Genomic DNA, 93081 nt, shown 5'->3' on the forward strand with positions numbered 1-93081 from the left:
CGTATACGGCCGCCTCGCCGACCCGTCAACACCCAACACGAAACTTTTGCGACAGCCCCCTCCCCTCCCCCGCTCAGGCCGAGACGGTGCGGAGTAGGGGAGTGCTCTCGACCGCGAGGTGGCGCGCGAAGGCCTCCGGCGGCATGGCGCGTCCGAACAGGAAGCCCTGGCCCGCAGGGCAGCCCATGCGCCGCAGGGCCGCCACCTGCTCCTGCGTCTCGATTCCCTCGGCCACCACGTCGAGGCCGAGGCGGTTGCCCATCGCCAGCACCGCGCCGACGATCGCCTCGTCGTAGGGATCCGAGAGGAGGTCGCGCACGAAGCTGCGGTCGATCTTCAGCTTCGTCAGCGGGAAGCGCTTGAGGGTGCTGAGCGCCGCGTAGCCCGTCCCGAAATCATCGAAGGCGATGCCGACCCCGCGAGCCTGGAGGACCCGGATCGGCTCGATGTCGGCCCCGTCGTTCTGAAGCGCGATAGTCTCGGTGATCTCCAGTTCGAGCACGTCGGCCGGCAGGCGGTAGCGGTGCAGGGCCTCGTCGATCGTCTGGGCCAGCGTGCCGGCCCGGAACTGGGCCGCGTAGAGGTTGAGCGCGATGCGAACCCGAGGCAGGCCGGCCACGCGCCATGCCGCGATCTGGCGGCAGACCTCGTCGATCGTCCACCAGCCGAGATGGAGGGCGAGCGCGCTCGCTTCCACCGCCGGCAGGAAGGCACCCGGCAGGATGAGGCCGCGCTCCGGGTGCTGCCAGCGCACGAGCGCCTCGGCCCCGACGATGCGCCCGCTGCGCAGGTCCACCTGCGGCTGGTAGTGGAGCACGAGTTCGCGCTTCTCCAGGGCGCGCCGCACCGCGTCCTGCAGGGCTCGCCGCGAGGCCACCTGCTCGCGCATCGCCGGCTCGTAGAGGCGCACGCCCCGCGCGCTCGCTTGGCGCGCGCTCATCAGCGCGAGATCGGCACTCGCCAGCACCTCCTCGGCATCGTGCCCGTGAAGGGGCCCGACCGCCGCACCGATGCTCGCCCCGACATGCACGGAACGCCCGCCGATCTCGAAGGCGCCCGCGAAGGCGTCCTGCAGCGTGCCGGCCACCCGGAGGAGGCCGGTCGGATCGGGGTCGGGCAGCATCACGGCCAGTCGGTCGCCGTCCCAGCGCGCCAGGGTGGCCGCCGTGTCGATGCGCGCCAGGAGCCGGATGATCACCGCCTGCAGGAGCGCGTCCGCGGCGGCGGTGCCGAGGTCGTCGCTCGCCTCCTGCACGCCTTCGAGATGCATGAGCAGCACCGCCGCGGTGCCCTCGGCGAGGCGGGCGGCCAGCAATCTGGCGAAGTTGCCCCGGTTCGGCAGGCCGGTGATGGGGTCGTGGAGGGCGAGGTTGAGGAGGCGCGCGTCGCGGGCTTGGCGCTCGGAGACGTCGCAGATCACCGCGCCGATGCCGACGCCCTCCGCCCCGCGCCAGGCCGACAGCGTCATCTCGATCGGAAATTCGCTTCCGTCCCGGCGCACGGCCGTGACTTGGACCGTCTTGCCGATGAGGCGCGACTCGCCCCCCGCGGCCATGCGGGCGAAGCCCTCGCGGTGCCGCGCCCGCATGGCGGGCGGGACGATGATATCCACCGCCTGCCCGATCATCTCGCCGGGCGCGTAGCCGAACAGCCGCTCCCCCGCCTCGTTGACGTAAGTGATGCAGCCATCCGCGCCGACGCTGAGGAGGGCGAAGGTGGCGGCGGCGGCGAAGCGCGCGACGTCGTCCCGGCGCAGCCTGTCGCTGCGCAAGTCGAGTTCGGCCATCGCCGAGCGGGCGAGCTCGGCGAGCCCTGCGTGCTGCTCCGCGTCGAGGCCTGGGCGCGGTTCCGGATCGAACACGCAGACGGCGCCGATCCGTTGCCCGCTCGCGGTGATCAGCGGCGCACCGGCGTAGAACCGCGCGCGGAGTTCGCCGGCGACGAGCGGGGAATCACGAAAGCGCGGGTCCTCGGCCGCATCCGGCACCACCATCACCCCGTCGCCGCGGATGGTGTGGGTGCAGAAGGATTCGGCCCGGGCGCTCTCGGCGAGGGTGAAGCCGACGCGCGCCTTGAACCATTGACGGTCCTCGCCGATCAGCGTGACGGCGGCCTGGGCGGCGATGCGGTCGATCTGCGGGTCGGGGCCGGATCCGGCCGCCCGGCAGGCGGCCAGTTCGCGCAAGCGCGCGCTCGCCGGGTTCGTGGGGGTCCGCAGAGGCTGCCGGTGTGCCCATGTCATCACGTCCGCTCAGCCGCCGCGAAGGCGACGGCTGCCCGGTCAGTGTTCAACCCCAGGTCTTAACATAAGCTTGTAACCTGGAACGGGCCCGGCGAGGGTGCGACGGTCAAACCGGCGATCTGCCCTCGCGTCCGATCTGATTGTCGCAGCTCCGCCGGCCATTCCGGAAGGGCGGACGAACCTTCCGACCGGTCGGGATGGCAGGAGAGCCACGACCAGCCGAGCCGATTTGCCTCGCGCAACTTGGAACCCCGATCCGCTCCCGACCGAACCGGCGGCCACCGGATGCGGTCGGTCGGCGGAATTGCGGGAACGCTGGGTCAACGAAGATCGACCCGACACGCCCGAAGCCGAGGCCGGCCCGACCCTGGCGTTGTACACGCCTGGAAGACCGAAGGCCGCGGCAGATGCCAGCCTGCTGCGGCCTTCGGCGATGGTCGTGATGATGATCGGAGGTGAATGCCTGCCCGTGATCCCTTGATCGACTTCGGATCGGGGCCGGGCTCCCGTCGAGATAACCGTTAGGCTCGACGCCGGCGGGGTCAGGCGCGGGGAGGCTTCAGTGGAAGGTACGCCCTGCGGCCTCGGCCGCCGCCTTGCGGGCCTGCTGGATGATCGTGGCCTCGTAGAGTTCGGCCTGAGCGCGGGTGAGACCGCTCACCAGCACCAGCGACCCGCGATAGACCGTGTAGGTTCCGTCCTGCGTCGGCCGGACCCGAATGGCGTCAGTGTTCATCGGCATCCCCCAGTTGCTGTGCGAAACGCGAACGCTCAGCCGGAGATTTCCCGGCCCAAATCGGCCCACGCTCTCTGGCTCCGACGCGGGACGTTAACGAATTGTAGCTTGGCCGCAAGGGGGCGGGCTTCGTTCGGCCCGATTGTCGACACGATCGCGTGGCGGTCCGTCAGGACGGCGAGCGTTCGACCGGCCCCTGCGCGGACGGGGCGAGCTGCGGCGCGCCGGGGATCGTCCACCAGCCCACCGCCGATTGCACGGCCACCGTGAGGGCGACGAGCAGCACCATGGTGAGGGCTTGGCGCCCGATGGCCGGTACCGCCGGGACGGCCGAGCGCGCCGCCGGAGCGGTGGTGTCGACCGGCTCAGGTTCGAGCGGCAGCAACGAGGTGTAGACCCCCGCGGGCTGGCCGGCCGACCGGTAGAAGGGTCCAATGCTGAACATCGGCGTCTCCTGTCGAGGCCCTGCGACGCAGGCCATCGGATAGCCGGAAGATTAACAGATGCTGAACGAAGCGCCACCCCCATGCGCCAGATCGTCCTAACGCGCAGGTCGCGCACCGCTTTTTCGCAGCGAATCGGGCCTCAGGCGAACAGCTCTGGATGCCGCAGGCGCAGGGCCTGGATCAGGACGAGGGTCTTCAGGTCGCGAATCGCGCCGCTCTCGGATGCCTGCGCCAGGGCGGCGAGCGGCATCTCGATCACCGTGATGTTTTCGTGCTCCGAGGCCAGTCCGCCGCCCTCGCCCTCGCGGTCCCGCGCGGCGTAGGGCGCGAGGTAGAGGTCCATCCGCTCGGTCGAGATGCCCGGCATGGAGAAGACCTGTCCCACGGATTCCAGGGCCGAGAGGCGCACGCCGACCTCCTCGAACGCCTCGCGGCGGGCGCAGGCCTGCGGATCGTCCTCGTCGAGGCAGCCCGCCGGCGCCTCCAAGATGTCCGTCGTGCCGTCGACGAGGCAGGGCGGCGCCCGGAACTGGTGGATCAGCAGGGCGGTCCGGCGCTCCGGGTCGTAGGGCAGCACGGCCACGGCGCGGCCGTGATCCTCGATCTCGCGGGTGATATCGGTGCCGTCCGGCATGCGCACGTCGGCGACGAGATAGCGTCCCCAGCCCTCGTGGAGGATGCGGGTCCCGCGGATCTGCGGCGCGCGGGAGGAGGAATCGGCTCGGGAGGAATCGGTCACGGGGGCCTCGGGGCGGGAGCTGGTGCGACCCACCTCGCCGGGACGGGGCGGCCGGGTCAACCCGGCGGGTCGGCGCGGCGGATCGCGAAGGACAGGACGCCGTCGTGCTCCGCGACGCCGTCGAGGTGGTCGCCGGTCTCGTGCAGGAGATGGGGGATGTCGATGGCCGCGAGGGGATCGGTGCAGTGCACCGTCAGGCGGTCGCCGGGGCCGAGGGCGCGCAACGCCTTGCGGGTGCGCAGGACCGGCAGCGGGCACTTGAGGCCGCGCAGGTCGAGATCGCCGCCGGCTCCGTCCTGGCGCTTCACCGCAGGCTCCTCAGGGGCACCCTGACGCTGCAGCCGATCGCGTTGCGAGAGGAGGCAGCTCCCAGTCCTTGCTTCTCGCGCTTCCTTGCGCCGGGTCGGTGTCCGTACCGGCGCAGAACGCTCCGGTCACGAGAAAGGCCCGGCGCATGCGCCGGGCCTCCGTTCCTCGCGGCCGCCGTCTCAGTAGCCGTAATAGCCGTAGCCCGCCGGATAGCCGTAGCTGTAGCCGTAGGCCGGGTAGCCGTACCCGTAGGCGGGGTAGCCGTAGCCGTAGCCGTAGGACGGGGCGGACGAGGCCGCGATGGCACCGCCGATGATGCCGAGGGCCGCGCCGGCCGCGAGCGCGCCGCCGACGTTCCGGCGGTAGCCGTAGCCGCGATAGCCGTAGCCGCGGTACCCGCCGTAGCCACCACGGTAGCCGCCGTAATAGGCGCCGCGCCAGCGGACCTGATCCACGGTGCCGGGCGCACCCGCCACCGCCGCCGAGGTGGCGGCCGGAAGCGGAGCGGCCTGGGCGGTGCCGAGGGAGCCGGCCGTGAGGGCGGCCGCCGCGGTTCCGGCCAGGGCGAGAGTCTTCATGCGCGACATGGAGTCGGATCTCCTGCGTTTCGGGGCCGAAGGCCCTGTCGGGCGGAGAACGGCAGAAGGGCAAGTGTCGTTCCCTGCCCGCATGCCATTCCCGACGGTCAGCCTCCGCCACTGCGACACGGCGCCGTCGAGTAGCGGCCCCGTTCCTCAGTGTGCGCAGAAGATCAGGACGCGTGCGACACTCATGTGCGCGAGCGCACAGGACGATCCGACGGTCAACCGTGATGTCGTCCCGTGGAACGCGGGCGCGGTTCCGCTGCGTCCGGCCTCAGAACGTACAGGCGGTGAAGACCGGATCGACCGATCCCTGCCAGGGACCGTGGTAGAGGGCCAGCAGATCCTCGGCCCGCGTGCGCTCGGCCGCGATGGCGTGCAGCGGCGCGAGATAGAGCGTTTCGTCGCGGCCCTGCGCGTCGCGGCGCGCGCGGGCGCGCAGGCCCCCTTCCGCGATGGCGAGCGCGTCGCGCGCGACCTCGCGGATCGTGCGGCCGGCGACCGGTGCGTCGAGGGCGCGGCGCGGCGCCTCGGCCCGCGCGGTCTCGCGCGCGGCCTCGTCCCAGTCCCTGACGAGGTCCCAGGCGGCATCGAGCGCCGCGTCGTCGTACAGGAGCCCGACCCAGAACGCGGCCTGCGCGGCGATCATGTTCGGGTCGCCGACATCGGCCCCGCGCATCTCGAGGAAGCGCTTCAGGCGCACCTCCGGGAAGGCCGTGGAGGCATGGTTCGCCCAGTCGGAGCGCGTGGCGCGCTCGCCCGGCAGGGCGGCGAGCCGCCCGGCCATCAGGTCGCCGAACGGCGCGCCGCTGACGTCGTGGTAGGTCTCGCCGCGCTTGACGAAGTACATCGGCACCGCGAGCAGCCAGTCCACGTAGGCCTCGTAGCCGAAGCCCGGCGCGAAGGCCTGCGGCAGCATGCCGGTGCGGTGGGGATCGGTGTGGCGCCAGATCTCGGAGCGGCGCGACAGGAAGCCGTTCGGCCGCCCGTCCGTGAACGGCGAGTGGGCGAACAGCGCGGTGGCCACGGGCTGCAGGGCGAGGCTGACGCGCAGCTTCTTCACCATGTCGGCCTCGGAGGCGAAGTCGAGGTTCACCTGCACGGTGGCGGTGCGCAGCATCATGTCGAGGCCGAGCGTGCCGACCTTCGGCATGTAGCCCTTCATGATGCGGTAGCGGCTCTTGGGCATCACGGGCGTCTCGGCCCGGGTCCATTTCGGGCTCATGCCGAGCGTCAGGAAGCCGATGCCGAGGGGATCGGCGGCGGCGCGCACCGCGTCGAGGTGGCGGGCGAGTTCGGTCGCGGTGGCGTGCACGTCCGGCAGCGGCGCCCCGGAGAGCTCGAACTGGCCGCCGGGTTCGAGCGAGATCGCCCCGCCGCCCTCGGTCGCCGCGAGCCCGATCACCCGGCCCGCATCGATGATCGGCTCCCAGCCGGTGGCGGCCTGCACGCCCGCGAGCAGCGCCTCGATGCCGTGCGGCCCTTCGTACGGTACGGGATCGAGACCGTCGCGGTAGAAGGGCACCTTCTCGTGCTCGGTGCCGATGGCGAAGGCGTGCTTCGGCTTCTCGCCCGCCGCGAACCATTCGATGAGTTCGGCCCGGCTGGTGAGCGGGGTCGCATCGGATTCGTCGCGCGCCATGCGCCACCTCGTTGTGGTCGGTTGTCTGGATTCCGGCGGAGGGAAGCGCGGCCCCCTGCCCGCTCCGCCGAAACGGTCGCGCTTAGATAGGCCGGCGCGCCCGGCGCCGCAACGCGGGGGCACGACGCGGCAGCGGTCGCGACGATCGTCGTGTCCGGTCCTCCACGCCTCTTCACGAAGCATTTACCGCAGGACTCGGTTCCGGGGCAGCCCCCTTTGACTGCGAACGGAAGCCGAACAAACATGGTTCCAACGGAGAACGAGGAACCCTGCCATGATCGTACGCAAGATCCTCCTCGGAGTCACGGAGATCGCCTCCATGGGGCTCCTCGTCGGCGCCGTCGCGTTCTGGTCGGTGGCGCTGTCACCGCTGCACTGACCACCTCAGGTCAGGCGCGCGGCCGCGCAGGCGTCCGGGTTGGCGGAGAGCGCCTCCCGCACCCGCCCGCCCGGCAACCCGCCCGGGATCGCCGCGCCGTCGCGGGCGACCGGGATCAGGGCGGACAGATCGATGCCGGTCGTCACGCCCATGCGCTCGAACAGCCAGACCACGTCCTCGGTCGCCACGTTGCCGGTCGCGCCCGGGGCGAAGGGGCAGCCGCCGAGACCCGCGAAGGAGGCGTCGATGACCCGCACGCCCTGTTGATAGGCGGCGTGCACGTTGGCGAGGCCGAGCCCGTAGGTGTCGTGGGCGTGGAAGGCCCAGGTCCCGGCCTGCGGGAAGCGCGCCCGCGCCGCCGCGAACAGGGACGCGACCTGCGCCGGATCGGCCCGCCCGGTGGTGTCGCACAGGCAGATCTCGGCCTCCGGCTTCATCGGCACCAGCCGGTCGAGCAGAGCGAGCACCTGCGCCTCCCCGATGCGGCCCTCGAACGGGCAGTCGAAGGCGGTGGCGAGGTTGAGCCGCACGAAGGTCTCGGGCGGGAGCGCGGCGAGGAGCCGGGCGTACTCGTCGGCGGATTCCGCGGGACTGCGCCGGACGTTGTTGCGGTTGTGGGTTTCCGAGACCGAGAGCACGTAGGCGAGGTCCCGCGCCCCGGCCGCCGCGGCCTCGCGGCCCCGGCGCTCGCTCGGCACCAGCACCTGCGGGCGCAGCCCGGGCCAGCGCGCGCAGGCGGTCAGGATCTCGGGGGTGTCGCGCATCTGCGGCAGCGCGCTCGCGCTCACGAAGGAGCCGATCTCGATCCGCCGCAGGCCCGCCCCGACGAGACGGTCCAGGAAGGCGAGCTTGGTGTCGGTCGGAATGAACGGGCCGATGCCCTGGAAGCCGTCCCGGGGGCCGACCTCGACGATCTCGACATCCGTCATGCCACCACTCCCTCGGCACGCAGGGCCGCGATCTCCTCGGCCGAGAGGCCGAGGTCGCCGCCCAGGATCTCGTCGGTATGGGCGCCGACCCGCGGCCCGGGCCAGCGGATCGCGCCGGGATCGTCGGGCAGATGGGGCACGATGCCGGCGTGGAGCACCCGCCCGAAGGCCGGATCCTCCACCTCGCGCACCATGCCGCGCCCGCGGAACTGCGGGTCCGCGGCGATCTCGGCGGCCGTGTAGGCGATGGTGGCGGGCACGTCGGCCTCCGCCAGCATCCGGTCGAGGTCGCGGGCGGCGTAGCCGGCGGTCCAGGCGCCGATCAGCCGGTCCAGCTCCTCTACGTTCCTCACCCGCAGCGCGTTGCCGCGGAAGCGCGGATCGGCCGCGAGCTCGGGCATCCCCATCAGCCGGGTCAGGCGCTCGAAGATCGGGTCCGAGTTGCCGCCGATCAGGATCCAGGCGCCGTCCGCGGTCGGGTAGGCCGAGGAGGGCGCGGCGGTGGCGATGCGCGCGCCGGTGGGCCGGCGCACGCTGCCGAAGGCGCCGTACTCGGGCAGCATGCCCTCCATCATCGAGAGCACGGATTCGGTCAGCGCCACGTCGAGGGTGCGCCCGCGCCCGTCGCCCCCGCCGCGGTCGCGCGCCCAGAGGGCGGCGGCGACCCCGAAGGCGGCGTAGAGGCCGGCGATCGAGTCGCCGATCGAGACCCCCACGCGCACCGGCGGCAGGTCGGAGACGGCGGGCGGGTGGTTGGTGAGGTAGCGCAGGCCCCCGATCGCCTCGCCGATCACCCCGAAGGCCGCACGGTCGCGGTAGAGCCCGTCCTGGCCGTAGCCGGAGATGTGCGCCACGATCAGGCCGGGGCGGGCCGCCTCCAGCTTCTCGCGGGTCAGGCCCATCCTGGCGAGCTGGCCGGGACGATAGTTCTCCACCAGGGCGTCGCAGCCCCGGGCGAGGTCGAGGACGATCTCCACCGCCCGCGGGTGCTTCAGGTTCATCACCATCGAGCGCTTGTTGCGCCCGTGCATCGACCACCAGGGCGCCCCAGCGCCCTCGACCTGCCGGCCCCATTGCCGCACCGGATCGCCCCCGGGCGGCTCGATCTTGATCACCTCGGCGCCGAGGTCGGCGAGGAGCCGGGTGCAGAAGGGCGCCGCGATGAAGTGGCCGAGTTCGAGCACGCGCACGCCCGCGAGCGGGCCGGAGGGCGGAGGCGGCGCGGCATCGCTCATCGGGGTTCTTCTCCCTGGACCGTCGTTGCCCCGGTCTTCGCGCGGCCGGCCCGGGCAGTAAAGCCCGAAAAATTCCCGTCCGCCGCTCCGCTTCCTGACGTTAGGTCGTGCGCTATCTCCCCGACGAACCCGGGTCCGATCCCGGAACGTTCGCGGCGGAGATCCTGCCCGTGGCCCATGCCCAGACGACATCCGCCCGCCGGCCGCATGCCGGGGGCCGGCTCAGCCTCGGCGTGCTGCTCGGGGCGCTCGGCGTCGTCTACGGCGACATCGGCACGAGCCCGCTCTACGCCTTCAAGGAGGCGGTGCGGGCCGCGAGCGGCGGCCATCCGCCGGAGCCCGCCGCGGTGCTGGGCGCCGTCTCGCTGATCCTGTGGGCGCTGATCCTCGTCGTCTCGATCAAGTACGCGGTGCTGATCCTGCGGGCCGACAACCGCGGCGAGGGCGGCATCGTCGCGATGCTGGCCCTGCTCGGCGCCCGCCATGCCAAGCCCGGCACCTGGGCGGGGGCGCTCCTCGTCGTCGGGCTCGTCGGCGCGGCCCTGCTCTACGGCGACGGGGCGATCACCCCGGCGATCTCGGTGCTGAGCGCCGTCGAGGGGCTGAAGGTCGTCGCCCCCGGCCTCGCGCACGCCGTCGTGCCGATCACGCTGGCGATCCTCATCGGGCTCTTCCTGATCCAGAACAAGGGCGCGGGCTTCATCGGGCGCATCTTCGGGCCGGTGATGCTGGTGTGGTTCGGCGTGCTGGCGGTGCTCGGCGTCGCGGGCATCCTGCACGCCCCGCAGGTGCTCTCCGCCCTCAACCCGTGGCGGGCCGTGGACTTCATCGGCCATGCCGGCCTGCATGTCGGCTTCGCGATGCTGGGGGCGGCCTTCCTGGCCGTCACCGGCGGCGAGGCGATGTACGCCGATCTCGGCCATTTCGGCGCGCGGCCGATCCGCGTCGCGTGGTTCGCGCTGGTGCTGCCGGCCCTGATGCTGAACTACCTCGGCCAGGGCGCGGCCCTGCTCGACGATCCGGGCGCCATCGAGAACCCGTTCTACCACCTCGCCCCGGACTGGGCGCAGTGGCCGCTGATCGGGCTGGCCACGCTCGCCACCGTCATCGCCTCGCAGGCGATCATCACGGGCGTGTTCTCGCTCACCCAGCAGGCGATGCAGCTCGGCTTCCTGCCCTTCATCCGCGTCGTCCACACGGCCCGCGACGAGCGCGGGCAGATCTACGTGCCGGCGGTGAACTGGCTGCTCGCCCTCGCGACGCTCGGCGCCGTGGTGATCTTCGAGAGCTCCGACCGGCTCGCGGGCGCCTACGGCATCGCCGTCTCGATGCTGATGGCGATCACCACGCTGCTCGCCGCCCTGATCGCCCGCCGCTGGGGCTACGGCCTCGCGGCGGTGATCGCCGTCAACGGCTTCTTCCTCGTCATCGACCTGCTTTTCCTGGCGGCCAACAGCGTGAAGGTGCTGGAGGGCGGCTGGTTCCCGCTGCTCCTCACCGGCCTCGTCGCCGGGCTGATGCTGACGTGGCGCAAGGGCACCACGCTGCTGGAGGCGGCCCGCGTGACGCTGCGCATGCCCGAGGAGGTCTTTCGCGCCCGCATCGCCCAGGACCCGCCGATCCGGCTCCCGGGCGCGGCGGTCTTTCTGTCCTCGGCGACCCGCGGCATCCCGCTCCACATGACGCGCTTCCTCGAACGCAGCCACGCGCTGCACGAGCGCACCGTCATCGTCACGGCGCTCTACGAGGAGACGCCGAGCGTGCCCGCCGAGCACCGGGCGGAGGTGCGCCAGCTCGCCCCCGACCTCTACCGCGTGATCCTGCGCTACGGCTTCATGGAGGAGGCCTCCATCCCGAACGGTCTGGCCGAGGCGGTGCGGACCGGGGCCCTGCCCGCCTGTTTCCAGGAGGACCCGACCGTGTTCATCGGCCACGAGACCATCATCCCGACGCGCCGCGTGCACGGCATGGCGGTGTGGCGCGAGGCCCTGTTCGCCTTCATGATGCGCAACGCCGAGCGCACCGGCGCCTATTTCTGCGTGCCGGCCCGCCAGCTGATCGAAGTCGGGACCGAGATCGAGATCTGACCTCGACGCGGTCCGGCCGGGGAGGAACACGTGAGTCTCCATCGCACGCTCGCGGCGCGCGCCGAAGCCGGCCATCCGGTCCGCATCGCCCTCATCGGCGCCGGCAAGTTCGGCTCGATGTTCCTGTCGCAGGCGCCGCGCACCCCGGGCCTGCACGTCGCCGGCATCGCCGACCTCGACCCCGCCCGCGCCCGGGCCGCGACCGAGCGCGTCGGCTGGGCGCGCGAGCGCACCGAGGCCCGCTCCGTCGCGGAGGCGATCCGCACCGGCGGCACCTTCGTCACGGACGATGCCGAGGCGCTGATCGCCGGGGACGGGATCGACGTGGTGGTGGAGGCGACCGGCCACCCGGCCGCGGGCATCCGCCACGCGCTGCTGTGCTGCCGCCACCGGCGCCACGTCGTGATGGTCAACGTGGAGGCGGACGCGCTCGCGGGGCCCCTGCTGGCGCGCCGCGCCGCGGAGGCCGGCATCCTCTACTCCTTCGCGTACGGCGACCAGCCGGCGCTGATCGCCGAACTCGTCGACTGGGCGCGCACCGCGGGCCTGCCGGTCGTCTGCGCCGGCAAGGGCACCAAGTACCTGCCCGCCTACCACGCCTCGACCCCCGACACGGTCTGGGGCCATTACGGCTTCACGCCCGAGCAGGTGGCGGGCGGCGACTTCAACCCGCAGATGTTCAACTCCTTCCTGGACGGCACCAAGTCCGCCCTGGAGATGGCCGCGGTGGCCAATGCCTGCGGGCTCGATCCGGCGCCGGACGGCCTCGCCTTCCCGCCCTGTGGGGTCGACGACCTGCCGAGCGTGCTGCGCCCGCGCGGGGCCGGGGGTATTTTGCCGCTCTCCGGCACCGTGGAGGTGGTCTCGTCCCTGGAACGGGACGGGCGCCCGGTCTTCCGCGACCTCCGCTGGGGCGTCTACGTGGTGGTCGAGGCGCCCTCGGACTACGTGCGGCGCTGCTTCGCCGAATACGGCCTCCGGACCGACGCGAGCGGGCGCTTCGCCGCCATGTACAAGCCCTACCACCTGATCGGCCTCGAACTCGGGCTCTCGGTGGCGAGCATCGCGGTGCGGGGAGAGGCGACGGGCGCGACGCGGGAGTTTCGCGGCGACGTGGTGGCCACCGCCAAGCGCGACTTGGCCGTCGGGGAGCGGCTCGACGGCGAGGGCGGTCACACGGTCTACGGGCGGCTGATGCCCGCCTCCGCCTCGCTGGCCGCCGGGGGCCTGCCGATCGGGCTCGCCCACGGCCTCGTGCTGGCGCGCCCGGTCGCGGCCGGCTCGCCCGTGTCCTGGGAGGACGTCGCCTCCGCCCCCGACGACCCGGCCGTGGCCTTCAGGCGGGAGATGGAGACGGTCTTCGCCCGGGAGGCGCTCAGGACCTGACGCTCGCCGGGACCGGGCGCGGGCTCGCCGCGCGGTCGAGCTCGTTGAACACCGCCTGGCAGGAGGTGCTGAGGTTCTGCCGCTCGCGCCGCAGGCAGGCCTTGATGCGCCCCACGTCGGGGATCTCGCCGCTGCAGAGCCGAAATACGTCCGGCGTGCAGGCGGCGCGCTGGGCCGCCGTGCCGTCCGCCGCGAGGCTCGCGCCCGCGGTCGTGATGAGGAGGAGTGTCGCGCAGGCCCGGATGATCGAACGGCTCATGGTTCTTCCCCGCATCGCACAGCAGCGCCCGCGCGCTCGACCGCCGGGTCGAACGAGGATGACCGAGTGGCCTGCCGGTTCGTGTGAGAAGGACTATGAATGCTGGGCGAATGCGGTCAAGCGTCTGAGCGGAACTTCCCACTGGACTTGGAGAGGCGGGTGTGGTGGAGCACAAACGGAGTGGCTGAGCGACGATCGACTTGCGCCCGCCACCGCCGCACCGGCAGCCCCCCCAGATGAACCCGGGCCCGACCGGCCGGGCGCGCCGGGACGGACGAGCGCGAGGTGACCCGCCGCGCCGGCACAGATTCGCCGCCGACCTTCCTGATCTTTCCGTGGGCGCGTTCTTGTATTCGACAGCATTGCGCGGCGCGCGCCAGCATGAAGCGACGGATATCAAGTCGAACCGGGTTCCGGTTTGACAAACCTCGCTGCAGCGCCGAGACATTCGGTCCGGATCACGATCCCGGCCGAACCGGGACATCCCTCAGGAGGAGAGCATGATCGGACCGCAGGATCCCGGACGGCGGCGCCTGATGCTGGGCGCGGCGTCGGCCTTCGCCGTCGCGGCGGCGGGTGCGCACGCCAAGGCGCCGATGCTGGGCACGCAGAGCCCCACCTATTACCGCTTCAAGCTCGGCGACGCGGAGGCGACGATCGTCTCGGACGGGCCGCTGCCGCTGGGCGATCCGCACGCCAACTTCCTCGGGCTGAGCGCGGCCGAGATGGACGAGCAGCTGCGCAGCAACTTCCTGCCGCTCAGCAACGCGCTCCTCGAACAGAACGTCCTGATCCTCAACACCGGCAGCCGGCTCGTCCTGTTCGACACCGGCATGGGCTCGCTGCAGCTCTTCGGCCCCACCACGGGCCGGCTGCTGCAGACGATGAAGCAGGCGGGGATCGACCCGAAGGACATCGACGCGGTGGTGATGAGCCACGCGCACGTCGATCATTGCGGGGGCTGCATGGCCGACGACGGCAGCCGGCACTTCCCGAACGCGCAGTACTACATCAGCGAGGCCGACTTCCAGTTCTGGACCGATCCCGCCAAGGTGCCGCAGTCGATGGGCGCCTTCCTCGACACGGCCCGCAAGAACCTGCTGCCGAACCGCGACCGCCTCGTGTTCATCAAGGACGGGCAGGAGTTCCTGCCGGGCATCCAGGCCCTGTCGGCGCCCGGCCACACGGTGGGCCACACCATCTTCCTGATCTCGTCGGGCCGGGAGTCGCTCTGCTACATCGCCGACCTCGCGCACCATCCGGTGCTGCTGCTCGAAAAGCCCCTCACCGAGTTCCTGTACGACACCGATCCGAAGCAATCGGCCCAGACCCGGGTGCGGATGCTGACCATGCTGGCCGAGCAGCGCATCCCGATCCTCGCCTACCACTTCGCGTGGCCCGGCCTCGGCCACGTCGCCAAGGCCGGCCAGGGCTTCCGCTACGTGCCGGAGGCGATGCGGATGGTGCTGTAGGAAGCGCGGGGAACCCCTCTCCCGTGCGGGAGAGGGGCAGGGGTGAGGGTCCCGGTGGGGCAGGGGTGAGGGTCCCGGTGGGGCCGCAGTGAAGCGGTGAACGTGGTGAGGGGAGCGGGGCGCTTCAGGTTCAGCCGCCCACCTCGGTGCTGGTAGCGGCAGCGTTGCGTCTGATTGCTGCACCCTCCCGGGACCCTCACCCCTACCCCTCTCCCGCACGGGAGAGGGGATCCCGGGCGCGACTGGGCGCGTCCGGTTTGGGCTGCGCCGCTCTCCCGCGCGGGGTCAGCAGGACCGCGACGAAGATCAGGCTCATCAGGAGCACGATCGTCGGCGCGGGCGCGCTGTCGAGGAAGAAGCTCAGGTAGACGCCCGCGAGCGAGCACGCGACCGCCACCAGCACCGCCACGCCCAGCATCGCCCCGAAGCGGCGCGTCGTCAGGAAGGCGATGGCGCCGGGCGCGATCAGCAGGGCGATCACCAGGATGATGCCGACCGCCTTCAGCGCCCCCACGATGGTGAGCGACAGGAGCGTCAGCAGCCCGTAATGCAGCCAGCCCACCGGCAGGCCGAGCGCCCGCGCCTGGGCCGGATCGAAGGCGTGCAGCAGCAGGTCGCGCCACTTGGCCAGCAGCACGAGCGTGGCCACCGCCGCGATCAGGCCGGTCTCCACCACGTCCTCGAACCCGATCCCCAGCATGTCGCCGAACAGGATGTGGTCGAGGTGGACGTCCGAGCGGATCTTGGTGTGGAGCACGATGCCGAGCCCGAACAGGCCCGAGAAGACGACGCCCATCACGGTGTCCTGCTTCACCCGGCTGTGGCGGGCGAGGTAGCCGGTGGCGAGCGCGCAGGTCATGCCGGCCGCGAAGGCGCCGAGCGCGAGGGGCAGGCCCGCGATGTAGGCCAGCACCACGCCGGGCAGCACCGCGTGCGAGATGGCGTCCCCCATCAGCGACCAGCCCTTGAGGACGAGGAAGCAGGACAGGAGCGCGCTCGGCACCGCCACCAGCACGGCGATGAGCAGCGCGTCGCGCATGAATTCGAACTGGAGCGGGAGCAGCAGGGCGTCGAGGCTCACGGATGCGCCTCCCGGGCGCGGCGGCGCGCCGCCAGGAGCCCGTGCTTGGGGGCGAGCAGGAAGGCGCAGAGGAAGACCAGGGTCTGCAGCACCACGATCAGGCCGCCGGTCGCGCCGTCGAGGAAGTAGCTCGCGTAGGCGCCGATGACGCTCGTGGTGGACCCGATCGCGACGCTCAAGCCGAGCAGGCGCGGGAAGCGGTCGGTGAGGAGGTAGGCGGTGGCCCCCGGCGTCACCACCATGGCGATGACCAGGAAGGCTCCCACCGTCTGGAGCGCCGCCACCGTGCAGGCGGCCAGCAGGGTGAAGAACATCCCCTTGAGCAGCACCGGGTTGAGGCCGACCGAGCGCGCGTGCCCCTCGTCGAAGAACACCACCATCAGGTCCTTCCACTTGGCGAGCAGCAGCGCGAGCGAGACGCAGCCGATGATCGCGAGCTGCAGCGTGTCCTCCGGCGTCACCGCCAGCACGTTGCCGAGGATGATGGTCTGGATGTTCACCGCCGTGGGCTTCAGCGAGACCATGAACAGGCCGAGTGCGAAGAAGGAGGTGAAGATCAGGCCGATGACCGTGTCCTCCTTGAGCTTGGTCTGGCGGGTGAGGAGGAACATGGCCCCGGCCGCCAGCGCCCCGGCCAGGAACGCGCCGAGCGAGAAGGGCAGGCCGAGGAGCGCCGCCCCGGCCACGCCGGGCACGATGGCGTGCGAGAGCGCGTCGCCGATCAGCGACCAGCCCTTCAGCATCAGGTAGGCGGACAGGAAGGCGCAGACCCCGCCGACGAGCCCGCTGACCCATAGTGCGTTCAGCATGTAGCCGTAGCCGAAGGGTTCGAGCAGGACGCTCATGGCTCCCCCGGCGGCGCGAACTGGCGCAGCACCCCGCCGAAGGTGCGCTCCAGGTTCTCGCGGGTGAAGGTCTCGCGGAGCGGGCCGGCGGCGAGCACGGTGCGGTCGATCAGCACCGCGCGGTCGCAGAATTCCGGCACGCGGCTGAGGTCGTGCGTTGAGACGAGCATCACCCGCCCCTCCGCCCGCAGCTGGCGCAGGAGGTCGATGATCGCGTCCTCGGTGGTGACGTCGACGCCCGTGAAGGGCTCGTCGAGGAGGATCACCCGCCCCTCCTGGGCGAGCGCCCGGGCCAGAAACACCCGCTTCCTCTGCCCGCCCGACAATTCGCCGATCTGGCGATGGCGAAAATCCGTCATGCCGACGCGGTCGAGGGCGGAGGCCACCGCCTCCCGGTCCCGCGGCTTGGCGCGCCGCAGCCAGTTCATGTGCCCGTAGCGGCCCATCATCACCACGTCCTCGACGAGGACCGGGAAGGTCCAGTCGACCTCCTCGCTCTGCGGCACGTAGGCGACGAGGCTCTTCCTCAAGGCGGCCTCGATCGGGCCGCCCAGGACCGTGATGCGGCCGGCCGCGAGCGGCACGAAGCCCATGATCGCCTTGAACAGCGTGGACTTGCCGCTGCCGTTGACCCCCACCAGCGCCGCGATGGTGGCGGTGGGAAGCGCGAAGGAGGCGTCGCGCAGGGCCGTATGGCCGTTGCGGTAGGTCACGGTGGCGCCCTCCACCGACAGGCCACCGGAGGCGCAGGCGGCGCGGACGTCGCGCGGATCGACCCGGGCCGTCACGGCGCCGCCTTCCCGGACAGCTCCCGTGCCACGGTGCCGGCGGTGACGCGCAGGAGATCGAGATAGGTCGGCACCGGACCGCCGGGCTCGCTCAGGGAATCGACGTAGAGCACGCCGCCGTAGCGGGCGCCGGTCTCGCGCGCCACCTGCCGCGCGGGGTCGGGCGAGACGGTGCTCTCGCTGAACACGACGTCGATGTGGTTCTGCCGCACGGCATCGATCACCTTGCGCACCTGCTGGGGCGTCCCCTGCTGGTCGGCGTTGATCGGCCAGAGATAGAGCTCCTTCAGGCCGAAGTCGCGGGTGAGATAGCTGAAGGCGCCCTCGCTCGTCACCAGCCAGCGCTTCTCCGGCGGAATGTTCGCGAGTTCCCGGCGGATCGGCTCCACCGCGGCGCGGATCTTTTCCTTGTAGGCCTTGGCATTGGCCCGGTAGGCCGCCGCGTTCTTCGGGTCGTGGCGGATGAAGGCGTCGCGGATGTTGTCGACGTAAACGAGGCCCGCGCTCGGCGACATCCAGGCATGGGGGTTCGGCTTGCCCCGGTAGGGTCCGTCGCCGATGCCGATCGGCTCGACGCCCTGCGAGACCACCGCGTCGGGCACGCCGCGCAGGGTGCGGAAGAACTTTTCGAACCAGACCTCCAGGTTGAGCCCGTTCCAGAGGATCAGCTGCGCGCCCTGGGCCTTGAGGATGTCCCCGGGCGTCGGCTGGTAGTTGTGGATCTCGGCCCCCGGCTTGGTGATCGATTCCACCTGGGCGGCCTCGCCCGCCACGTTGCGGGCCATGTCGGCGATGACCGTGAAGGTCGTCACCGCCTTGAACCGGGCCGGTTCCTGCGCGGGCGCCCGCCCGGCCGCGACACCGAATGCCATCGCGGCAAGGCCCGTGAGAACGCTGCGCCGGTCGCGGTCGAACACCATCCGATCCCTCTCCCTCGTCAGGCGCCGGGCCGCGGGCCCGATCGCCGCGCCGTACCGCCGAGCCTTGCTATACCGCGGCTATGTGATATAGCCAATGCTATAATGTTCAGAGAGGGCGGGTATGTCGCGCACTGGCTATCTCCAACGGGTGGGCGCCGGGATGGTTCTGGCCGCGATGGTCGCAGGGGCGGCCCTGGCGCAGGACGAGCCGACCGCCGCGGAGAACCGGGCCGGCCCCGACCTCGACAGCGAGCACCTGTTCGGCTTCACGGAGGGCACGGATCTCGGCGTGCCGGGTGAGCTGGAGCTGGAGCAGGAGACCACCGGCCGGATCGGCAAACGCGGCGGCACCTTCCGGGCCTTCGACCCGACGCTGGCCCTGAAGATTCCGCTGAGCGAAAATTTTCGCGTCGCGCCGGGCCTCTCCTTCGCGGCCTACGACGTCGCGCGCGGGGCCGGCCTGCCCTCGTCCGTGCGCGGCGGGTTCAACGGCGCCTTCCTGGAGACGCGCGCGCGCCTCCTCGACCGGCGCACCGCCCCGGTCGGGCTCACCCTCAGCCTCGTGCCGAGCATCGGCATGCGCGATTCCGGCACCGGCCTCTCTGCCCGCAGCCACGGGCTGGAAGCGAGCCTCCTCCTCGACCGCGAGCTGATCCCGGGCCGGCTCGTCGGCGCCCTGAACGTGTCCTACGCCTTCGCCCGCACGCGCCCGGACGGGGCGGATGCGGGGGAGCTGGGATCGGGGCTCGAAGTGTCGGGGGCGCTCGCCTACCGGGTGCTGCCGAGCCTCTTCCTCGGCGGCGAGGTGCGCTACCTGCGGGCCTATGACGGCCTCGGGCTCGACCGGTTCGCCGGGGAAGCGGTCTATCTCGGGCCGACACTCTACGCCTCTGTCTCGGACCACGCCTGGGTGTCGTTCACCTGGGGGACGCAGGTCGCGGGCCGCGCGGTCGGCGAGCCCGGGCCGCTCGACCTCACGGGCTTCGACCGCCACCAGGCGCGGCTGCGGATCGGCTACAGCTTCTGATACCAACGGCCCAGGATGCTGACGCATCGATCTCGATCCCGGGCAGGCCCGGGATCGACGGGGCCGTTGAGTTATCTCGAATTTTCGACATCAAGCCCAGAAATCCGGGATCCTGGGCTTGACGAAAATTCGAGAGCGGAACCAACGGTCATTGGAAATGACCGTTGGTATGACGCCCCGCTCACCGGTAGTCGTTCGGGTCGAGCCCGTGCCGGGCGAGCTTGTCGTAGAGCGTCTTGCGGGGGGTGCCGAGCGCCTCGGCGGCGACCCGCACGTCGCCGCCCGCCATGATCAGTTCGTCGCGGATCAGCCCGCGCTCGAAGCGGTCGATCTGCTCGGCGAGCGTGAGATTCCGCTCCGGAACGGGGGTCTCCGGGGCGCTGGGGCCGAGGCCGAGCGCGCAGCGCTCCGCGAAATGGCCGAGTTCGCGCACATTGCCCGGCCAGTCGTGCCGGCTCAGCATGTCGCGGATCGCGGGCGTCACCGGCGGGGGCGCGCGGTTGAAGCGGGCGGCGGCGCGGCCGAGGAAATGCTCGAACAGCAGCGCCACGTCCTCGCGCCGCTCGCGCAAGGGGGGGATCGTCACCGTCACCACGTTGAGCCGGAAGTAGAGGTCGTCCCGGAAGGTGCCCTGCGCGGCGGCCTGGGCGAGGTCGATCTTGGTGGCGGCCACCACCCGCATGTCGATTGACCGGATCTCGTTGGTGCCCAGCGGCTCCACCGCGCGCTCCTGCAGCACCCGGAGCAGCTTCACTTGGAGGCTGAGCGGCATGCTCTCGATCTCGTCGAGGAAGAGCGTGCCGCCGTGGGCGTGCTCGATCTTGCCGACCCGGCGCTTGAGGGCGCCCGTGAAGGCCCCGGCCTCGTGGCCGAACAATTCGCTCTCGACCACGCTGTCGGGGAGCGCGCCGCAATTCATCGCCACGAAGTGGCCGCGGGCGCGCCGGCTCCAGCGGTGGAGGGCGTTGGCCACCACCTCCTTGCCGGAGCCGGTCTCGCCCAGCACCAGCACGTCCACGTCGGCCTGGGCCACGTCGCGCACGAAGCGGCGCAGGCGGGTGATCTCGGGCGAGACGCCGAGGAAGGCCGGATCCTCCGCCACCGCCGCGTCGAGCCGCGCCTGCAGCCCGCGGTTCTCCAGCACCAGCCTGCGCCGCTCCAGCGCGCGGCGCACCGAGCCGATCAGGCTGTCGGCCGGGTAGGGCTTGGCCAGGAAGTCGTAGGCGCCCGCCCGCATGGCGCGCACCGCCATGGTGATGTCGCCGTGGCCGGTGATCAGGATGACCGGCAGATCGGGGTCGGCCTCCCGCACCGCCTCGAACAGGCCGAGCCCGTCGAGGCCCGGCAGGCGCACGTCGGTGATCACGACGCCCGGCGGCCGGGCCAGGATCGCCTTCAGGGCCGGCTCGGCGGCCGGGAAGACCTCGACCGCGAAGCCGTCGAGTTCGAGGCTCTGGCGGTTGGCGAGCCGGACATCCTCCTCGTCGTCCACGAAGACGATGCGCTCGGACGGGTCGCTCATGCTGCCTCCTCGGCCGTCTCGGCCCGGACGAGTTCGATGCGGAAGACGGCGCCCCCGGCCGCCCCATTGCCGGCCGCGAGCGTGCCGCCGCATTCCTCGACGATGCCGCGCGAGATCGCGAGCCCGAGCCCCAGCCCGTCCGCCTTCGTCGTGAAGAACGCGTCGAAGACCTGCCCCCGCGCCTCTTCCGGAATGCCGGGGCCGTTGTCGCTCACCTCCAGCACCGCCTTCGGGCCGGCCACAAGAACCCGGACCGCCACGCGCGGCGCGGGACGGTCCGCCACCGCGTCGAGGGCGTTCTGGAGCAGGTTCACCACGACCTGCTCCAGGCGCGGGCCGTCGCCGAGGACCACGGGCGCGGGGTCGGGCAGCGCGATGTCGAGGGCGATGCCGCCCGTCTGGACGCGGACCTCCACCACTTCGAGGGCGTTGCGCAGCACGGTGCCAAGCGACACCGGCTCGCGCCGGCCCGAGGCACGCCGGGCGAAGCCCTTGAGCTGGCGGGTGAGGCCGCCGATGCGCTCGGTGAGCCGGCCGATGGCCGAGAAATTGGCGCTCGCATCCTCGGCGCGCCCGCGCCCGATCAGGATCGCGGCGTTGTCCGCGTAGGTGCGGATCGCCGCGAGCGGCTGGTTGATCTCGTGCGCCATGCTGGCGGCGAACTGGCCGAGCGCCGCGAGGCGCCCGGCCTGGGCGAGTTCACGCCCGAGGCGCTCGCGCTCGGCCTCGGCGCGCTGGCGCTCCTCCATCTCGGCACGCAGCTGGGCGTTGGCGTCGGTGAGCGCCTGGGTGCGCTCCTGGACCCGCCGCTCGAGTTCCTCGCGCCGCGCCGCCTCCTCGGCGAGCCGGGCGCGGATGCGGCGGCGGCGGCCGAGCAGCACCGCGAGACCGGTGCCGGCGGTCCCGGCGACGAGGCCGGCCAGCACCTGCGCCTGGACGCGCTCCCGCTCCACCGCCGCGCCCACCGGGGTCAGCGTGTACAGCCGCCACGCCGTGCCGGGCACCTCGGCGTCGAGGGGCAGGACGAGGCGGGCGGGCTCGGACCCGCCCCCCACCCGCATCAGCCCGCCCGGGCCGGCGTCGGGGTGGAGGGGAAGCGGAGTGAGGAGGGCGTCACCGAATTCGAGCATGTGGCGGATGCGCTGGCGCTCGGGCGGATCGACCGGGCGCAGCGTCCGGAAGCGCCAGCCCGGCTCGCTCGCCACCAGCACGATACCGCGCGGATCGGCCACGAAGACCCCCTCGCGGCCCGCCGCCCAGGCCGCCTCGATGCCATCGAACTCGACCTTGACCACGACGACGCCGGGCTGCGGCCCCGGCACCCGCCGCGCGAGGTAGAAGCCCGGTCGCCCGCTCACGGTGCCGAGCGCGAATTGCGAACCGGTGCCGGTGTCCAGGGCCTCCCGGAAGTAGGGCCGGAAGGCGTAGTTGTTGCCGATGAAGCTCGTCGGCCCGCCCGCGTTGCTGGCCGCAACGGTCAGGCCGTCGGACCGGATCACGTAGATGACGGCCGCACCCGTCGCACCCGCCACCTCGGCGAGCCGCCCGCTCACCCGGGCGAGGAGGGCCGGATCCGGCGAGGCGCCGACGCTCGCCACGATCTCCGGATCGGTGGCGAGCGCGAGCGGCAGGGAGGCCTGCTTCTCCATCTCCGCCCGCAGCGCCGCCACGTGGAGGGTGAGGCTCGCCTGCGCGGTGCGCCGCAGGTCGGCGAGGGCGGCCTGCTCGGCGGCCCGCCCGGCGAGCCACGCGGCCATGAGCGCCGCCAGGACGCACAGCCCCCAGGCCGTCAGCCGGTGCCGCGCGGACAGGCCGTCGCGGGCCCGCCGCCACCAGCCGGGAGCCGCCGGAGCGGTGGCGGATTCCCGCACGCCCTCGGGGCCTCGCGTGCGGGACGCCGGAACGGGCTTGCTCGGCGCCGGATCCGACATGGGAAAAATATCTCCTGTTTCCAGCATCTTAACAAATTCTTCAGCGCCCGGCCGCCCTGGCACACGGGTTGCCATCGGGTCCGGGACAGCAGTCGTGCCGCGCACGGCAAGGCTGCATGCCGAAAGGTCAAGAGCAAGAGCCGGAACGCCCCCGGGTCCTCCCCCGCGGTCAGACCGGTCCCCTGCATTCCTCCAACCGGGAGAACGCCCGATGGTCGCCGTACCCGCTCCGCTCAACGCTCCGCACGATCCGCCCGCCCCCAAGCCCCTCTACAAGACCCTCTACTTCCAAGTGCTCGTCGCCGTCGCGATCGGCATCCTGCTCGGCCATTTCTACCCGCAGCTCGGCGCCGAGATGAAGCCGCTCGGCGACGCCTTCATCAAGCTCGTCAAGATGATCATCGCGCCGGTGATCTTCCTCACGGTGGTCTCCGGCATCGCCGGCATGACGAACCTGGAGAAGGTGGGCCGCGTGGGCGTGAAGGCCCTGGTCTACTTCCTGACCTTCTCGACGCTGGCGCTCTTCGTCGGGCTGATCATCGCCAACCTGCTGCAGCCGGGCCACGGCATGCACATCGACCCGAAGTCGCTCGATCCCAAGGCCATCGCCACCTACGCGGGCAAGGCCAAGGAGCAGAGCATCGTCGAGTTCCTGATGAACGTCATCCCGTCGACGGCGGTGGGTGCCTTCGCGGGTGGCGAGATCCTGCAGGTCCTGTTCTTCTCGGTGCTGTTCGGCTTCGGCCTCGCCTTTCTGGGCGAGCGCGGCAAGCCGGTGCTCGAGGTCATCAAGATCACCTCCGAGGCCGTGTTCGGCGTCGTCCACATCATCATGAAGGTGGCGCCGATCGGGGCCTTCGGCGCGATGGCCTTCACCATCGGCAAGTACGGCGTGTCCTCGCTCGCCAACCTCGCCTACCTGGTCTTCGCCTTCTACCTGACCTCGGCGATCTTCGTGCTCGTCGTGCTCGGCGCGGTCGCCCGCTACAACGGCTTCTCGATCATCAAGCTGATCCGCTACATCAAGGAGGAACTCCTCCTCGTGCTCGGCACCTCGTCGTCGGAATCGGCGCTGCCGTCGCTGCTCACCAAGATGGAGCGGGCGGGCTGCTCGCGCCCGGTGGTCGGCCTCGTCGTGCCCACCGGCTACTCGTTCAACCTCGACGGCACCAACATCTACATGACGATGGCGGCCCTGTTCATCGCCCAGGCGACGGACACGCCCCTCTCGTACGGCGAGCAGGCGCTCCTCCTCCTCGTGGCGATGCTGTCCTCCAAGGGCGCGGCCGGCGTCACCGGCTCGGGCTTCATCACGCTGGCCGCGACGCTCGCGGTGGTGCCCTCCGTGCCGGTGGTCGGCATGGCGCTCATCCTCGGCATCGACCGCTTCATGTCGGAGTGCCGGGCGCTCACCAACTTCATCGGCAACGCGGTGGCCTGCATCGTGGTCGCCCGCTGGGAGGGCGAGGTCGACGAAGGCCGGCTCGCCGCGGCGCTCGACGGCCACGCGCTCCCGCTCGCGGACGAGGCCCCGGCCCTCCAGCCGGCGGAATGATCCTCGACCGGCTGTCAGGCGGCGCGAGACCTCGCGTCGCCCGACGGAAGCGCGCGGCTTCCCCCCGGGGCCGCGCGCTTCGCCGTTCCAGGGGTTCAGGCGACGCGCAGACAGGCCATGCCGGCGAGCGCGAGGAGAAGGGCGCCCAGGCGCCGCCGCGTGAGCGGCTCGCGCAGCACCAGGGCGGCGAGGAGCGCCGCGAAGACCACGCTGGTGTCCCGCAGGGCCGCCCCGATGGCGATCGGCCCCCGGCTCCAGACCCACAGGATCAGCAGGTAGGAGGCGATCGCCGCGCCCGCGCCGAGGGACGCGAGCCCGCCATGGGCGCGCAGCACCGCCCGCACGCGGCCGCCCCGCATCCGCAGCAGCGCCGCGCTGGCGAGCGCGCTCAGCACCGAGAGCGACAGGCCGTAGCCGAGGACCGAGGGCGACAGGCGCGCGCCCTGCGCGTCCGACAGGACGTAGGCGGCGGAGAAGATCCCGGCCGCCAGCGCGTAGACGAGGGCCGCCGGACGCCGCAGGGCCTCGCCGCTGGCGAAGACCGCGACCGCACCCGAGACCAGCGCGACGCCGGCCCAGCCCGTCCCGCTCAGGCGCTCCCCGACCAGCAGCGTGGCGAAGAGCGCCACGAGGAGCGGCGAGACCGCCCGGGCCACCGGGTAGACGAAGCCGAAGCCGCCCCGCGCGTAGCCGCGCACCAGCGCCCCGAGGGTGAGCAGGTTCAGGAGCGTCGAGGAGACGAGCCAGGGCAGCGCCGCGGGCGGCGGCAGGGGCACGACGGTCAGCAGCGCCGCCGCCGCGATGCCTGCGCCGATCACCTGCGCGGCCATCGCGCCCTGCGGGTCGGGGGCGGCCTTGACCCAGGCGTTCCAGGCTGCGTGCAGGGCCGCGCTGAGGAGCGCGGCGGCGACCAGGATCCCGTCCATCCGCGGCCCTCAGACGAGGCGCTTGTAGAAGAAGGTGGTGTCGCAGGGCCGCCCGTCCGGCAGCAGGGCGTAGTCCGGCACGCGCCCGACCCGGATCCAGCCCTCGCGGGCGTAGAGGCGCTCGGCCTCCGGGCTCGCGGTGTCGAGGACGAGGAGCGTCTTGCCGGCATCGAGCGCCGCGGTCTCGGCGGCCCGCATCAGGGCGGCGCCCAGGCCGCGGCGCCGGGCCGCCGGATGCACCAGCATCTTGGCGAGATCGCCCCGGTGCGGCTGGTTCTCGGGCTGGGCCAGGACCACCTGCACGGTGCCGAGGATTCCGGCCGCCGGATCCTCCGCGACGAGGACGAGGCGCTCGCCGCGCCCCACCCCCGCCGCCACCTCGCTCCAGAAGGTCTCGGCCCGGCTCCGGGCGAGCGGCGCCATGAAGCTCACCGAGGCGCCGCCCTCCACGCAGGCGATCAGGAGCGCGGCGAGGTCGCCCGAACGGGACGCGGCCTCTGCCGCATCGAGCCGGCGGAGCACGGGGGGCGGGCCGGTCACGGCCGGCTCCGCGCGGCACCGGCCGCGAGCGCGACGAGGTAGCGGGCCGGCCGGTCCCCGGGGTTGCGGAAGGCGGTCGGCCCGTCGAGGCGCATGGCGAGGCAGTCCCCCTCCTCCAGCCGGTGCGAGGTCCCGCCCTCCGTGAGGTCGACCGTCCCGTCGAGGATCCAGACCTGCTGGTCGAAGGGCGCCGCGCGGGGACCGGTGTCGTAGGCGACGCGGGCGCCGGGCGGGAGCACCACCTCCACGAGGTCGAGGGCGGACGGATAGCCGGAGGGCGAGAGGTTGCGGCGTTCGTAGCCCGTCTCGGGATCGCGCCAGACCGCTTGGTCGGCGCGGCGGGAGACGGGCGTCGCGCCGTCCTGCTCCCCTTCGGCGAACAAGGCCGCGAGGGTGACGCCGAGACCCGCGGCCAGCCGGTCGAGCAGGCTCGCGGTCGGGCTGCTCTCGCCCCGCTCCACCACGGAGATCATCGAGCGGCTCACCCCCGTCCGGGCCGCGAGCGCATCGAGGCTGAGGCCGCGCTCGGCGCGCAGCACCCGCAGGCGCGTGGCCAGGCGCGCGTCGAGATCGGTCCCGCCCACGTCGTGCCCTCCATTAAATTGGAGGATAAATCCGATTTGATAGAGAGCGCAAGCGGTGCGGCCGACGGAGCGCCGAGCGTCCGGCCCGGGCGCATCGCATCACCGGCAGGACCGAGCCCCACGGCGCAACGCGCAGGCCGGGCTCGTGATCGACCGTCCGTCAAGCAATCCGGCGGGAATCCGTGTAGAACTTCGATCCGGACCCTGCCTCGGCAGAACAGGTCCGCGATCGGGCGTGTATCATCGGTCATGACGTCGTTCTCCGCACGGGCCGCGGATCTCTTTCGCCGGCCACGGCTGCTCGGCAGCCCGGCGGCCGTCGCGTTCCTGGCGGCGGCGCTGATGGTCGCCCTGGGCACGTGGCAGATCTGGCGCGGCCGGCAGGCGGCCCTGGCTGACGCCCAGGCCGATACCCGCAACCTCGCCCGCTCGCTGATCCAGCACACGGCCCGCAGCATCGAGGCGGCCGATCTGATCCTCAGCGGCGTCGTGGACCACATCGAATCCGGCGCGCTCGCCGACCGGTCGGCGCTCAGGTCCTTCCTGCAGCGGCGGCTGGGGCTGATCACGCACGTGAGCGGCCTCTCCGTGCAGGATACGCAGGGCAACTGGCTCAGCGACTCGCTCGACGGACCGCCGCTTCCGATCAACAGCGGGGACCGCCCCTACTTCGTGCATCACCAGGCCGACCCGAGCCGGACACTGCACATCGACGCACCGATGCGCAGCCGGCGAAGCGGCCGGATCATCGTACCGCTGTCCCAACGCTGGAACGGCCCGGACGGCCAGTTCGGCGGCGTCGTGGTGGCCTCCCTGATGCCCGAGCACTTCCAGGCCTTCTACCGCGACCTCGGCGTCGGCGAGCGGGGCTCGATCTCCCTTCTGGACGCCGACGGCACGCTGCTGGTGCGCCACCCCCACGACGACCGCTCCGTGGGGCGGGACCTGTCCGGCACGGATTTGTTCCGGCAGGCGCTGCCGCAGGCGATGAGCGGCGTGTTCCGCGCCCGCTCCAGCCTCGACGGCGAGGAGCGGATCGTCGCCTACGAGCGGCTGGAGGCATATCCGCTCGTCGTCACGGTGGCCCGCAGCGTGCCCGAGACGCTGGCGACGTGGCGGCACGACGCGCTGATCGACGGTTTCGCGCTCGGCGTCGCGGCCGCCACCCTGTGCGGTCTCGGGATCGGTCTCGCGCGCCACCAGCGCCGCACCGTCGCGGCCGAGCGGGCCGTGCGGGCGAGCGAGGCGCGGTTCCGCCTCCTGTCGGAGCACGCCCTCGACATGATCGTGTGGGCCGATCTCGACACCACCCGCCGCTACGTCTCCCCGGCCAGCCGCGACCTCCTGGGCTACGAGCCCGAGACGCTCATCGGCACCAAGCCCCTGGACAGCGTTCATCCGGACGATTGCGGCGCCTGCGCGGAGGTGCTGACCGACCTCGCCAGGGGCCGGCGCGACACCGCCACGAGCCGGCTGCGCTACCGGCGACGGGACGGCTCCTACATCTGGGTCGAGGCCAAGTTCCGCCTGCTGCGCGACCCGGCCGGCACCCCGACCGGCTACGTCGCCGTCGTGCGCGACGTCTCGGAGCGGCAGCGCCACAAGGAGGCGCTGGAGCGGGCCGCGGAGGCGGCCGAACAGGCGAGCCAGGCGAAGACGGACTTCCTGGCCTCGATGAGCCACGAGATCCGCACGCCGCTCAACGGCATCCTGGGCTACACGGAGATGCTGCTCGACGACGACGCCCTGAGCGAGAACCAGCGCCGGCAGGCGGAGCGGATCCAGTCGGCGGGCTCGGCGCTCCTGACCATCGTGGACGACCTCCTCGACTTCTCGAAGGTCGAGGCGGGTCAGATCGACCTCGACCTCCAGCCCTTCCGGCTCGGCGCCCTCATCGACAACACGGTGTCAATCATCCGCGGGGCCGCGGGCGCGAAGGACATCGGGGTGGCGGTCGCGGTGGCGCCCGAGGTGCCGGCCGTGCTCGTGGGCGACCATGGCCGCCTGCGCCAGATCCTGCTCAACCTCCTCAACAACGCCGTGAAGTTCACGCCCGCAGGCTCGGTGACACTCTCCGTCACGCGCGATCCGGCGACGCGGATGCTGCGCTTCTCGGTGGCGGATACCGGTATCGGCATCCCGGAGGACCGGCAGAACCGGCTCTTCCAGCGCTTCAGCCAGGTGGACGGGTCGATCCGGCGCCGCTTCGGCGGCACGGGGCTGGGCCTTGCCATCTCCAAGACCCTGGTCGAGCGCATGGGCGGCACGATCGGCGTGGAGAGCCGCGCGGGCGCGGGCGCGACCTTCTGGTTCACGGTCCCGCTCGACGAGGCCGAGGCGGAGGCCGCCGCCCCCGCCGTGCCCGTGGCGTGCCGGGCTGCCTCCCCGGCCCGCCTCCTCCTGGTGGAGGATCTGGAGATCAACCGCGACCTGGCCCGCGCGGTGCTGGAGGCGGCGGGGCACCACGTCGATCTCGCCACCGACGGGGTCGAGGCGGTGCGCGCGGTGCAGGACCGCGCCTACGACCTCGTGCTGATGGACGTGCAGATGCCCGGCATGGACGGTCTCACCGCCACGCGGCACATCCGGGCCCTGCCTGGGCCGGCCGGCCGGGTGCCGATCATCGCCATGACGGCCAATATCCTGCCGAAGCAGATCGAGGCCCTGCGCGAGGCGGGCATGGACGGGCACGTGGGCAAGCCGTTCAAGCGGGCCGATCTCGCGGGGCTCATCGCCCGCCACCGCGCCCGGCCGGCGGACGAGCCGGCCGGCCTGGTGGACCCGGCCGCCTTCGCGGCGGTGCGCGACCTGCTCGGGGCGGAGCGGACCGAGGCGTTGCTGGCGCTGCTCGCCGCGGAGCTGACGGAGCGCATGGACGCGACCGACCCCGACCGGGAGCGGCTGGCGCGCGACGCGCACGCGATGATGTCGGCAGCCGGTGCCCTGGGCTTCGCCGACCTGTCGGCGCTCTGCCGGGAGATCGAGCAGGCGGCCATAGGTAGCCACGACTTGAGCACCCAAGACCTAGAGCCGCTCCTCGGGCGGTTCGATGTGGCGCGCCGCACGGCGCTCGGCGAGATCGCGCGCCTGCGCGACGCGGCGCGCCGCGTGCAGGAGCCCACCGCCTGACCTCCGGTCGGCAGCTCAGGCCGCGGCGCCCGGATGCGGCAGCCGGACCCACTCCCCGTTGCCGAGGCTGCGGCCCGTGAGGGCCAGGATCACGTGCCAGTGGCAGATCACCAGGGTGTGGTCCCAGTCCGGCCGCGCCGCCGCCTCGTCGCGGAACGCCGCGGTGCGGGCGTGGAAGAGGTCGTGGGGCTCCGCCTCGTCCGGCCACCACATCTCGGTGACGTCGCCGAGATCGAGGTGAGGCCAGGCCTGCGCGAGGTCGGTGCGGCAGGTGCCGACATCGCAGCTCGCCGCGAAGCGCTCCCGCACGGCCGGGGTGACCAGCACCGGCAGGCCGAGCCGGGCGGCCACGGGCGCGGCGGTCTGCAGCGCCCGCGTGTAGGGCGAGCACAGGATGCGCCGGACGCCCTCGCCCGCCAGCGCCTCGGCGGCGGCCTGGGCCTGCTCCTGCCCGAGCGGCGTGAGGGGCGCGTCGGGGATGCCCGGATCGATCCCGGTCGCCCCGTAATGCAGGTTGAAGGTGCTCTGGCCGTGCCGCAGCAGGATCATCGGGTCTCCCTCATCGCGTCCCCATCATCGGGTTCCTTGCCGAGCACCGCGCGCAGGCGCTCCGCGTAGGCGTCGGCGGCGCGGGCGAGGCGGCCGGCCTCCTCGGGCGAGGCGGCGGCGGCAGCCATAGTGCAGGCGCCGATCCGGAAGGCGAGGTAGCACGGCGCGAGGAGCGCGAGCAGGTCGGGGTCGATCGCCCGCCCGGTGCCGCGCGCCACGATCGCGGCGAGCCGGTCGCGCGCCGCCGAGGGAAGCACGAGTTCGATCCCCGCCCCGACGACGTCCCAGGCGACGTCCTGGCAGCCGACGAGGTCGTGGGCGGCATGGTGGTCGAGAGCATCCGCCTTGAGGAGGGCGCCGTCCGGCAGCAGGAGCCACTCCCAGGGCTGAAGCCGGTTATCGGTCTCGACGGGACGGAGCCTCGCGGCGAGGCGCACGAGGGTATTCGGGCGCCAGCGGTCGAACCAGCCGGCCGCCTCGGTGCCCAGCGCCGTCCAGGCATTGTGGCGCGCCATGCCGACGAGGTCGGGGAGCGAGGCGCCCCGGTCCGGCCCGGTCGGGAAGGCCTCGGCCCGGAGAGCGAGGTAGCGCCCGACTTGCTCGGCGAGGTGCAGGGGGTCGAGGTCGCCCGGCGCCAGGGGCCGCGCCTCCTCCATCCAGCGCTCCACCAGGAAACCGTGGCGGAAACCGGCGACCGGGGGCGTGAGGCCCGCCGCGGCGAGACGCTGCGCCCGGACGAGCTTGGCCTCGCCCTCGGCCCCGAGCCCCACGAACTTCGCGAGCCACGGGCGGCCTCCCGCCCGCACCACGAACTTGCGCCGCTCCTGCTGCGCATCGACGGGCGGCCAAGCGGTCGCGGAAGGCCAGTGCCGCGCCCGCCACGCGCCGCCCGAAACATCCTCCGGCGGGCCGTCGAGCGGGCCGAGCAGGTCGGCGAGCCACGTCTCAAGGCGGTGCTCGGGCCGGGGCGCCCGCAGCACGAGGTCGTCGAACGTCACCACGCAGCGCCGCGCCGCCGCCCAGCGGGCGCGGTGGGCCGCGCTCGCCTGCGGCCCCGGCGCGCCGGGATGGCTCGGGAAGAAGGTGATCCGCTCGGGTGCGACGCCCCGCGCCTCCAAGTGGTCGGCCACCGCCCCGAAGGAACTGCCCGAGAGGCCCGGCCCCTCGTCGACGACCGCGAAGGCGGTGCCGGGCGGCGCATCGAGCGCCGCCGCTCTCGCCGGCGAGAGGGAGAGCTGGCGCCGGAACGGATGCCCGACCGGCCGCACCGTGACGGGCGGGGCCGCTCCGAGCGCCGCCGCCGCCATCGCGCCGAGCGGCGCGCCGATGCTGCGGATGCCGATCACGCGCGTCCCGGCCCCGAGGCCGGAGGCCCGGGCCGCCGCCGCGACGCTCTCGGGATAGTGCGCGTAGAAGGCGAAGCCCTCCGCCCGGTTGAGGACGAGGTCCCGCGGCAGGGCGAGCGCCGCGAGGGACGCGGCGCGTCCGGGCACGTCGGACGTGTGAAGGCTGGTCTCGGAAAAACCCGTGTCCCAGGAGTGCCGGAGCGCTCGCCCGAGGGTCATCAGGAGCGCGAGGGCCGCGTCCTCGGCGGGCGACGGGGCGTCGGCCTCCCGCACCGCGAAGGCGGCATCGCCAAGGCCCTGCGCGAGTTCGCCGGCCGTGATGAAGGCCGCCGCGAGCGCCCCGTGGCGGCCGATGCCGGGCGGCAATCCGGCGGCCTGCGCGCAGGCCAGGACCATCCGGTCGATGGTCTCGGCCGTCTCCACGCGCCGCCGCACGTCCCCGTAGACGATCATCCCGCTCCCCGCGCGGGCCGGCCGCCCGCCGGGCTCGTCATCGCCCGGCGCCGGGCTCCGGTTCCGTCAGGTCGGGAATCCCGCGCCCGCACCGGCGCCTTCGCCCTCGTCGCCGGCCGGATCGGCGGTCTCGACCTCCTGGCGCGGGAAGCCCGCGAGGGGGCCGAGGGGCCTGACGTCGCGCCCGAACAGCACGTCGCTCTGGAGGTAGTGGCAGGAGAGTTCGGCGAGCGAGCGCAGGGCGTTGACGTGGGTGCGCTCGTAGCCGTGCGAGGAATCGACGCCGAAGCAGATCAGCGCCGTGCGCAGGTCGTTGCCCGCCTCCAGCGCCGAGGCGCTGTCGCTGCGATAGAACCGGAAGACGTCGCGCTCGTAGCGGATGTCGTTGGTCTCGCACAGCTCGATCAGGCGGCGAGTCAGGTGGAAGTCGAACGGCCCGGCCGAATCGGCCATGCTGATGGTCACGCCCGATTCCCGGCTGCCCTGCCCGGGGGCGACGGTGCCGTTGTCGATGGTGACCATCTCGGCGATGTCGCCGTGCAGCACCGAGGAGGCGCCCACCCCGACCTCCTCGGCGATGGTGAACAGCATGTAGGTGTCGACGGTGGGTTTCTGCCCGGCATCCGCCAGCGCCTTCATGGCGGCGAACATCACCGCCACGCCCGCCTTGTCGTCGAGGTAGCGGGAGTTGATGTAGCCCCGCGGCGAGATCTCCGGGTTGGGATCGACGGCCACGAAGTCGCCGACGTTGAAGCCCAGCCGCCGCAGGTCCTCGCACCGGTACGAGAAGGCGTCGACCCGCATCTCGACGTTGGTCCAGTCGACCGGCTGGGTGTCGACCTCCTCGTTGAAGGTGTGGCCCGACGCCTTGAGCGGCAGGATCGTGCCGCGGTAGCTGCCGCGATCGGTGAAGATGGTGCAGCGCGCGCCCTCGGCGAAGCGCGCCGACCACGTGCCGATCGGGATCAGCGCGAGGCGGCCGTTGTCCTTGAGCTGCTTGACCATCGCGCCCAGCGTGTCGAGGTGCGAGACCATCGCCCGGGCCGGGCCGGGCCCGGCCCCGCGCAGGGTCGCCCGGATCGCGCCGCGGCGGGTCAGCTCGAAGGGTACCCCCAGCCGCTCCAGCTCGCGGCCGCAGAAATGCACCGCCTGGTCGGTGTAGCCGGTCGGGCTCGGGATCTCGATCAGGCGCTTGAGGAAGTCGAGCATGTAGTCGACGTCGATCCGCACCGTGGCGGACGGCATCACGAAGGGCTTGTTCACGCGTCAGTGCCTCCGGATCCGCGCGGCCGCGATCGTCTGCGGAAAGAGCATGTCGATGAACCGCTCGGCCGTGGGCTGCGGCTCGTGGTTGGCGAGGCCCGGCCGCTCGTTGGCCTCGATGAACCAGTGCGCGGGTCCTCGCACGTCCGGCACCATCAGGTCGAGACCGACGACCGGGATGTCGATCACCCGGGCGGCCTTGACGCAGGCCGCGACGATGTCGGGATGCACCGCGTCCGTGACGTCGTGGATCGTACCGCCGGTGTGGAGATTGGCGGTGCGCCGCACCAGCAGCGCCTCGCCGGAGGGGAGCACGTCGTCGAGGCTGCGGCCCGCGAGCTTCACGCAGCGCGCGGTCTCGTCGTCGAGGGGAATCTTCGATTCGCCGCCCGTCGCCGCCGCGCGGCGCCGGCTCTGGCGCGCGATCAGCTCGCGCACGCTGTGGCGCCCGTCCCCCGTCACCTGGGCCGGCCGGCGGATCGCCGCCGCCACGACCTTGAAGTCGATGACGATGACGCGCAGGTCCTCGCCCTCCACGAACTCTTCGAGGAGCACCGTGTCGCAGACGCGCCGCGCCTCCGTGATCGCCCTCGTCACCTCCTCGGGCGCGGTGAGGTTCACGGCGATGCCGCGGCCCTGCTCGCCGCGGGCGGGCTTCACCACCACGGCGCCGTAGCGCTCGAGGAAGGACCGCGCCGCCTCCTCGTCGGTGACGGTCGCCTGGTCGGGCACGCGCAGATCCGCCCCGGCGAGGAGCCGGCGCGTGAGGGCCTTGTCGTCGCAGATCGTCATCGCGGCCGCGGAGGTCGCGGAGGTGAGGCTCTCCCGGCAGACGAAGCTGCGCCCGCCGTGGGAGAGGCGGAACATCGAGGTCGGCTCGTCCACCACCTCGACCGTGATGCCGCGCCGACGCGCCTCGTCGGTGAGGATGCGCGCGTAGGGGTTCAGCGCCGCCTCCGGCGAGGGGCCGATGTAGAGTTTCTCGTTGAAGGAATTCTTGGTCTTGATGGTAAAGACCGGCAGGCGGGTGAAGCCGAGCTTTTCGTAGAGCGCGATCGCCTGCGCGTTGTCGTGCATGACCGAGAGGTCCATGAAGGTGCGCCCGCGGGCCCGGAAATGAGCCGCGAGCGCCCGCACCAGCGCCTCGCCGACGCCCGGATGCGGGCTCTGCGGGTCGACCGCGAGCGACCACAGGGAGGCGGCGTTCTCCGGGTCGTCGAAGGCCGCGACGTGGTCGACGCCGGTCGCCGCCCCCAGGATCGCACCCGTCCCGGCATCCTCGGCGACCAGGTAGGTGAGGAGCGAATCGTCGGCGGCGGGCCAGGCCGAGGCCGGGTCGATCTGCACCATCCGCCGGGCGAGGCAGATGCGGTTGATCTCGCCGATATCGGCCGGCCCGCGGATCGCGCGCACCCGGACGCCGTGCGGGGGCGGCCCCTCCTCGAGGTCGGCGAGGGCGAGGCGGAAGGCGTGCGACGGGTCGAGGAAGAGGTCCGTCGGGGCCAGCGCCAGCACGACGTGCGGCTCGGCGACGTAGAAGGCCACGTCCCGCCGGCCCGGCTGCTCCTGCAGCAGGGTGTCCACGAGATCGGCCGGGTCGCGGAAGGTCTGGCCGAAGATCAGCCTCCCCCAGCCGCATTCCACGGCGACGTTGGCGCGGTCGGATGGGGCGGATCGGGGAGAAACGGCTTGGGCAGCGGGGGCGGGCTGCGGGCGGGGTCTCGTCATGAGGTCGGACCTTGCTGGTTCAGATCTTGTGGGTCTGGAGCCAGAACTCGAGGAGCGCGACCTGCCAGAGCTTGGAGCCGCGCAGGGGCGTCATGTGGGCCTCGGGCTCGGCGAGCAGCCGATCCACGTAGGCGGGCCGGAAGATGCCCCGCTCGCGGGCGGCCGGCTGGCTCAGCACGTCGCGCACGAGGTCGAGGAAGGGGCCGCGCAGGTACTTGAGGGCCGGCACCGGGAAATATCCCTTCGGCCGGTCGATCACCTCGGCGGGCACGACGCGCCGGCCGGCCTCCTTGAGGATGTACTTGCCGCCGTCGCGGATCTTGAGCTCGGCCGGCACCCGGCCGGCCAGGGCCACGAGGTCGTGGTCGAGGAACGGCACGCGGGCCTCCAGGCCCCAGGCCATCGTCATGTTGTCGACCCGCTTGACCGGATCGTCGACCAGCATGATCTCGGTGTCGATGCGCAGCGCCTTGTCGATCGGCCGCGGGGCGCCGGGGCGGGCGAAATGGGCCGCCACGAAGGCGCGGCTCGCGTCGTCGGCGAGGAAGCCGGGCTCCAGCACCTCGGCCATCTCGGCCTGGTCGCGGTCGAAGAACACCCGGGCGTAGGTCGCGACGGCGTCGTCGGCCTGCATCATCGGCGGGTACCAGTGGTAGCCGCCGAAGATCTCGTCGGCCCCCTGCCCGCTCTGCACCACCTTGACGTGCTTCGAGACTTCTTCCGACAGGAGGTAGAAGCCGATCGCGTCGTGGCTCACCATCGGCTCGGACATCGCCGCCACCACCCCGTGCAGGGCCGGGAGTGCGCGGGCCGAATCGATCCGGATGCGGTGATGGTCGGTGCCGAAGCGCTCGGCGATGACGTCCGAGTACTTGAACTCGTCGCCCACCTCGTCGCCGACGGTCTCGAAGCCGATCGAGAAGGTCTTGAGGCCGCGCTGGCCGGCCTCCGCCAGCAGCGCCACCACGATCGAGGAATCGAGCCCGCCGGAGAGCAGCACGCCCACCGGCACGTCCGAGACGAGGCGCCGCTCGACCGCCTTGCGCAGGGTGGCGAGCACCGCCTCGCGCCAGTCGGCCTCCGACATGTGGCGGTCCTCGGGGCGCTCCCCGACGACGGCCTCCCAGTAGGTGCGCTCGCGGCGCGTGCCGTCCGGCTCGATGGTGATGGTGGTCGCGGGCGGCACCTTGCGCACGCCCCGCAGGATCGTCATCGGCGCGGGCACGACCGCGTGGAAGCTCATGTAGTGGTGGAGCGCGGCCCGGTCGATCGACGTGTCGACGTCGCCTGCCGCCAGCAGCGCCGGCAGGCTCGACGCGAAGCGCAGCCGCCTGCCCGATTCCGTGTAGTAGAGCGGCTTGATGCCGAGCCGGTCGCGCGCGATCAGGATGCGCCCGCTGTCGCGCTCCCAGAGCACGAAGGCGAACATCCCGTAGAAGCGCTCGACGCAGGCCGGACCCCAGGCGTGGTACGCCTTGAGGATCACCTCGGTGTCGCCGTCCGAGAAGAACGCGTAGCCCTTGGCGCGCAATTCCTCACGCAGCGGCCGGAAGTTGTAGATGCAGCCGTTGAACACGATCGCGAGGCCGAGGCCCGGATCGACCATCGGCTGCTGCGAGGCGGGACTCAAATCGAGGATGCTGAGGCGGCGGTGTCCGAAAGCGACCGCGCCTTGCGAGAAGCTGCCTCCCGCATCCGGGCCGCGCGGCCGCAGGGGCCCGGCCATCGCCGCGACCGCCGCCGCGTCCGGCGCCGCCCCATCCAGGCGGATTTCGCCGCAGATCCCACACATCCGATCGATCCTTCGCCTCAACCATGCGTCGACGCGCCCGCGACGGATCGTTCCGCAGCGCGGAAAACCGACGCTGCGGGGAAGCGATGCCGTGGGGACGCCTGGGCCAATGCGCGCCGCCCGGCAAGGTTCCGCATCGCGACGGGCCGGCGCCAGCCGGGAGGCACCCCGAATCGATCCGGGCACCGGGGACCGCCGATGGCGGGAGCGGGCGCGCGGGCGTCCTGAAACACCCCTTCCGGCTCGGCAACGGACCCGGTAGCATGCCGCAACGACAGCGGGGCCGGCATGCAACGGAGGGGTGCACCATGAGCGGCGAGCGGGCGGCGAGCGTCCTCATCGTCGAGGACGAGATGCTACTGCTCGACCTCGTCACGGCCGAACTCGAAGATGCCGGCCTGAGGGTGATTCAGGCGGCGGACGGCGACGCGGCCCTGACGGTGCTGGAGAGCGATGCCCCGGTCGACATCCTGTTCACCGACATCCGGCTGCCCGGGCGGCTGGACGGCTGGGAGCTCGCCGAGGCGGCTCGCACGCTGCGTCCCGACCTCAGGGTGATCTACGCGACGGGCTTCAGCAGCAGCGCGCCCCGGACCGTTCCGGGCAGCCTGTTCTTCGCCAAGCCCTATCGCCCCTCGGTCATCGTGGCGGCGGTCCAGAAACTCGCCCTGCCGCAGGCCGCCGCGCCGTCGGGCGCAATGCCCTGACCGAGGCGTGCTCGCGGCAGCGGCCCACCCTCGCAGGGGCGACGCCGGCCGCGTGTGTCCGAGCAGAAGGCCAAGCACAAGGTCCGCATCATCCGGCCCGCGATGGATTATCCGGAGAAGAACGGCCGATCGAGGCACCTCATTCCTGGGAAAAGCGGACACTGAATTGTAACTCTATTACTTGACAATCGTTCAATCTCTACGTCATCTGGCGGAGGCAATGCCGTGCCGGACCGCCGGCGGGCGCCAGAAGCCCGTGGATGCGGAGGCGAGTCCGGATGGTTGCATGGCTTGGGAGGAATCTGGGGTGCCGCCCGATCGTCCCGCTCCTCGTGTCGGCCGTTCTCGTGGCGGCAGGCTCGGCCGCCATTCTGGCTGGGGATTCCTGGCCGGCCCTGGCCCCGCGCATCGCCGCCATCGCGGCGCTGGCGCTCGCGGCGGCTCTCCTCGGCGCATTCGCGGTCCGGTGGCGGGAGCGAGGCGGTCGCGAAACGGCGGCCGACCTCACGGCACACGGGCGGGCGCAGGACGCCCTCGCGCAGACCTCGGCGCGCCTCGCCAAGACCCTCGACTGCATGGATCAGGGCCTGGTCATGATCGGGCCAGACCGCACCGTGCAGGTGGCCAACCGCCGCGCCCTTGAACTCCTCGATCTCACGCCCGCGTTCATCGCGGCGCGCCCGACCTACCTCGCCTTCCGGGCCGCGGCGCGCCGCAGTCCGCGCTGGGGCAGCCTCGCGGAGGACACGCCGCTGCGGCTCTCGGAGGAGGACGAGGGCGAGCGGCGCACCACGGCCCTGCGACATGCCCCGGACGGGCGGGCGCTGGAGATCCGCACCCTGCGCACCGATGACGGCGGGATGATCCAGACGCTCACGGACGTCACCGAACGGCGCAGCGCCGAGGACCGCTACCGACTGCTGGCCGAGAACGCCACCGACCTCGTCTCCCTCTGGCCCGCGGCCGAGACGGGACGCATCTACGTCTCGCCCTCGGCGCGGGCGGTGGTGGGCTGGGAGCCGGAGGAATTCGCGCGGCTGCCCCTCGCCGGGCGCGTCCATCCGGACGACCTGCCGCGGGTCGCGGCCGAGATCGCCGGCCTGACGCCCGAGGCGCCGCGGCGGGTGAGCGAGCACCGCCTGCGCCACAAGGCCGGGCACCACGTCTGGGTCGAGGCGGTGCTCCAGCTCACCAAGGCCGGCACGCCCGAGGAGGCCCTGATCCTGTCGGCCCGCGACGTCACCGCCCGGCGCGCCGCCGACGCGGCCCTGCGCGAGAGCGAGGCGCTCCACCGCCTGCTCGCCGAGCGCACCGGGGACATCATCGCCCGGGCCGACCTCGACGGGACGCTGCGCTACCTCTCGCCCGCGGTGGAGCGGGTGGTCGGCTTCGCCCCCGAGACCCTCCTGAACCGCAGGACGACCGATCTCGTGGATCCGGAGGACCGCGAGGCGGTGCGGCAGGCCTACAAGCGCCTGCTCGTGGCCGATCCGGGGGCGGAGGCGAGCCTCACCTACCGGGTGCGCCATCGCAACGGCCACGCGGTCTGGCTCGAGGTCAACCCGACGCTCCTGTGCGACGAGGCCACCGGGGAGCCCCTCGGCTACGTCGACGTGGCGCGGGACGTGACGGTGCGCAAGGCGGTGGAAGCCGAACTCGCCGCCGCCCGCGAGCAGACCGAGGCCGCCCGGATCGAAGCCGAACAGGCGAGCCGGGCGAAGACGGACTTCCTGGCCTCGATGAGCCACGAGATCCGCACGCCGCTCAACGGCATCCTGGGCTACACCGATCTGCTGCTCGACGACGACGCCCTGAGCGGCAGCCAGCGCCGGCAGGCAGAGCGGATCCAGTCGGCGGGCTCGGCGCTCCTGACCATCGTGAACGACATCCTCGACTTCTCGGAGATCGAGGCGGGGCGGATCGACCTCGACCCCGCGCCCTTCGACCTGCGCGGCCTCGCCGACAACGCGGTCGCGATCGTCTGGCAGCTCGCGCAGCGCAAGGGCCTGATGCTCGACGTGGCGGTGGACCCGTCCGTGCCGGCGCGGCTCGTCGGCGACCAGAACCGCCTGCGCCAGATCCTGCTCAACCTCCTCAACAACGCCCTCAAGTTCACTCCGCGCGGCAAGGTGACCCTCGCGGTGACGCGGGCGCCGTCCGGCACGGTGCGGTTCGCGGTCAGGGATACCGGCATCGGCATCGCGCCCGAGCGCCAGGGCCGCCTGTTCCAGCGCTTCAGCCAGGTCGACGGGTCGATCCGCCGCGAATACGGCGGCACGGGCCTCGGGCTCGCCATCTCCAAGAAGCTCGTGGAGCGGATGGGCGGCATGATCGGCGTGGAGAGCCGCGTGGACGAGGGCTCGACCTTCTGGTTCGCGGTGGACCTGCCGGAGGCTGCGGCGGCGACGCGACCGCCGCGCCCGCAGGCCCCGGAGCGGACGGTGCGGCCCCGGCGAATCCTCCTCGCCGAGGACCTGATCGTGAATCAGGAGCTCGTCCGCGCGGTGCTGGAGCGCGCCAGCCACACGGTCGAGGTGGCCGCCGACGGATGGGAGGCGGTCGTCGCCGTCCGGACGAAGCCCTTCGACCTCGTGCTGATGGACGTGCAGATGCCCGGCCTGGACGGGGTGTCGGCGACGCGGCAGATCCGGGCGCTGCCCGGGCCGGCGCGCGACGTGCCGGTGATCGCCCTCACGGCCAACGTCCTGCCCGCGCAGGTGGCGGCGCTCCGCGCCGCCGGCATGAACGGCCACATCGGCAAGCCCTTTCGGCGCGAGGAGCTGCAGGCGGCGATCGAGCGCTGGACCGGCGGGGAGTCCCACCGGCCCGCCCCGGTCGACCGGACGGTCTACGACGACCTCGCGGACCTGCTCGGGCCGGCGCGCCTCGCCCGCCTCCTCGACGATCTCGCCCGCGAGATCGCGGACCGGCTGAGCGACGCCTGCCTCGACGGCGCGGACCTCGCCCGTCTGCGCAGCAACGCCCACGGGCTCGCCGCGGCGGCGGGCAATCTCGGATTCGCGGAGCTGGCGGGCCTGTGCCGGGATCTGGAGCGGGCCTGCGGGGAGGAGCGCGGCCGGCCCGGACCGGACCTCGACGCCCTTCTGGGAGCCGTGCGCCGGGGCCGCGACCGCGCCCTCACCGAGATCCACCGCCTGCGTCCCGCCGCGTGAGCGGCGGCCAGCCTGGAGCAGTCGTTCGCGGGCGGTTACGCGGCCTGCCTCACGGCGGGGGGCGCCGCCCCCCCCGGGCCGCACCGCGCCCCGGCCGCCGGGAGGGTTCCGGCGCCGCCTTGAGGCCGTAGGTGGCGAAGCCGGCCAGCACTTCGTCGATCTGCTCCCGGGACAGGATCACCGGGCCGCCTTCGAGCTGCAGGCTGTAATAGTACTGCTTGGCGAGCGCTTCGAGTTCCACCGCCCGCCACATCGCCTTCTCCAGGCTATCGCCGATGGCGATGATGCCGTGGTTGGCGAGCAGGCAGGCGGTGCGCCCGTGGAGCGCCGCCAGCGCCTCCTGCGAGAGCGCCTCGGTGCCGTAGAGGGCGTAGCCGGAGCAGCGCACGTCGTGCCCGCCGAAGGCCGCCACCATGTAGTGGCAGGCCGGGATGGCGCGCCGGGCGATCGCCAGGGTGGTGGCGAAGGTGGGGTGGGCGTGGACCACCGCGTGCGCATCGGGGCGGCTGCGCAGGATGTCGCGGTGGAAGCGCCACTCGGTGGAGGGTTTCAGCGGCCCCTCCCACACCGTCCCGTCGCCGTCGAGCGGCAGGGCGGCGATCATCTCGGGCGTCAGGCGATCGTAGGGCGTGGCGCTGGGGGTGAGCAGCATGCGCTCCCCGCAGCGGGCCGAGATGTTGCCCGAGGTGCCCTGGTTGAGCCCGCTGCGGTTCATCTCCAGGCAGAGCGCCACGATGGTCTGCCGCAGGGTCGCCTCGTCCACGCCGTCTCCCACGCGGTTTCTCCCGGCCAGTCCGGAGGCCTGTTTGGCGCACGAGGCCCGCCGGACACAAGCACCCCGAAAATCCACCCCGCCCGCCCGCCGTCATCCGCGCGTCATCGATCAGCCGGCTGAATGTCCGCGCACAATACAGTTCACGCGCCGGCCATATCTTCAGCCGGCAAGGTATCCCTCCGTGACGGCTTGAAGTCGTCATGTTTCTGTTAAGGACATCCACTACCGCTCGGTCCCCGAAACCGGGTGCGCGGGCGCGGACCGCCCGACATCCGCCCGTCGCCGGCGCGCCCTCCTCCCATCCGTCCCGAGGTGTCGATCGATGTCGCCCCATTCGAACAGCCACGCCGCCTCCGCCGACGCCCTCCCGGGGCGGGACCTCGACACGGATGCGGTGGCGCGGGCCTACGGGCGCTGGGCGCCGGTCTACGACATGGTGTTCGGCCGCGTTTTCGCCCGCGGGCGCAGCCTCGCGATCGAGGCGGCCGAGCGTGCCGGCGGCCGGGTGCTGGAGGTCGGGGTCGGCACCGGCATCTCGCTGCCGGCCTACCGCCGCTCCACCCGCCTGTTCGGGGTCGACATCTCGGAGCCGATGCTGGCCAAGGCCCGCGAGCGGGTCCGCGCGCTCCGGCTCCAGAACGTGGAGGGGCTGGCCGTCATGGACGCGGAGCACCTCGACTTCCCGGACGGCGCCTTCGACGTCGTGGTGGCGCAGTACGTGGTGACCGCGGTGCCGAACCCGGAGGCCGCCCTCACCGAATTCGCCCGCGTGCTGCGGCCCGGCGGCGAGATCGTGATCACGACCCGGATCGGCGCCGAGGGGGGCCTGCGCGGCGCGCTGGAAAAGACATTTTCGCCGATCGCCAACCGGCTCGGCTGGCGTACCGAGTTCTCCTTCGCCCGCTACGCGCGCTGGGCCGAGGCCAACGGCATCGCCATCGTCGAGCGCCGGCCCCTGCCGCCGCTCGGGCATTTCGGCCTGCTGCGCATGGCCAAGCCCGCCGCCTGAGCGGCGCGGCGCTCCGGCGCCCGACCTCCCATCCCGTTCCCGCCGCAGGCTCCCGCCGGACGACAGCAAAGCGCCCGTCCGCCGCCTGCCGGAGCGCCGCAATCCGAATGCGTTGGAGGAGACAGGTCCGATGAGCAGCTTTCTCGAAGCCCTGCGGGTGCAGCGCTGGGACGATCACCGCTACTACCACCACAGCCGCATCAACCAGGCGCTCCACCTCGTGAGCGCGGTGAGCTTCCTCGTCGCCTACGCGATGGCCTTCACCGACCCGGCGGTCGCCGCGCTGATCGGCTGGCTCGTCGCGATGACCAGCCGGCAGGCCGGCCACCTGTTCTTCGAGCCCAAGGGCTACGACGAGGTCAATCAGGCGACGCACGAGCACAAGGAGGAGATCAAGGTCGGCTACAACCTGCACCGCAAGGTCGTGCTGCTCGCGATCTGGGCGCTGTCGCCGCTGCCGCTCTGCGTCGACCCGACCTTCTTCGGCCTGTTCGCCGCGCCCCAGGGCCCGGGCGACATCGTCCGCCACGTCGGGATGATCTGGCTCGTGCTCGCGGTCGCCGGCCTGCTCTTCCGGACGGTGCAGCTCTTCATCGTGCGCGACGTGCAGACCGGCCTCGTCTGGGCGGCCAAGATCCTCACCGACCCCTTCCACGACATCAAGCTCTACCACAGGGCGCCGCTCTACCTGCTCCAGGGCGAGCTGATCGACCGCGGCGTCGCCCACCGGCACCATTGACGGCAGGACGGACCGACACGCCCCTCTTTGGTAAGGCGCGCGCAGCACCCCCTCTCCCGAGTGGGAGAGGGGAAGGGGTGAGGGTGCGGGAGGGAGCCCGCAAGAAGGCGAAACGCTGCCGCTACCAGCACGACGGTTGGCGAAATTCCTGAGCCGTTCCGCTCCCCTCGCCACGCTCACAGCCTCAGACGGAAGCGTCACACCCTCACGCGGGATCTTCGATCCCCTGCCCCTCTCCCACCCGGGAGAGGGGTTTTCCCGCGCCGGGTCCTTCGGCGGCGGCAGGAGCCGATGCGTTCCCCGAGTCTCCCCTCACGCCTCGCGCACGGGCGCGCTCCCGAGCCACGCCGCCTTGCGGGCGGCCGCGACCTCGCGCAGGACGCTGCGGCGGAGCTGGCGGTTCGTCGCCCCGGTCTCGTGCCACCAGCCATCCGCCTGCATGGCGCGGGCGGCGGCGACGAAGCGGTCGGCCACCGCGGCGAACTCGGCGTCGCCGTAGGCGAGGCTGAAGATCAGGCGGCCGGTGCCGATCCACGACAGGGCCAGACCCTCGGCATGCAGGTAGTATTGCAGCATCCAGTTGTAGCGCGACGGGCGCGTGTAGAGGACGGTCCAGATCGTCGAGAGGGCGGCGACGCGCACCGGCAGGTCCTCGGCGGCGAGCCGCCGGTTCAGTGCCTCGGCCCGCGCGGTCCAGCGGGCGTCGAGCCCCTCGTAGAGCGCGCGCGTCTCCGGGGCGTCGAGATGGTCGAAGAATTCGGCCATCGCCCCCATCACCAGCGGATGGGCGTTGAAGGTGCCGCGGGCGAAGCACACGTCGACCGGCCGGTTGTCGCGATAGCGCCGCATCAGGTCGGCCCGGCCGCACAGCACGCCGACCGGCAGGCCGCCGCCCACCGTCTTGCCGTAGGTCACCATGTCGGCCCGGACGCCGAAGTATTCCTGCGCCCCGCCGGGCGCGAGGCGGAAGCCCACGAACACCTCGTCGAAGATCAGCACGATGCCGCGCGCCGTGCAGACCGCGCGCAGCTCCGCGAGCCAGGCCGCGTAGGCGGCCCGGTCGAGGCCGGCCGTGCGACCGCTGTCGACCAGGGCGGAATCCGCCGGGGCGGCGGCGTTCGGGTGGAGCGCCTGGAGCGGGTTGACGAGCACGCAGGCGATGTCGCGGCGGGAGCGCAGCACCCGCAGGGTCCGCTCGGACATCTCGGCGAGCGTGAAGGTGTCGCGCGCCGGGACCGGGTTGCCGATGCCGGGCTGCACGTCGCCCCACCAGCCGTGATAGGCGCCGCAGAAGCGCACCACGCGCGGGCGCCGCGTGTGGTAGCGGGCGAGGCGCACCGCCTGCATCACGGCCTCGGTCCCCGACATGTGGAACGAGACCTCGTCGAGGCCCGAGACCGCGCGCAGGCGGGCGACGTTGCCGGCCACCACCGGGTGGGGGGCGCCCAGGACCGGCCCGAGATCGCGCACCCGCGCCGCGCCGCGCTCCAGAAAGCCCTTGTAGACGTCGGGGCCGTACAGGGTGACGCCGTAGGAGCCCGCGAGGTCGTACAGCACGTTGCCGTCGAGGTCCGTCACGGTGACGCCCGAGGAGGCCTGCAGCGCCGAGCCCGCCGAGAGCTGTTCGCGCACCATCCGGGCGAACTGGAACGGCACCCGGTAGAGGCCGGTGAACTGCAGGTCGGACAGGCCCTCGCGCATCTGCGCCGTCACCCGCCGGGTCTCGGGAAAGCGCGTGCGGTAGAGGGCGGCGAGCCGCGAAAAACCCGCTTCGCGCCGCGCCGCCACCGCGTCGGGCGCCCCGTCCGCGCGGAAGAACGCCGCCGGGTCGTACTCGTAGAACGGGATCAGCCCGGCGACGCGCCGGGACATGCGGGCGTGGCCCGCGAGCGAGCGGTGCTTGGCCCGCGAGAGCTGCAAGCGCTCGCGGAGCTTCCAGACCATGCCGGCGGCGGCCGCCGCGCCGAGGGGAGCGAGAGCGAGGGTCGACCAATGTGCATCCATGACGACGTGGCGTACCGGGGCCGTTTCACGGGATGATGACACTCCGCTCCACGCTCGCGCGCCTCGCCGCGCAGGAAGACCTGAACTTCCTGCTGACGAACCGCCTGCCGCGCCGGCTCGCCACCCGCTTCATGGGCTGGTTCAGCCCGATCGAGCAGCCGCTGGTGCGCGACGCCTCCCTGGCCCTCTGGCGCCTCTTCTGCGACGTCGATCTCAGCGACGCCAAGACCACCCGCTTCCGCAGCCTGCACGACGCCTTCATCCGCGAACTGAAGGACGGCGCCCGCCCGATCGCGGCCGATCCCGCCTTGCTCGCGAGCCCCTGCGACGCGATCGTGGGCGCGCACGGCCGGGTGGAGGGCGGCCGGGTCTTCCAGGTGAAGGGATTTCCCTACCGCCTGTCCGACCTGCTGCCGGACGCCGAGACGGCGGCGCATCACGCGGGCGGCACCTACGTCACGCTGCGGCTCACGGCCGGGATGTATCACCGCTTCCACGCGCCCCACGACTGCCGGGTCGACTCCGTCACCTACGTGGCGGGCGATACGTGGAACGTGAACCCGATCGCGCTCAAGCGCGTCGAGGCGCTCTTCTGCAAGAACGAGCGGGCGGTGTTGCGCACCACGCTCCTCGCCTCCGGCCACCGCGTCACCCTGGTCCCGGTGGCGGCGATCCTGGTGGCGAGCCTGCGCTTCCGCTTCCTCGACATCGCCCTCGACCTGCGCCTCAAGGGACCGCGCACGCTCCCCTGCGACGCGCGCCTGCGCAAGGGCGAGGAGATGGGCTGGTTCCAGCACGGCTCGACCATCATCGTGCTGGCCCCCGAGGGGTTCCGCCTCTGCGAGGGCCTGCGCGAGGGCGGGCGCATCCGCATGGGCGAGCCGCTGATGCGCCTGCCGCCGGGTGACGCGCCTTAGGGGCTCGACGCGATCCGTTTGGGCCATGCCGACGGCCTCCTTGGCAGGTCCGCCTTGAGGCACACGGTGACATGGAGCCGTGCGACGGGACCGTGTGGCGAGCCGAATGTCAGGCTTCAGGCCGCTGCGGCCCGACCTCTCCGACAGGGAAGGCAGGCATCCCCGCCGCGCGGTTGCGGATGCGCTGATCCGTGGCCGCGAACGGTCCGTCACGGTTCGGGTCCGGCGCCGGTCTCGTCCGTGGGTCGGTCGTCCGCTGGGTCGAGCCACGGGATGTAGGGACCGGGATCGCGGCATTCGATGCGGGCGATCCGTCTTATGCCGTCCTCGAGGATCGCCTTCCTGTCTCCGCTCAGCCGCTCCGCGCCGAGCGCGAGATGGCGCCGCCATCGCGGTCCACGGTCATGCGCCTCCGTCCACGCCATGCCGAGGTCGACGGTCGCGCCGGCGAGCCGCTTGGCTTCGATGATCGCGCTGCATTGAGCGATGTCCTTGGCGATCCTGGCGCGGTCATGGCTTGCCCGCAGGCAGGCGACGATGAGCTTGTGCACCGCGTAGCGCTCGGGCGCGGGCACGACCACGGGAACTCCCCCATCGTAGAGCGCGACGGAACGGATCGGTTCCTTCACGAGGAAATCGAGGAACTTGAGAACTTGCGCTCCCATGGTCCTCATGACCCGCGACGGGTAGACGGACGTCCGGGCGCGTCCGGGCGGGACGAGAAGTTCGACTTTGTAGCCAGTGCTGTTGCAGAACCCGACCGGGATCGACGACTCGGACGGATGGAACACCGGCTCGAAGGTCGGATCGATCCCTTCCAGAAGACCCGGCAAATCGATCATCTCCCGGCCAGGAGGAAGGAAGAACTCGGCGAAGTCCGCGTCCTGCGTGCGATACTCGGCCTCGTCGAGCAACACGCCCAGGGGGCCGCTGTAGGTCTGATAGGCCAAGGTGCCGACGAGAACCACGCTGTTCCAGGCATCGGCGCTGGAAAAGGCCTCCAGGATCCTGCCCTCGATCGGGGTGGGCGCCGGCAGGCCGCTGCGGCGGAGCTTCGCGATCAGCTCGCGGCGGATGCGGTAGAAGCCCTTGTCTCGCCCGAAATTCTCAACCAGACCGCGCACTTTCTCATCATCAACTGGACCAACATAGGTCAGACTGTGTTTTCCGGGCGCATCTTCCACGGCCCGCTTGTAACCTTTGTAGTAGAAATACTCCCTCCTGCCGCGTTTTTGCTTGACGAAATTGCCATTTTCAGGAAATCTACGGTCGGACTTGCCGTCAAAAGCCTTCGAGCACAGATCCGCGAAAGCGATCTGATCGAGATGGGAGAGCGTGCGCATCGGCGCGTGACCTTGCTACCAAAGCATGCGTTTTGGTAGCAAGTTGCCTGGTATTCCGCCACAGGCTTGTTACCAGAACGGCAGAGTTGGTAACAGGTGGACCGCTCTCGCAGGGCTGTGAGGGCGTTGTCGCGGGGCTCGATCATGCTGGCCACAGCGACGACGCGGCCTGATGGAACGCGCTCGGGCGATCATCATTCGGCAGAGCCGGAACTCGGGCCGAGTGCAGGCCCCTTTGGCGGTCGCCCGCGTGCCCGAGTGGCGTCGGAGGCGGAGCGTCCGGCTCCTGATGAAGGGGCCGGGTCCAGCGACCACCCTCAGCAGCCCTTCGCACGGCCGAGCGGATCGAGGTCGACCCCGACCCTCCCCGCCCGGGCTCCGGGCGGGGACGCACGCCCCATCAGGTCACCGGGGTCGCCCTCGGGCCGGGTCCGGCACCGGCGGGATCGGATTTCGGCGCCGCGGGGGTCTTCGCGGCCTTGGCGGCGCGCCGGCGCTCGGCCCGGCGGCCGAACCAGGCGCCGATGCGCTTGGGCGTGTCGGCGATCACGCACATCAGGCAGAACACCGCCGGCACGAAGATCAGCGACAGCACGGTGGAGAACAACAGGCCGCCGATCACCGCGATCGCCATCGGCGAGCGGAATTCGCCGCCCGCGCCGAGTGCGAGCGCCGAGGGCACCATGCCGGCCACCATGGCGATGGTGGTCATCACGATCGGGCGGGCGCGCTTGCGGCCCGCATCGATGATCGCCTCCTCGCGCGACAGACCGTGGCGCATCGATTCGATGGCGAATTCCACCAGCATGATCGCGTTCTTGGTCACGATGCCCATCAGCATCAGGATGCCGATCCAGACCGGGGTCGTGAGCTGCTTGCCGGTGATCAGAAGCGCCATCACGGCGCCGCCGAGCGAGAGCGGCAGCGAGAACAGGATGGTGATCGGGTGCAGGAAGGACCCGAACAGCATGACGAGCACGGCGTAGACCATCAGCAGGCCGGCCCGCATCACCTCGGCGAAGCCGTCCGAGAGTTCGGCGAGATTCTCGGCATCGCCCGACTGGCTCACCTGCACGCCCTTGGGCAGGTTCTTCATGACGGGGAGCTGGTTGATAGATTCCAGCACGTCGCCGAGGGCGGCATCGCCCACGAGGTCGGCCGCCACCGTGGCCTGCCGCTCGCGGTCGTAGCGGGCGATGTTGGCCGGCCCGTCCTGGAAGGTCAGGTCCGCCACCGCCGAGAGCGGCACGCCGCTCTTGGCGGCGGGCGTCGGGATGCGCAGCTGCTCGATGATCTGCCAATTGAGCCGGGCGCTGTCGTCGAGCTGCACCCGCACCGGGACGAGCCGGTCGCCCGCGTCGAACTTGGCGAGCGCCGGGCCGACATCGCCGATGGTCGCGACGCGGATCGTCTCGGAGAGCGTGTCGGCGGTGATGCCGAGCCGCGCCGCGAGGTCCATGCGCGGGCGGATGCGCAGTTCCGGCCGGTTCAGGGTCGCCCCCGAGATCACGTTGCCGACCGTGGGCAGGCGGCGCATCTGGTTGGCGAGTTCGTTGGCGACGCTCGCCACCTTGGCGCTGTCCTGGCCGTTGACCACGAGCGAGATCGCCCGCAGGCCGTTCTCGTCCACGAACCAGTAGCGGACGTCCGGCACCTGGCGCAGGCGTGCCTCGACCTGCTGCTCCAGCTGGCGCTGCGTCACCGTGCGGGTGGTCTTGTCGGTGTAGTTCAGGATCAGGGCGGCGCGCCGCACCTCCAGCTGGCCGGCGGCGCGCCCGCCATCCACGAAGATGCTCTTGACCTGCGGGATGTTCGACCGGAGGTCCTTCACGATCACGTCGGTGACGCGCTGAGTGTCGGAGGCCTGGCTCCCCGGCGGCAGCTCCACGAACAGGAGCGAGCGGGCGGTGTCCTGGGCCGGCAGGAAGCCCTGCGAGAGCAGCCCCATGCTGGCGATCGAGGCGGCGAAGATGCCGATGCCGAGCACGACGGTGAGCAGGTAGAAGCGGACCGACTTGGTCACCAGCCAGACATAGGCGCGCTCGACGCGGCCCGGCGGTTTTTCCTCGTGGACGTGCGCCTTCATGATGTAGGCCGCGAGCATCGGCGTCACGAGGCGCGCGGCGAGCAGCGAGAACAGCACCTGCACCGCGATGGTGATGCCGAACTGCTTGAAGAACTGGCCGGCGATGCCGCCCATGAAGCTCGCGGGCGCGAAGATCGCCACGATGGTGAGGCTGATGGCGATCACCGCCAGCCCGATCTCCTCCGAGGCGTCGATCGCCGCCTGATAGGGCGATTTCCCCATCCGGATGTGGCGCACGATGTTCTCGATCTCGACGATCGAATCGTCGACCAGGATGCCGGTGGACAGCGTGACGGCGAGGAAGCTCACGAGGTTGAGCGAGAACCCGAGCAGGTCCATCGCCCAGAAGGCCGGGAAGATCGAGAGCGGCAGCGACACCGCGACGATCACGGTGGTGCGCAGGTCGCGCAGGAACAGGAAGACCACGATGACGGCGAGCGCCGCGCCCTCGAACAGGGTCTTGATCGCCGCCTCGTAGTTGCCGAGCGTGTAATCGACCGAGGTGTCGATCAGCGTCAGCTTCACGTCCGGGTACTCGGTGTGGATCTGGTCGACCTTGGCCTGCACGGCCTTGGCCACCACCACGTCGCTCGCGCCCTTGGCGCGCTTGATGCCGATGGCGACGACGGGCTTGGCGTCGAGGCTCGCGAAGGTGCGCCGGTCCGCCACCGTGTCGGTGACGACGCCGAGGTCCTGCAGCCGGATCTGCCCGCCGCTCGAGAGCGGGATCATCAGCCCCTTCAGCTCGTCGAGGGAGCGCGCGCCCGCGAGCGCCCGGATGGCGAAGTCGCGCCCGCCGAGTTCGGTGCGCCCGCCCGCCACGTCGACGTTGATGCCGCGCAGGCGCCGGCTGACGTCGACCGCGGTGAGCCCGAACGCCTGCAGCCGGTCGGGATCGAGGGAGACCAGGATCTCGCGCTCGGAGCCGCCGATGGTCTCGACCTGCGCCACGCCGCGGATGCTCTGGAGGCGGCGCTTCACCACCGTGTCGACGAAGTAGGAGAGCTGCTCGGGCGTCTTGCCGGGCGAACTCGCCGCGTAGGTGACGATGGGCAGGCCGACCACGTCGACGCGCTGGATCAGGGGCGCCTCCGCCGAGCGCGGCAGCTCGGCCTGGATGCGGGTGATCGCGTCCTTGACGTCGTTGAGCGCCCGGTCGGTGTTGGTCTCCAGGCGGAACTGCACGGTCGTCACCGAGACGCCGTCGGTGACGAGCGAGGAGATGTGGCGCACGCCCTCGACGCCCGAGACGCCGTCCTCGATGGTCTTGGTGACCTGCGCCTCCAGCTCCGCGGGCGCCGCCCCGAACTGCGCCACCGCCACCGAGATGATCGGGATGTCGGCGGAGGGCAGCCGGGTGATCGGCAGCTTGCCGAAGCTGATCCAGCCGAGGATGAGCAGGATGAGGGAGATCAGGATCGACGGCAGCGGGCGGCGGATCGCCCAGGAGGACACGTTGAAGGACAAGGGCGCGCTCGCGTCGGTTCGGGGTCAGGAGGCCGCCGGCCTCAATAGGCCGTGCCCGCGTTGGCGACGACGGTGTCGCCCTCCGCGATGCCGCTGCGGATCTCGACGTCGTCCTCCGAGGAGGAGCCCACCACGACGCGCCGGACGCTGATGCGCCCGTTGCGCACCACCTGCACGCTGGTGGTGTCGCTCCGGCGCAGGATCGCCGAGCGCGGCACGGCGACGCCGCAGCTGCGCGCCGTGTCGACGAGGGCGCGCGCGAACATGCCGGGCCGCAGGTCGGGATGGGCGGAGACCGAGAGCATGGCCCGGCCGAACTGGGTGGCCGGGTCGACGTCGGTGGCCGGCACCCGCACCTCGCCCGGCAGTTCGAGGTCGTTGCCGACGAGGATGCGCGACTCGGCGCCCGCGCGGATCTTGGCGATGTACAGGCTGGGCACCTGCACCATCAGGTCGAGGTCGCGGTCGAGGCTGAGCTGCAGCAGGGGCTCCATCTGCACGCTGGTGAGCCCCCCGATCCGGGCGGTGCTGCGGTTGACGGTGCCGGCGGCGGGCGCCTTGAGGGTGAGGCTGGCCGGCAGGGCCGAAGGCTGCGCCCGCGCCGCGGCGGCCGCGGCGGCCGGATCGTCCGCCCCGATGCGCACGAGGCGCACGAGATCCTGCCCGGCCGTGACCGCGTCGCCCTCCTGCACGAGGACGTCCGAGATCCGGTAGCCGTCGACGTTGAGGCTGACGAAGGCTTGGCGGCGCGGCATCAGGTAGCCGGTCACCCGCACGTTGTCGGAGAAGCAGGCGCGGCGCGCCCGCACCGTCTCGGTGCCCCCCTCGCCCTGCGCCGCCGCGGGAGCGGCGAGGCCGCAGGCGAGGAGAAAGGCGCCCGCGGCGCGCAGGGCGGCGGCCGGGAGCCGGTCGCGGTCAGGACGCATGCATCTCTCTCCGGCGGGAGCCGGACCAGTTCGGAAACATCGGCGGATGCCCGAGCGGGCATCCGCCCCGGGAGGCGCGGCTCACGAAACCGGGCCGCGACGGCGGATCAGTAGCGCGAGGCGGACTTCACCCCGGACATGTTGATCGTCGTCACCCGGCGGTTCGTCGAGGCGGTCGGGTTGGCCGAGTCCTTGAGCTGGGTCTTGCCGTAGCCGACGCTGACGAGGTTCGCGGCCGGGACGCCGTAATTCTGGACGATGTAGTCCTTGACCGCCTCGGCCCGGCGCTCGGAGAGCGTCTGGTTGGTCTGGTCGCCGCCCTTGCCGTCGGTGTGGCCGACGATCAGGAAGGTGTTGCCCTTCAGCTCGGGCCGCGCCAGGGCCGCGCCGAGGCTCTTGACCATCGGCAGGGCCTTCCCGCCGATCTTGGCGGAGTTGTAGTCGAAGGGGATCTCCAGATCGATGCTCGGCTTGTCGGCGGAGGCCGCCGCGAGCTTGGTCCGCTCGCTCGACGTCAGCGAGGTGCGGTTGCGCAGGCTGTCGAGGAAGCCGCGGTCCTCGTTGACGCTGCTGTCGCCGCGCACGGAGGTGGAGAGGCTGCGGGTCTGGCCCATCGTGGGCGGCGCGAGCGCCTTGACGATGTCGGCCTCGCTCACGGCGCTCTGCGCCTGGGCGCCCGCGACCGAGGCGAGCAGGAAGAATCCGGTCAGCACCGCCGCCCGCATCGTGCGCGGCCGAGCGATATCATGCGATTTGGTCATCACGACGCTCCTGATCAAAGTCTTGTCCACGTCCAGACGCTCATCGACGTTTCTTGGATTGCCGCCAATCTCGACTTTCGTCGGCATCCACTTTATTCCCACGTCGAGCCGGCGCGTGTGCGCTAGCTCACCGGAGTCCGTATTGGGCGAACTCTTTCTCGAGGCCGGGATCCATCCGGAGGGCGTCGTTGATGTCACTCCGCCCCTCTTCGGCTTCACCGGTCCGCACCCGCGCCAGCCCGCGGCCGTACAATGACGATGCCTGCCTTCCATTTCCCTTCAGGGCGGCATCGTAGTCTCGGATCGCGAGCCCGGGAAGTCCTATCTTCAGGTTGACGAGGCCACGACTGTCCAGAGCATCAGGAAAATTTGGCTTCAGCTTCAAAGCCTCGTTGCAGTCGCGCAACGCACGGTCGAGTTCGTCCATCATGGCCCGCACCCAGCAGCGGTTGTTGAGGGCCTCGACGTCCTGCGGGTTGAGCCGGATCACCTCGTCGAAATCGGCCACCGCGAGGCTGTACTCGCGATGGATCGCGTAGAGCTGCCCGCGACGGTAGAGCGCCGACCCGTCGGTGGGATTGCGCTCCAGCACGCGGTTCAGCTCCGCCTTCAGGCGCTCGTCCTCGCGCGTGTAGGGCACCACCTGCACGGCGATCTTCGGGGCGGGCTTAGGTGCCGGATCGAGCTTTTCGATCTCGGCACGCGCCCGCTCCGCCCAGGCTCCGGTCGGGAACTTGGCGAGGAAGCGCTCGTAGGCGGCCTTGGTGCCCGTGCGCCTGGCGGACCCGAACTCGGCGGCCGGGTCGGGGGCGGGCTCCGGGGGACGCGCCGCATCCGGCCGCGGCGGCGCCGGGATGTCGATGACGCGGGGCGGCTGCTTCTCGCGATCGGGCAGGGCCGCCACGGGCTTTTCGGCCGGCCGCTCGGCGGGCGCCGGGGCGGGCCGCTCGGGTGCGGCGGCGACCGGACGCGGATCGGTCCAGGCGCCGGGCGCGCTGTCCTTCAGCGACGAGTAGACCCAGGGCACCTGGGTGTTCTGGGTGGCGTTCGACACCGCGGTGCGCACCCGGTCGAAGACCGGGCGGGAGACCGCGTCGGCCCCGGCGATCTGGCGCGAGAGCTCTTCGGCAAAGACGCTCTTGGCGGTCGTGACCTGCCGCAGCATCAGCCCGGGCTGGGCCGAGTAGAACACCACGGTGTTGGGCGGCGGCTCCCCCGCCGGCGCGAGGCCGGTCGAGAAGCTGCGGAAGCGCCGCTCGAACGGATTGCGGTTGGCCGCGTCGAGCACCACGTACTTCAGATCCGCGCCGCGCTTCTGCAACTCGCTCAGCACGCCGTCGACGCTGACGCCGTCTCGCCGCAGATCCGCCTCCGACCAGATCTGCGCATCGACGGGAACCAAGTAATTCTGCTTGTTGGACTGAATGCCGTAGCCGCTGAAATAGAACAGCACTACAGTTCCGGCCTTCACCTTCTCGTAGAGTCGGTTGATCGCCTCTTGCAGCGTCCGCTTGGTCGTGTTCTCATGAACATCGACCGCGAACCCTTTCTGCTGCAGAGCAGCCGCGAGAGCGCGGGCGTCCTGGACCGGCGTCGTCAGCGGCGCATCACTGTCGGGATACTGTGCATTCCCGATCAAGAGAGCGATTCGATCGCCCTGTCTGCTTTGCGCGATGGCAGGTTGAAGCGTCTGGCACACGCTGATCGCGAGCAGAATGCCGACAACCCACAACGCACGCATGACGTCCTCAAAGAAATGCTCAGCAGCCGCAACTCAGCGCCGGAAGCTTATGGCCTCCGCCCGGCGCTGACAAGTTTAACGGACGCGGCCGGACAGTCCGACCACACCAGATCTCGACATCCTCCCCCGCCTGAATTGCGCAGGCCGGGCTCCGGGGCGGCCGGGAGCATCGCCCCCTTGCCCCCGGTCCGGTCTTCCTTAAGGCCCGCCCGGCGGCGTGGCCGTGCGGACGCACACCCGCGCCGTCGCGCCGGGACGGGACCAGCGGAACGGGGACAGTGGCGCGCGGCACACGTCGGCACACTTGCCGAACGCGGCGGCCTCGGTCAGGGTTGAGGCGGCCTGACGGTCCCGGTCGGGTCCAGCGGATGCCCGACGCTCCGCCGCTGCGAGAACGGTGGGACCATGAAGAAAGACCCCTACGGATCCGGGCTGCGGCGCGCGGAGGCCGCGCTCGACCTGGGTTCGGCCTGCCATGCCGGCCGCGTGCGCGCCCTCAACGAGGATCGCTTCCTGCTCGCGCCGCAGAGCGGCATCTTCGCGGTGGCGGACGGCATGGGCGGCCACGAGGCGGGCGAGGTCGCGAGCTCGGCGGTGGTCGAGGCCCTGGCGGCCGTGACCCCGGCCGTCTCGGCGAGCGACCTTCTCGACCAGCTCAAGGCCCGTCTGGCCGATGCCAACTCCGACATCCGCAAGGTCGGACGGGCGCGTGGGGCGATCGTCGGCACGACGGTGGCGATCCTGCTCGTCTACGAGCCGCACTTCGTCTGCTTGTGGTCGGGCGACAGCCGCGTCTACCGGGTGCGGGCGGGGGCGATCACGCAGCTGTCGCGCGACCACACCGAGATCCAGTCCCTGGTCGAGCGCGGCGTGATCACCCCGCAGGAGGCCCGGACCTGGCCGCGCCGCAACGTCATCACCCGGGCGATCGGCGTTCAGGCGGAACCGGAGATCGACATCGACCACGGCCTGCTCGAAGCCGGCGACCTGTTCATCCTGTGCTCGGACGGGCTCACGCAGCACGTGGCGGACGGCGAGATCCTGGCCGCGGCGGCCGGGCCGCAGGCCGCGTCGGGGGCGCAGGCCGTGTGCGACGCGCTCCTCCAGCTCACCCTCGACCGGGGGGCCACCGACAACGTCACGGTCGTGGCGGTGCGCTACCTGGGGCCGAGCAAGGCGGCGGCGCCCGCGCGGCCGCCCGATGCTCCGGAAGGCCCGCGCGCATGAGCGAGGAGACGGTCTTCATCCCGCCTCAGGCCCGCCGCCCCTTCATCGAACCCGGGACGCGGCTCAACGACATCTACGTGATCCGCGACCTGATCGCCTCGGGCGGGATGGGCGAAGTGTACAAGGGGGAGGCGCTGGCCACCGGCGACGCGGTGGCGATCAAGGTCGTCAAGCCGGACCTCGCCCGCAACACCTCGGCGCTCGCGCTGTTTCGGCGTGAGGCGTCGGCGCTGCACAACCTCTACCACGAGGCGATCGTCCGCTACTTCGTCTTCTCGGTCGACCCGAAACTCGGACTCCCCTACCTGGCGATGGAGTTCGTGGACGGCGTGTCGCTCTCCGAGCGCCTGGAGCAGGGGCCGCTCGACGGGCCGACCCTGTGCCTGCTGCTGCGCCGCCTCGCCGCCGGCCTCCAGGCGGCGCACGACCTCGGGATCATCCACCGGGACGTGTCGCCCGACAACGTCATCCTGCCCGGCGGCAACGTCGCGCGGGCCAAGCTCATCGATTTCGGCATCGCCCGGGCGCCGAGCACCGACGGCACCGTCATCGGCGGCGGCTTCGCGGGCAAGTACTCCTACGTCTCGCCCGAGCAGCTCGGCCTGTTCGGCGGCGACGTGACGCCGAAATCCGACCTCTACAGCCTGGGCCTGCTGCTCGCGCACGCGGCGCGCGGCCGGCCCCTCGACATGGGCAGCAACCACGTCGACGTGGTCGAGAAGCGGCGGCGCGTGCCGGACCTGTCGGGAATCGACGAGCGGATCCGGCCGATCCTGCAGGCGATGCTGCAGCCGAACCCGAAGGACCGGCCCGCCGACATGGCGACGGTCGCGGCCCTGGCGGCGGTCGAACCGAAGGCCCCGCGCCGCCTGCCGACGGCGGCGCTGCTCGCGGCGGGCGGCGGAGGGCTCGCGGTCGCGACCCTGGCGGCCGCTGTCTACCTCGCCCTGCCGGCGCGTCGGTCCGATCCGCCGGCCCCGGCGCCGACCACCAGCGTCACGCCCGCTCCGCCCGTGTCGAACCCACCCCTCTCGGCCCCCTCCCCTCCTGGCACGTCGTCCGAACCGGTGCGGACGGAGCCGCCCCAACAGCCGCCCTTCGGCAAGCCGCCGATCGTCTCGCTGCCCGATCCCGGCGACGAGCCGGACGAGCCGCCGCGCACCCGGCAGGATCAGCCCACCGTCACGGTGAGCGCCGAGGAGGTCGAGAGCTTCATGCGGCGCTACGACGGCGGCGACTGCTTCTTCATCACGCCCGTCTCGACGCAGCCGCCGGACATCCTCGTGGACGCCTTCGGGCGCGCGACGCAGCCGTTCCACGCCTTCGACAAGGCTTTCCAGAACGCCCTCGGGGTCGAGCCGCACATCAGCCTGCGCCAGGTCACCGACGCGCAGTGCCCGGTGGTCAACTTCCTGGCCCGCCACTACCCGCAGCGCGACGCGCGGGCGGCCAGCATCGCCATCGTCTCCGACCTCCTGCACAACGGCCAGGACCTCGTCGGCACGGTGGAGACGCGCGGGGACCGCAACGTCGACCTGCTGCTGATCGGGGATGACGGACGGGTGACCAATCTCGGGCGCCACGCCCGGCGCAACGGCGACACGCTGCGCTTCACGATGCGGGTCGAGGGATCGGGCGCGCCGCGCCCCCAGGTCGTCCTGGCGGTGACGAGCCAGAAGCCGCTCGCCAGCCTGCGGTCCGGGATCAACGCCCGGGCCGACCAGCTGCTGCGCCAGATCGGCGACGAACTCGACCGCGACCCCCGTCCGGCGGGAATCGCGGTCACCTACTTCAAGCTCGGGGGATGAGGATCAGGGCATCCGCTGGAGCAGACGGATGCCCTCGATGTCGAAGCGCGTGAAGGCGCGCGGCTCGACCACCGGCTCCCAGCCGCGCCACGCGGCGGGCCCGCGCCAGCCGGCCTCCACGTAGGCGACGCGCGGCGCGCGCACCTCGCGCGGCCCGATCTCGCACCCGTACGGCCCCCAGACGTGGCAGGGCGCCGCCTGCGCGGACGTCGCCGCCAGGGGCGCCGCGAGGACGAGGGCCGACAGAAGCGTGGCAGCGCGCAAGGTCATGATGGGCTCCGGAAGAGAAAGGATCGGGCGTGATCCGGCGATGATTGTGCGTGCGGAGTTGAGATGGTGTGTCTCGCCGGCGAATGCAAGCTTCACCGCTCACGATATGTCCGCACGACGCGGAGCAAGACTGTGCGCCGGCGCACCCCGCCGACCGGCGCCCGCCCCAGCCTCAGCGCATCCGCTCCAGGCGGCGCAGGCCCTCGATGGAGACGCGGCCGAAGCGGCGCGGCGGCGCCTCCCGGCGGAGTGTCGGTCCGCGCTGGCGCGCCAGGGAGGAGGCGGACGGGCCACGGCTGCGCAGGCGGGCCTCGGCGCCGTCGGGCGCCGCGCCGGCCGGCACGGCGCCGGCGATCAGGAGGCAGAGGGGGAGCGCGTAGCGGAGCATCCTGGTTCTCCGGGGCGGTGACGGACCCCGCTGATGCCCGTCCGCGCCTGAACGCCGGATGAGAAAAAGGCCCGGCTGCGAGGCCGGGCCTTCCTGGATCGTGCGGTGCGAAAAGGTCAGAACGAGTTGAACTGGTAGCGCAGACCGGCGCGACCGCCGCCCGCCACGAGGTCCTCGCCCACCCGGACGTCGCCCCGGATGAAGCCCGACAGGCCGGTCTTCAGGTTGAAGAAGTTGAGCGACGCCTGGACCTCGCCGCGCACCTTGCCCTGGTCGCGCAGGCCGGACACGCTGGCGATGCCGCCCGTGAAGGCGCCGCTCAGGCCCGATTCGTGCAGCACGCTGTAGACGTAGCCGGTGATGCTCGGCTCGATGCGGATGTTGTCCACCACGGTCTCGGTGCCCACCCGCGCGCCGATGCGGCCGCGCAGAGCGTCGCCGTCCAGCAGCGGGATGCCGGTGGCGGTGAACCGGGCCTGCTGATCGAAGTGGGTCGAGATGTATTCGAGGCCGGCGGTGGGCTCGACGTAGAGGTTGTTGTCGAGCTGGACCCGGTAGCCGACGTTGGTGGTGAAGTTGTAGTTCTGGAGGCCGGTCGACTGGCGCAGCAGCGGCCCGACGATGTCGAGGCCGAGCAGGTCGACCTTGAACAGGGCATCCACGAACCACGGCCCGTTCAGGTAGGTGCCGTACACGCCCACCGTGCCGCCGTCGTAATCCTGCTGGCCCGCGCCGCGGTTGAGCCGCACCGAGGAGGCCGTGTAGCCGGCCATGACACCGAGGATCAGGCCGTCATCGGGCTTGGTCAGCCCGCTGATCACCACGTCGGCACCGCCGAGGAAGCCCGCGGTGGTCTGGTTGTAGCCGAGGTCGCGGAAGAAGTTGTTGCCCGCGAAGGTGAAGCTGGTCGAGCCGGTGCGCCGCTCAAGGTCGCCGAAGCCGCGCGCCCAGATGGCCGGACGGGACTTGGTCTCGACCGGCGGCGGAGCGAGCTTCGGCGCGATCGGATCCTTGCTGACCAGCGCCGAGTACTGGGACAGACCGTTGTACTGGAGGGCCTGCGGGATCGACGTCTGGCCGGTCTGGAGCGCCGAGCGCACCTCGGTGACGCGGTCGAGCACGGCGGTGCCGCCCTGGGTCGAGATGCTGCGCGCCGCGATGACGGCGGTGGCGCCCGACAGGCCGATGGCGTTCGGCACCGCCCCGACGGCGATCGTGCTGCCGCCCCCGGCGAGATCCGAGCGGACGAGCACCGCTTCGAGCGCGCCGAAATTCTGGGTTCCGGCGAGCGTGAAGGCGTTGGCGTTGAGCGTGGTGCCGGTCTGGACGACCACCGGCGAGATGGTGAAGGGCGTGCCCGGCGTGAGGTTGTTCACGAGGACGCCGGTGCTGCCGCTCGCCGCGCCGGTGATGACGAGGCGGTCGGCGGCGCCGGTCTGGCTCGACGTGTTGACGAGCAGCGTGCCGTTGCGGCCGACATAGTCGCCGTTGACGGTGAGCTGGCCGCCCGCGGTCGGGGTGCGCAGGTCGATCGTGCCCGCGTTGGTGAAGCGGGACAGGTTCGAGAACGCGGCCGTCTGGCTGCCGAGGGCGACGACGCCCGTGTTGTCGAGCGTCCCGCCGCCGAAGGTGCTGGTGAGGGCCGCCGCGAAGCGGCCCGAGTTGGTGAAGGTCGAGCCGGTGCTGAGCGCGACGCCGCCCGTGATGGTGCCGCTGTTGTCGAGCCGGGTCGCCAGCGCGCTCTGCGTCGTGTTGATGGCGATGCCGGAGGTGCCGGTGATCGAGCCCGCGTTGCCGATGGCGAAGGTCGCGGCCGAGGCGCCGGAGGCCGGCCCGGCGGCCGCCGCATCGATGCCCAGCGCGGCGATGATGCTGCCGGTATTGGCGAGCTTCAGGCTCCCGTTGAGGGTCCGGGCGAACACGCCGACGCGGTCCGCCGCGATGGCGCCGGTGTTGAGGATGCTCAGGTTCGTGGCGCCGGCCGCCTCGCTGCGGGGCGCCGCGACGGCCGCGATCCCGGCGGCCTGCGCGGTGATCGTGCCGCCGTTGGTCACCGAGGTGTTGCCGCCGAGCGCCGCGATGCCGATGCCCGGGAAGGGCTGCGTGGCGCCGTCGGACAGGATCGTGCCGCCGAACCGGCTGAATTCCTGGCCGATGTTGGTGACGCCCGGCAGCTGCCCGCGGACCTGGCTCGGGATGGCGGGGATGCCGGCGCCGTAGGTCAGGTTGCCGGTATTGACCACCGAGACGGCATCCGTCCCGTAGGCGGCGAGGCCCGCCTCGCGGAACGCGACGGTGCCCGTATTGGTCACGGCCGTGGTGTTGGAGAGCGTCGCGACGCCGATCGCGCCCGTGATCGTGCCCGCATTCGTGATGGCGGTGCTGCCGGCGTAGACGCCGACGATGCCCACCGGCGCCGTGATGGTGCCGCCGTTCGTCACCGTGAGCGCGCCGAGGCCGTTGCGGGCCAGGACGCCCACCGTGCCGGCGGTGATCCGCCCTTGGGTGTTCACGGTCGCCGGGCCGGCGTAGCCCCCGCCGTCGATCTCGATGCCCGCGCCGGCCGGCGCGTTGAGGGTCGCGCTCGCGTTGACGTTGACCGTCACGCCCGCGGTCGCGCTGGTGGGCATCACCATCACGGCGCTGCCGGTCGCGGCGGCGTTGATGGTCGTGTTGTCGAGGACGTTGAGCGTGAAGGTGTTGAGCGGCGTGTAGAAGATGCCACCGTCGTAGACCCGGTTCGGTCCGCAATTGGCCACCGTGGTGGTGGAGGCGTTGTCGCCCGCGCCGCAGCTGCGGGCGAACACCACCGCGCCGCCGCGGACCGGGAACAGGAACTGGCCCGGCACCGTGCCGTTGCCGCCGGTGGCCAGCGCGTTCGGGCCGCCGTCCAGCAGGGCGCCGTTGACGAGCGAGCCGGGGAGTTCGAGGTAGGTGCCGGCCGCGCCCGTGCCGGCCGAGTAGCCGGCCGAGGCCGAGGTGCCGCCCAGCCCGTTGGTGCCCCCGCTCGCGTCGCCGGTCTCGAACTGGATGCGGTTGTAGTTGAAGTAGATGTCGAAGTTGCCGGCGCCGGTGTCCTGGCGCGCCGCTAGGATGACCTGGAACGTGTTGGTCTTGTCGACCTTGTTGGAGAAGTAGCCCACGTTCGGCCACGTCACGCCGAAGGCGGTCTGGCCGTTGTAGGTGCCGGTGCCGTACGAGGTGACGCCGCTCGCCGGGTTGCGGGTGTCCACGTCCGCGAAGAACGGCGCGATGATCGCCGGGCCGACATAGCCGGCGCCGAGACCGACCGGCGTGAACTGGCTGAGCGGCTGGCCGAACGTCACGTTGCCGTTGTTGTTGACGAAGACCTGATTGTAGGTCGTGCCGAAGAAGTTGGCCGCGAAGGGCAGCGCCACCGCGCCGGAGGAGCTGTCGTCGTTGCGGGCGAGCTGGGTGGCGTCGAAGCCGGGCGCCACCGCCTGGGCCGCCGCCTCGCCCGCCGACACGAGCGCCCCCGCCACGGTCAGCCCGGCGCAGGAGACGCCCACGAGGAGGGCCCCACGGATCCGCTCCAGACCCTGGGCACGGACCGGCTCGCGCCCCGTCCCCGACACCATGCCATCCTGCACCATAACCCGCCCCGCACCCCCTGAACTTGGCCGTATCCTGACCACATCCGCGGCCGCGGGGACAACCGCTTTTCTGATCCGCGGCGCGATTGGCAGTCGAAGTTGCTCGCGCGCAACGCGCCGGCCGGCAGCCCGGCAATGCCGATCGAAACGGAGAACAGATCACTCTGCACGATTCGCAGGCAGATTCTTAATCTTGTCATGAGGCCGAACCGCGCAGACTAGTGACCCGCGTGGACTGTCCTGGCGCCTGCTTGATGACCCGGCATGCAACCTGAGGGTTAGTGCCCGCCGAGTCCCCGACCCGCGTGGCCGCGCAAAAGAAGCGGGGCCCCGTCGCATTTGGGCTTTCGCCCCGGCGCAAGCTTGCATAGACGATGCGGCTGACGTCATCCTGCCGTTCGGCCCGCTGAGGATCATTCCTCAAGATGAGCATCAACGAACCCTGCACGATCGGTGTTCTCTTCTGCGATGTCGCCGGGAGCACGCGCCTTTACCGCGACCTGGGGGACGACGCCGCGCTGCGCGTGGTCGACCGCTGCCTCGGCGTCGCGGGCGACGTCGTCCAGAGCAAGGGCGGCCGGCTGGTCAAGACCATCGGCGACGAGTTCATGGCGGTGTTCGAGGATGTCTGCGCCATGTGCGATGCCGCCGTGGCGGTGCAGCGCCGCTTCGAGGACGAGGGCGTCGGCCATGTCGGCGAGCATCGCCTCCAGCTGCGGATCGGCTTCCACCATGGGCCGGTGGTGCGGGCGAACGACGATTACTTCGGCACCACCGTGAACATGGCCGCCCGCATGGTGGCGCTCGCCAAGGGCGGGCAGATCATCACCACGGGCGAACTCGCCGACGGGCTGCCGCCGCTCCAGCGCGCGGCGACCCGCGCGCTGGTCGGCGTCTACGTCAAGGGCGCGGGCGACGACGTGCGGGTGGCGGAGGTGCTCTGGCACGTGGCCGCCAACCAGACGACGGTGTTCTCCCTCCTGCCGACGGCCGAGCCGCGCTCCACCGGCGGCAGCGGGCTGCGGCTCACCTATCGGGACCAGCGCTGGCTGTTCGACGAGAGCCGCCAGGCGGTGACGCTGGGCCGTGATGCGGCGAGCGACATCGTGGTCGACAACGACTACGTCTCGCGCCGCCACGCCACCATCGAGCGGCGCGGCGACAAGTGGGTGCTGATCGACCACAGCACGAACGGCACCTACGTGACGCTGTTCGGCGCCGAGGAGTTCTGCATGCGCCGCGAGGAGCTGGTGCTGCGCGACGTCGGCACCCTCGGCATCGGCCGCTCGATCGGCCTCGATCGGGCGAACGGCCTCGACTTCGCGCTCACCATCGGCCGGGCGGAGTGAGGCCGGGAGGCGCCGGCAGCACCCCCGATGCGGTTCCCGATCGGCCTGCCGCATGGACGGCCTGATCCCGCCGCGCGCCGAGGCATCGTGCCGCTGCAGCGAGGCTCCTGGACATGACGACGGCGCCGGACGGGTGTCCGGCGCCGCAGGTCTTCCGTCCGGTCTCTCCCGATCAGGGCATCCGGCTCATCATCCGTGAGGCGCCGATCTCGGCCGGAGTGTAGCTCGGGGCCGCGGCGGCCCGCGCCGGGGCCGGGGCGGCGCGCGGGGCGCGGGCGAGGGCCGGAACCGGCGTGCGGGCGCGGATCGGCTCGACCACCTTCACCTTCGGCTTGACCGGGCGCTCGACCTCGACGGGACGGGCCGCCTGCTTCACCGGACGCGGGGCCTCCTTGACGGTCGCCCGGGCGGGCTTGTGCTCCGGCTCGGGCAGCGCGGCGGCCTTCGGACGCTTGGTCTCCTTGGCCTCCTCGGCGACCGGCTTCTTGGTGGTCTCGGCCGGCAGGGTCGCCTGGATCGGACGGCGCTGCGGGCGGCACTCGTCGCCGTCCAGGCTCATGCCGGGCGGGCAGGTGATCCGCACGCAGATCTCGCCGCGCGGCTCGGTGCCGGTCGGGCAGCTGATCGGGCAGATGCGGCCGCTATAGGAGTTGAGCGTCTCCAGCACGCCCTGGTCGGGCATGGTCGAGACGATCCGCACCGCGCGGGTCTTCGAGGTGTCGGCACGCGTCGGATCGGTGCTCTGCGAGAAGCGGTAGAACCGCTCCAGCGCGTCCATCGACTGGCGGCCCCAGGCCGTCTCGGGCGGCTCGGTGTAGCAGCCGAGATCCGCCAGACGCTGCTGCACCGAGCGGACCACCGCGTCGTCGGCGGTCGCCGGAGAGGTCTCCTTGGCGGCCGGATTCTCCTCGCGGATCGACAGGGCGGCGTAGGCGGTCTGCGGCACCTCGGCCGGCTTGGCGGCCTCGACGATGCGGGCGAGGTCGGCCTGTCCGGCCGCGGCGGCGGGCGCCGCCAGGACCGCGACGGCCTCGCGCTTGGCCTGCTCCTCGCGGCGCTTGGCCTCGTCGGCGATGATCTGCGCCCGGGCGGCGGCGATGCGGGCCTGCTCGGCGTCGCGGCCGGCCTGCTCCTGGCGGACCTGCTCCTGCCGGGTCTGTTCCTGCCGCGCCTGCTCCTCCCGGGCCTTGCGGGCGAGTTCGGCGAGCCGGTCCTCCTCCTGGCGCCGGGCCTTCTGAATCTCCTGCTGGGCGGCCTGCTGGCCTTCCGCCGGCCGCGCCAGGGCGAGGCGGTCGGGCTGCGCGCGCGGTCCGTCGCGCTCGCCGTCGGCCTGCGCCACGAAGCCGGCCCGGGCCTGCCCCTCGATCATCCGGATGCGGCCCAGCGCGTCCTCGACCAGGAAGCTGCGGGGATACTTTTCGACGAAGCGGCGCAGTTCGGCGAGCTGGGTGGTGCCGCGCAGCCGCCCCCAGGCCTGCATGTCGGTCTCGTCGCGGTTGATGAAGACCTCGCCCGGATAGGAGCGGGTGACCTCCGGCAGCTGGCGCCCCTCGGTGACGCCGGCCACCGCCTTGGCGACGTGCTGGAAGACCTGCCCGATCTCGAGGCCGGGCTCCTGCATCGCCTTGAGCAGGGCCTCGGCGTAGAAGCTGTTGCGGCCGCTGCCGTCGAAGGCGACGTGGTTGGCCTGCGTCGCGTAGGCCATGATCAGGCCCTTGCGGCCGACCACGCTCGCGAGACCGGGGCCGCCGTAGCTCTCGCGCTTGCCGGCATCCTTCAGCGGCAGGTCGCGGCAGGCGTCCAGGATCAGGATGCGCGCGCCCTTGGCGTTGTCGAGGGCGCCGATGACGCTCTCGACCGCGATCGTCTCGAACGGCACGTCGAAGCCGTCGCGCAGGAGCGCGTCGGTCGGCACGAGGTAGTTCTGGCTCTGGTACTGCAGGCCGTGGCCGGCGTAGTAGACGAGCGCCGTCTCCGCATCGAGCGAGAGGCGAGAGAACTGGGCCAGCTTGCGGTCCATGTCCCGGCGGGAGAGGTCGCGGCCGTCGAGCACCTCGAAGCCGACCCGCCGCAGCACGGTCGCGATGTCCTCCGCGTCGTTGCCGGGATTGCTCAGCCGGCCGAAATGGTCATAGGCGGCATTGCCGATGACGAGGGCGACGCGCTTGTCCGCCGGGGCCGAGACGGCCGCGGTCGCCCAGAGGGCGAGGAGGAGCGTGAGCAGGTTTTGCAGCGACCGTTTCATGCTCCGAACTTACACGCCGGGTCCCCGGCCGAGCAAGTGCTCGGACGCACATCCGCCGGCCCCTCGACCTGTTTTTCAATTGCCGACATTTCGACAGACCTGTGCGCCAGAGATGAGGCCAAGTGGTTGAGCTGCCTGATTCGAAGTCGAGCCGCGCGGGCGTCTCTGCGTCGCCGGGCGCGCACGATCCGACCGTGCACGACGCGGCGGGGCGTGCCCTGACGGCCACGCCCCGTCCGCGCCGGATTCCGGCCCGTCGTCGACAAGACAAGCCGGCTCCGGGCCGGCCGATTGATTCCGCTGCGACTTTGCGGTCTTGTCCGTCGTGGCGGCGGACGTTCGCGAGGACCGGATGAAGCTGCGCGTTCTCTTCCTTCTGCTTCTGGCCGGAAGCGTGGTCGTCGCCGGTGCGGCGGTCGCGACGAGTTCGGCCCGGATCGCGCGCGCCGTCGAGGAGCGGCTGGAGGCCGAGACCGGCCGCCCCTGGACGGTGGCGGGCGGGGCGAGCCTCACCCTCTGGCCCCATTTCGCGATCGTGGTGCGCGACGTCGGCACCCGCACCGCCTTCGCGGACGGGAGCGAGGCGCGTCTCGACATCGCCGCGCTGCGGGCGACCGGGGCACCCCTCGATCTTCTAGCCGGACGCGGCGTGCGGGAGGTCGAGGTGGAACGGCCGAGCCTGCGCTGGCCGGCCGAGTGGTGGCGCGCCGGCGGCCCGCCCGCTCCGGCGCAGGACACCGCCCGTCCCCCCGCGGGCCCGCGCCCGGACCTGATCCGGGTCACGGACGGCTCCCTGGCCCTGGTCGAGGGCGCGAAGGTCGTCGCCTCGGTGGAGGGCGTGACCGCCGAGGCCCGCGCGGCGGCGAGCGGCTACGCCGTGAAGGCGCGCGGCCGGCCCGGCGGCGCGACCTGCGAGATCGCGGCGGCGGCCGGCGAGGCGGGCATGGTCCCGCTCGACTTCACCTGCCGGTTGCCGCAGGTCGCCGCGCCGCTGACCGGGCGGGCGGATGCGGGCGTGCACGGCCTCGAACTCACGCTCTCGCGCCTCACCGGCAGCCTCGGGGCGACGCGCTTCGCCGGGGCGGCCCTCGTCGACCTCACCGCCAAACCCTTCGTGCGGCTGGATCTCGGCTTCGAGCAGCTCGATCTGCCGCCCCTGCGGACGGAGGCGGGCGCGGCCGACCTCGCGCTGCTGCGCAGCTTCGACGGGCGGGCCAAGCTCAGGGCCGGCACGCTGCGGGCCGCGGGCCTCTCGGCCAGCGACGTCGTGGTCGAGGCCAAGCTCACCGGCGGCACGATCGAGGCGAATCTCGCGCCGACCGCCCTGCACGGCGGCCAGATCCGCGCCACCCTCACCTCGGTGCTGGCGGCTCCCGGGGCGGTGCCCTCCCGCCACGCCCTGCGGCTCGACCTCACCCAGGTGCGCAGCCTGCCGCTGCTCACCGCCTCGGCCGGCTTCGGGCTTCTCGACGGCACCGCGGGGGTGAGCCTCGACCTCACGGCCGCGGGGGCGACGACGGCCGAGATCACGCGCTCGCTGTCGGGCGAGGCCGCGGTCACCCTCGAGAACGGGCGCCTCAACGGGATCGATATCCCGGGGGTGGTGCAGTCGATCGCCACGCAGCTCTCCGCGGACCCGCGCCTGCGCGCCTCCGACGCCACCGCCTTCGACCGCATCACGGCGCGCCTGCGCATCGCCGACGGCCAGGCGACCACGCAGGACATCGCGCTCGCCGGCCCCCTGGTGACGGCGCGCGGCGCCGGCAGCATCGACCTCGCCTCGCGCACGCTCGCCCTGCGGATCGAGCCGAAGCTGACGCGCAGCGCCGCCCGCGCGCTGCCGAAACTCCTCGACATCAGCCTCCCGGTCCTGATCACCGGCAGCTGGGAGGCGCCGCAGGTGAGCGTCGATCTCGGCAGCGTGCTGAGCGGCCAGAACCTGTCGGGCCTCGGCGCCCTCGGATCGAGCCTGATGGAGGGGGGCGATGCGAGCCCGCTCGGGGGCATGCTCGACCAGATCTTCCCCGGCGCCGGGCGCCCGCGCGCGCCCGGGCCGGGCCGTCCGGGGCCGCGCCGGAATGCCGCTCCGCCGTGAGACGCACCACGCTGACTCTGCGACAGGAACATGATGTATGCATGACGCCCGAAGTGGCAGCATCGCTGATCACTTCCCGACCAGGCCGGGGCGAAGCCGCAGGCGCGTCGGCGAAAATGTTGCAGACGCCGGGATCCGTGCGAGACCACGCGAGGCAATGCCGCCCGGATTCGGGTTTCTCACCCTCCCCCGCATCCCGGCGCGATCCTGCCGGTCCGCGATCCCCGTCACGTTCGGAGCCCCATCCGTGCCGCGCTTCCCTCGATCCGTCCCGACCCGCCCCGCAGATCTGTGCCGCCTCGCCTGCGCGGCGGGGCTGGGTCTCCTCGCGGTCGCCGAGGCGAGGGCCGACACGGCGGGCGGGCAGAGCGCGGGCCTCGCCGTCAGCGTGGCAGCCTCGAAGCGGCGCTGCTTCGACGACCGGATCGACGTCACCGGCGTGCTCACCGCCCGGCAGGAGGTGCAGCTGCGGCCCGACCGCGACGGCCTGCGGGTGTCGCAGGTGCTCGCCAAGCCCCTCGACGAGGTGCGGGCGAACCAAGTCCTCGCCCAGCTCGTGCCCGACGACGCGCAGGGGGGCGCCCAGGTCGCCATCCGGGCGCCCGTCGCCGGGGTGATCGGCCGGAGCACCGCGGCGGCCGGCTCGCCCGCGCCCACCCGGGCGGACCCGCTGTTCACCATCATCGCCCAGGGCGAACTCGAACTCGCCGCCGACGCGCCGATCGCCTCGCTGGGCAAGATCGCCCCCGGTCAGGGCGTCACGGTCAAGCCCCTCGGGCTCGGCACCCTCCCGGCCCGGGTGCGGCTCGTCGCTCCGGCGGCCGATGCGGCCAGCCAGCTCGGCCACGTGCGCATCCTGCTCTCGCAGGTCGGCGAGGCGCGGCTCGGCACCTTCGCGCGCGGCACCATCTCGGTGGGCGAGAGCTGCGGCATCGCCGTGCCGTTCTCCTCGCTGGTGAGCGGGCCGGACGGCACCACCGTCTACGTCGCCACCAACAACCACATCGAGGCCCGGCCGGTGACGATCGGCCTTTTTTCGGAGAACGAGGTGGAGATCCGCACCGGCCTCTCGGAGAGCGACCTCGTGGTGGTGCGCGCCGCCCCCTTCCTGCGGGAAGGCGATCTCGTCCACCCGATCCCGGTCGCCGACACGCGCTCGACCGAGTGAAGCCGACGGTTCGGGCGCCCATCCCGCGGCGGAGCCCCTCGCATGACCAATCACAGCGCTAAGCGTTTCTTGGCAAGTTGGGCTTAGACCTCCCCACCGAGGCAGCCGCCGCTTGCGCCGGCAGGAGCATCCAATGCACGAGGGGGTCATCATCCTCGTCACCGACCGGCCGGACCGCAGCGCGGATCTCGCGGCGGCGCTGCGGCAGGTCGGGACCTGCGAGGTGGTGGGAACCGACGAGCGCTGGACCGCCATCGGCGCGCCGCTCGGGATCGTGTCCGACCTCACCCTCACCCGTCCCGAGGCGGTGCAGTGCCTCAAGGCGCTGGAGGCCCGCTACCGCGGCCAGCCGCTCCCGGTGATCGGGCTCCTGCGCCGCGCCACGCCGGACGCCCTGCGGCACGCCAAGTCGCTCGGCGCCACGGTCTGCCTGCCGGCCTACGTGCCGCCCCAGTCGGTCGCCGCCGCGCTCGCCAACCAGATCGAGCACACCTGCCCGCTGTCGGAGCGGCTGGTCGTCCACGGCGTGGCGCGGGCCGGCGAGGCCCTCACCGGCCTGCTCGCCGAGGCGCGCGCCGGCAGCCCGATCCGCATGGAGGCGGTGGAGGCCGGCCTCGACCCGATCCTGACCGCCGTGCAGGAGGGCGGCCTCGCGCGCTGGCTCGACACGGTCTGGACGCACGACGACGCCACCTACCAGCATTGCCTGCTGGTGGCGGGGCTCGCGGCGCAGTTCTCCCTGCATCTGGGCTTCCGCCAGGCCGACCGGCACCGCTTCGTGCGCGCCGCCCTGGTGCACGACGTCGGCAAGGCGCGCATCCCGCTGCCGATCCTGAACAAGCCCGGCCGCCTCGATCCCGACGAGACGGCGGTGATGCGCACCCACGCGGCCCTCGGCTACGACATCCTCAAGGCGGGCGGCGAGTGCGACGAGCTCACCCTCGACGCCGTGCGCCACCATCACGAGATGCTCGACGGGTCGGGTTATCCGGACGGCCTCAGCGGCGCGGCGGTGAGCGACACGGTGCGCCTCCTCACCATCTGCGACATCTACGCGGCCCTCACCGAGCGCCGTCCCTACAAGGCGCCGATGCCCGCCGCAGAGGCGATGGGCGTGCTCCAGGGCATGCACGGCAAGCTGGAGGCGCGCCTCGTGGAGACGTTCGGGAAGGCGGTGGCCTGAGGACGGCGCCCTGCCGCCCCGGCCCGGGCGCCCCGATCACGGGATCCGCCGGACCGGCGCCGGCATCGCCGCAGCCGCCCCGGGTGCGCCCGGTGCCGCGATGCTGTAGGGGCTGCCTCGGCGCCGATCCCCGGCGCGGGAGCATGAGCCGATGACGGGAGCGGCCGAGCCGGTGCCGGCGGAGATCGCGGACGGGCTGCCGGTCGCCGAGCGGCTCTGGGCGATGGCGGCGATCGGCATCGCCATGACGATGGCGGTGCTCGACAGCACCCTCGTCAACGTCGCCCTGCCGGTGCTGGCGCGCGACCTCGCGGTCAGCCCCTCGGCGGCGATCTTCGTGACCAACGGCTACCAGCTCGCCGTGACGGCGGCCCTGCTGCCGCTCTCCTCCCTCGGCGACATCCTGGGCTACCGGCGCGTCTACATCTTCGGCCTCGCCCTGTTCACCGGGGCCTCCCTCGCCTGCGCGCTCGCCGGCTCGCTGGAGGTGCTGGTCGCCGCCCGGATCGTCCAGGGGCTCGGGGCGGCCGGGATCATGAGCGTCAACATCGCGCTCGTGCGCTTCATCTACCCGACCCGGCTGATCGGACGCGGCGTGGGCAACGTGGCGCTGATCGTGGCGGTGGCCTCGGCGGCCGGGCCGACGGTCGCGGGCGCGATCCTGTCCGTCGCGCAGTGGCCCTGGCTCTTCCTCGTCAACGTCCCGCTCGGGGTGGCGGCGCTGGCGGTGGCGGCCCGCACGCTGCCGGTGACGCCGCGCAGCGGCGGGCGCTTCGACGCCCTGAGCGCGGTGCTGAACGCCGTGTTCTTCGGCCTGCTCATCACCGGCGTCGACGGGCTCGGCGATCCGGCCGCCCAGGACCGCGCGCTCCTGATGCTGGCGGGCGCCGCCGCGGCGGGAGGCGCCTTCGTCTGGTACCAGGTGAAGCTGCCCGCCCCCCTCCTTCCGGTCGACCTGCTGCGCATCCCGGCCTTCGCCCTGTCGATGGCGAGTTCGGTCTGCGCCTTCTCGGCCCAGATGATGGCCTACGTGGCGCTGCCCTTCTACTTCCACGACGTGCTGCACCGGTCGAGCAGCGAGGTCGGCCTCCTGCTGACGCCCTGGCCGATCGCCATCGCGGTGATGGCGCCCATCGCCGGCCGCCTCTCCGACCGCATCGCCCCCGGCCGCCTCGGCGGCATCGGCCTCGTCGGGCTCGGCCTCGGGCTGGCGCTGCTGGCGAGCCTGCCCGAGGCGCCCGCGACGCTGGCGATCGCCCTGACGCTGACGCTGTGCGGCCTCGGCTTCGGGCTGTTCCAGTCGCCCAACAACCGGGTGATCATCACCAGCGCGCCGCGCGAGCGCAGCGGCGGCGCGAGCGGCATGCAGGCCACCGCGCGGCTCGTCGGGCAATCGCTCGGGGCGGCCGCGGTGGCGGTGATCTTCGGGCGCCTGCACGGCTCCGGCACGGTGACGGTGCTGTGGCTCGCCGCCGGGCTGGCGCTCACCGGGGCGGTGACGAGCGCGCTGCGCCGGTAGGCCTTCCCGGGCGTGCGCCGCCGCGAGCCGACCAGGGACGCGAGGCCGGCCTCGACCCTGGACGCGAGCCGCCCTGCGCCCATCTCCGGCGGCGGACCTGTCTCGATGGAGGCCAGCATGGACATCGATCTGTCAGGGCGGCGCGCCCTGGTCACCGGCTCGACCGCGGGCATCGGCTACGCGATCGCCCGCGCGCTCGGCGATCTCGGGGCCGGCGTGGCGGTGAACGGGCGGACGGCCGAGCGCGTCGAGGCGGCGATCGCCACCCTGTCCCGGGAGGCGCCGAAGGGCCGGTTCACGGCAGCGGTCGGCGACGTCGCCACGGCGGCGGGCGCCGAGGCGCTGCGGAGCGCCCTGCCCGACCTCGACATCCTCGTGAACAATACCGGGATCTTCGAGCCGAAACCCTTCTTCGAGATCCCGGACGAGGATTGGCGCCGGTTCTTCGAGGTGAACGTGCTGAGCGGCGTGCGGCTCGCCCGGATCTACACGCCGGGCATGCAGGCGCGCGGCTGGGGCCGGGTGGTGTTCGTGTCGAGCGAATCGGCGGTGCAGATCCCGGTCGAGATGGTCCATTACGGGATGACCAAGACCGCGCAGCTCGCCGTGGCGCGCGGCCTCGCCGAGACCGTCTCGGGCTCCGGCGTCACGGTCAACACGGTGCTGCCGGGCCCGACCCTGTCGGAGGGCGTGGCCACCTTCATGACGCAGATGGCCGGCGGGGCCGCCGATCCGGACCTCGACGCGATGGGCCGGGCCTTCGTGAAGGAGCACAGGCCGACCTCGCTCCTCGGGCGCCTGATCGCGCCGGAGGAGATCGCCAGCCTGGTCGCCTACCTGTGCAGCCCGGCCGCCAGCGCCACGAGCGGCGCCGCGCTCAGGGTCGACGGAGGAGTCGTGCGCTCCATCCTGTGATGGGGCGCGGCCGGCGGGAGCGCGCGGCGCCCCCGCCGCGGCTCACTTCAGGTGCTGGGCGAGGTACTTGTTCATCTCGAACATCGTCGCCTTGTCCTTGCCGAAGACCTTCTTCAGCTTGTCGTCGGCGAGGATCTCGCGCTTGTTCTCGGGGTTCTGCAGCGAGTTCTTGCGGATGTAGTCCCACACCTTGCTGACCACCTCGCCGCGCGGGATCGGCTTGGAGCCGACGATCGCCGCCAGCTCGTCCGTGGGCTGAAGCGGCTTCTGCAGCGCGTTCGGCTTGTCGCCCGTCTTCGGGGCGGTCACCTTCTTGGCCTTCGCCGGCGCCTTCTCGTCGGCAGCCTTCGGGGCCTCCTTCTTGGTCGTCTTCGTCGTCGCCATCGGTCTCCTCCGGTCTCCCTGCGCCCCCCGGCGCCGGACAACCGGCCCTACCGGGCACATAGCTGCAACAACTAAGCCGTGCTGACGGCGTTCCAAGAGGAAAATCCATCGCACGGCCGGATCATCCACACCCTAACCGTGAGGGGCAAGGACGAAGCGCGCCCGATCAGGCCGGAATCCAGGTCCGGCGGCCCTCCAGGGGATAGGCCGGGTCGGTGTAGCCGGGGGTCGAGGGGTGCCCGGCCGGGACCAGCCGGTCGACCAGGGCCTCGTCCTCCGGGGTGAAGCGGTAGGCCAGCGCCCCCGCGTAGGCCTCCCACTGCGCGACCGTGCGCGGGCCGGCGATCACCGCGGTGACCGCGCGGTTGTTGAGCACCCAGGCCAGGGCGAAATCCCCGGGCGCCGCACCCCGCGCCGCGGCGTGCGCCTGGATCTCGCGGGCGATCGCGAGGCTCTCGGGCCGCCACTCGGTCTGCATCATGCGGGTGTCGCCCCGCCCGGCGCGGCTGCCCTCGGGGGGCGGTGCGCCGGGATCGTACTTGGCGGTGAGCACGCCGCGGGCGAGCGGCGAGTAGGGCACGACGCCGAGCCCGAAATGCGCGCAGGCGGGCAGGTGCTCCACCTCCGGCATGCGGTTGAGGGCGTTGTAGTAGGGCTGGCTCGCCACGGGCCGTTCGAGGCCCATCTCGTCGCAGAGGCGGCAGATCTCGGCGATGCGCCAGGCCCGGTAGTTCGACACCCCGAAGTAGCGCACCTTCCCGGCCCGGATCAGGTCGCCCACCGCCCGCACCGTCTCGGCGAGCGGGGTGTCGTGGTCCTCCTTGTGCAGGTAGTAGAGGTCGATGCGGTCGGTCCCGAGCCGCCGCAGGCTCGCCTCGCAGCCCCGGATCACGTGGGCGCGCGACAGCCCGCGGTCGTTCGGCCCCGGCCCCATCGGGTTGGCGACCTTGGTGGCGAGCACCCAAGCGTCGCGGTCCCGCGCGATGGCACGCCCGACCACCTCCTCGGAGCGCCCCTCGTTGTAGGCATCGGCCGTATCGATGAAATTGAGGCCGCGCTCGCGCGCGTCGGCGATGATGCGGGCGGCCTCCGGCTCCTCGGTCTGCCCGCCGAACATCATGGTGCCGAGGCAGAGGGGGGAGACCTTGAGACCCGACCGGCCGAGCGTGCGATACTCCATGACGGCGCATGCCTCCGATGATGGCGCGACCGTGGCGGAGGGGCGCCTGCGCGTCCTCGCTCGGCCGCTCTGTGGAAGCCGGGGTTTTCCTCCTCTTCACCGCGTTCGGCAATCCCCCGTTAAGCACGCGGCGGTCAGGGTCCTTCCATGTTCCTCGCCGCCCTCACCCTCGCCTTCTGCGCCGCAGGCGCCCTCATCCTCGGCCTCGGGGCCGCGGTCTCCGCCGAGACGCCCCGGGACTGCCCGCACGAGCCGGGCTTCCTCTGACGCCGCGCGGGTCGGAGCGCTCCGCGTCCCCGGCCCGCCCCAGGGGCGCCGTCCCCGCCGATGCTGACGCGCTTCCTCGTCGTCTACGCGGCGCTCTACGCCGGCTACGGCCTCACGACCCCGTTCCTGCCCTCCTTCCTGGCGGAGCGGGGTCTTTCGCCCGGCGAGATCGGGCTCGTGCTCGCGGCGGGCCAGGCCGTGCGGCTCGCCGCCGGACCGCTCGCGGGGCGCGCCGCCGACCGGCTGTCCGCGACCCGGGGGGTGCTGGCCGCCGCGGCGCTGCTCTCGGCCGCCACCGCGCTCGCGTACCTGGCGGGAAGCGGGCTCACCGGGCTCCTCCTCGTCGGCGTGGCGCATGCCGCCGCGACGGCGCCGCTGGCGCCGCTCGCCGACGCGCTGGCGCTGGCGGCCGTCCGCACCTCCTACGGCCGGGTGCGCGGGGCGGGCTCGGCGGCCTTCATCGCCGGCACGCTGGCCGCCGGGCAGGTGATCGCCTGGAGCGGACTCCCGGCACTCCTCGTCTGCGGCGCGGCCCTGTTCGGGATCATGGCGCTCGCGGTCGGGCGCCTGCCCGGCGGCGGTGCGCCGCCGCAGCCGGTCCGGCCCCGCGCGCTCCTGCGCTCGGCCGCCTTCCGCCGTCTCGTGCTGGTGGCCGCCCTGGTGATCGGCAGCCATGCCATGCACGACGCCTTCGCGGTGCTGCGCTGGCAGGCCGCGGGAATCGGCCCCGGCACCGCGAGCTTGCTCTGGGCCGAGGCGGTGGCGGCGGAGGTGCTGGTCTTCACCCTCCTCGGCCCGCCCCTGCTCGACCGGCTCGGCCCCGCCCGGGCGCTGGCGCTGGCGGGGCTCGCGGCCGGTTTTCGCTGGGGCGTGATGGCCGAGACCGCGTCGCTGCCGGCGCTCGTCCTCGTGCAGGCGCTGCACGGGCTCACCTTCGCGCTCCTGCACCTCGCCGCCATGCGGCTCCTCGCGGCGACGGTGCCGCCCGCCCTCGCGGCCACCGCGCAGACGCTCTACGGCACCCTCGGCCTCGGCCTCGCCACCACGCTGACGACGCTGGCGGCCGGCCCGCTCTACGGGCTTGCCGGCCCGCGGGCCTTCTGGGCTATGGCGGTGCTCGCCCTCGCCGCGGTCCCGCTCGCGCGCGGATTGAGGGCGCCCCCCGTCGAACCGCCTGGCCCGCCATGCCCCCTCCCCTCGACCCCACCGCCCTCGACAGCACCGCCCACATCATCCAGGTGGCGCTGACGCCGGTCTTCCTGCTCGGCGGCCTCGCCACGCTGCTCAACGTGTTCTCGACCCGGCACGCGCGCATCGCCGATCAGGTCGAGAAGCTGGCCGGGCGCCCCGGCGAGGCGGCGCGGCTCGAAGGCCTGCGGCGGCGCAGCCTCGCCCTCGACATCGCGGTGGTGCTGGGCGCCCTGGGCGGGGTCGCGACCTGCGGGGCGGTGCTCACGCTGTTCGTGGGCGCGCTGCGCGACGCCGCGGTGGCGACCGTGCTGTTCGGCCTGTTCGGGGCGGCGATCCTGTGCACCCTGTGCGCGCTGTCGGTCTTCGCCGCCGAGATGATGCTGGCGAGCCGCGACGTGCGGGTCGAGGCGGCGGGACGGGCGGCCGCAGGAGCGGGCGCAGGAGCGGGCGACGGAGCGGGCGACGGAGCGGCGGAAGAGGTCGCCCCCGAGGGCGCCGCCGGAACCCGCGCGCCGGGGCAGGGTTCCCTGAGGTGAGGACCCGGAGGGAGCCATGCCGACCGAACTGCCCAACGAACGCAGCATCCGCCCGCCGGGCTCGATGGAGCTCGATCCCAGCGGCGAGGGCGTCGCGCTCGACGAGACCCGCCGCCTGATCGCCTCGAACAAGGTCGAGGGCACGGCGGTCTACGACCGGGCCGGCGAGCATCTCGGCACGATCTACAACTTCATGGTCGACAAGGTCTCGGGACAGGTCGCCTACGCGGTCCTGTCCTTCGGCGGCTTCCTGGGCATCGGCGAGAGCTACCATCCGGTGCCCTGGCGCGCGCTGCACTACGACGTGACGCTCGGCGGCTACGTCATCGACGTCGATGCCGACGCGCTCGCGGGCGCGCCCAGCCACGGCCCCGACGAGGACCCGTTCGCGGATCCGGATTTCGGGGGCAAGGTCGACGCGCACTGGGGCAGCCGCCGGCCCGCCACGGCCTGACCGCCATGGAGGCGGGGGCGCCCGAGGGGGAGGTGGGCCGCGGCGCGGGCTTCGGCATCGCGCCCGGCGGCCTGAAGCGCCCCGGCGTGCTCGTGGCGATGCCCTTCGACCGCAACCTGATCGCGCGGTTCCGCGAGACCTTCCCGACCGCGCGGTTCCGGCGAACCTCGCGGCGCTGGTTCGTGCCCGGCACCACGGCCGAGCGGCGCGTCGATGCCTGGATCGGCCGCGAGATGTCGCTGCGCGACGCCTACGCGGACGACAAGGGCCGCGACGCCTACGCGTTCGAGCCGCTGGAGAGCCGCTACCTCGCGCCCGCGCCCGAGGGACTGATCGTGCGCACGCCCTACTCGCGCACCGTGGTCGAGACCCTGCGGGGCATCGCCCCGGCCCACTGGGACCCGGCCCTGCGCGCATGGCGCGTGCCGTGGCGCGCCTACGAGGACCTGAAGGCGGTCTGGCCGACGATCGAGGAGGCGGCGGCCCGCAACGAGCCGCACGCCAAGCGGGCGCGCCGTGCGGCGCGGGATCCCGAGGCCGAGAGCGAGCGGCGGCGCCACCGCTTCCCGGTGCCCGCGGACGACCCGCCCCCGCTCGGCGTGCCGGTGGAGACCGCCGCCTACGGGGTCGTCACCTTCGAGGCGCTCGACGCCGAGCCGGTCGAGGCCGGCGCCCTGCCCGCCAGCTACGCACCGCTGCCCGCGTCGGGCCGCTACGTCTGGGGCTGGTGGCGGATGCCGACACCCGCCGAACTGGCCGGGATCGTGCCCGCCGCCCGCCCGGACGACCTGCGCCGCGGCTGGTGGCCGGCGACCCGCGACGGGCTCGACACGCGCCGGCGCCACCTGCGCGAGGCCGAGCGCGCCCGCGCCACCCGGGCGCGCGCCACGGAGGAGGCCACGGAGGAGATCGCGGTGGACGCCTCCGAGGAGGCGTGAGCGGATCAGAAGCTGCCGCCGACCCCGACGCCGCCGCCGGTCATCGTCGGCGCGAGGCCGCCGCGGCTGGTGGACCGGCTCGGCCCGGCATCCTCCAGCTCCTCGCGGCGGATGCGGCGCGTCGTCTCGGCGCCGGCGGTGCCGCTCCCGCGGGCGGTGGTCGGCACGTCGAGGCGGCGGGTGGGCTGGGTCGGCATCACGCGGTCGGGATCGGCCTGCGAGGGGGTGACGCCGCGGGCGGGCGCCCGCAGGTCCGCCCGGGCCGAGGGCGGCGGGCCGACATCGCTCGCCGGCAGGACGCCGCCGGTCTGGCCGAGCGGGTTGCTGATGCAGCCGGCGACGAGCGTCGTCGCGGCAAGGACGAGGCAGCCCCTCAGACGGGCCTTGGTCAGGATGGACATCGGTCTCCCCGAAGAGTCGTTTGGGGCGTCCCTCGAAGCCGGGCCGCTCTCCTGTGCGCGTCTGCTCTAGCGGGCGAGTGTGGCAAAGACCAGTCCGCCGTCCGGCAGCTCGACAACAGTTCTTGCCCGTCTGGCCCGGCCCGTGCATTCGTGCACGGGCCGCCCGCTCCGCGACGCCCGACGAGAGAGCCCGCCGATGCCCCGCCGCCGGTCCGCCGCCCTGCTGCCCGTCGCCTGGGCGGCCCTCGCCCTGGCGCCCGTCCAGGCCCAGGCCCAGGCTCAGGTCCCTGCGCCGCCCGCGGCCAGCGCCCCGGACTTCGCCCGGATCGAGGCCGAGCAGAGCGCCGCCAACGGCAAGGCCGGCCCGCGCACCGTCCCGGGACGGCGCATCCCGGTGCCCGGCACCGTCAGCCCCGAATTCCAGGCCGCCATCGCCGCCCCCTATCGGGCGCCCGCCTGGAACGCCAATCCGGGCAGCGCCGCGGAGTGGAAGGCCCTGGTGGCCAAGCTGGCGGCCCAGACCGCCGCCCCGCTGCCCGCGTTGCGGGAGCGGCTGGGGGTCGTCTCGACGCCCGAGACGATCGGCGGGATCAGGGCGTGGGTCGTCGCCCCGCGAGAGATGCCGGCGCGCAACCGCAACCGCCTGCTCGTGCACATCCACGGCGGCGGCTACGTCTACAACCCGGGCGAGGCCGGCACGCTGGAGGCGGTGCTGATGGCGGCCTTCGGCGGCTTCACGGTGGTGTCCTTCGACTACCGCATGCCGCCCGACGCGCCCTTCCCGGCCGCGATGGACGACGCCATGGCGGTGTGGCGGGCGGTGCTCCGCCTGCAGCGCCCCGAGAACATCGCGGTGTTCGGCACCTCCACGGGAGGCGCCATGACGCTCGCCCTGATGCTGCGCGCGCGCCAGGAGGGCCTGCCCCTCCCGGCCGCCATCGCCCCCGGCACGCCGTGGTCGGACCTCACCGAGACCGGCGACAGCTACAAGGCCAACGAGTGGCTCGACAACGTGCTGGTGTCCTACGAGGGCTACCTCACCCATGCGGCGCGGCTCTACGCGGGCGCCCACGACCTGAAGGATCCGCAGCTCTCGCCGATCTACGGCGACCTGCGCGGCCTGCCCCCGACCATCCTCACCACCGGCACGCGCGACCTGTTTCTGTCGAACACGGTCCGCACCCACCGCAAGCTGCGCCAAGCCGGCGTGGAGGCCTCCCTCCAGGTGTTCGAGGGCATGAGCCACGCCCAGTACCTGTTCAACGCCGACGCGCCGGAGACCCGCGAGGTCTTCGCCGAGATCGCCGCCTTCTTCGACAGGCACCTGGGCACCGAGGCGGCGACGCGCTGACGCCCGCGCGGACCGGCCCGGACCCGGGCCCTCGTCAGTGCGATCCGGCGGACGCCGCCTGCGCGGCGATGGGCGGCGACCGGCGCCGGCGCACCCGCAGGAAGCCCGCGAAGACCGCCGGCCCCAGGCCCGCCGCGCGGACGAGGTGCAGGAGCGGGCGGGCATCCTCCGCGTCGAGGGCTTCGAGCACGGCGTGGCGCGGCACCGCCGCCAGATGGGCGAGGCCGAACACCGCCTCGGTCGTGCGGCCGCTGCCGAGCCAGTGCCGGATATCGGCCTCGTCGAGCCCGATCCGGATGCGCAGGGCCACGGCGCTTCCGGCCTGCTGCGCGTCGACGGGGGTGCCGCGTGCCGCCCGCTCCGCCCCCTGCTTCGCCGCGGCGCGGCGCGCGACGGCCCGGCCGGAGGCGCAGCTCCGCAGCAGCGCGGCCCGCCGCTCCGCCGGGATGTCTTCGCGCGCGGCGAGCCCGGCCTCGAACGCGACCGCGTCGGCGATGCGCGGCGCCAGGAGGGAGAGCGCGCGGTCGGACAGGCGCGCGCCCGGGTTGCGCACCAGGGCCTGGAGCACGTCCTCGTCGCCGCGCCCGGCGAGGGTTTCCGCCACGCGCTCGCTCACCGCCTCGCGCCCGGCGATGGCCGCGAGGTGGGGCTGGCCGCGCGTGCGGGCGATGCGGAGCAGGACCGCGTCGGGGATCGGCCGGCAGCGGCGCAGCACCGGCGCGGCCACCGGCGCGGCCGGATCGGCGGCGAAGCGGCGCACCAGCCTGGGCGGGGGCGCGGGCAGGCGGCTGATCCGCTCCGCGACCGCGCCGCGCTCCTCCACTCCGGCGCTCTCGCACAGCACCGCGATCACCTCGTCGAAGACCGTGACCTGGCCATCGGCGAGATCGGGCGCCTGCGCGACGAGAAGATCGGTGATCTCCCGCAGCATCCGCCGGTGATGCGCGGAATCGGCTGCCTCGGCGGCCAGCGCAGCGTCGTCGATCAGTTCGGCCAGGGGTGACAAGGCGTCCTCATGACAGGCCCGGCGCGGAGGCCCGCGCGACGGCGGGAGCGTGACAGGTCGGCGCGAGGCGGGCGCGGCGTCCGGCGCCCGCGCGTGGGCGGAGGGCGGCGCGGGGCCGCCCTCCGCTTGGCTCACCGCAGGAGCTGCAGGATGCCCTGCTGCGCCTGGTTGGCGAGCGAGAGCGCCGAGACCGCCAGCGAGTTGCGGGTCGACAGGGCCTGGGAGTTCGCCGCCTCCTCGTTCAGGTCGGCGTTGGTCAGGTTCGCCGAGCCGGTGTCGAGGATGTTGATCAGGTTCTTGGTGAAGTCCTGACGGTTCTGCACCACCGAGAGATTCGAGCCGAAGGTCGAGGACTGGCTGCGCAGCGTCGTCGTCGCCGCCGTGAGGGCGTCGATGGTGGAGTTGATCTCGGTGTCCGACTGGAAGTCGCCCGCGACCGCGTTGAGGCCGAGCCCCGCCGCGTCGAAGCGCACGCCCTCGATGTCGAGGCCCGAGGTGTTTCTCTCGTTGAAGGCGATGTGCAGGGTGTTGTCGCCGGCGCTATTGCCGGTGCGGTAGATCAGGTTGACGCCGTTGAAGCCGGAATCCCGGGCCTGCTCGGAGATCTGCTGCAGGATCCGGTTGTACTGGGTGGCGAGGGTGGAGCGGACCGAACTCGTGCCCTTGCTGCCGCCGACGTCGGTGCCCGCGGCGGTCTGCGTCGTGGCGCTGCTCACCCCAAAGCCGATGTCGGTGGTGCCGGTCCCGACGACGGCGAGCCGCTGGGTCGATCCGGACGCCGTGGTCGAGAGCTGGAGCTTGTTGTCGACCACGCTCGCCTTCACGTTGCCGGACAGGCCGGTATCCGCGTCGATGGCGTCGTTGACCCGCTTGGCGAGCGCCGCCGCCGTGAGCGTCTCGCCCACGCCGGTGCTGATGTTGATCGTGGCGGCCTTGTTGTTCCCGAGCTTGAGGGTGAAGGAGGCGTTGGAGCTGGCACCCACCGCCGTGGTGGGGAGCGTCAGGTTGCCCTTGATGGTCGCCGCCGAGGACCCGTCGGTGGCATCGACGCCGGAGGCGGAGATGCCGGCCGCCGCCGTGCCGGAGCCGACCGAGGGCACGCTCTGGTTGCTGTTGGTCGTTCCGAGGCCGAGACCGGCCGTGTCGCTGGTCGCCGTCAGGGTCGGGGCCGTGGCCCCCAGGCCGACGGCGTTCGCGGTCACCCTCAGGGCGTTGGCGGCGAAGGACACGGTGGCCTTCACGGAGCCCGGACCCGTCGCGGTGTCGAGCTGACGCTGGATCGCTTCGGCGACCTTGGCCTGGCTGGCCGAGGTGCCGATCGCGACGCCGTTCTTGTCGAGGCTCAGCGCGTTGATCGTGACGTTGGCGGTGTTGGTGCCGTCGGAGATCGCGAAGACGCTCGACTTGCCGCTGGTGAGGTCGATGGTCGTCGCCGCCGTTCCGCCGGCCGTCACGCTGGCGCCGGCACCGATGCCGAGCCCGATCGTGTCGCTCGCGGCCGTGATCGCGGGCGGGGTGGTGCCGGTGTTGGGGCCGACGAAGGCGAGCTGGTTGGTCGCGTCCAGATACGCCGAGCGTCCGCCGGTGAGCTGGGCGTTGATCGCGGAGACGAGCTGCGACCGGTTCGGGTTGGAGCCGATCGCGGCGCCGTTGGCGTCGAGCGACGTCGCGCTCAGGGTGATGGCATCGCCGCCCACCGTGAAAGCCGCGGTCTTGCCGGCGCTGAGGTCGAGGTTGGCCGGGATCGCGGTGCCGAGCGTCGTGCGGTTCGGGGTGCTGAACAGCCCGATCTGGTCGGTGAGACCCGCGCCCGAGGTCGTGACGGTCGGCGCCGCCACGTTGTTGGCCGTCGTGGCGATCGTCAGCACGTTGCTGCCGATCGACGCCGTGATGGTCGAGTCGAGTTGCTCGTTGAGGGCGTCGACGAGTTGCGCCTGCGTGAAGCTGTTCCCGAGCCTCGTGCCGTCGGACTTCAAGGTGTCGGCGTTGATCGTGACCGTTTGGGCACCGACTTGGAACTTCGTGGTTTGCCCGACGCCGAGCGTGACCGTCGCCGGGATCACCGCCGTGAAGGCGACCGTACCAGGCGTGCCCGCGCCGCCCGGCGTCGAGACCGGAGCCGGGATCGTGCCGTTGGTCGCGGTTGTGGTGCTCGTGGCGGCCGCGGCCGTGCTCGCGGCGGCCGTGAAGGTGCTGAAGCCGATGCCGCTGGCGCCGGTGCCGGCGGAGGTGTCGAGGCCGCCGACGACCGAGATCTGCGCATCGGGGCCGACATCGGCCGAGGTGATGACGATCTTGTTGGCGTCGGGACCGGTGCCGAGGCTGGCGGTCGCGGTCGACCCGGCGTCCTTGAGCTGCTTGTTGATGGCGTCGATCACGCCCTGGCGCGTGGCCGAGGTGCCGAGCGTTCCGCCCAGGGCGTCCGTCGCCGAGGACGAATTGAGCGTGACGGCGACCGAGCGGGCGCCGTCGCCGACCGTGAAGGTCGCGCTAGTGCCGGCGGCGAAGGCCGTGGTGGCGGCCAGGGCGGCGTTCGCCGTGACCTTGGCGGCGGTGGGGGCGGAGGTGGATTTGCCGTAGCCGATGTCCACGGTGGCGTTCGCCGACCCCGCGACCTTGAGCTGCGAGGCGGCCCTGGTCGCCGTCGTCGTGAAGGTGATGCGGCCGTCGGGGCTCGTGCCGGCGGAGACCTTGCCGTTGAGCGAGGCGCTGCTGGCGATCTGGCCGTTGATGGCCGTCAGGATCTGGTCGGCGGTCACCTTGGTCAGGTCGGTGCCGCTGCCGGCGAGCGTCGTGGCATCGAGCTTGATCGTGGTCTTGGTCAGCCCGCCGTCGAGGGAGATGTCGAGGGAGGCGTCCTTGGCGGCGCTGGAGAGATCGAAGGTGGTGACGCCGGCGGCGTTCGTGGTGCCGAGGCTGGCCAGCGTCGCGCCGCCGGTGACCTTGGCCGCCTGGGCCGCAGCGCCGCCCTGCACGCCCCCGGTGCCGCCGGTCTTGTCGGCGAGCGCCTGCTGGGCGGTCGACTTCGCGGTGTCGAGCAGCTTCTGGAGCGAGGTGATGCCCTGGTTCGCCGACTGAATCGCCTGGATGCCGTTCGAGATGCCGTCGAGCAGGCTGCTCAGATCCGAGGATCGCGCCGTCAGGCTCTGCGCCGTGAAGAAGTTGGTCGGGTTGTCGAGCGCAGAATTGACCTTCTTGCCGGTCGAGAGCCGGCTCTGCGTCGTCGAGAGCAGGTTCGCCGTGTCCTGAAGCGACAGCAAGTTCTGACGCGTCGCGGCCGAGAGAGTGATGCTGGAAGCCATCGCGCGGTATCCAATCGAGCGGAACGCCAAATTCTTTGGCCGGTCCAGTGAACGCCGCGAAGATTGATGGACTCGATAAAATGTTCCGCTTCGAAACCTGATTTTCTCCCTTTCCGTCTGGTATAAGTATCATTTTGTCTCAAAGGATTTTTAAGGATGAAATTGTACAAAAATAGGCGCTTTCCGTCTCAGACGACCCGAAATGCCCTTGGGGCATGCCGATTTGGCATGCTACGACGCTGCGTCACCGCCTCCCCGTGCCCTCCCCCGTGCCGACGCTTCTCCATCACCGCTTCGCGCCGCCGAGCGACCCGGCCGCCCTCGGCCCGGCGTGGTGCGAGCAGATCGCCCCGATGTTCCGGGCGGAGCTGACCCGCCCGCCCGCGGCGGGGCGCATCGGCCTGTCGACCTTCCATCTGGGCGACCTCATCGTCGGCGAGATGGCGGCGCCGGCCCAGCGCCTGGAGCGCACCGATCCGATGATCGCCCGGCAGGGTCTCGACCACGTGCTGATGCAGTTCCACGAGAGCGGCACCAGCCGCGTCGAGACCGCCCGCCACCGGGGGTCCGTCGCGGCCGGCCAGGTCGTGCTGTTCGACCTCGCGCAGCCCGTCGTGGTGGAGGCGGATCCGGTCTCGGCGACGACGCTCCTGATGCCCCGCGTCCTCGTGGCGGACGGGATCGGCCCGATCGAGCCGCTGCACGGCCGCGCCTTCGCGTACGAGGGCGATCCGGTGAAGCAGCTGCTCCACACCTACCTGCGGGGGCTGATCGCCTGCGGCGCGCAGCTCGCGCCCCACCAGCTCTCGGGCGTGTCGCAGGCCGCCTCCAAGCTGTGCGGGGCCGGTTTCCGCCCGGAGGCGGGCGCGGCCGATCCGGTGGAGATCGGGACGCACGTCGCCATCCGGCAGTTCATCCAGCGCGAGCTTCATTCGGCGGACCTCGGCGTCGAGGCGCTCACCGCCCGCTTCGGCCTCTCGCGCTCCACGCTCTACCGGCTGTTCGAGGCGGAGGGCGGCGTCGCCCACTACATCCGCGACCGCCGCCTGATGCAGGCGCTGCGGCTCCTGACCGAGGCCGGCAGCCGCCGGCGGGTGTCGCAGGTCGCCTACGCCACCGGCTTCTCGGACGAGAAGACCTTCAGCCGGGCCTTCCGGCGCCGCTTCGGCATGCTGCCGCGCGAGGCCCGCGCCGCCGCGCCGGCCGCGCCGCCTCCGCCCGGGGACGCCTCGGTGCTGCACGGCTGGATCCGCAGCCTCGCGGCCTGACCAGCCCTTGCCCTTCCGGCGAAACCTGCTATAGGCCGCGCCTCGCGTTCGCTCCGGCCGGGGGCTGAACGGACGGTGCCGCGCGTCGGCACAGGGGCTCAGCGCCCCGGCGTCCCGTGTCTCCGCCTTCGAACATACCGCTCGGGCCTAAAGCAGGCTCGAAGGGCTTGGCGCCGTGCGACGCGACCGAAACCGGCCCGACCGTCCGATCCCTTCGGCGCGACGGCCCCACCCGAGGATCTAGGCCCAATGGCTCTCTACGAGCACGTGTTCCTGGCCCGCCAGGACGTGACCTCGCAGCAGGTCGAAACGATGGTCGACACCTACAAGGGCGTCATCGAGTCGAACGGCGGCAAGGTCGAGAAGACCGAGATGTGGGGGGTGAAGTCCCTCGCCTACCGCATCAAGAAGAACCGCAAGGCCCACTTCACGCTCCTCAACATCGACGCTCCGCCGGCGGCGCTCGCCGAGATGGAGCGGCAGATGCGGATCTCCGAGGACATCCTGCGCTTCCTCACCATCCGGGTCGAGGCGCTGGAGGCCGAGCCCTCCGCGATGATGCAGAAGCGCGACCGCGACGAGCGCAAGGACCGCGAGCGCGGCCGGCGTCGCGACGAGGACGGCTTCGGCGGCGGCGGCGAGCGCGGTGACCGTGGCGACCGCGGTGAGCGCGGCGGCGACCGGAACGAGGAGAACTGATCATGGCATTCGGTGCTGGTGGCGGCGGTGGTGGCCGTCGTCCGTTCTTCCGTCGGCGCAAGACCTGCCCGTTCTCGGGCCCCAACGCCCCGAAGATCGACTACAAGGACGTGAAGCTGCTCTCCCGCTACGTCTCGGAGCGCGGCAAGATCGTGCCCTCCCGCATCACCGCGGTCTCGGCCAAGAAGCAGCGCGAACTCGCCCAGGCGATCAAGCGCGCCCGCTTCCTCGGCTTCCTGCCCTACGTGATCCGCTGAGCCGGCGGCTCTCCTGATAATCCAACCCGGCGGGCCCTCGGTCCCGCCGGGGTCGTTGGGGCGGCGCCCGCCCCTAACCCCGCCCGATCCCAGGGCGGCGGGACAGCGGATCGAACATGGCCCATTCCCTCGGCATCGGCGTCGTCGCCGGCCTCGTCTCGGCCCTCCTCATCGGGGTGATCGTCAAGGCGACGCCGCTCGCGCTCATCCTCTACCTGCTCGCCCCGCTGCCGATCCTGATCGTGGCGCTGGGCTGGAGCCACCGGGCGGGGCTGGTGGCCGCCGCCACCGGCACGCTCGCCCTCTGCCTCGCCTCCTCGCCCCTGCGGGGCCTCGCCTTCCTGGTCTCGACCGCGCTGCCGGCATGGTGGCTGAGCTACCTCGCGCTGCTCGGCCGCCCGGCCCCGAACGGCGGGCCGGGGCTCGAATGGTATCCGCTGGGCCGGCTGCTCGCCTGGGTCGCGGTCACGGCGTCGGTGGCGCTCCTCCTCGTGGTGATGCTCTCCTCGGGCGACCACGCGGCCTACCAGGAGCGCATTCGGCGCATCGCCCAGGCGGTGCTGCAGATCCAGTTCCAGGGCCTCCAAGAGCCCGGCCAAGAGCCCGGCGCCGCGATCCCGCCCGAGAGCGACCTCGCCCGCCTCGCCGACCGCCTCGCCGGCCTCGCCCCCGGCATCATGGCGGTGACCCTCACGCTGCTGCTCAGCTTCTATCTCTGGGCGGCGGGCCGCATCGTCCACCTGTCGGGCCGGCTGCCCCGGCCCTGGCCGGACATCCCGGCGACCGCGATGCCGCGCCGGGTGCTGCTGGGCCTCGCGCTCGCCGGCCTGCTCACCCAGGCGCCGGGCTATGCCGGCACCTTCGGGGTCGGGCTCCTGGGCGCGCTCAGCGCCGCGCTGGCGCTGCAGGGCCTCGCCGCGGTGCACGACCGCAGCCGCGGCCGGCCGGGCCGCACGGCGCTGCTGATCGGCCTCTACGTGCTGGTCTTCCTCACCCAGGGCCTCGCCTTCGTGGCGCTCTCCCTGTTCGGCCTCATCGACGCCCTGCTCGGCCTGCGCCGCCGCCCCGCGGAGGCGCCGAGCCCGTGACCCATCCGGCCGGGTTTCCGGCCGCATGCCATCGGCCGCCCCGCGGCCGAATCCCATCCGACCCAGAAGGAGAGACGACGATGGAAGTGATCCTGCTCGAGCGCGTGGCCAAGCTCGGCCAGATGGGCGAGACCGTGAAGGTCCGCCCCGGCTTCGCCCGCAACTACCTGCTGGCGCGCGGCAAGGCCCTGCGCGCCACCGAGGCCAACAAGAAGCGCTTCGAGGACCAGCGCGCCCAGCTGGAGGCCCGCAACCTGGAGCGCCGCACCGAGGCACAAGCCGTGGCCGACAAGCTCGACGGGCAGAGCTTCGTGCTCATCCGCCAGTCGGGCGAGACGGGCGTGCTCTACGGCTCGGTCTCGACCCGCGACCTCGCCGAGGTGCTGACCCAGAACGGCTTCACGGTCAGCCGCGAGCAGTTCAGCCTCAACCAGCCGATCAAGACCCTCGGCCTCCACACGGTCCCGGTGGTGCTGCACCCCGAGGTCGAGGTGACGGTGACAGTCAACGTCGCCCGCAGCCCCGAGGAGGCCGAGCGCCAGGCCCGCGGCGAGTCGACCGTGGTGCGCGACGAGCTCGACCTCGAAGAGCTCGGCCTGGAGGTCGGTGCGGCGCTGGCCGAAGCCGGCCCCGAGGCCGACGACCGCTGATCGGCCGGCGGAGCGGCGTCGGTCGCTCCGCTCAAGACCCTGGCCCGCATCGGCTTCAATGCCGGCCGGGTCCTGCGCCAACGCATGGCGCAGGGGGTGGGAATCCGGGAGAGCGGGGACAATCCGCATCTCCCGGCTTGACTTGTTCCGCTTTCGTTCCAGCATATCGGGGCCCGCCGCGCGACAGCCGGCGGGCCTCGTCGCGTTGGGGCGGGTGTGGCGTCCGGGCCGCCGATCGGCGCCGGGTCAAGCTTTGGTCAAGGATGCCGGTGCCATGGTCGCCGGACGAATCAGGATCGCGCGCCTCCTCGGCCGCAACGAGACGGAGCCCGCCGGATGGCCATTCCCAGCACCCTGACGGCGAACCTGGAGCCGGTGACGCAGGAATATCGCGTCGCGCCCCACAACATCGACGCCGAGCAGGCGCTGCTGGGCGCCATGCTGGTCAACAACGACGCCTATTACCGCGTCTCCGACTTCCTCCTCCCCGAGCACTTCATGGAGGAGGTGCACCGGCGGATCTTCGAGGTGGCGGTGAGCCTGATCAAGGCGGGCAAGCTCGCCTCGCCGATCACCCTCAAGACCTATCTGGGCGACGCCGACCTCGGCGGCCTGACGGTGAGCCAGTACCTCGCGCGGCTCGCCGCCGAGGCCACCACGGTGATCAACGCCGAGCATTACGGGCGCACGATCTACGACCTCGCGCTGCGGCGGCGGCTCATCACCATCGGCGAGGACCTCGTCAACGGCGCCTACGAGGCCCCGGTCGAGACCTCGCCGCGCGACCAGATCGAGGCCACCGAGCGGCGCCTCTACGAACTGGCCGAGACCGGCAAGTACGACGGCGGCTTCCAAAAGTTTTCCGACGCGCTCACGGCCGCGGTCGACATGGCCGCCAAGGCCTACCAGCGCGAGGGCAAGCTGTCGGGGATCGCCACCGGCCTGTCCGACCTCGACGCCAAGATGGGCGGGCTGCAGCCCTCCGACCTGATCATCCTCGCGGGGCGCCCCGGCATGGGCAAGACCTCGCTCGCGACCAACATCGCCTTCAACATCGCCAAGGCCTATACCGGCGAGAAGCAGCCGGACGGCACCATGAAGACCGTGAACGGCGGCATCGTCGGGTTCTTCTCGCTCGAAATGTCCGCCGAGCAGCTCGCCACCCGCATCATCGCCGAGCAGTCGGGCGTCGCCTCCTACAAGATCCGCCGCGGCGACATCCGCCCGGAGGATTTCTACAAGATCACCGACGCCGCCCGGGACATGCAGACGATCCCGTTCTACATCGACCAGACCGGCGGCCTCTCGATCGCCCAGCTCGCCGCCCGCGCGCGCCGGCTCAAGCGCCAGCGCGGCCTCGACCTCCTGGTGGTGGACTACCTCCAGCTCCTCTCCGGCGCCGCCAAGAAGGGCGACAACCGCGTGCAGGAGATGACCGAGATCACCACCGGCATGAAGGCGCTGGCCAAGGAGCTGGAAGTGCCGATCGTCGCGCTCTCGCAGCTCTCCCGCCAGGTCGAATCTCGCGACGACAAGCGCCCGCAGCTCTCGGACCTGCGCGAATCGGGCTCGATCGAGCAGGACGCCGACGTGGTGATGTTCGTCTTCCGCGAGGAGTACTACGTCAAGAACAAGAAGCCGCGCGAGGGCACGGAAGAGTTCTTCACGTGGCAGGCCGAGATGGACCGCACCATGGGCAAGGCCGAGGTGATCCTGGGCAAGCAGCGCCACGGCCCGACCGGCACCGTCGAGCTGCAGTTCGACGCCGAGATCACCCGCTTCTCGAACCTCGCCCACGGCGACCGTCTGCCCGAGCAGATGTGATAGGCTCCTGCCGGTCGGCGTCTCCCCGCGCCGGCCGTGATGCGGAGATCGGCGGATGGCTCCTCCGGACACCCTGACCGCGGACCGCGCGATTGCGGCGCGGGACGAAGGCTGCGAGGGCGACCTCTACACCTGGGCGATGCAGCAGGCGGAGCATCTGCGCCGCGGCGAATGGTCGAAGCTCGACGCCGTGAACGTCGCGGAGGAGATCGAGGAGGTGGGGCGCGAGCTGTCCGACCGCCTGGAGAGCGCGCTCAGGGTCATCCTCCTGCATCTCCTCAAGTGGGATCATCAACCGGAGCGGCGCTCGCGCAGCTGGACGGTCTCGATCCGCACCCAGCGGGTGATTGCGGAGCGCATCCTCGCGCGGCACAGGGGGCTGACGCATCGCCTGATTGAGGCCATCGGGCAGGCCTATCGCCTCGCCGTCATCGAGGCGGCGGGCGAGACCGGCCTCGATGACGAGACCTTTCCGCCGGATTGCCCCTACACGCTCGACGCGATCATGAATCGTCCCATTCCCTGGCCCGCGCCCGAGGGTGGTCGGGCATGACGGAGAGCCACGGCGCCCGCCTGACCGTCGACCTCGACGCGCTCGCGGCGAACTGGCGGATCCTCGCGGCGCAGGCCCCGGGCGCGGAATGCGCCGCCGTGATCAAGGCCGATGCCTATGGCTGCGGCATCGCGCGCGCCGCCCCCGCCCTGTGGCGGGCCGGGTGCCGGACCTTCTTCGTCGCCCACCTGTCGGAGGCGCAGGCCGCCCGGGCCGCGGTGCCGGAGGCGGTCATCTACGTCCTCAACGGGTTTCCGCCGGGGAGCGCGGCGGCCTACCGGGCGGGCGGCTTCCGGCCCGTGCTCGGTTCCCGGGCCGAGATCGCCGAGTGGGCGCAGGCCTGCCGGGCGCTCGGCGGCGCCCTGCCCGCGGCGCTCCACGTCGACACCGGCATGAACCGGCTCGGCCTGTCCGTGCCGGAGGCCCTCGACCTCGCGGGCGATTCCCCGCTCGGCGCCCCCGCGCTTCTGATGAGCCACCTCGTCAGCGCCGAGGTGGCGGGCGATCCTCTCACGGCCCGGCAGGTGGCGGAGTTCGCCCGTGTGCGCGCCGCCTTCCCGGGCATGCCGGCCTCGCTCGCCAACTCGTCGGGCACCTTCCTCGGGCCGGAGGCCCGCCACCAGATGGTGCGCCCGGGCTACGCGCTCTACGGCGGCAACCCGACGCCGGACCGCCCGAACCCGATGCGGCCGGTGGTGCGGCTCGATGCCGGGATCCTGCAGCTGCGCGCGGTCTCGCGCGGCGAGACCGCGGGCTACAACGCCCGCTGGACCGCGCCGGGGCCGCGCCGCCTCGCCACGCTCTCGATCGGCTACGCGGACGGCTATCCCCGCTCGGCCACCGGACAGGGCGTGGCCCTCGTCGGCGGAGTGCGCTGCCCCTTCGCCGGCACCGTCTCGATGGACCTGATCATCCTCGACGTCACGGACGCGCCCGAGGCCGCCCTGGCCCGCGGGGCCCCCGCGACCCTGATCGGCGAAGGGCTCGACGTGGACGAGGTCGGGCGGCGGGCCGGCACCATCGGCTACGAGATCCTGACCGGCCTGGGGAAGCGGTTCGATCGTCATTATATCGGGGACGAGCCCGAGACGCGGGGGGAACCCCTCTCCCGAGTGGGAGAGGGGCAGGGGTGAGGGTGCAGGTGGTGCCGCAGGATATCTCGACGCTGCCGCTACCAGCACCACGCTTCGTGACTGAGCCTGACCCGTTCCGCTCCGCTCACCACACCTCGCGCTTCACTGCGGCGCCGTCACACCCTCACGCGGGATCTTCGATCCCCTGCCCCTCTCCCATCCGGGAGAGGGGTTCCCTCCGCGTCCCGTCCTGACCCCGCGCACCGCAGCCCATGGCCAAATCCCACCAGACCTTCGTCTGCCAGTCCTGCGGGGCGGTCTACAACCGCTGGCGCGGGCGCTGCGAGGCGTGCAACGGCTGGAACACGATCGTGGAAGAGACCGGCCCGGCGAGCCCGGCGGCCGGCCCGATCGCCACGCGGCCGAGCCGCGCCAAGGGCCGGGTCTTCCCGCTCGAAGGCCTCACCGGCGAGGCCAAGCAGGCGCCGCGCACGCCCTCGGGCATCGCCGAACTCGACCGGGTCACGGGCGGCGGCTTCGTGCGCGGCTCGGTGATCCTGCTCGGGGGCGATCCCGGCATCGGCAAGTCCACGCTCCTGATGCAGGCCTCCGCGGCGCTGGCCGCCAGGGGAGAGCGCGTCGCCTACATCTCGGGCGAGGAGGCGGTGGGGCAGGTGCGGCTGCGGGCCGAGCGCCTGGGGCTGGCGCAGGCGCCGGTCGAACTCGCCGCCGAGACCAACGTCGAGGACATCGTCGCCACGCTGACGCAGGGCCGCCCGCCCGCGCTGGCGATCATCGATTCGATCCAGACCATGTGGACCGAGACGGTGGAATCGGCTCCCGGCACGGTCACGCAGGTGCGCGGCTCGGCCCAGAGCCTGATCCGCTTCGCCAAGACCACCGGCACGGCGGTGATCCTCGTCGGCCACGTCACCAAGGACGGGCAGATCGCCGGCCCGCGCGTCGTCGAGCACATGGTGGACGCGGTCGCCTCCTTCGAGGGCGACCAGGGGCACCATTTCCGCATCCTGCGGGCGGTGAAGAACCGCTTCGGCCCCACCGACGAGATCGGCGTGTTCGAGATGACCGACGGGGGCTTGGCCGAGGTGCCGAACCCCTCGGCCCTCTTCCTGGCGGGGCGCGACCTCGCCGCGCCCGGCACCGCGGTCTTCGCCGGCATGGAGGGCACCCGCCCGCTCCTCGTCGAGATCCAGGCCCTGGTCGCCCCCTCGGCGCTCGGCATGCCGCGCCGCGCGGTGGTGGGCTGGGACCCCAACCGCCTCTCGATGGTGCTGGCGGTGCTGGAGGCCCACGGGGGCATCCGGCTCGGCGGCCACGACGTCTACCTCAACGTGGCGGGCGGCCTGCGCATCTCCGAGCCCGCCGCCGACCTCGCGGTGGCGGCCGCCCTGGTCTCGTCCCTGTCGGGCACGCCGCTGCCCTCGGACGCGGTGTATTTCGGCGAGATCGGCCTCTCGGGCGCGGTCCGCCCGGTGGCGCAGGCGCCCGCGCGGCTGAAGGAGGCGCAGAAGCTCGGCTTCGCCAAGGCGCTGATGCCGCAGGGCCGCGGCGAGGCGGCCGAGCGCGGCCTGTCCGCGGAATCGCTGCGGCACATCGCCGACCTCGTGGCGGGCGTGGCGGCGGGCCGTCCGGTCCGCAAGGGAGGGGAGGCACGGCGCGCCCGGGTGCCGGCCTACGACGACGAGGCCTGAGCGCGAGGAAGCCTGAGCGCGAGCCTGCGGTGACCAGCCCGGGTGACGGACTGGCCGCGGCAGCGTATAGGGTGGGAGCGGCCAGGGGCAGCCGCGCCCTGTCCAGCCAACGTCGTGCGCTCCCGGTCGTTCCTGCGATGCCGTTCTCCGTTCTCGATCTCGTCGTCCTCGGTGTGGTGGTGATCTCCGCCCTGCTCGCGGCGGTGCGCGGCTTCACCCGGGAGGTGCTGGCCATCGTCGCCTGGGTCGCCGCCGCGGCGCTCGCCTGGTACCTGCACCCGATGCTGCAGCCGACGCTGATGCAGCACATCTCCAGCGAGACCGTCGCCCGCGTGGTCTCGATCGCGGCGATCTTCCTCGTCACCCTGCTGGTCGTCTCGATCATCACGGTGAAGATCTCGGACCTCATCCTCGACTCGCGCATCGGCGCCATCGACCGCAGCCTCGGCCTCGCCTTCGGGGCGGCGCGCGGCTTCCTGATCTGCGTGATCGGCTGGGTCTTCCTGGCGTGGCTGGTGCAGGGCAAGGTGCCGGACTGGGCGCAGCAGGCGCGCTCCAAGGACATCCTCGACAACACCGGCCAAAAACTCGTGGCGATGCTGCCCGGCAACCCCGACGAACTGCTCAAGCAGTTCCGCAAGCCCAAGCCCGAGACCGATCCCGGCAACGAGGCGCCGGCCGAGGCCGACACGCCGCCGCAGCGCCGCACCGACGCGGCCCCGGCGCGGCGTTGAGGCCCGCACGGGAAAAGACCGGGCGGATCAAGGACCAAGCAGCAGGTCAGCCTTGCGCGCGATGCGGATCCGCGCCTTGGCTCCGCCCCACTCCGTACCTACATGTGCGGCACGGTGCCGGCCCGGATCTGCCGGATACCAACGTGTGTCGTGGATGAGCGGATCGTCGGCCTCGCGGGAGCATGCGGGGTGGGCTAGAGCTTTTTCCGACGAAGTGGATACCGGTTCGTCGCAGACAATGCGGCAAATCAAAGGCTAGAGCAGCGGGGGGGGGGGGGGGGGGGGGGGGGGGGGGGGGGGGGGGGGGGGGGGGGGGGGGGGGGGGGGGGGGGGGGGGGGGGGGGGGGGGGGGGGGGGGGGGGG

At 72.3% G+C, this 93081-nt stretch carries 73 protein-coding genes and 1 pseudogene; 34 read left to right on the forward strand and 40 right to left on the reverse strand.

The genetic code is table 11. The features are described 5' to 3' along the window. Positions 1 to 73: 73 nt before the first annotated feature. From ACKUB9_RS02435 to ACKUB9_RS02475, 9 genes are all read right to left on the reverse strand, one after another. Positions 74 to 2185: a putative bifunctional diguanylate cyclase/phosphodiesterase gene (locus ACKUB9_RS02435; RefSeq protein ID WP_407519119.1), complete on the reverse strand. Its 2112-nt coding sequence runs from the start codon at positions 2183 to 2185 to the stop codon at positions 74 to 76. Between the two features lie 616 nt (positions 2186 to 2801). Then, positions 2802 to 2978 (reverse strand): hypothetical protein, encoded by a 177-nt coding sequence (locus ACKUB9_RS02440; protein ID WP_407519120.1) that lies wholly within the window; start codon positions 2976 to 2978, stop codon positions 2802 to 2804. 169 nt (positions 2979 to 3147) lie between these two features. Next, complete coding sequence (locus tag ACKUB9_RS02445; protein ID WP_407519121.1) at positions 3148 to 3423, reverse strand: hypothetical protein; 276 nt, start codon at positions 3421 to 3423, stop codon at positions 3148 to 3150. 140 nt (positions 3424 to 3563) lie between these two features. Continuing rightward, a complete protein-coding gene (locus ACKUB9_RS02450) occupies positions 3564 to 4163 on the reverse strand; it encodes an NUDIX domain-containing protein (RefSeq protein WP_407519122.1) in 600 nt (199 codons plus the stop codon). 56 nt (positions 4164 to 4219) lie between these two features. Further along, positions 4220 to 4471, reverse strand: coding sequence for a sulfurtransferase TusA family protein (locus ACKUB9_RS02455; RefSeq protein WP_407519123.1), 252 nt, complete (start codon positions 4469 to 4471; stop codon positions 4220 to 4222). Positions 4472 to 4651: 180 nt separating this feature from the next. Then, positions 4652 to 5059, reverse strand: a complete 408-nt coding sequence (locus tag ACKUB9_RS02460; protein WP_407519125.1) for a hypothetical protein — start codon at positions 5057 to 5059, stop codon at positions 4652 to 4654. Between the two features lie 268 nt (positions 5060 to 5327). Further along, positions 5328 to 6695 carry a glutamate--cysteine ligase gene (locus ACKUB9_RS02465; RefSeq protein ID WP_407519126.1) on the reverse strand — a complete coding sequence of 456 codons (1368 nt, stop codon included), beginning with the start codon at positions 6693 to 6695 and terminating at the stop codon, positions 5328 to 5330. A gap of 384 nt (positions 6696 to 7079) precedes the next feature. Then, a complete protein-coding gene (locus ACKUB9_RS02470; RefSeq protein WP_407519128.1) occupies positions 7080 to 8003 on the reverse strand; it encodes a hydroxymethylglutaryl-CoA lyase in 924 nt (307 codons plus the stop codon). Then, positions 8000 to 9238: a CaiB/BaiF CoA transferase family protein gene (locus tag ACKUB9_RS02475; protein WP_407519130.1), complete on the reverse strand. Its 1239-nt coding sequence runs from the start codon at positions 9236 to 9238 to the stop codon at positions 8000 to 8002. The genes ACKUB9_RS02470 and ACKUB9_RS02475 overlap by 4 nt, the downstream gene beginning before the upstream one ends. A 170-nt stretch (positions 9239 to 9408) precedes the next feature. Here ACKUB9_RS02475 and ACKUB9_RS02480 point away from each other — a divergent pair, with 170 nt between their 5' ends. Next, positions 9409 to 11325 carry a potassium transporter Kup gene (locus tag ACKUB9_RS02480; RefSeq protein WP_407519520.1) on the forward strand — a complete coding sequence of 639 codons (1917 nt, stop codon included), beginning with the start codon at positions 9409 to 9411 and terminating at the stop codon, positions 11323 to 11325. A 30-nt stretch (positions 11326 to 11355) separates the two neighbouring features. Beyond that, positions 11356 to 12711, forward strand: a complete 1356-nt coding sequence (locus ACKUB9_RS02485; protein WP_407519131.1) for an NAD(P)H-dependent oxidoreductase — start codon at positions 11356 to 11358, stop codon at positions 12709 to 12711. On the opposite strand, the gene ACKUB9_RS02490 is transcribed toward ACKUB9_RS02485, so the two are convergent. Continuing rightward, complete coding sequence (locus tag ACKUB9_RS02490) at positions 12701 to 12970, reverse strand: hypothetical protein (RefSeq protein ID WP_407519133.1); 270 nt, start codon at positions 12968 to 12970, stop codon at positions 12701 to 12703. The two genes, ACKUB9_RS02485 and ACKUB9_RS02490, sit on opposite strands and share 11 nt — an antisense overlap. Before the next feature lie 500 nt (positions 12971 to 13470). On the opposite strand from ACKUB9_RS02490, the gene ACKUB9_RS02495 reads away from it, so the two are divergent. After that, positions 13471 to 14442, forward strand: a complete 972-nt coding sequence (locus ACKUB9_RS02495) for an MBL fold metallo-hydrolase (RefSeq protein WP_407519134.1) — start codon at positions 13471 to 13473, stop codon at positions 14440 to 14442. Positions 14443 to 14644: 202 nt separating this feature from the next. On the opposite strand, the gene ACKUB9_RS02500 is transcribed toward ACKUB9_RS02495, so the two are convergent. From ACKUB9_RS02500 to ACKUB9_RS02515, 4 genes are read right to left on the reverse strand one after another with little or no spacing between them, the layout of a single operon-like run. Further along, positions 14645 to 15481 carry a metal ABC transporter permease gene (locus ACKUB9_RS02500; RefSeq protein WP_407519521.1) on the reverse strand — a complete coding sequence of 279 codons (837 nt, stop codon included), beginning with the start codon at positions 15479 to 15481 and terminating at the stop codon, positions 14645 to 14647. Between the two features lie 38 nt (positions 15482 to 15519). Then, positions 15520 to 16368 (reverse strand): metal ABC transporter permease, encoded by an 849-nt coding sequence (locus ACKUB9_RS02505; RefSeq protein ID WP_407519136.1) that lies wholly within the window; start codon positions 16366 to 16368, stop codon positions 15520 to 15522. Beyond that, the gene (locus tag ACKUB9_RS02510; protein WP_407519138.1) at positions 16365 to 17156 is read right to left on the reverse strand and encodes a manganese/iron ABC transporter ATP-binding protein; all 792 of its coding nucleotides are present in this window, start codon (positions 17154 to 17156) and stop codon (positions 16365 to 16367) included. Before ACKUB9_RS02510 ends, ACKUB9_RS02505 begins: the two co-directional genes overlap by 4 nt. After that, the gene (locus tag ACKUB9_RS02515; RefSeq protein ID WP_407519522.1) at positions 17153 to 18073 is read right to left on the reverse strand and encodes a metal ABC transporter substrate-binding protein; all 921 of its coding nucleotides are present in this window, start codon (positions 18071 to 18073) and stop codon (positions 17153 to 17155) included. Before ACKUB9_RS02515 ends, ACKUB9_RS02510 begins: the two co-directional genes overlap by 4 nt. Before the next feature lie 124 nt (positions 18074 to 18197). Here ACKUB9_RS02515 and ACKUB9_RS02520 point away from each other — a divergent pair, with 124 nt between their 5' ends. Then, positions 18198 to 19103 (forward strand): DUF6662 family protein, encoded by a 906-nt coding sequence (locus ACKUB9_RS02520; protein WP_407519140.1) that lies wholly within the window; start codon positions 18198 to 18200, stop codon positions 19101 to 19103. A 181-nt stretch (positions 19104 to 19284) separates the two neighbouring features. On the opposite strand, the gene ACKUB9_RS02525 is transcribed toward ACKUB9_RS02520, so the two are convergent. Together ACKUB9_RS02525 and ACKUB9_RS02530 are read right to left on the reverse strand one after the other, a co-directional pair. Further along, the gene (locus ACKUB9_RS02525; protein ID WP_407519141.1) at positions 19285 to 20625 is read right to left on the reverse strand and encodes a sigma-54-dependent transcriptional regulator; all 1341 of its coding nucleotides are present in this window, start codon (positions 20623 to 20625) and stop codon (positions 19285 to 19287) included. Beyond that, positions 20622 to 22556, reverse strand: coding sequence for a sensor histidine kinase (locus ACKUB9_RS02530; RefSeq protein ID WP_407519143.1), 1935 nt, complete (start codon positions 22554 to 22556; stop codon positions 20622 to 20624). The genes ACKUB9_RS02525 and ACKUB9_RS02530 overlap by 4 nt, the downstream gene beginning before the upstream one ends. A 211-nt stretch (positions 22557 to 22767) precedes the next feature. On the opposite strand from ACKUB9_RS02530, the gene ACKUB9_RS02535 reads away from it, so the two are divergent. Then, positions 22768 to 24111 carry a dicarboxylate/amino acid:cation symporter gene (locus ACKUB9_RS02535; RefSeq protein ID WP_407519145.1) on the forward strand — a complete coding sequence of 448 codons (1344 nt, stop codon included), beginning with the start codon at positions 22768 to 22770 and terminating at the stop codon, positions 24109 to 24111. A 95-nt stretch (positions 24112 to 24206) separates the two neighbouring features. Here the strand turns inward: ACKUB9_RS02535 and ACKUB9_RS02540 are convergent, their stop codons facing one another. The 3 genes from ACKUB9_RS02540 to ACKUB9_RS02550 are packed head-to-tail and all read right to left on the reverse strand — an operon-like array spanning position 24207 to position 26161. Next, positions 24207 to 25037, reverse strand: a complete 831-nt coding sequence (locus tag ACKUB9_RS02540; RefSeq protein ID WP_407519147.1) for an EamA family transporter — start codon at positions 25035 to 25037, stop codon at positions 24207 to 24209. A 9-nt stretch (positions 25038 to 25046) separates the two neighbouring features. Then, complete coding sequence (locus ACKUB9_RS02545; RefSeq protein ID WP_407519149.1) at positions 25047 to 25577, reverse strand: GNAT family N-acetyltransferase; 531 nt, start codon at positions 25575 to 25577, stop codon at positions 25047 to 25049. After that, positions 25574 to 26161 carry a helix-turn-helix domain-containing protein gene (locus ACKUB9_RS02550; protein WP_407519152.1) on the reverse strand — a complete coding sequence of 196 codons (588 nt, stop codon included), beginning with the start codon at positions 26159 to 26161 and terminating at the stop codon, positions 25574 to 25576. Before ACKUB9_RS02550 ends, ACKUB9_RS02545 begins: the two co-directional genes overlap by 4 nt. A 249-nt stretch (positions 26162 to 26410) precedes the next feature. On the opposite strand from ACKUB9_RS02550, the gene ACKUB9_RS02555 reads away from it, so the two are divergent. Next, positions 26411 to 29290 carry an ATP-binding protein gene (locus tag ACKUB9_RS02555; RefSeq protein ID WP_407519154.1) on the forward strand — a complete coding sequence of 960 codons (2880 nt, stop codon included), beginning with the start codon at positions 26411 to 26413 and terminating at the stop codon, positions 29288 to 29290. Positions 29291 to 29305: 15 nt separating this feature from the next. On the opposite strand, the gene ACKUB9_RS02560 is transcribed toward ACKUB9_RS02555, so the two are convergent. The 5 genes from ACKUB9_RS02560 to ACKUB9_RS02580 form a co-directional block, all read right to left on the reverse strand. Further along, positions 29306 to 29839: a histidine phosphatase family protein gene (locus ACKUB9_RS02560; protein WP_407519156.1), complete on the reverse strand. Its 534-nt coding sequence runs from the start codon at positions 29837 to 29839 to the stop codon at positions 29306 to 29308. Further along, positions 29836 to 31638, reverse strand: coding sequence for a hypothetical protein (locus ACKUB9_RS02565; protein WP_407519158.1), 1803 nt, complete (start codon positions 31636 to 31638; stop codon positions 29836 to 29838). Before ACKUB9_RS02565 ends, ACKUB9_RS02560 begins: the two co-directional genes overlap by 4 nt. A gap of 66 nt (positions 31639 to 31704) precedes the next feature. Further along, positions 31705 to 32901: an osmoprotectant NAGGN system M42 family peptidase gene (locus ACKUB9_RS02570; RefSeq protein WP_407519160.1), complete on the reverse strand. Its 1197-nt coding sequence runs from the start codon at positions 32899 to 32901 to the stop codon at positions 31705 to 31707. Between the two features lie 3 nt (positions 32902 to 32904). After that, positions 32905 to 34629 carry an N-acetylglutaminylglutamine synthetase gene (gene ngg, locus ACKUB9_RS02575; RefSeq protein WP_407519161.1) on the reverse strand — a complete coding sequence of 575 codons (1725 nt, stop codon included), beginning with the start codon at positions 34627 to 34629 and terminating at the stop codon, positions 32905 to 32907. 19 nt (positions 34630 to 34648) lie between these two features. Beyond that, positions 34649 to 36421, reverse strand: a complete 1773-nt coding sequence (locus ACKUB9_RS02580) for an N-acetylglutaminylglutamine amidotransferase (RefSeq protein ID WP_407519162.1) — start codon at positions 36419 to 36421, stop codon at positions 34649 to 34651. A 308-nt stretch (positions 36422 to 36729) separates the two neighbouring features. On the opposite strand from ACKUB9_RS02580, the gene ACKUB9_RS02585 reads away from it, so the two are divergent. Together ACKUB9_RS02585 and ACKUB9_RS02590 are read left to right on the forward strand one after the other, a co-directional pair. After that, positions 36730 to 37128 carry a response regulator gene (locus ACKUB9_RS02585; RefSeq protein WP_407519163.1) on the forward strand — a complete coding sequence of 133 codons (399 nt, stop codon included), beginning with the start codon at positions 36730 to 36732 and terminating at the stop codon, positions 37126 to 37128. 332 nt (positions 37129 to 37460) lie between these two features. Further along, a complete protein-coding gene (locus ACKUB9_RS02590) occupies positions 37461 to 40301 on the forward strand; it encodes a PAS domain-containing hybrid sensor histidine kinase/response regulator (RefSeq protein WP_407519166.1) in 2841 nt (946 codons plus the stop codon). 49 nt (positions 40302 to 40350) lie between these two features. Here ACKUB9_RS02590 and ACKUB9_RS02595 read toward each other — a convergent pair whose 3' ends face one another. Beyond that, the gene (locus ACKUB9_RS02595; protein ID WP_407519167.1) at positions 40351 to 41076 is read right to left on the reverse strand and encodes a class II aldolase/adducin family protein; all 726 of its coding nucleotides are present in this window, start codon (positions 41074 to 41076) and stop codon (positions 40351 to 40353) included. A gap of 322 nt (positions 41077 to 41398) precedes the next feature. Between ACKUB9_RS02595 and ACKUB9_RS02600 the strand changes: the two genes are divergently transcribed. Both ACKUB9_RS02600 and ACKUB9_RS02605 read left to right on the forward strand, forming a co-directional pair. Continuing rightward, complete coding sequence (locus ACKUB9_RS02600) at positions 41399 to 42085, forward strand: class I SAM-dependent methyltransferase (protein WP_407519169.1); 687 nt, start codon at positions 41399 to 41401, stop codon at positions 42083 to 42085. Positions 42086 to 42215: 130 nt separating this feature from the next. After that, the gene (locus ACKUB9_RS02605) at positions 42216 to 42824 is read left to right on the forward strand and encodes a hypothetical protein (protein ID WP_407519171.1); all 609 of its coding nucleotides are present in this window, start codon (positions 42216 to 42218) and stop codon (positions 42822 to 42824) included. Between the two features lie 312 nt (positions 42825 to 43136). On the opposite strand, the gene ACKUB9_RS02610 is transcribed toward ACKUB9_RS02605, so the two are convergent. Further along, positions 43137 to 44828 (reverse strand): aminotransferase class III-fold pyridoxal phosphate-dependent enzyme, encoded by a 1692-nt coding sequence (locus ACKUB9_RS02610; protein WP_407519173.1) that lies wholly within the window; start codon positions 44826 to 44828, stop codon positions 43137 to 43139. 35 nt (positions 44829 to 44863) lie between these two features. On the opposite strand from ACKUB9_RS02610, the gene asd reads away from it, so the two are divergent. Continuing rightward, positions 44864 to 45745, forward strand: a complete 882-nt coding sequence (gene asd, locus ACKUB9_RS02615; protein ID WP_407519523.1) for an archaetidylserine decarboxylase — start codon at positions 44864 to 44866, stop codon at positions 45743 to 45745. A 209-nt stretch (positions 45746 to 45954) separates the two neighbouring features. Here asd and ACKUB9_RS02620 read toward each other — a convergent pair whose 3' ends face one another. From ACKUB9_RS02620 to ACKUB9_RS02640, 5 genes are all read right to left on the reverse strand, one after another. After that, positions 45955 to 47088 carry a GSU2403 family nucleotidyltransferase fold protein gene (locus tag ACKUB9_RS02620; protein WP_407519175.1) on the reverse strand — a complete coding sequence of 378 codons (1134 nt, stop codon included), beginning with the start codon at positions 47086 to 47088 and terminating at the stop codon, positions 45955 to 45957. Positions 47089 to 47488: 400 nt separating this feature from the next. After that, a complete protein-coding gene (locus tag ACKUB9_RS02625) occupies positions 47489 to 50641 on the reverse strand; it encodes an efflux RND transporter permease subunit (RefSeq protein ID WP_407519177.1) in 3153 nt (1050 codons plus the stop codon). Between the two features lie 41 nt (positions 50642 to 50682). After that, positions 50683 to 51567, reverse strand: coding sequence for an efflux RND transporter periplasmic adaptor subunit (locus ACKUB9_RS02630; protein WP_407519178.1), 885 nt, complete (start codon positions 51565 to 51567; stop codon positions 50683 to 50685). 107 nt (positions 51568 to 51674) lie between these two features. Next, positions 51675 to 52328: an OmpA family protein gene (locus ACKUB9_RS02635; protein ID WP_407519179.1), complete on the reverse strand. Its 654-nt coding sequence runs from the start codon at positions 52326 to 52328 to the stop codon at positions 51675 to 51677. A gap of 127 nt (positions 52329 to 52455) precedes the next feature. After that, positions 52456 to 54069, reverse strand: a complete 1614-nt coding sequence (locus ACKUB9_RS02640) for a caspase family protein (RefSeq protein WP_407519181.1) — start codon at positions 54067 to 54069, stop codon at positions 52456 to 52458. Positions 54070 to 54474: 405 nt separating this feature from the next. Between ACKUB9_RS02640 and ACKUB9_RS02645 the strand changes: the two genes are divergently transcribed. Together ACKUB9_RS02645 and ACKUB9_RS02650 are read left to right on the forward strand one after the other, a co-directional pair. Then, on the forward strand, positions 54475 to 55296 hold the full coding sequence (locus ACKUB9_RS02645) for a PP2C family protein-serine/threonine phosphatase (RefSeq protein WP_407519183.1): 822 nt from the start codon (positions 54475 to 54477) through the stop codon (positions 55294 to 55296). Beyond that, positions 55293 to 57104 (forward strand): serine/threonine-protein kinase, encoded by a 1812-nt coding sequence (locus ACKUB9_RS02650; RefSeq protein WP_407519185.1) that lies wholly within the window; start codon positions 55293 to 55295, stop codon positions 57102 to 57104. The genes ACKUB9_RS02645 and ACKUB9_RS02650 overlap by 4 nt, the downstream gene beginning before the upstream one ends. Positions 57105 to 57107: 3 nt before the next feature. On the opposite strand, the gene ACKUB9_RS02655 is transcribed toward ACKUB9_RS02650, so the two are convergent. The 3 genes from ACKUB9_RS02655 to ACKUB9_RS02665 form a co-directional block, all read right to left on the reverse strand. Beyond that, positions 57108 to 57374 (reverse strand): hypothetical protein, encoded by a 267-nt coding sequence (locus tag ACKUB9_RS02655; protein WP_407519187.1) that lies wholly within the window; start codon positions 57372 to 57374, stop codon positions 57108 to 57110. 172 nt (positions 57375 to 57546) lie between these two features. Next, positions 57547 to 57762 (reverse strand): hypothetical protein, encoded by a 216-nt coding sequence (locus tag ACKUB9_RS02660; protein WP_407519189.1) that lies wholly within the window; start codon positions 57760 to 57762, stop codon positions 57547 to 57549. 116 nt (positions 57763 to 57878) lie between these two features. Then, positions 57879 to 61361 carry a nidogen-like domain-containing protein gene (locus tag ACKUB9_RS02665; protein WP_407519191.1) on the reverse strand — a complete coding sequence of 1161 codons (3483 nt, stop codon included), beginning with the start codon at positions 61359 to 61361 and terminating at the stop codon, positions 57879 to 57881. A 440-nt stretch (positions 61362 to 61801) separates the two neighbouring features. Here ACKUB9_RS02665 and ACKUB9_RS02670 point away from each other — a divergent pair, with 440 nt between their 5' ends. After that, a complete protein-coding gene (locus tag ACKUB9_RS02670) occupies positions 61802 to 62725 on the forward strand; it encodes an adenylate/guanylate cyclase domain-containing protein (RefSeq protein ID WP_407519193.1) in 924 nt (307 codons plus the stop codon). 172 nt (positions 62726 to 62897) lie between these two features. Here ACKUB9_RS02670 and ACKUB9_RS02675 read toward each other — a convergent pair whose 3' ends face one another. After that, on the reverse strand, positions 62898 to 64970 hold the full coding sequence (locus ACKUB9_RS02675; protein ID WP_407519195.1) for a caspase family protein: 2073 nt from the start codon (positions 64968 to 64970) through the stop codon (positions 62898 to 62900). Positions 64971 to 65322: 352 nt separating this feature from the next. Here ACKUB9_RS02675 and ACKUB9_RS02680 point away from each other — a divergent pair, with 352 nt between their 5' ends. The 5 genes from ACKUB9_RS02680 to ACKUB9_RS02700 all read left to right on the forward strand — a co-directional run bounded on the left by ACKUB9_RS02680 (position 65323) and on the right by ACKUB9_RS02700 (position 71850). After that, complete coding sequence (locus ACKUB9_RS02680) at positions 65323 to 67065, forward strand: AsmA family protein (RefSeq protein ID WP_407519196.1); 1743 nt, start codon at positions 65323 to 65325, stop codon at positions 67063 to 67065. A gap of 247 nt (positions 67066 to 67312) precedes the next feature. After that, positions 67313 to 68233 carry an efflux RND transporter periplasmic adaptor subunit gene (locus ACKUB9_RS02685; RefSeq protein WP_407519198.1) on the forward strand — a complete coding sequence of 307 codons (921 nt, stop codon included), beginning with the start codon at positions 67313 to 67315 and terminating at the stop codon, positions 68231 to 68233. A 133-nt stretch (positions 68234 to 68366) separates the two neighbouring features. After that, a complete protein-coding gene (locus ACKUB9_RS02690) occupies positions 68367 to 69416 on the forward strand; it encodes an HD-GYP domain-containing protein (protein WP_407519200.1) in 1050 nt (349 codons plus the stop codon). A 151-nt stretch (positions 69417 to 69567) separates the two neighbouring features. Next, positions 69568 to 70935: an MFS transporter gene (locus ACKUB9_RS02695; protein WP_407519202.1), complete on the forward strand. Its 1368-nt coding sequence runs from the start codon at positions 69568 to 69570 to the stop codon at positions 70933 to 70935. Positions 70936 to 71052: 117 nt separating this feature from the next. Continuing rightward, positions 71053 to 71850, forward strand: coding sequence for an SDR family NAD(P)-dependent oxidoreductase (locus ACKUB9_RS02700; RefSeq protein ID WP_407519204.1), 798 nt, complete (start codon positions 71053 to 71055; stop codon positions 71848 to 71850). A gap of 42 nt (positions 71851 to 71892) precedes the next feature. Here the strand turns inward: ACKUB9_RS02700 and ACKUB9_RS02705 are convergent, their stop codons facing one another. After that, positions 71893 to 72234 (reverse strand): SWIB/MDM2 domain-containing protein, encoded by a 342-nt coding sequence (locus ACKUB9_RS02705; protein WP_407519206.1) that lies wholly within the window; start codon positions 72232 to 72234, stop codon positions 71893 to 71895. A gap of 166 nt (positions 72235 to 72400) precedes the next feature. Next, complete coding sequence (locus tag ACKUB9_RS02710; protein WP_407519207.1) at positions 72401 to 73414, reverse strand: aldo/keto reductase; 1014 nt, start codon at positions 73412 to 73414, stop codon at positions 72401 to 72403. A gap of 327 nt (positions 73415 to 73741) precedes the next feature. Between ACKUB9_RS02710 and ACKUB9_RS02715 the strand changes: the two genes are divergently transcribed. The 4 genes and pseudogenes from ACKUB9_RS02715 (at position 73742) to ACKUB9_RS02730 (ending at position 76800) form a co-directional block, all read left to right on the forward strand. After that, entirely contained in the window at positions 73742 to 74929 is a 1188-nt protein-coding gene (locus ACKUB9_RS02715) for an MFS transporter (protein WP_407519209.1), read from the forward strand. Further along, positions 74866 to 75279, forward strand: a pseudogene (locus ACKUB9_RS02720) (DUF2721 domain-containing protein); the annotation flags it as partial. The gene ACKUB9_RS02715 and the pseudogene ACKUB9_RS02720, both read left to right, overlap by 64 nt. 145 nt (positions 75280 to 75424) lie before the next feature. Then, positions 75425 to 75862 carry a PRC-barrel domain-containing protein gene (locus ACKUB9_RS02725; protein WP_407519211.1) on the forward strand — a complete coding sequence of 146 codons (438 nt, stop codon included), beginning with the start codon at positions 75425 to 75427 and terminating at the stop codon, positions 75860 to 75862. 32 nt (positions 75863 to 75894) lie between these two features. Continuing rightward, on the forward strand, positions 75895 to 76800 hold the full coding sequence (locus ACKUB9_RS02730; protein ID WP_407519213.1) for a hypothetical protein: 906 nt from the start codon (positions 75895 to 75897) through the stop codon (positions 76798 to 76800). Between the two features lie 5 nt (positions 76801 to 76805). Here the strand turns inward: ACKUB9_RS02730 and ACKUB9_RS02735 are convergent, their stop codons facing one another. Beyond that, complete coding sequence (locus ACKUB9_RS02735; RefSeq protein WP_407519215.1) at positions 76806 to 77201, reverse strand: hypothetical protein; 396 nt, start codon at positions 77199 to 77201, stop codon at positions 76806 to 76808. 196 nt (positions 77202 to 77397) lie between these two features. Here ACKUB9_RS02735 and ACKUB9_RS02740 point away from each other — a divergent pair, with 196 nt between their 5' ends. After that, entirely contained in the window at positions 77398 to 78552 is a 1155-nt protein-coding gene (locus ACKUB9_RS02740) for an alpha/beta hydrolase (protein ID WP_407519217.1), read from the forward strand. Between the two features lie 34 nt (positions 78553 to 78586). Here the strand turns inward: ACKUB9_RS02740 and ACKUB9_RS02745 are convergent, their stop codons facing one another. Next, positions 78587 to 79558, reverse strand: coding sequence for a DUF2336 domain-containing protein (locus tag ACKUB9_RS02745; RefSeq protein ID WP_407519218.1), 972 nt, complete (start codon positions 79556 to 79558; stop codon positions 78587 to 78589). A 131-nt stretch (positions 79559 to 79689) separates the two neighbouring features. Next, positions 79690 to 82860 (reverse strand): flagellin N-terminal helical domain-containing protein, encoded by a 3171-nt coding sequence (locus tag ACKUB9_RS02750; RefSeq protein WP_407519220.1) that lies wholly within the window; start codon positions 82858 to 82860, stop codon positions 79690 to 79692. 269 nt (positions 82861 to 83129) lie between these two features. Between ACKUB9_RS02750 and ACKUB9_RS02755 the strand changes: the two genes are divergently transcribed. The 10 genes from ACKUB9_RS02755 (at position 83130) to ACKUB9_RS02800 (ending at position 92718) form a co-directional block, all read left to right on the forward strand. Further along, positions 83130 to 84128, forward strand: a complete 999-nt coding sequence (locus tag ACKUB9_RS02755) for a helix-turn-helix domain-containing protein (protein ID WP_407519222.1) — start codon at positions 83130 to 83132, stop codon at positions 84126 to 84128. Positions 84129 to 84377: 249 nt separating this feature from the next. Beyond that, complete coding sequence (gene rpsF, locus ACKUB9_RS02760; protein WP_407519224.1) at positions 84378 to 84827, forward strand: 30S ribosomal protein S6; 450 nt, start codon at positions 84378 to 84380, stop codon at positions 84825 to 84827. 2 nt (positions 84828 to 84829) lie between these two features. Continuing rightward, a complete protein-coding gene (rpsR, locus tag ACKUB9_RS02765; RefSeq protein ID WP_048464729.1) occupies positions 84830 to 85084 on the forward strand; it encodes a 30S ribosomal protein S18 in 255 nt (84 codons plus the stop codon). A gap of 116 nt (positions 85085 to 85200) precedes the next feature. Continuing rightward, positions 85201 to 86172, forward strand: coding sequence for a DUF2232 domain-containing protein (locus ACKUB9_RS02770; RefSeq protein ID WP_407519226.1), 972 nt, complete (start codon positions 85201 to 85203; stop codon positions 86170 to 86172). Between the two features lie 80 nt (positions 86173 to 86252). After that, positions 86253 to 86822 carry a 50S ribosomal protein L9 gene (gene rplI / locus ACKUB9_RS02775; RefSeq protein WP_407519228.1) on the forward strand — a complete coding sequence of 190 codons (570 nt, stop codon included), beginning with the start codon at positions 86253 to 86255 and terminating at the stop codon, positions 86820 to 86822. Positions 86823 to 87158: 336 nt separating this feature from the next. Further along, positions 87159 to 88646 carry a replicative DNA helicase gene (locus ACKUB9_RS02780; RefSeq protein WP_407519229.1) on the forward strand — a complete coding sequence of 496 codons (1488 nt, stop codon included), beginning with the start codon at positions 87159 to 87161 and terminating at the stop codon, positions 88644 to 88646. A gap of 55 nt (positions 88647 to 88701) precedes the next feature. Beyond that, on the forward strand, positions 88702 to 89199 hold the full coding sequence (locus ACKUB9_RS02785) for a DUF29 domain-containing protein (protein ID WP_407519231.1): 498 nt from the start codon (positions 88702 to 88704) through the stop codon (positions 89197 to 89199). Continuing rightward, positions 89196 to 90332: an alanine racemase gene (gene alr / locus ACKUB9_RS02790; RefSeq protein ID WP_407519232.1), complete on the forward strand. Its 1137-nt coding sequence runs from the start codon at positions 89196 to 89198 to the stop codon at positions 90330 to 90332. The genes ACKUB9_RS02785 and alr overlap by 4 nt, the downstream gene beginning before the upstream one ends. A 212-nt stretch (positions 90333 to 90544) precedes the next feature. Then, positions 90545 to 91984: a DNA repair protein RadA gene (gene radA, locus ACKUB9_RS02795; protein WP_407519233.1), complete on the forward strand. Its 1440-nt coding sequence runs from the start codon at positions 90545 to 90547 to the stop codon at positions 91982 to 91984. Positions 91985 to 92121: 137 nt separating this feature from the next. Further along, entirely contained in the window at positions 92122 to 92718 is a 597-nt protein-coding gene (locus ACKUB9_RS02800) for a CvpA family protein (RefSeq protein WP_407519235.1), read from the forward strand. Positions 92719 to 93081 lie beyond the last annotated feature (363 nt).

The sequence above is a fragment of the Methylobacterium oryzisoli genome, from assembly GCF_046557895.1.
In the GTDB taxonomy this organism is placed as follows: Bacteria; Pseudomonadota; Alphaproteobacteria; order Rhizobiales; family Beijerinckiaceae; genus Methylobacterium; species Methylobacterium oryzisoli.

What these genes read in the sequence shown, in the direction of transcription:
- ACKUB9_RS02440 (WP_407519120.1), bottom strand. Translation starts at nt 2,978, where the DNA reads ATGAACACTGACGCCATTCGGGTCCGGCCGACGCAGGACGGAACCTAC.
- ACKUB9_RS02445 (WP_407519121.1), bottom strand. Translation starts at nt 3,423, where the DNA reads ATGTTCAGCATTGGACCCTTCTACCGGTCGGCCGGCCAGCCCGCGGGG.
- ACKUB9_RS02460 (WP_407519125.1), bottom strand. Translation starts at nt 5,059, where the DNA reads ATGTCGCGCATGAAGACTCTCGCCCTGGCCGGAACCGCGGCGGCCGCC.
- ACKUB9_RS02465 (WP_407519126.1), bottom strand. Translation starts at nt 6,695, where the DNA reads ATGGCGCGCGACGAATCCGATGCGACCCCGCTCACCAGCCGGGCCGAA.
- ACKUB9_RS02470 (WP_407519128.1), bottom strand. Translation starts at nt 8,003, where the DNA reads ATGACGGATGTCGAGATCGTCGAGGTCGGCCCCCGGGACGGCTTCCAG.
- ACKUB9_RS02475 (WP_407519130.1), bottom strand. Translation starts at nt 9,238, where the DNA reads ATGAGCGATGCCGCGCCGCCTCCGCCCTCCGGCCCGCTCGCGGGCGTG.
- ACKUB9_RS02490 (WP_407519133.1), bottom strand. Translation starts at nt 12,970, where the DNA reads ATGAGCCGTTCGATCATCCGGGCCTGCGCGACACTCCTCCTCATCACG.
- ACKUB9_RS02495 (WP_407519134.1), top strand. Translation starts at nt 13,471, where the DNA reads ATGATCGGACCGCAGGATCCCGGACGGCGGCGCCTGATGCTGGGCGCG.
- ACKUB9_RS02500 (WP_407519521.1), bottom strand. Translation starts at nt 15,481, where the DNA reads ATGCGCGACGCGCTGCTCATCGCCGTGCTGGTGGCGGTGCCGAGCGCG.
- ACKUB9_RS02505 (WP_407519136.1), bottom strand. Translation starts at nt 16,368, where the DNA reads ATGAGCGTCCTGCTCGAACCCTTCGGCTACGGCTACATGCTGAACGCA.
- ACKUB9_RS02520 (WP_407519140.1), top strand. Translation starts at nt 18,198, where the DNA reads ATGTCGCGCACTGGCTATCTCCAACGGGTGGGCGCCGGGATGGTTCTG.
- ACKUB9_RS02525 (WP_407519141.1), bottom strand. Translation starts at nt 20,625, where the DNA reads ATGAGCGACCCGTCCGAGCGCATCGTCTTCGTGGACGACGAGGAGGAT.
- ACKUB9_RS02530 (WP_407519143.1), bottom strand. Translation starts at nt 22,556, where the DNA reads ATGTCGGATCCGGCGCCGAGCAAGCCCGTTCCGGCGTCCCGCACGCGA.
- ACKUB9_RS02535 (WP_407519145.1), top strand. Translation starts at nt 22,768, where the DNA reads ATGGTCGCCGTACCCGCTCCGCTCAACGCTCCGCACGATCCGCCCGCC.
- ACKUB9_RS02540 (WP_407519147.1), bottom strand. Translation starts at nt 25,037, where the DNA reads ATGGACGGGATCCTGGTCGCCGCCGCGCTCCTCAGCGCGGCCCTGCAC.
- ACKUB9_RS02555 (WP_407519154.1), top strand. Translation starts at nt 26,411, where the DNA reads ATGACGTCGTTCTCCGCACGGGCCGCGGATCTCTTTCGCCGGCCACGG.
- ACKUB9_RS02560 (WP_407519156.1), bottom strand. Translation starts at nt 29,839, where the DNA reads ATGATCCTGCTGCGGCACGGCCAGAGCACCTTCAACCTGCATTACGGG.
- ACKUB9_RS02565 (WP_407519158.1), bottom strand. Translation starts at nt 31,638, where the DNA reads ATGATCGTCTACGGGGACGTGCGGCGGCGCGTGGAGACGGCCGAGACC.
- ngg (WP_407519161.1), bottom strand. Translation starts at nt 34,629, where the DNA reads ATGACGAGACCCCGCCCGCAGCCCGCCCCCGCTGCCCAAGCCGTTTCT.
- ACKUB9_RS02580 (WP_407519162.1), bottom strand. Translation starts at nt 36,421, where the DNA reads ATGTGTGGGATCTGCGGCGAAATCCGCCTGGATGGGGCGGCGCCGGAC.
- ACKUB9_RS02585 (WP_407519163.1), top strand. Translation starts at nt 36,730, where the DNA reads ATGAGCGGCGAGCGGGCGGCGAGCGTCCTCATCGTCGAGGACGAGATG.
- ACKUB9_RS02600 (WP_407519169.1), top strand. Translation starts at nt 41,399, where the DNA reads ATGTCGCCCCATTCGAACAGCCACGCCGCCTCCGCCGACGCCCTCCCG.
- ACKUB9_RS02605 (WP_407519171.1), top strand. Translation starts at nt 42,216, where the DNA reads ATGAGCAGCTTTCTCGAAGCCCTGCGGGTGCAGCGCTGGGACGATCAC.
- ACKUB9_RS02610 (WP_407519173.1), bottom strand. Translation starts at nt 44,828, where the DNA reads ATGGATGCACATTGGTCGACCCTCGCTCTCGCTCCCCTCGGCGCGGCG.
- asd (WP_407519523.1), top strand. Translation starts at nt 44,864, where the DNA reads ATGACACTCCGCTCCACGCTCGCGCGCCTCGCCGCGCAGGAAGACCTG.
- ACKUB9_RS02620 (WP_407519175.1), bottom strand. Translation starts at nt 47,088, where the DNA reads ATGCGCACGCTCTCCCATCTCGATCAGATCGCTTTCGCGGATCTGTGC.
- ACKUB9_RS02630 (WP_407519178.1), bottom strand. Translation starts at nt 51,567, where the DNA reads ATGCGTCCTGACCGCGACCGGCTCCCGGCCGCCGCCCTGCGCGCCGCG.
- ACKUB9_RS02635 (WP_407519179.1), bottom strand. Translation starts at nt 52,328, where the DNA reads ATGACCAAATCGCATGATATCGCTCGGCCGCGCACGATGCGGGCGGCG.
- ACKUB9_RS02640 (WP_407519181.1), bottom strand. Translation starts at nt 54,069, where the DNA reads ATGCGTGCGTTGTGGGTTGTCGGCATTCTGCTCGCGATCAGCGTGTGC.
- ACKUB9_RS02645 (WP_407519183.1), top strand. Translation starts at nt 54,475, where the DNA reads ATGAAGAAAGACCCCTACGGATCCGGGCTGCGGCGCGCGGAGGCCGCG.
- ACKUB9_RS02650 (WP_407519185.1), top strand. Translation starts at nt 55,293, where the DNA reads ATGAGCGAGGAGACGGTCTTCATCCCGCCTCAGGCCCGCCGCCCCTTC.
- ACKUB9_RS02655 (WP_407519187.1), bottom strand. Translation starts at nt 57,374, where the DNA reads ATGACCTTGCGCGCTGCCACGCTTCTGTCGGCCCTCGTCCTCGCGGCG.
- ACKUB9_RS02660 (WP_407519189.1), bottom strand. Translation starts at nt 57,762, where the DNA reads ATGCTCCGCTACGCGCTCCCCCTCTGCCTCCTGATCGCCGGCGCCGTG.
- ACKUB9_RS02665 (WP_407519191.1), bottom strand. Translation starts at nt 61,361, where the DNA reads ATGGTGTCGGGGACGGGGCGCGAGCCGGTCCGTGCCCAGGGTCTGGAG.
- ACKUB9_RS02670 (WP_407519193.1), top strand. Translation starts at nt 61,802, where the DNA reads ATGAGCATCAACGAACCCTGCACGATCGGTGTTCTCTTCTGCGATGTC.
- ACKUB9_RS02675 (WP_407519195.1), bottom strand. Translation starts at nt 64,970, where the DNA reads ATGAAACGGTCGCTGCAAAACCTGCTCACGCTCCTCCTCGCCCTCTGG.
- ACKUB9_RS02680 (WP_407519196.1), top strand. Translation starts at nt 65,323, where the DNA reads ATGAAGCTGCGCGTTCTCTTCCTTCTGCTTCTGGCCGGAAGCGTGGTC.
- ACKUB9_RS02690 (WP_407519200.1), top strand. Translation starts at nt 68,367, where the DNA reads ATGCACGAGGGGGTCATCATCCTCGTCACCGACCGGCCGGACCGCAGC.
- ACKUB9_RS02695 (WP_407519202.1), top strand. Translation starts at nt 69,568, where the DNA reads ATGACGGGAGCGGCCGAGCCGGTGCCGGCGGAGATCGCGGACGGGCTG.
- ACKUB9_RS02700 (WP_407519204.1), top strand. Translation starts at nt 71,053, where the DNA reads ATGGACATCGATCTGTCAGGGCGGCGCGCCCTGGTCACCGGCTCGACC.
- ACKUB9_RS02705 (WP_407519206.1), bottom strand. Translation starts at nt 72,234, where the DNA reads ATGGCGACGACGAAGACGACCAAGAAGGAGGCCCCGAAGGCTGCCGAC.
- ACKUB9_RS02710 (WP_407519207.1), bottom strand. Translation starts at nt 73,414, where the DNA reads ATGGAGTATCGCACGCTCGGCCGGTCGGGTCTCAAGGTCTCCCCCCTC.
- ACKUB9_RS02715 (WP_407519209.1), top strand. Translation starts at nt 73,742, where the DNA reads ATGCTGACGCGCTTCCTCGTCGTCTACGCGGCGCTCTACGCCGGCTAC.
- ACKUB9_RS02725 (WP_407519211.1), top strand. Translation starts at nt 75,425, where the DNA reads ATGCCGACCGAACTGCCCAACGAACGCAGCATCCGCCCGCCGGGCTCG.
- ACKUB9_RS02735 (WP_407519215.1), bottom strand. Translation starts at nt 77,201, where the DNA reads ATGTCCATCCTGACCAAGGCCCGTCTGAGGGGCTGCCTCGTCCTTGCC.
- ACKUB9_RS02740 (WP_407519217.1), top strand. Translation starts at nt 77,398, where the DNA reads ATGCCCCGCCGCCGGTCCGCCGCCCTGCTGCCCGTCGCCTGGGCGGCC.
- ACKUB9_RS02750 (WP_407519220.1), bottom strand. Translation starts at nt 82,860, where the DNA reads ATGGCTTCCAGCATCACTCTCTCGGCCGCGACGCGTCAGAACTTGCTG.
- rpsF (WP_407519224.1), top strand. Translation starts at nt 84,378, where the DNA reads ATGGCTCTCTACGAGCACGTGTTCCTGGCCCGCCAGGACGTGACCTCG.
- rpsR (WP_048464729.1), top strand. Translation starts at nt 84,830, where the DNA reads ATGGCATTCGGTGCTGGTGGCGGCGGTGGTGGCCGTCGTCCGTTCTTC.
- ACKUB9_RS02770 (WP_407519226.1), top strand. Translation starts at nt 85,201, where the DNA reads ATGGCCCATTCCCTCGGCATCGGCGTCGTCGCCGGCCTCGTCTCGGCC.
- rplI (WP_407519228.1), top strand. Translation starts at nt 86,253, where the DNA reads ATGGAAGTGATCCTGCTCGAGCGCGTGGCCAAGCTCGGCCAGATGGGC.
- ACKUB9_RS02780 (WP_407519229.1), top strand. Translation starts at nt 87,159, where the DNA reads ATGGCCATTCCCAGCACCCTGACGGCGAACCTGGAGCCGGTGACGCAG.
- ACKUB9_RS02785 (WP_407519231.1), top strand. Translation starts at nt 88,702, where the DNA reads ATGGCTCCTCCGGACACCCTGACCGCGGACCGCGCGATTGCGGCGCGG.
- alr (WP_407519232.1), top strand. Translation starts at nt 89,196, where the DNA reads ATGACGGAGAGCCACGGCGCCCGCCTGACCGTCGACCTCGACGCGCTC.
- radA (WP_407519233.1), top strand. Translation starts at nt 90,545, where the DNA reads ATGGCCAAATCCCACCAGACCTTCGTCTGCCAGTCCTGCGGGGCGGTC.
- ACKUB9_RS02800 (WP_407519235.1), top strand. Translation starts at nt 92,122, where the DNA reads ATGCCGTTCTCCGTTCTCGATCTCGTCGTCCTCGGTGTGGTGGTGATC.